Source organism: Bradyrhizobium daqingense (genome assembly GCF_021044685.1).
In the GTDB taxonomy this organism is placed as follows: Bacteria; Pseudomonadota; Alphaproteobacteria; order Rhizobiales; family Xanthobacteraceae; genus Bradyrhizobium; species Bradyrhizobium daqingense.
Genome location: NZ_CP088014.1, coordinates 3,370,924 through 3,482,850, shown reverse-complemented (window position 1 = coordinate 3,482,850; position 111,927 = coordinate 3,370,924). Strand labels below are relative to the sequence as shown.

109 protein-coding genes, 1 tRNA gene, 6 pseudogenes and 1 riboswitch (1 of these 117 only partly in view) are annotated in these 111,927 nt (G+C 62.3%); of the genes and pseudogenes, 62 read left to right on the top strand and 54 right to left on the bottom strand.

The features are described 5' to 3' along the window. Positions 1–236: 236 nt before the first annotated feature. The 4 genes from cyoD to LPJ38_RS16650 are packed head-to-tail and all read right to left on the bottom strand — an operon-like array spanning position 237 to position 4,084. Complete coding sequence (gene cyoD / locus LPJ38_RS16665) at positions 237–623, bottom strand: cytochrome o ubiquinol oxidase subunit IV (protein ID WP_145628248.1); 387 nt, start codon at positions 621–623, stop codon at positions 237–239. Further along, entirely contained in the window at positions 620–1,261 is a 642-nt protein-coding gene (locus LPJ38_RS16660) for a cytochrome (ubi)quinol oxidase subunit III (RefSeq protein ID WP_145628250.1), read from the bottom strand. The genes cyoD and LPJ38_RS16660 overlap by 4 nt, the downstream gene beginning before the upstream one ends. Further along, positions 1,261–3,261 carry a cytochrome o ubiquinol oxidase subunit I gene (gene cyoB, locus LPJ38_RS16655; RefSeq protein WP_145628252.1) on the bottom strand — a complete coding sequence of 667 codons (2,001 nt, stop codon included), beginning with the start codon at positions 3,259–3,261 and terminating at the stop codon, positions 1,261–1,263. The genes LPJ38_RS16660 and cyoB overlap by 1 nt, the downstream gene beginning before the upstream one ends. Continuing rightward, positions 3,251–4,084: a cytochrome ubiquinol oxidase subunit II family protein gene (locus tag LPJ38_RS16650; RefSeq protein WP_145628254.1), complete on the bottom strand. Its 834-nt coding sequence runs from the start codon at positions 4,082–4,084 to the stop codon at positions 3,251–3,253. Before LPJ38_RS16650 ends, cyoB begins: the two co-directional genes overlap by 11 nt. A gap of 236 nt (positions 4,085–4,320) precedes the next feature. On the opposite strand from LPJ38_RS16650, the gene LPJ38_RS16645 reads away from it, so the two are divergent. Next, positions 4,321–5,121: an SDR family NAD(P)-dependent oxidoreductase gene (locus LPJ38_RS16645; protein WP_145628256.1), complete on the top strand. Its 801-nt coding sequence runs from the start codon at positions 4,321–4,323 to the stop codon at positions 5,119–5,121. A gap of 115 nt (positions 5,122–5,236) precedes the next feature. On the opposite strand, the gene LPJ38_RS16640 is transcribed toward LPJ38_RS16645, so the two are convergent. After that, entirely contained in the window at positions 5,237–6,577 is a 1,341-nt protein-coding gene (locus LPJ38_RS16640; RefSeq protein WP_145628258.1) for a PQQ-dependent sugar dehydrogenase, read from the bottom strand. Positions 6,578–6,804: 227 nt separating this feature from the next. On the opposite strand from LPJ38_RS16640, the gene LPJ38_RS16635 reads away from it, so the two are divergent. Together LPJ38_RS16635 and LPJ38_RS16630 are read left to right on the top strand one after the other, a co-directional pair. After that, positions 6,805–7,995, top strand: a complete 1,191-nt coding sequence (locus tag LPJ38_RS16635) for a urate hydroxylase PuuD (RefSeq protein ID WP_167520210.1) — start codon at positions 6,805–6,807, stop codon at positions 7,993–7,995. A gap of 129 nt (positions 7,996–8,124) precedes the next feature. Next, positions 8,125–8,982 carry a VOC family protein gene (locus LPJ38_RS16630; protein WP_145628261.1) on the top strand — a complete coding sequence of 286 codons (858 nt, stop codon included), beginning with the start codon at positions 8,125–8,127 and terminating at the stop codon, positions 8,980–8,982. A 52-nt stretch (positions 8,983–9,034) separates the two neighbouring features. Here LPJ38_RS16630 and LPJ38_RS16625 read toward each other — a convergent pair whose 3' ends face one another. Further along, positions 9,035–10,069 carry a L,D-transpeptidase family protein gene (locus LPJ38_RS16625; protein WP_145628263.1) on the bottom strand — a complete coding sequence of 345 codons (1,035 nt, stop codon included), beginning with the start codon at positions 10,067–10,069 and terminating at the stop codon, positions 9,035–9,037. Positions 10,070–10,253: 184 nt separating this feature from the next. On the opposite strand from LPJ38_RS16625, the gene LPJ38_RS16620 reads away from it, so the two are divergent. Beyond that, positions 10,254–11,216, top strand: a complete 963-nt coding sequence (locus LPJ38_RS16620) for a lytic transglycosylase domain-containing protein (protein ID WP_145628265.1) — start codon at positions 10,254–10,256, stop codon at positions 11,214–11,216. A 39-nt stretch (positions 11,217–11,255) separates the two neighbouring features. On the opposite strand, the gene LPJ38_RS16615 is transcribed toward LPJ38_RS16620, so the two are convergent. Continuing rightward, positions 11,256–12,362: a DUF1236 domain-containing protein gene (locus LPJ38_RS16615; protein ID WP_145628267.1), complete on the bottom strand. Its 1,107-nt coding sequence runs from the start codon at positions 12,360–12,362 to the stop codon at positions 11,256–11,258. Positions 12,363–12,464: 102 nt separating this feature from the next. Here LPJ38_RS16615 and LPJ38_RS16610 point away from each other — a divergent pair, with 102 nt between their 5' ends. Then, positions 12,465–12,926 carry an NUDIX hydrolase gene (locus LPJ38_RS16610; RefSeq protein ID WP_145628269.1) on the top strand — a complete coding sequence of 154 codons (462 nt, stop codon included), beginning with the start codon at positions 12,465–12,467 and terminating at the stop codon, positions 12,924–12,926. Positions 12,927–12,951: 25 nt separating this feature from the next. On the opposite strand, the gene LPJ38_RS16605 is transcribed toward LPJ38_RS16610, so the two are convergent. Then, complete coding sequence (locus LPJ38_RS16605) at positions 12,952–13,926, bottom strand: Bug family tripartite tricarboxylate transporter substrate binding protein (RefSeq protein ID WP_145628270.1); 975 nt, start codon at positions 13,924–13,926, stop codon at positions 12,952–12,954. A gap of 418 nt (positions 13,927–14,344) precedes the next feature. Between LPJ38_RS16605 and LPJ38_RS16600 the strand changes: the two genes are divergently transcribed. After that, positions 14,345–15,013, top strand: coding sequence for a hypothetical protein (locus LPJ38_RS16600; RefSeq protein ID WP_231088649.1), 669 nt, complete (start codon positions 14,345–14,347; stop codon positions 15,011–15,013). Next, positions 15,010–15,279, top strand: a complete 270-nt coding sequence (locus LPJ38_RS37950; protein ID WP_145628272.1) for an HGGxSTG domain-containing protein — start codon at positions 15,010–15,012, stop codon at positions 15,277–15,279. The genes LPJ38_RS16600 and LPJ38_RS37950 overlap by 4 nt, the downstream gene beginning before the upstream one ends. A gap of 58 nt (positions 15,280–15,337) precedes the next feature. Here LPJ38_RS37950 and LPJ38_RS16595 read toward each other — a convergent pair whose 3' ends face one another. Continuing rightward, positions 15,338–15,514 (bottom strand): hypothetical protein, encoded by a 177-nt coding sequence (locus LPJ38_RS16595; RefSeq protein ID WP_167520211.1) that lies wholly within the window; start codon positions 15,512–15,514, stop codon positions 15,338–15,340. 60 nt (positions 15,515–15,574) lie between these two features. After that, positions 15,575–15,739: a hypothetical protein gene (locus tag LPJ38_RS16590; RefSeq protein WP_158644729.1), complete on the bottom strand. Its 165-nt coding sequence runs from the start codon at positions 15,737–15,739 to the stop codon at positions 15,575–15,577. A gap of 137 nt (positions 15,740–15,876) precedes the next feature. Between LPJ38_RS16590 and LPJ38_RS16585 the strand changes: the two are divergent. After that, positions 15,877–17,386 (top strand): annotated as a pseudogene (locus LPJ38_RS16585) (CYTH and CHAD domain-containing protein). Between the two features lie 48 nt (positions 17,387–17,434). Here the strand turns inward: LPJ38_RS16585 and LPJ38_RS16580 are convergent. Then, positions 17,435–18,112: a TetR/AcrR family transcriptional regulator gene (locus tag LPJ38_RS16580; RefSeq protein ID WP_145628274.1), complete on the bottom strand. Its 678-nt coding sequence runs from the start codon at positions 18,110–18,112 to the stop codon at positions 17,435–17,437. A 142-nt stretch (positions 18,113–18,254) separates the two neighbouring features. Here LPJ38_RS16580 and LPJ38_RS16575 point away from each other — a divergent pair, with 142 nt between their 5' ends. The 4 genes from LPJ38_RS16575 to LPJ38_RS16560 all read left to right on the top strand — a co-directional run bounded on the left by LPJ38_RS16575 (position 18,255) and on the right by LPJ38_RS16560 (position 23,228). Next, positions 18,255–20,540, top strand: coding sequence for a TonB-dependent siderophore receptor (locus LPJ38_RS16575; RefSeq protein ID WP_167520212.1), 2,286 nt, complete (start codon positions 18,255–18,257; stop codon positions 20,538–20,540). Positions 20,541–20,558: 18 nt separating this feature from the next. Next, a complete protein-coding gene (locus LPJ38_RS16570; RefSeq protein ID WP_145628276.1) occupies positions 20,559–21,689 on the top strand; it encodes a PepSY-associated TM helix domain-containing protein in 1,131 nt (376 codons plus the stop codon). Then, complete coding sequence (locus LPJ38_RS16565) at positions 21,686–21,877, top strand: hypothetical protein (RefSeq protein ID WP_145628279.1); 192 nt, start codon at positions 21,686–21,688, stop codon at positions 21,875–21,877. Before LPJ38_RS16570 ends, LPJ38_RS16565 begins: the two co-directional genes overlap by 4 nt. 103 nt (positions 21,878–21,980) lie before the next feature. After that, positions 21,981–23,228, top strand: coding sequence for an MFS transporter (locus LPJ38_RS16560; RefSeq protein ID WP_145628281.1), 1,248 nt, complete (start codon positions 21,981–21,983; stop codon positions 23,226–23,228). A gap of 69 nt (positions 23,229–23,297) precedes the next feature. On the opposite strand, the gene LPJ38_RS16555 is transcribed toward LPJ38_RS16560, so the two are convergent. Further along, positions 23,298–26,480, bottom strand: a complete 3,183-nt coding sequence (locus LPJ38_RS16555; protein ID WP_145628283.1) for an efflux RND transporter permease subunit — start codon at positions 26,478–26,480, stop codon at positions 23,298–23,300. Between the two features lies 1 nt (position 26,481). Beyond that, positions 26,482–27,711, bottom strand: a complete 1,230-nt coding sequence (locus LPJ38_RS16550) for an efflux RND transporter periplasmic adaptor subunit (protein ID WP_231088648.1) — start codon at positions 27,709–27,711, stop codon at positions 26,482–26,484. A 168-nt stretch (positions 27,712–27,879) separates the two neighbouring features. Between LPJ38_RS16550 and LPJ38_RS16545 the strand changes: the two genes are divergently transcribed. The 4 genes and pseudogenes from LPJ38_RS16545 to LPJ38_RS16530 all read left to right on the top strand — a co-directional run bounded on the left by LPJ38_RS16545 (position 27,880) and on the right by LPJ38_RS16530 (position 32,313). Continuing rightward, positions 27,880–28,344, top strand: coding sequence for a hypothetical protein (locus LPJ38_RS16545; protein WP_145628285.1), 465 nt, complete (start codon positions 27,880–27,882; stop codon positions 28,342–28,344). Positions 28,345–28,528: 184 nt separating this feature from the next. After that, a pseudogene (locus LPJ38_RS16540) lies at positions 28,529–29,733 on the top strand (M20/M25/M40 family metallo-hydrolase). 151 nt (positions 29,734–29,884) lie between these two features. After that, positions 29,885–30,973, top strand: coding sequence for a mandelate racemase/muconate lactonizing enzyme family protein (locus LPJ38_RS16535; RefSeq protein WP_145628286.1), 1,089 nt, complete (start codon positions 29,885–29,887; stop codon positions 30,971–30,973). A gap of 191 nt (positions 30,974–31,164) precedes the next feature. After that, a complete protein-coding gene (locus tag LPJ38_RS16530) occupies positions 31,165–32,313 on the top strand; it encodes an amidohydrolase (protein ID WP_145628287.1) in 1,149 nt (382 codons plus the stop codon). Positions 32,314–32,320: 7 nt separating this feature from the next. Here the strand turns inward: LPJ38_RS16530 and LPJ38_RS16525 are convergent, their stop codons facing one another. After that, complete coding sequence (locus tag LPJ38_RS16525) at positions 32,321–32,539, bottom strand: hypothetical protein (protein ID WP_145628289.1); 219 nt, start codon at positions 32,537–32,539, stop codon at positions 32,321–32,323. Between the two features lie 93 nt (positions 32,540–32,632). On the opposite strand from LPJ38_RS16525, the gene LPJ38_RS16520 reads away from it, so the two are divergent. Continuing rightward, positions 32,633–33,355 carry a DUF72 domain-containing protein gene (locus tag LPJ38_RS16520; RefSeq protein WP_145628291.1) on the top strand — a complete coding sequence of 241 codons (723 nt, stop codon included), beginning with the start codon at positions 32,633–32,635 and terminating at the stop codon, positions 33,353–33,355. 207 nt (positions 33,356–33,562) lie between these two features. Here LPJ38_RS16520 and LPJ38_RS16515 read toward each other — a convergent pair whose 3' ends face one another. The 4 genes from LPJ38_RS16515 to LPJ38_RS16500 form a co-directional block, all read right to left on the bottom strand. Further along, positions 33,563–34,222: a class I SAM-dependent methyltransferase gene (locus LPJ38_RS16515; RefSeq protein WP_145628293.1), complete on the bottom strand. Its 660-nt coding sequence runs from the start codon at positions 34,220–34,222 to the stop codon at positions 33,563–33,565. Positions 34,223–34,392: 170 nt separating this feature from the next. After that, complete coding sequence (locus LPJ38_RS16510; protein ID WP_145628295.1) at positions 34,393–34,572, bottom strand: hypothetical protein; 180 nt, start codon at positions 34,570–34,572, stop codon at positions 34,393–34,395. After that, positions 34,569–34,796, bottom strand: a complete 228-nt coding sequence (locus LPJ38_RS16505; protein WP_404437873.1) for a DUF4349 domain-containing protein — start codon at positions 34,794–34,796, stop codon at positions 34,569–34,571. Before LPJ38_RS16505 ends, LPJ38_RS16510 begins: the two co-directional genes overlap by 4 nt. A 143-nt stretch (positions 34,797–34,939) precedes the next feature. Beyond that, positions 34,940–36,127 carry a CaiB/BaiF CoA transferase family protein gene (locus tag LPJ38_RS16500; protein ID WP_145628297.1) on the bottom strand — a complete coding sequence of 396 codons (1,188 nt, stop codon included), beginning with the start codon at positions 36,125–36,127 and terminating at the stop codon, positions 34,940–34,942. Between the two features lie 164 nt (positions 36,128–36,291). Here LPJ38_RS16500 and LPJ38_RS16495 point away from each other — a divergent pair, with 164 nt between their 5' ends. After that, the gene (locus tag LPJ38_RS16495) at positions 36,292–37,179 is read left to right on the top strand and encodes a VOC family protein (RefSeq protein WP_145628299.1); all 888 of its coding nucleotides are present in this window, start codon (positions 36,292–36,294) and stop codon (positions 37,177–37,179) included. A gap of 48 nt (positions 37,180–37,227) precedes the next feature. Here the strand turns inward: LPJ38_RS16495 and LPJ38_RS16490 are convergent, their stop codons facing one another. Together LPJ38_RS16490 and LPJ38_RS16485 are read right to left on the bottom strand one after the other, a co-directional pair. After that, entirely contained in the window at positions 37,228–38,007 is a 780-nt protein-coding gene (locus LPJ38_RS16490) for a crotonase/enoyl-CoA hydratase family protein (RefSeq protein WP_145628301.1), read from the bottom strand. 15 nt (positions 38,008–38,022) lie between these two features. Further along, complete coding sequence (locus tag LPJ38_RS16485; protein WP_145628303.1) at positions 38,023–38,511, bottom strand: tautomerase enzyme; 489 nt, start codon at positions 38,509–38,511, stop codon at positions 38,023–38,025. A gap of 97 nt (positions 38,512–38,608) precedes the next feature. Here LPJ38_RS16485 and LPJ38_RS16480 point away from each other — a divergent pair, with 97 nt between their 5' ends. Beyond that, positions 38,609–39,223, top strand: a complete 615-nt coding sequence (locus LPJ38_RS16480; protein WP_145628305.1) for a TetR/AcrR family transcriptional regulator — start codon at positions 38,609–38,611, stop codon at positions 39,221–39,223. A 111-nt stretch (positions 39,224–39,334) separates the two neighbouring features. Here the strand turns inward: LPJ38_RS16480 and LPJ38_RS16475 are convergent, their stop codons facing one another. Continuing rightward, positions 39,335–40,120 carry a 2-keto-4-pentenoate hydratase gene (locus LPJ38_RS16475; RefSeq protein WP_145628306.1) on the bottom strand — a complete coding sequence of 262 codons (786 nt, stop codon included), beginning with the start codon at positions 40,118–40,120 and terminating at the stop codon, positions 39,335–39,337. Positions 40,121–40,234: 114 nt separating this feature from the next. Between LPJ38_RS16475 and LPJ38_RS16470 the strand changes: the two genes are divergently transcribed. Next, positions 40,235–41,164 carry a LysR substrate-binding domain-containing protein gene (locus LPJ38_RS16470; RefSeq protein ID WP_158644730.1) on the top strand — a complete coding sequence of 310 codons (930 nt, stop codon included), beginning with the start codon at positions 40,235–40,237 and terminating at the stop codon, positions 41,162–41,164. Positions 41,165–41,335: 171 nt separating this feature from the next. Here LPJ38_RS16470 and LPJ38_RS16465 read toward each other — a convergent pair. Next, positions 41,336–41,794 (bottom strand): annotated as a pseudogene (locus LPJ38_RS16465) (Lrp/AsnC family transcriptional regulator); the annotation flags it as partial. 138 nt (positions 41,795–41,932) lie between these two features. Between LPJ38_RS16465 and hppD the strand changes: the two are divergent. Next, the gene (gene hppD, locus LPJ38_RS16460) at positions 41,933–43,036 is read left to right on the top strand and encodes a 4-hydroxyphenylpyruvate dioxygenase (RefSeq protein ID WP_145628312.1); all 1,104 of its coding nucleotides are present in this window, start codon (positions 41,933–41,935) and stop codon (positions 43,034–43,036) included. Between the two features lie 95 nt (positions 43,037–43,131). Beyond that, positions 43,132–43,428 carry a Rieske (2Fe-2S) protein gene (locus LPJ38_RS16455; protein WP_208750477.1) on the top strand — a complete coding sequence of 99 codons (297 nt, stop codon included), beginning with the start codon at positions 43,132–43,134 and terminating at the stop codon, positions 43,426–43,428. A 7-nt stretch (positions 43,429–43,435) separates the two neighbouring features. Here the strand turns inward: LPJ38_RS16455 and LPJ38_RS16450 are convergent. From LPJ38_RS16450 to LPJ38_RS16430, 5 genes and pseudogenes are all read right to left on the bottom strand, one after another. Beyond that, a pseudogene (locus LPJ38_RS16450) lies at positions 43,436–44,304 on the bottom strand (fumarylacetoacetate hydrolase family protein). Between the two features lie 46 nt (positions 44,305–44,350). After that, positions 44,351–45,331 (bottom strand): 3,4-dihydroxyphenylacetate 2,3-dioxygenase, encoded by a 981-nt coding sequence (hpaD, locus tag LPJ38_RS16445; RefSeq protein ID WP_145628316.1) that lies wholly within the window; start codon positions 45,329–45,331, stop codon positions 44,351–44,353. Positions 45,332–45,361: 30 nt separating this feature from the next. Further along, positions 45,362–46,879: a 5-carboxymethyl-2-hydroxymuconate semialdehyde dehydrogenase gene (gene hpaE / locus LPJ38_RS16440; protein ID WP_145628318.1), complete on the bottom strand. Its 1,518-nt coding sequence runs from the start codon at positions 46,877–46,879 to the stop codon at positions 45,362–45,364. Positions 46,880–47,408: 529 nt separating this feature from the next. Then, entirely contained in the window at positions 47,409–47,819 is a 411-nt protein-coding gene (locus tag LPJ38_RS16435; protein WP_145628320.1) for a hypothetical protein, read from the bottom strand. Continuing rightward, a complete protein-coding gene (locus tag LPJ38_RS16430; RefSeq protein ID WP_145628322.1) occupies positions 47,816–48,028 on the bottom strand; it encodes a hypothetical protein in 213 nt (70 codons plus the stop codon). The genes LPJ38_RS16435 and LPJ38_RS16430 overlap by 4 nt, the downstream gene beginning before the upstream one ends. 134 nt (positions 48,029–48,162) lie before the next feature. On the opposite strand from LPJ38_RS16430, the gene LPJ38_RS16425 reads away from it, so the two are divergent. Next, positions 48,163–48,648 (top strand): hypothetical protein, encoded by a 486-nt coding sequence (locus LPJ38_RS16425; protein WP_145628324.1) that lies wholly within the window; start codon positions 48,163–48,165, stop codon positions 48,646–48,648. 599 nt (positions 48,649–49,247) lie between these two features. Next, complete coding sequence (locus LPJ38_RS16420; protein WP_145628326.1) at positions 49,248–49,997, top strand: Crp/Fnr family transcriptional regulator; 750 nt, start codon at positions 49,248–49,250, stop codon at positions 49,995–49,997. 220 nt (positions 49,998–50,217) lie between these two features. Here the strand turns inward: LPJ38_RS16420 and LPJ38_RS16415 are convergent, their stop codons facing one another. Continuing rightward, positions 50,218–50,463: a DUF6894 family protein gene (locus LPJ38_RS16415; protein WP_145628328.1), complete on the bottom strand. Its 246-nt coding sequence runs from the start codon at positions 50,461–50,463 to the stop codon at positions 50,218–50,220. A 377-nt stretch (positions 50,464–50,840) separates the two neighbouring features. Here LPJ38_RS16415 and LPJ38_RS16410 point away from each other — a divergent pair. Next, a protein-coding gene (locus LPJ38_RS16410) for an IS5 family transposase (RefSeq protein ID WP_231088647.1) occupies positions 50,841–51,624 on the top strand; the annotation gives its coding sequence in 2 pieces (ribosomal slippage) (positions 50,841–51,571 and positions 51,570–51,624; 786 coding nt in all). 311 nt (positions 51,625–51,935) lie between these two features. Here the strand turns inward: LPJ38_RS16410 and LPJ38_RS16405 are convergent. After that, positions 51,936–52,327, bottom strand: a pseudogene (locus tag LPJ38_RS16405) (transposase); the annotation flags it as partial. Between the two features lie 191 nt (positions 52,328–52,518). Here LPJ38_RS16405 and istA point away from each other — a divergent pair. Beyond that, complete coding sequence (istA, locus tag LPJ38_RS16400; protein ID WP_039228609.1) at positions 52,519–54,033, top strand: IS21-like element ISBj11 family transposase; 1,515 nt, start codon at positions 52,519–52,521, stop codon at positions 54,031–54,033. Next, positions 54,030–54,839, top strand: a complete 810-nt coding sequence (gene istB, locus LPJ38_RS16395) for an IS21-like element ISBj11 family helper ATPase IstB (RefSeq protein WP_018270204.1) — start codon at positions 54,030–54,032, stop codon at positions 54,837–54,839. Before istA ends, istB begins: the two co-directional genes overlap by 4 nt. Positions 54,840–54,971: 132 nt before the next feature. Here istB and LPJ38_RS16390 read toward each other — a convergent pair. Together LPJ38_RS16390 and LPJ38_RS16385 are read right to left on the bottom strand one after the other, a co-directional pair. Beyond that, positions 54,972–55,859 (bottom strand): annotated as a pseudogene (locus tag LPJ38_RS16390) (IS701 family transposase); the annotation flags it as partial. A gap of 49 nt (positions 55,860–55,908) precedes the next feature. After that, a complete protein-coding gene (locus LPJ38_RS16385; RefSeq protein ID WP_018642512.1) occupies positions 55,909–56,169 on the bottom strand; it encodes a DUF1488 family protein in 261 nt (86 codons plus the stop codon). A gap of 573 nt (positions 56,170–56,742) precedes the next feature. Here LPJ38_RS16385 and LPJ38_RS16380 point away from each other — a divergent pair. The 3 genes from LPJ38_RS16380 (at position 56,743) to LPJ38_RS16370 (ending at position 59,033) form a co-directional block, all read left to right on the top strand. Next, entirely contained in the window at positions 56,743–57,135 is a 393-nt protein-coding gene (locus tag LPJ38_RS16380; protein WP_018642510.1) for a response regulator, read from the top strand. A 77-nt stretch (positions 57,136–57,212) separates the two neighbouring features. Further along, positions 57,213–58,097 carry a transglutaminase family protein gene (locus tag LPJ38_RS16375; RefSeq protein WP_074448631.1) on the top strand — a complete coding sequence of 295 codons (885 nt, stop codon included), beginning with the start codon at positions 57,213–57,215 and terminating at the stop codon, positions 58,095–58,097. Between the two features lie 126 nt (positions 58,098–58,223). Then, positions 58,224–59,033, top strand: a complete 810-nt coding sequence (locus LPJ38_RS16370; RefSeq protein WP_041953380.1) for a transglutaminase-like domain-containing protein — start codon at positions 58,224–58,226, stop codon at positions 59,031–59,033. 223 nt (positions 59,034–59,256) lie between these two features. Here the strand turns inward: LPJ38_RS16370 and LPJ38_RS16365 are convergent, their stop codons facing one another. Beyond that, positions 59,257–59,934, bottom strand: coding sequence for a Crp/Fnr family transcriptional regulator (locus LPJ38_RS16365; RefSeq protein WP_018642507.1), 678 nt, complete (start codon positions 59,932–59,934; stop codon positions 59,257–59,259). A 485-nt stretch (positions 59,935–60,419) separates the two neighbouring features. Here LPJ38_RS16365 and LPJ38_RS16360 point away from each other — a divergent pair, with 485 nt between their 5' ends. The 4 genes from LPJ38_RS16360 (at position 60,420) to LPJ38_RS16345 (ending at position 64,096) form a co-directional block, all read left to right on the top strand. Continuing rightward, positions 60,420–60,791, top strand: a complete 372-nt coding sequence (locus LPJ38_RS16360; protein WP_014493191.1) for a hypothetical protein — start codon at positions 60,420–60,422, stop codon at positions 60,789–60,791. A gap of 565 nt (positions 60,792–61,356) precedes the next feature. Further along, complete coding sequence (locus LPJ38_RS16355; RefSeq protein WP_145642252.1) at positions 61,357–61,710, top strand: hypothetical protein; 354 nt, start codon at positions 61,357–61,359, stop codon at positions 61,708–61,710. A gap of 473 nt (positions 61,711–62,183) precedes the next feature. Then, positions 62,184–62,978, top strand: coding sequence for an alpha/beta fold hydrolase (locus LPJ38_RS16350; protein WP_167520779.1), 795 nt, complete (start codon positions 62,184–62,186; stop codon positions 62,976–62,978). Further along, the gene (locus tag LPJ38_RS16345; RefSeq protein ID WP_145642258.1) at positions 62,975–64,096 is read left to right on the top strand and encodes a PAS domain-containing sensor histidine kinase; all 1,122 of its coding nucleotides are present in this window, start codon (positions 62,975–62,977) and stop codon (positions 64,094–64,096) included. The genes LPJ38_RS16350 and LPJ38_RS16345 overlap by 4 nt, the downstream gene beginning before the upstream one ends. A 163-nt stretch (positions 64,097–64,259) precedes the next feature. Here the strand turns inward: LPJ38_RS16345 and LPJ38_RS16340 are convergent, their stop codons facing one another. Together LPJ38_RS16340 and LPJ38_RS16335 are read right to left on the bottom strand one after the other, a co-directional pair. Then, a complete protein-coding gene (locus tag LPJ38_RS16340) occupies positions 64,260–65,432 on the bottom strand; it encodes an AI-2E family transporter (RefSeq protein WP_145642261.1) in 1,173 nt (390 codons plus the stop codon). A 177-nt stretch (positions 65,433–65,609) separates the two neighbouring features. Next, positions 65,610–66,647, bottom strand: coding sequence for an alpha/beta fold hydrolase (locus LPJ38_RS16335; protein WP_145642264.1), 1,038 nt, complete (start codon positions 66,645–66,647; stop codon positions 65,610–65,612). A 247-nt stretch (positions 66,648–66,894) separates the two neighbouring features. On the opposite strand from LPJ38_RS16335, the gene LPJ38_RS16330 reads away from it, so the two are divergent. Together LPJ38_RS16330 and LPJ38_RS16325 are read left to right on the top strand one after the other, a co-directional pair. Beyond that, positions 66,895–67,062 (top strand): hypothetical protein, encoded by a 168-nt coding sequence (locus LPJ38_RS16330; protein WP_167520780.1) that lies wholly within the window; start codon positions 66,895–66,897, stop codon positions 67,060–67,062. Between the two features lie 363 nt (positions 67,063–67,425). Further along, the gene (locus tag LPJ38_RS16325) at positions 67,426–67,650 is read left to right on the top strand and encodes a hypothetical protein (protein ID WP_081494506.1); all 225 of its coding nucleotides are present in this window, start codon (positions 67,426–67,428) and stop codon (positions 67,648–67,650) included. Positions 67,651–67,730: 80 nt separating this feature from the next. Here LPJ38_RS16325 and LPJ38_RS16320 read toward each other — a convergent pair whose 3' ends face one another. Further along, positions 67,731–68,936 carry an acyl-CoA desaturase gene (locus LPJ38_RS16320; protein ID WP_145642267.1) on the bottom strand — a complete coding sequence of 402 codons (1,206 nt, stop codon included), beginning with the start codon at positions 68,934–68,936 and terminating at the stop codon, positions 67,731–67,733. Positions 68,937–68,969: 33 nt separating this feature from the next. Further along, positions 68,970–69,221 (bottom strand): DUF6894 family protein, encoded by a 252-nt coding sequence (locus tag LPJ38_RS16315; RefSeq protein WP_036003776.1) that lies wholly within the window; start codon positions 69,219–69,221, stop codon positions 68,970–68,972. Positions 69,222–69,433: 212 nt separating this feature from the next. On the opposite strand from LPJ38_RS16315, the gene LPJ38_RS16310 reads away from it, so the two are divergent. From LPJ38_RS16310 to LPJ38_RS16300, 3 genes are all read left to right on the top strand, one after another. After that, the gene (locus tag LPJ38_RS16310) at positions 69,434–70,174 is read left to right on the top strand and encodes a Crp/Fnr family transcriptional regulator (RefSeq protein WP_018642496.1); all 741 of its coding nucleotides are present in this window, start codon (positions 69,434–69,436) and stop codon (positions 70,172–70,174) included. A 447-nt stretch (positions 70,175–70,621) separates the two neighbouring features. Then, positions 70,622–70,960, top strand: a complete 339-nt coding sequence (locus LPJ38_RS16305) for a hypothetical protein (protein ID WP_036043701.1) — start codon at positions 70,622–70,624, stop codon at positions 70,958–70,960. Between the two features lie 76 nt (positions 70,961–71,036). Next, on the top strand, positions 71,037–71,180 hold the full coding sequence (locus LPJ38_RS16300) for a hypothetical protein (protein WP_157785226.1): 144 nt from the start codon (positions 71,037–71,039) through the stop codon (positions 71,178–71,180). 102 nt (positions 71,181–71,282) lie between these two features. Here the strand turns inward: LPJ38_RS16300 and LPJ38_RS16295 are convergent, their stop codons facing one another. From LPJ38_RS16295 to LPJ38_RS16280, 4 genes are all read right to left on the bottom strand, one after another. After that, entirely contained in the window at positions 71,283–71,480 is a 198-nt protein-coding gene (locus LPJ38_RS16295) for a hypothetical protein (RefSeq protein ID WP_074448679.1), read from the bottom strand. A gap of 278 nt (positions 71,481–71,758) precedes the next feature. After that, positions 71,759–72,076 carry a response regulator gene (locus LPJ38_RS16290; RefSeq protein WP_231088665.1) on the bottom strand — a complete coding sequence of 106 codons (318 nt, stop codon included), beginning with the start codon at positions 72,074–72,076 and terminating at the stop codon, positions 71,759–71,761. Between the two features lie 337 nt (positions 72,077–72,413). Next, positions 72,414–73,574, bottom strand: a complete 1,161-nt coding sequence (locus LPJ38_RS16285; protein ID WP_145642273.1) for a sensor histidine kinase — start codon at positions 73,572–73,574, stop codon at positions 72,414–72,416. A 346-nt stretch (positions 73,575–73,920) separates the two neighbouring features. Further along, the gene (locus LPJ38_RS16280; RefSeq protein ID WP_036043705.1) at positions 73,921–74,157 is read right to left on the bottom strand and encodes a DUF6894 family protein; all 237 of its coding nucleotides are present in this window, start codon (positions 74,155–74,157) and stop codon (positions 73,921–73,923) included. Positions 74,158–75,053: 896 nt separating this feature from the next. On the opposite strand from LPJ38_RS16280, the gene LPJ38_RS16275 reads away from it, so the two are divergent. The 4 genes from LPJ38_RS16275 (at position 75,054) to LPJ38_RS38295 (ending at position 76,770) form a co-directional block, all read left to right on the top strand. Further along, on the top strand, positions 75,054–75,296 hold the full coding sequence (locus tag LPJ38_RS16275) for a hypothetical protein (RefSeq protein ID WP_231088646.1): 243 nt from the start codon (positions 75,054–75,056) through the stop codon (positions 75,294–75,296). A 247-nt stretch (positions 75,297–75,543) separates the two neighbouring features. Continuing rightward, on the top strand, positions 75,544–75,915 hold the full coding sequence (locus LPJ38_RS16270; RefSeq protein ID WP_231088645.1) for a hypothetical protein: 372 nt from the start codon (positions 75,544–75,546) through the stop codon (positions 75,913–75,915). 273 nt (positions 75,916–76,188) lie between these two features. Then, positions 76,189–76,359 (top strand): hypothetical protein, encoded by a 171-nt coding sequence (locus LPJ38_RS16265; RefSeq protein WP_158644815.1) that lies wholly within the window; start codon positions 76,189–76,191, stop codon positions 76,357–76,359. A gap of 42 nt (positions 76,360–76,401) precedes the next feature. Beyond that, positions 76,402–76,770 (top strand): DUF2958 domain-containing protein, encoded by a 369-nt coding sequence (locus tag LPJ38_RS38295; RefSeq protein WP_145642355.1) that lies wholly within the window; start codon positions 76,402–76,404, stop codon positions 76,768–76,770. Here LPJ38_RS38295 and LPJ38_RS16255 read toward each other — a convergent pair. From LPJ38_RS16255 to LPJ38_RS16240, 4 genes are all read right to left on the bottom strand, one after another. Continuing rightward, a complete protein-coding gene (locus LPJ38_RS16255; RefSeq protein WP_445432993.1) occupies positions 76,755–77,144 on the bottom strand; it encodes a helix-turn-helix domain-containing protein in 390 nt (129 codons plus the stop codon). The genes LPJ38_RS38295 and LPJ38_RS16255 overlap by 16 nt on opposite strands. A 712-nt stretch (positions 77,145–77,856) precedes the next feature. Next, entirely contained in the window at positions 77,857–78,369 is a 513-nt protein-coding gene (locus LPJ38_RS16250; protein ID WP_167520781.1) for a phasin family protein, read from the bottom strand. Positions 78,370–78,518: 149 nt separating this feature from the next. Continuing rightward, entirely contained in the window at positions 78,519–79,709 is a 1,191-nt protein-coding gene (locus LPJ38_RS16245; protein WP_145642282.1) for an extracellular catalytic domain type 1 short-chain-length polyhydroxyalkanoate depolymerase, read from the bottom strand. Between the two features lie 3 nt (positions 79,710–79,712). Beyond that, complete coding sequence (locus LPJ38_RS16240; protein WP_145642284.1) at positions 79,713–80,132, bottom strand: CopG family transcriptional regulator; 420 nt, start codon at positions 80,130–80,132, stop codon at positions 79,713–79,715. Positions 80,133–81,439: 1,307 nt separating this feature from the next. On the opposite strand from LPJ38_RS16240, the gene LPJ38_RS16235 reads away from it, so the two are divergent. After that, entirely contained in the window at positions 81,440–81,706 is a 267-nt protein-coding gene (locus LPJ38_RS16235) for a hypothetical protein (protein ID WP_231088644.1), read from the top strand. Between the two features lie 465 nt (positions 81,707–82,171). Here LPJ38_RS16235 and LPJ38_RS16230 read toward each other — a convergent pair whose 3' ends face one another. Further along, positions 82,172–82,363 carry a CsbD family protein gene (locus tag LPJ38_RS16230; protein WP_028170261.1) on the bottom strand — a complete coding sequence of 64 codons (192 nt, stop codon included), beginning with the start codon at positions 82,361–82,363 and terminating at the stop codon, positions 82,172–82,174. A gap of 2,043 nt (positions 82,364–84,406) precedes the next feature. On the opposite strand from LPJ38_RS16230, the gene LPJ38_RS16225 reads away from it, so the two are divergent. Continuing rightward, on the top strand, positions 84,407–84,691 hold the full coding sequence (locus tag LPJ38_RS16225; RefSeq protein ID WP_145642292.1) for a PDDEXK family nuclease: 285 nt from the start codon (positions 84,407–84,409) through the stop codon (positions 84,689–84,691). Between the two features lie 533 nt (positions 84,692–85,224). Here LPJ38_RS16225 and LPJ38_RS16220 read toward each other — a convergent pair. After that, a complete protein-coding gene (locus LPJ38_RS16220; RefSeq protein ID WP_231088643.1) occupies positions 85,225–85,626 on the bottom strand; it encodes a hypothetical protein in 402 nt (133 codons plus the stop codon). 1,057 nt (positions 85,627–86,683) lie between these two features. Here LPJ38_RS16220 and LPJ38_RS16210 point away from each other — a divergent pair. From LPJ38_RS16210 to LPJ38_RS16200, 3 genes are all read left to right on the top strand, one after another. Further along, positions 86,684–86,884: a hypothetical protein gene (locus LPJ38_RS16210; protein ID WP_018640763.1), complete on the top strand. Its 201-nt coding sequence runs from the start codon at positions 86,684–86,686 to the stop codon at positions 86,882–86,884. Positions 86,885–87,112: 228 nt separating this feature from the next. After that, entirely contained in the window at positions 87,113–87,331 is a 219-nt protein-coding gene (locus LPJ38_RS16205; RefSeq protein ID WP_145642295.1) for a hypothetical protein, read from the top strand. An 8-nt stretch (positions 87,332–87,339) separates the two neighbouring features. Further along, positions 87,340–87,492, top strand: a complete 153-nt coding sequence (locus LPJ38_RS16200; RefSeq protein WP_018640764.1) for a hypothetical protein — start codon at positions 87,340–87,342, stop codon at positions 87,490–87,492. A 1,075-nt stretch (positions 87,493–88,567) separates the two neighbouring features. Here LPJ38_RS16200 and LPJ38_RS16195 read toward each other — a convergent pair. From LPJ38_RS16195 to LPJ38_RS16185, 3 genes are all read right to left on the bottom strand, one after another. Beyond that, entirely contained in the window at positions 88,568–88,771 is a 204-nt protein-coding gene (locus tag LPJ38_RS16195) for a hypothetical protein (RefSeq protein WP_018640766.1), read from the bottom strand. A 673-nt stretch (positions 88,772–89,444) separates the two neighbouring features. Then, positions 89,445–90,608, bottom strand: a complete 1,164-nt coding sequence (locus tag LPJ38_RS16190) for a DUF6538 domain-containing protein (protein WP_145642298.1) — start codon at positions 90,606–90,608, stop codon at positions 89,445–89,447. Between the two features lie 100 nt (positions 90,609–90,708). Continuing rightward, positions 90,709–90,783: transfer RNA gene (locus LPJ38_RS16185), tRNA-Gln, on the bottom strand. Between the two features lie 258 nt (positions 90,784–91,041). Between LPJ38_RS16185 and LPJ38_RS16180 the strand changes: the two genes are divergently transcribed. Next, on the top strand, positions 91,042–92,820 hold the full coding sequence (locus LPJ38_RS16180; protein ID WP_145642301.1) for an acyl-CoA dehydrogenase family protein: 1,779 nt from the start codon (positions 91,042–91,044) through the stop codon (positions 92,818–92,820). Between the two features lie 90 nt (positions 92,821–92,910). On the opposite strand, the gene LPJ38_RS16175 is transcribed toward LPJ38_RS16180, so the two are convergent. Next, a complete protein-coding gene (locus LPJ38_RS16175) occupies positions 92,911–94,152 on the bottom strand; it encodes an MFS transporter (RefSeq protein WP_145642304.1) in 1,242 nt (413 codons plus the stop codon). Positions 94,153–94,412: 260 nt separating this feature from the next. Between LPJ38_RS16175 and LPJ38_RS16170 the strand changes: the two genes are divergently transcribed. The 8 genes from LPJ38_RS16170 (at position 94,413) to LPJ38_RS16135 (ending at position 103,595) form a co-directional block, all read left to right on the top strand. Beyond that, positions 94,413–95,171, top strand: coding sequence for an enoyl-CoA hydratase-related protein (locus tag LPJ38_RS16170; RefSeq protein ID WP_145642307.1), 759 nt, complete (start codon positions 94,413–94,415; stop codon positions 95,169–95,171). 180 nt (positions 95,172–95,351) lie between these two features. Continuing rightward, a complete protein-coding gene (locus LPJ38_RS16165) occupies positions 95,352–97,004 on the top strand; it encodes a bifunctional metallophosphatase/5'-nucleotidase (protein WP_145642310.1) in 1,653 nt (550 codons plus the stop codon). A gap of 135 nt (positions 97,005–97,139) precedes the next feature. Beyond that, a complete protein-coding gene (locus LPJ38_RS16160; protein WP_145642312.1) occupies positions 97,140–98,069 on the top strand; it encodes a histone deacetylase family protein in 930 nt (309 codons plus the stop codon). A 74-nt stretch (positions 98,070–98,143) separates the two neighbouring features. Continuing rightward, positions 98,144–98,395 carry an exodeoxyribonuclease VII small subunit gene (locus LPJ38_RS16155; RefSeq protein ID WP_008551229.1) on the top strand — a complete coding sequence of 84 codons (252 nt, stop codon included), beginning with the start codon at positions 98,144–98,146 and terminating at the stop codon, positions 98,393–98,395. Between the two features lie 608 nt (positions 98,396–99,003). Then, entirely contained in the window at positions 99,004–100,932 is a 1,929-nt protein-coding gene (gene dxs / locus LPJ38_RS16150) for a 1-deoxy-D-xylulose-5-phosphate synthase (protein WP_061851247.1), read from the top strand. Positions 100,933–100,968: 36 nt separating this feature from the next. Continuing rightward, entirely contained in the window at positions 100,969–101,523 is a 555-nt protein-coding gene (locus LPJ38_RS16145; protein ID WP_145642316.1) for a nucleoside 2-deoxyribosyltransferase, read from the top strand. Positions 101,524–101,620: 97 nt separating this feature from the next. Beyond that, complete coding sequence (locus LPJ38_RS16140; RefSeq protein WP_145642319.1) at positions 101,621–102,355, top strand: TlyA family RNA methyltransferase; 735 nt, start codon at positions 101,621–101,623, stop codon at positions 102,353–102,355. Beyond that, positions 102,348–103,595, top strand: coding sequence for a class I SAM-dependent RNA methyltransferase (locus tag LPJ38_RS16135; RefSeq protein ID WP_145642360.1), 1,248 nt, complete (start codon positions 102,348–102,350; stop codon positions 103,593–103,595). Before LPJ38_RS16140 ends, LPJ38_RS16135 begins: the two co-directional genes overlap by 8 nt. 86 nt (positions 103,596–103,681) lie before the next feature. On the opposite strand, the gene LPJ38_RS16130 is transcribed toward LPJ38_RS16135, so the two are convergent. Continuing rightward, positions 103,682–104,284: a hypothetical protein gene (locus LPJ38_RS16130; protein WP_145642323.1), complete on the bottom strand. Its 603-nt coding sequence runs from the start codon at positions 104,282–104,284 to the stop codon at positions 103,682–103,684. Between the two features lie 254 nt (positions 104,285–104,538). On the opposite strand from LPJ38_RS16130, the gene LPJ38_RS16125 reads away from it, so the two are divergent. Beyond that, a complete protein-coding gene (locus LPJ38_RS16125; RefSeq protein WP_167520782.1) occupies positions 104,539–105,597 on the top strand; it encodes a class I SAM-dependent methyltransferase in 1,059 nt (352 codons plus the stop codon). A gap of 177 nt (positions 105,598–105,774) precedes the next feature. Further along, a complete protein-coding gene (locus LPJ38_RS16120) occupies positions 105,775–106,548 on the top strand; it encodes an enoyl-CoA hydratase/isomerase family protein (RefSeq protein WP_145642328.1) in 774 nt (257 codons plus the stop codon). Between the two features lie 34 nt (positions 106,549–106,582). Here the strand turns inward: LPJ38_RS16120 and LPJ38_RS16115 are convergent, their stop codons facing one another. Continuing rightward, positions 106,583–107,218: a hypothetical protein gene (locus LPJ38_RS16115; RefSeq protein WP_061849160.1), complete on the bottom strand. Its 636-nt coding sequence runs from the start codon at positions 107,216–107,218 to the stop codon at positions 106,583–106,585. Positions 107,219–107,377: 159 nt separating this feature from the next. Beyond that, positions 107,378–108,235 (bottom strand): DUF1194 domain-containing protein, encoded by an 858-nt coding sequence (locus LPJ38_RS16110; protein ID WP_145642331.1) that lies wholly within the window; start codon positions 108,233–108,235, stop codon positions 107,378–107,380. A 286-nt stretch (positions 108,236–108,521) separates the two neighbouring features. Beyond that, a riboswitch (Fluoride riboswitch) is annotated at positions 108,522–108,599 on the top strand. Between the two features lie 96 nt (positions 108,600–108,695). Here LPJ38_RS16110 and LPJ38_RS16105 point away from each other — a divergent pair. The 3 genes from LPJ38_RS16105 (at position 108,696) to clpS (ending at position 110,756) form a co-directional block, all read left to right on the top strand. After that, entirely contained in the window at positions 108,696–109,904 is a 1,209-nt protein-coding gene (locus LPJ38_RS16105) for an MFS transporter (protein WP_145642335.1), read from the top strand. 28 nt (positions 109,905–109,932) lie between these two features. Then, complete coding sequence (gene crcB, locus LPJ38_RS16100) at positions 109,933–110,316, top strand: fluoride efflux transporter CrcB (protein ID WP_008551296.1); 384 nt, start codon at positions 109,933–109,935, stop codon at positions 110,314–110,316. Positions 110,317–110,450: 134 nt separating this feature from the next. Further along, positions 110,451–110,756 (top strand): ATP-dependent Clp protease adapter ClpS, encoded by a 306-nt coding sequence (clpS, locus tag LPJ38_RS16095; protein ID WP_145642338.1) that lies wholly within the window; start codon positions 110,451–110,453, stop codon positions 110,754–110,756. 3 nt (positions 110,757–110,759) lie between these two features. On the opposite strand, the gene LPJ38_RS16090 is transcribed toward clpS, so the two are convergent. After that, positions 110,760–111,927 carry the 3' portion of an adenylate/guanylate cyclase domain-containing protein gene (locus LPJ38_RS16090; RefSeq protein ID WP_145642340.1) on the bottom strand. 23 nt of this gene lie beyond the right edge of the window, so only the last 1,168 of its 1,191 coding nucleotides appear in the window; the start codon falls outside the window, past its right edge — the gene reads right to left on this strand; the stop codon is at positions 110,760–110,762.

Genomic DNA, 111,927 nt, shown 5'->3' with positions numbered 1-111,927 from the left:
TTGGTCCGATTGCCTTGCTCGGGCGTTTCCTCCCTAGACTTGGGCCGCTTGTCATCACAAGCGGCTCTTCTTTTTTGTGGGTCGCTCCAGAACCGAGCCCGTCGTGCCCGCGCCTCCACGTCCTTGCTTCCGCAGATCAAGACGTGGATGGCCGGGACAAGCCCGGCCATGACGACGCAGAAACGTCAGCAATCAAGAACGCCTTAGCCATTTTCCAGAACAATAGTTCAGCTTCATCACTGCATCCGCATGATGTGGTCCATCGGCGCCATGTTCGCGTTCATATTCGCCATGATCCAGACGCTGCCTCCGATCACGAGGAAAACGACGAAGAGGCCGAAGGCGAGCGCCAACACATTGTTGGTGTTGTCGGGGCCGGTGGTGATGTGCAGGAAGAACACCAGGTGCACGCCCATCTGCGCGATCGCCAGCACGATCAGCGCGACGGGGATCGATGGCTGCCAGACCAGATCCGTGCCCGCGACGAAGAACGACGTCGCAGTGAGCAGCAGCGCGAGGACGAGGCCCACGACATAGCCGAGGATGCGCATGCCGACGCTGTGTTGTTCTTCCTCGCCCGGTGCGAGGTCATGGTCGGTCCGTGCGTGGGTCTGATCGCTCATACGCCACTCCCAAGCAGATAGACAACGGAGAACACCGCGACCCAGATGATGTCGAGCGCGTGCCAGAACAGCGCAAAGCACGTCATCCGGCGCAAAATGTCGGCACGGAAGCCCTTTGCGAACACCTGGGCCATCATGGTGAGCAGCCACAGCACGCCGGCCGAGACGTGAAGGCCATGGCAGCCAACCAGCGAGAAGAACGCCGTCAGAAACGCACTTCGCGACGGGCCATAACCACGCGCAATGAGATCGGCAAATTCGCGAAACTCGAGGACGAGGAATATCAGCCCGAGTACGCAGGTCACGGTCATGCTGAGATAGAACCAGAACCGGTTGCGCACATCGGCCGCGATGCTGGCCATGCCGCAGGTGAAGCTGGACAGCAGCAGGCAGACCGTCTCGATCGCGACGTATCTCGGCTCGAAGATCTCTGAGCCCTTCGGACCGCCGGCGGTCTGCCCCACCAGGACCGCATAGGCCGCAAAGAAGCAGGAGAACATCACGATGTCCGAGAGCAGGAAGATCCAGAAGCCGTAGGCGGTCACGATCCGCTTTGGCGCCGGTCCGGGATGCTCGATGACGAGCCCGATGTGATGGGGATCGGCGTGCGCGTGGCCGGCGGTCGCAGTCATCGCCATCAGACTGTTCCCGCCATGCTGACGAGGCCGCGCCGCTCCTCGAGATTGACCCGGTCTATCGCCGCGACTTCGGCGGCCGGAATGACGTATTCATCATGGTCGCGCCAAGCGAACACGACGAAGGTCGCCCACGCGCCGAGGCCGCCCAGGATCACCATCCACCAGATGTGCCAGATCAGCGCAAAGCCCATGATGGTAGCGAAGAACGCGCAGACGAAACCGGTCGGCGAGTTCCGGGGCATTTCGATGTCCTGATATTCCGGCCTGTCGGCAGCGAGCGCTTCATTTCTGGCTTTGGCCTTCATGTCCCAATAGGCGTCCTCGCCGCGGACGTCCGGATTGAAGGCGAAATTGAACACTGGCGGCGGCGACGACGTCGCCCATTCCAGCGAGCGCCCGTCCCAGGGATCGCCGGTGCGGTCGCGCAAGGCCTCACGATTGCGGACGCTGACGACGATCTGCACGATCTGGCAGATCACGCCGATCGTCAGCACCGCCATGCCGATCGCCGCGACGATCATCCACGGCCGCCACGCCGCGACGTCGTAATGCTGCATTCGCCGCGTCATGCCCAGCAGGCCGACGATGTAGAGCGGCATGAAGGTGACGAAGAAGCCGGTGAAGGTGAACCAGAACGCAGCCTTGCCCCAGCGCTCGTCGAGCCGGAAGCCGAACGCCTTCGGAAACCAGTATTCGAAGCCGGCGAAGGCGCCGAACAGCACGCCGCCGATGATGACGTTGTGGAAATGCGCAACCAGGAACATACTGTTGTGGAGGATGAAGTCGGCCGGCGGCACCGCGAGCAGCACGCCCGTCAATCCGCCGATGATGAACGTCACCATGAACCCGATCGCCCACAGCATCGGCGTCGCGAAGCGGATGCGGCCGCCATACATCGTGAACAGCCAGTTGTAGATCTTCACGCCTGTTGGCACCGCGATGATCATGCTGGCGATGCCGAAGATCGCGTTGACGTTGGGCCCTGCGCCCATCGTGAAGAAATGATGCAGCCAAACCATGAAGGAGATGACGCAGATCGCCATGGTGGCCAGTACCATCGAGCGGTAGCCGAACAGCGCCTTGCCGGAGAAGGTCGAGACCACCTCGGAGAAAATGCCGAAAGCCGGCAACACCAGGATGTAGACCTCGGGATGGCCCCAGGCCCAGATCAAATTCATGAACATCATGACGTTGCCGCCGGCCTCGTTGGTGAAGAAGTGGAAGCCGAGGTAACGGTCGAGCAGCAGCATCGCGAGCGTGGCGGTGAGGATCGGGAACGCTGCGACAATCAAGAGGTTCGAGGCCAGCGTGGTCCAGCAGAACATCGGCATGCGCAGGTAATTCATGCCCTTGGTCCGCAGCTTCAGCACCGTCGTGACGAGATTGATGCCGGCCACCAGCGTGCCGACGCCGGAGATCTGGAGCGACCAGGCGTAGTAATCGACGCCCACGCCGGGCGAGTAGGACAATTCCGACAGCGGCGGGAAAGCGAGCCAGCCGGTCCGCGCGAATTCGCCGACCACGAGCGAGATATTGACCAGCAGCGCGCCGGTCGCGGTCAACCAGAAGCCGACCGAATTCAGCGTCGGGAATGCGACGTCGCGCACCCCGAGCTGGAGCGGCACGATCAGGTTCATCAGCCCGATCACGAACGGCATCGCCACGAAGAAGATCATGATGGTGCCGTGCGCCGAGAAGATCTGATTGTAGTGCTCGGGCGGCAGATAGCCCTGCGACTGGTAAGCCACGGCCTGCTGGATCCGCATCATGATGGCGTCACTGCCGCCGCGCAGCAGCATCACCGAGGCCAGCAGCACATACATGACGCCGATGCGCTTGTGATCGACGCTGGTGATCCATTCGTTCCAGAGATAGGGCAGATGCCCCTTCACGACGACCCAGCCCAGCACCGCGAGGATCGCGACCAGCACCACCGCGCCTGCGACGAGCGGGATCGGCTGATCGAACGGGATGGCCGACCAATCGAGCTTACCGAGCATCGTGGCCTCCACTGTGCGACCGGCCCGCTTCGGATGCGAGCTCCGGGCCCGGCCCGGGCGGAATGTGCTGGGTTGCGATCAGATCGAACAGGCGCGCGTCTTCGAGACGATAGACCGGCCGGCCCTTCTCGATGCCCTGCTGCATCAACTTCTTGTAGCTGTCCGCATTCAGCACGGCATCGGTCTTCGCGGTGGTCGCCACCCATTCCGGAAAGGCGAGCGGCGAGACCACGTTGACGTCGAACATCATGTCGGGGAAGCCGTCGCCGGAGAAATGCGCCGACAGGCCCTGCAGCCTGCCTTCATTGTCGGCGCGCAGGTTCAGCTTCGTCACCATGCCGTTCATGGTGTAGATCATGCTGCCGAGCTGCGGGATGAAGAACGTGTTCATCACGCTCGCCGACGTCAGCTGGAATTTCAGCTCGGCACCGGCCGGCACCGTCAGGGTGTTGATGGTGGCGATGCGCTGGTCCGGATAGATGAACAGCCATTTCCAGTCGAGCGAGACGGCCTGGATCCGCACCGGGCTGCCGGTGCCGGGCACGGGCGCGGCCGGATCGAGCTGGTGCGAGCCGATCCAGGCGACGCCGCCGAGCAGGATCACGGTGAGCGCAGGGATCGCCCACACCACCATCTCGACACGGCCGGAATAGACGAAGTCGGGTTGGTAGCGCGCCCTCGGGTTCGAGGCGCGAAACCAGAACGCAAAGCCGAGGATCGCGATGATGGTGGGTACCACGATCACGAGCATGATGAAGACTGAATCGATCAGGATGGTGCTGTTGCCCGCAGCCACGGGCCCTTGCGGATCGAGCAGATTCATCGACAAGCCACTAGCGGTTGGGAAGCCCCGGAGACAGAGCCTAGCGCGGGAAAGGCTCGGCGACAAACGCCGCGACGACGCAACGGTTCCTCGGCAGCGAAGGGCCGCCATGCGCGACGGGCCGGCCGCAACATGCAATTCCATGTGATCTCAATGACATGAACGCAGGAGCCGCGCCCTTCTCTCCGATTGGGGCGATTGCTAATCTGCAGGAAAATATCAGGGAGTGAACCGAGATGCGCCTCAAGGACAAGGTCGCGATCGTGGTCGGCGCCGGGCAAAGCCCCGGCGAAGGCATGGGCAACGGACGCGCCACGGCGCTCACCTTCGCGCGCGAAGGCGCCAAGGTCTTGTGCGTCGATCATCAGCTGGAATCGGCGCAGGAAACGGTTGCGATGATCACGGCGAAGCAAGGCATCGCCGCGGCCTTCAAGGCCGACGTGACCAAGGCTGACGACATCAAGGCGATGATCGCGGACGCCAGTTCGCGGTGGGGCCAGATCGACGTGCTGCACAACAATGTCGGCGTCAGCCTCGCCGGCGGCGATGCCGAATTGCTGCAGCTGACCGAGGAGGCATTCGATCGCGTGGTCGCCATCAATCTGAAGAGCTGCATCCTCGCCGCGAAAGAAGTGATCCCGATCATGCGCGCGCAACGCAGCGGCGCCATCATCAACATCTCCTCGATGGCGGCGATCACCACCTATCCGTATGTCGCCTACAAGGCGACGAAGTCGGCGATGATCGCCTTCACCGAGCAGCTTGCCTACCAGAACGCCGAATACGGCATCCGCGCCAACGTCATCCTCCCCGGGCTGATGAACACGCCGATGGCAGTCGACACCCGCGCTCGCGAATGGTCCAAGACCCGCGCCGAAGTCGAAGCCGAGCGCGACAGCAAGGTGCCGCTGCGCAAGAAGATGGGCACGGGATGGGACGTCGCCAACGCCGCGCTGTTCCTGGCGTCGGACGAGGCGAACTTCATCACCGGCGTGACGCTGCCGGTGGATGGCGGGGCCAGCGTGAGGCGGGGATGATCTTCTCCCTCTCCCCGTTCTTAAGGGCAGAGGGTCGGGGTGAGGGGCTGCTTCCGCGGAAACGGTGAGAGCTGGCTTCCTCTCACCGCACACGGGGCGAGGCGAAGAGCGCGCGTCACCGCGCTACGCTTGTCACCCGCCAGATCGTGCCGTTGCCGTCTTCCGACAGCAGCAGCGATCCGTCCTTCGTCACCGCGACTCCCACCGGCCTGCCCCACACTTCGCTGTCGTTCACAACGAACCCCGTGACGAAATCCTCGTACTCGCCGGTCGGCCTGCCGTCCTTCATCCTGATGCGGATCAGCTTGTAGCCGGTGCGCTTCGACCTATTCCAGGAGCCGTGCTGAGCGGCGAAAGCATCGCCCTGGTATTCGGACGGAAACTGCGTGCCCTGATAGAAGGTCATGCCGAGCGAGGCCGAATGCGGCTGGATCAGCACATCCGGCACCGTCACCTTGTCCTTGAGGTCCGGCCGCGCGCCGGAATGGCGCGGGTCTTCGTTGTTGCCGATATAGAACCACGGCCAGCCGTAGAAGCCGCCCTCCTTCACGCTGGTCACGTAGTCGGGCACGAGATCGTCGCCAAGGCCATCGCGTTCGTTGTTCGAGCACCAGGGCACACCGCTCTGCGGCTGGATCGCGAGGCCGACGCAATTGCGGATGCCGGTGGCGTAGATCTTGCGCTCCTTGCCGTCGGGGGTGAAAGCGAGCACGGCGGCGCGCTCGGTTTCGCTCGCCCATGTGGCGCCGAGCGGTTGCGCCTTCGACCACGCCTCCAGTCCGCCCGGCGGCGTGCCCATGCCTTCGGCGACGTTGCTGAGCGAGCCGACCGAGACCAGCATGCGTTTGTTGTCGGGCGTGAAGACGATGTCGCGGGTGGAATGGCCGCCGTCATGCGGCAGGCTCGCCACGATCGTCTCCGCCTTGCCGCGCGCCTTGAGATCGCCGGCCTGGTAGGGAAAGCGGACGACGCTGTCGGTGTTGGCGACGTAGACCCATTGGGGATTGTCGCCATTCGGAAAGAAGGCGATGCCGAAGGGTTGCCGCAGCCCGCTGGCAAACACCTCGTTGCTCGCGACCTTGCCGCCCTCACCTGCGCGCAGCACGCGGATGGTGCCGGCCCGCGTCTCCGCAACGAAGACATCGCCGTTCGGCGCGACCCTGATGATGCGCGGCGCGCGCAGACCCTCGGCGAAGAGTTCGATCCTGAAGCCGGCCGGCACCTGAGGCTCCGCGTCCGGCGAACGTGGCACCACACGCGACGAGCTCGCGACCGACCGCGTCGCGCCGGGCCTGACCAGATCCTGCGGCCGGATCAACCTGACCGTGCCGGGCTTATCCGCCCGCCAATCGCCATAGGCGTCCTTGCCTTGCAACACCGGTTCGGCCTGCGCGCCGACCGCGATCGCGCCCAGCAGCACTGCGGATATCGCCGCAGACGAAATCCTGCTCTTCACGTCGCCCTTCTCCCCACCTCTAGCTGCCGACCATCAACGCCGATCATCTGCGAACGTTCTACCGCAACTCGGACCTGCCGCATCCCACGTCAGCTCATGCCCGCACGATGTGCATCGGGCGCGCTCCATCGTACTGGAAAACACCGCAGATAGGTGCGACACATTGTAAGGGCGGAAGGCGCGGACATCAAAGCTGCGGCATCGCTGTCGCGACTGATGGGAAGATCATGTGGGGATCCGTCATATCGGAATGGGCGAGCCTGCTGCTCCGCTGGCTGCACGTGGTTGCCGCCATCGCCTGGATCGGCAGTTCCTTCTATTTCATCGCCCTCGATCTGAGCCTCAGGCCCAAAGCCGATCTCCCCAAAGGCGTGCAGGGCGAAGCTTGGCAGGTGCATGGCGGCGGCTTCTACCGGATCATGAAGTATCTGGTCGCGCCTTCCCAGATGCCGGACGAGCTGACCTGGTTCAAATGGGAGGCCTACACCACCTGGCTGTCCGGCTTCGCATTGATGGTGGTGGTGTATTATCTCGAGGCCGATCTGTTCCTGGTCGACAAGTCCATTCTCGACCTCACACCGTTTCAGGCCGGCCTGTTCAGCTTCTGCAGCCTCGCACTGGCCTGGCTACTCTATGAAGCCGCCTGCCGAACCGGACTTGCGCAGCGCGAGCTGCCGTTCGCCATCGGCGGCTATTTGTTCCTGGTCGCGCTCACCTATGCCTTTACCCACGTGCTGAGCGGCCGCGGCGCCTTCAACCAGATCGGCGCGATCATCGGCACCATCATGGTCGCCAACGTCTTCGCGCTCATCATCCCGAACCAGAAGAAGATCGTTGCCAGCCTGATGGCGGGACAGGCGCCGGATCCGAAGCTCGGCAAGGCCAGCAAGGAGCGCTCGGTCCATAACAATTATCTGACGCTCCCCGTGGTCGTGCTGATGATCAGCAATCACTATCCCCTGCTCTATGCCACGCGCTACAACTGGATCATCGTCGCCATCATCCTGGCGCTCGGCCCGGTGATCCGCCATTTCTTCAACGAGCGGCACGCGGGGCGCAAATCGCCGTGGTGGGTCTGGGGCGTCGCGGCAATCGGCGTGATCGCGATCCTCTTCCTCTCCGCGGCCGGCCCGCGCGAGGTCAAGTCCGCCACACTGCCGGCACCGCCGACACTCGCCAATGTCGAGGAGATCGTGATGTCCCGCTGCAGCATGTGCCACGCCGCCGAGCCGGTGTGGGCCGGCATCGTCACCGCGCCGAAGGGCATCCTGCTCGATGCGCCCGAGCACATCCATCGCAACATCCGCCTGATCGGCCGTGTGGCCGCCTGGTCGAATGCCATGCCGCCGGGCAACGTCACCGAGATGACCAGCGAGGAGCGCGCCATCCTCGCCGCTTACATCGAGCGGGCGCGCTAACGCCGTGCGCGGAATGAAATTCCGCATCTCCCGCTGAATTGAAAATGACTTGGCCGCCCATCCGGCGTAGACAGGAGCCATGGCCGCTGCCGCGGCCAAAGGCTCAGCTTGCAAGTGCGGGAAAGAACAGTGGCCCTCAAGAACGTCATCGGTATCGACCACGCCGTCGTCATGGTGAAGGACCTCGACAAGGCCGCCGAAAATTATCGGCAGCTCGGCTTCACCGTGTCCCCGCGCGGCACCCACAGCGTCCACATGGGCACGGGCAATTACACCATCATGTTCGATCCCGACTACATGGAGCTGCTCGGCGTTCTCGCGCCGACCGAACTCAATGTTCCCGCGCGCGCTTTCCTCGACAAGCGGGGCGAAGGCATCGAACGCATTGCCTTCACTGCATTGGATTCCGCCGCGGGCGCCGAGGAGATCCGCGCACGGGGCCTGGAGCCGATCGGCCCGACCGATTTCGAACGGCCGGTGACGCTACCCGATGGCACGGTCTCGGCGGCAAAGTTCCGCACCTTCATGTGGCCGACCGCGGAAGCGCCGGGGGGCGTGCGCATCTTCGCCTGCCAGCACAAGACCCGCGAGACCGTGTGGATCCCCGAATTGATGAAGCACGCGAATGCAGCGAAGCGGATCAGGCAGACGCTGATCGCAACGCCAGAGCCCGCGAAGGAAGCAGCCCATCTCGGTCGCCTGATCGACCGCGAGCCAACGGCCGATCCGGACGGCGCGGTCACCGTGCCCTCCGGGGGCGATCGTGCCGACTTCGTCTATCTGACGCTGGACCAACTCGGCAGACGCTATCCCGGCGTGCCGTTGACCGGGCTCTCTGAACGCGGCGGCGCGGCGCTGGTGCTGGTCAGCAGCGATCTCGCAGCAACCGAAACGGCGCTCGGTTCGGCCGCCATGCGCAGTGGGAACGCGATCTGCGTGCCGCCGGCCAAGGCGAACGGCACCCTGCTCGCCTTCGTTGCTAGCTGACTCAACTGATGCTCAACGCGCGTTGCGAGATCCGATGCGCATAGACCAAAGGCTAGTTCGAGGCACGTTTCGCCGCGGGCGCGCCTTGCTGCCTTGAGGACGTATCTGTCGGTGCGTCGAGGAAAACCACGGAGGTGCCGCGCTTGACGTTCTCGCCGAGCACCCGCGCGTCCCAGTTGGTCAGCCTGACGCAGCCATGAGACGCCGACTTGCTGACCCTGTCGGGCTCGGCCGTTCCGTGAATGCCGTAGCCCTGCGCCGACAGGCCGATCCAATACGATCCCACCGGATTGTTCGGTCCCGGCTTGATGTTGAAGGGTCTCTTTGATTTCACGCCTTTGAACTTGTACTCGGGATTGTAGCGATAGGTCGGCTGCTCATGGGCGGCGGTGACCTTCAGCGTCCCCGTTGGCGTCGGACGATCTGCACTGCCGACTGACGCCGGATAATAAGCGATCAGCCGGCCGGTCTCATCAAACGCCTTGAGCGTTTCGCTCGCTTTGTCGATCTCCACCCGCGCAATACGTGGAAGCTCCCGTCGCGCCGGAACGTTGGCCACGACGATGGTCTCGCCCACCTTGTCGAAGGCTTTCCTGGGATTGAGCGCCTTCAACAGCTCCTCGCTCATGTGAAATTTTTCCGCGAGCCCTTCGAGCGGACTGGTGTAGCTCAGCGCCTCCAGCGACTTCATCTCCTCGAGCTTCGTCGGCAGCTTCTTGAGGAACGGCCCCTTCACATCTGCATCGGTGATTTTGTAGTCGACGAGGACAGGCCCCTCGCTCGCCGCATTCAGCTTGTCCCAGAGTTCGGGGGCGACCGTCTTGTCGAAGCCGAGACCGTTCTGCTCGGCGAACGCCTTCAACGCCTTCTGCGCGTTTTCTCCGAACTTGCCATCGATCTGACCGGGAGAGAATTGCGCGCGGTCGAGCAGGATCTGAAGCTTCGCCGCGGGTGCGCTGATCTTGTCCGTGGCCGGCGGCTTTTCGGAGCGCGCCGCATCATTGACAGCTTTCGCATCGAGATTGCCCGCGAGCACCGGGCAGATGAACCACAGCGACATCACCGCGCCAAGCATCCATCGCATCATGATCGTTCGTCCCGATTCACAAATGATGACCCGCAAAACCGCGGACAGTTTCTCCTTGGGAACACCGTAGTAACACCGAAGGAACCGACGAGATCGCAGCTTTGCCGCAATCGGACTGTTAACAGCTTCCTATCGCCGGCGCATCGCTGGCAGTTCACCCCACAGTTCGAGGTTGCCCCAGCAAATGCGATTTGTCGTCGCGGCTTGCGCCGCGTTTCTGATTCTGATGTGCGACCTGAATTCGTCGGCGTCCCGGCAAACATCGATTGTCGATCGCACCGTCCTTGTGAACACTCAGGTCTCGCCACTGGTTCCAGTGGTCGAGCTCTTCCTTGCCAGTGTGCAGGCCATCGAGGTCGCCAACGCTCGTGCAGCGCATGAGCAGGTGATCGAGCCGCCACGCGCGATCGAGCCTGTCGTCGAGACGACTCTTTCACCGACGGACAAATTCTGTCATGCGCTCCGCGAAGCCGCCGAGACAAGCGGGATTCCGGTGCCGTTCTTCGCGCGCCTGATCTGGCAGGAGAGCCGCTTCAAATCCCACGAAGTCAGCCACGCCGGCGCGCAGGGCGTCGCGCAGTTCATGCCGGAGACCGCCGCCGAGGTCGGCCTCGACGATCCCTTCGATCCGATGAAGGCGCTGCCGGCATCGGCAAAATTCCTGCGAAAGCTGCGCGACGATTTCGGCAATCTCGGCCTTGCCGCAGCCGCTTACAACGCCGGCCCCGGCCGCATCCAGAAGTGGCTCGCCAAACAGAGCGGGCTGCCGCGCGAGACGCGCGACTATGTGCGCATCATCACGGGCACCAAGGCCGAGGACTGGACCGAACGCGCCGAAGCGCTTGCGATCCGGATCGACCTGCCGCGCGAAGCGCCGTGTGAAGGGATCGGCAGTCTTTCGAAGGCCAAGGACGTCGCCTGGGTTCCGGTCAACCTGACGCCTTCGGTGGCGACCATCATCCGCAAGTCCGATCAGCTTGCCGCGCGCCAGACCACGAGCGCTGCGCGGAAGCGGTTCGCATCGCTGCTTCGGAAGAATGCCACGGCCTCCGGCAAGGCGCGCAACATGATCGCAGCACGCGCTGCCGGAAAGAGCGCGAAGGCCCGGGCTGTTCGCCTCGCCTCGCGCGAACGGCCGTCGGGTTAGCATTGGAGCCGCCAGGTCTGGCGGCTCCGATATCCGCTGCTAATCGATCTCCTCGATCACGCGCCGCTCACGCGGCTCGATGACGTAGGTCCGGGTATCGCGGTGGATGTAGCGATATTCCCGCAGGTCCGGTGCATCGCGGTAGACCGTGCTCGGGAATTCCTCCACCTCGACGCTCTCGGGAAGACGGTCACCGACGCGGATCTCACTGCGCGCGGTGCTGCCGGTGGTCCGCACTTCCTTGCGCCCCTCGGTGCGGGTTTTCGCATGCTTCCGGATGGCGTCGCGATCACGATCGGAGAACTTGCTGGCGCTGCGCTCGCGTGTGGTCGTCGTCGTTGCCGTGGACTGTCCCGAATAGGGCAGCACCGTCACGATCTTGTATGTGGCGGGATCGACCACGACGATCTCATTCTTCACCAGCGCGAAGCTGTAGCCGCGATATTGCGGCACGATCTCGACGACGTCAGGCGGCAGTGTCGACAGATGCACGTCGCGCGGCACCACCGTGCCGACATTCAGCGAGAAACTCACATTGGTCACGGGCCGGACGTTCAGGCGCGAGATCGAGGTGCTGATCCTGGTCTCCTGCTGCTTGTTGAGGTTGACGTCGGTCTGTGCAGCCGCCTGTGAGTTGGTTCCGGTCCGTTCACCCTGGGCCTGATTGCTGGTTGGCGCATTCGGGGTCTGCTGGGCCTGGTTGGTTCCGGAGGCAGCTGGCGCCTGCTGAGCCTGATTGCTGTTGGCCGGCGGCGGATTGGATTGATCCTGCGCCTGGTTCGTGTTCGCGGGCGGAGGGTTAGCGCCCTGCTGGGTCGCGGGCGGGTTACCGGTCGTGTTCGAGCTAGCGGTGCCGCTCTGCGGCCGCGATGTGTCCGAGCTGTTCGCCGCGTTGTTGGAGGTGCCGGAGCCGGAATTGGCGGTCCCGGTGTTCTGCGTATTCTGCGCAGAAGTTCCCGTCGCGGGTGATTGCTGCGGCTGCGATGTGGTCTGCTGCGAGGCAGATGGCGAAGTCGTCGACGGCGCCGTGGAATTCGATTGGGATTGCGGGGTCTGCTCGGGCCTGGTCGTCGTGCTCGGCGATTGCGCATAAGCGGCGTTCGCCAGCACCAGCCCTAATGCGGTGGTTGCCAACAGGCGGATCATGGTTCACTCCCTTCCATCAAATGAAACTTGGGCTACTAACCTGCGCTGGAACGCCAAGTTCCACTTTTTCCCGATCCAAACGCCGCCTGTGCGGAACCTGCAATGCCATCGAAGAGTGCCGGCATCCTCGCCTATCGGAAGCAGGAAAGGCTCGAGGTTCTCCTCGTTCATCCAGGCGGGCCGTTCTGGCGCACCAAGGATCTCGGCGCCTGGTCGATCCCGAAGGGCGAGTATGCGGATGAGGAAGATGCGGAGATCGCCGCGCGGCGGGAGCTTGCCGAAGAGCTCGGGCTTGAGCTGACCGTCCCGCTGATGGCGCTCGATCAAATCAAGCAGCGCGGGGGCAAGCGCGTCACCGCGTTTGCCGCCGAATTCGACTTCGACACCAGCAGCATCCGCAGCAACACATTCGAGATGGAATGGCCGCCACGCAGCGGCAAGCGCCAGGTGTTCCCGGAGGTCGACCGTGCCGAATGGTTCACGCTCGAAGTGGCACGGGAGAGGATCAACGCTGGACAGCGCCCGCTGCTTGATCGGCTGGCGCAGCTCGTCGGCGTCGAATAGGCGCGCCGTTCTTGCCCTTGCGCGCCTACTCCGCCTTGATGTTCGCGGCGGCGACGACCTCGGCGAGGTCCTTGGTCTCCTTCGCGATCTTGGCGGCGTACTCAGTGGGACCGAGCACCGATACGACGCCTTGCGAGCCGAGCTTCTCCTCGGCCGCCGGATCCTTGGCGGCCGCGACGATCTCCCGGTGCAGCGTCTCCAGGATCGGGGTCGGCGTTGCCTTCGGCATGAAGAAGCCGACCCAGAACGAGATGTCGAAGCCTGGATAGCCGGCTTCCGCCACGGTCGGCACATCAGGCAGCGCCGGCAGCCGCTCGGCCGAGGACACCGCGAGTGCGCGCAGCTTGCCGGCCTTCACCAGCGGCACGGCGGAGAGCGGATCGAACACCGCCAGCACCTCCTGCGCGAGAATGCCGACCTCGGCCGCCGAGCCGCCACGATAGGGCACGTGGATCATCTTGATGCCGGCCTTCTGGCTGAGCAGCTCCATGGCGAGGTGCGCCAGGTTGCCGTTGCCGCCGGAACCATAGGCCAGCGCGCCCGGCGCGGCCTTCGCCGCGGCGACGAGATCGGCGACGGACTTGATGTTCGCCGTCCTGGGATTCTCGGGATTGACGACGAGGACCAGCGGCGCCGACACGACCGTGGTGAGCGGCGCGAAATCGACTTGCGGATCGTAGCGGATGTCCTTGAACAGCGTCTTGTTCAGCGTGATCGTCGACGAGTTGCAGGCCAGGATGGTGTAGCCGTCCGCATCCGCACGGGCCACGCCCTCGGCTGCGATCATGCCGTTGGCGCCGGCGCGGTTCTCGACCACGAAGGGCTGGCCGAGCTTGTTGCTGAGCCGATCAGCGACGATGCGCGCGACGACGTCGACCGGGCCGCCGGCGCTGAAGCCGACCATGATCTTGGCCGGCTGCACCGGATATTTCTGCGCGAGCGCCTCTGTCGTCACGCACAATGCGGCGACAATCGCCAGCAGGCGAAGCGTTCGTTGCATTCGTTCCCTCCCCAGGCCTCACTGCGCCGCTGTGCTTGCTTGTTGGTGCGGCGCCTCGACGGTCATGAATAGCGGTCGCGCGAAAATTCGCAATCGCGTTTGCGCGCCGGCATTCCGCCGCGCGGCACGAGAGAGCGGTTCTCGAACAAAAAGTGCGAAAACAACCCCATGCACAGTAGCCGACCACTGCCAGATCAAGGACTTGCGCGCTGTTTCGGATGTAACGAACTCGCTTTGACTCGTCGGGCAAAACAGTGGCAGAATGACATCATCGCAACAAGCGTCAGCATCCACGCCGGCCGGCCATGGATGTCACGGCTTGGCGCGCGCAAGCCCTTCATCGATATCCCGAAATTCGCATTCGCACGCAACGAGCGAAGGCTCGTTCGCGCGCCTGCGCCGGCAAAGGACAAACGCCATGACGACATCTCCGGACCGCCACGTCGCCTCGCCGCTTGCGGCCGACAATCGCAGCCCTCCCGCCGCACGCCCTCGGATAAAACTCTACAAGCGGCGCATCGCGATCAGCCATGCCGATCCGCAAACCGCCGAGCCGCTGCTGGCCGAGGCGCTCGGTGCCGCCGATCGCGACGCTCTGCACGGCATGTTGAGGCAATTGGCCAAGGCCAGCGCGGTCGCGCAGAAGCCCGATGAAGCCAATCTCGCCTTCATGATCTCGATGATCGGGAGCATCGCGCCGAAGGATTCCATCGAGGCCATGCTGGTGTCTCAGATGGTCTGCATCCATGTGGCGGCCATGCGCTGCGCCTGTCGGCTCGCCTGCACCGACGATCCGGTGCAGCAGGAGAGCGTCACACGCGCATTGACGCGGCTCTCTCGGACTTTTTCCGCTCAGGTCGAGGCGCTCGGCCGTCACCGCAACAACGACGCACGCGCGATCACGGTGCAGAACCTGTCCGTGCAGGACGGCGGACGCGCCATCGTCGGCAACGTCACGCACCATGCAGGCGCGATCGTCGCGCACGCCGGCGCGGCGGATACGGGTGCGGATGCCGGAGTTGCCGCAGGCCACCAGAGCCACCGCGGCAACGACGGTCCCGACGTGGAACACGGCGCCGTCGGATGAGCAGCGATCACGTCCGTAACACCGATGCCATGCAGTCGAGCCCGCGCTGCGGCGCGCGGACGCGCGGCGGGGCAATCTGTCGCGCGCCGGCAATGCACGGCAAGGCACGCTGTCGCATGCATGGCGGCGCCCGGAGATCGGGCGCGCCGAGGGGGAACCAGAATGCGCGGACGCATGGAATGTTCGCAAGCGATGGTATCGCCGAGCGACGGCAGGTTCGGGACTTGCTGGATGACGCTTGGAAGCTGTTGGGCGAGTTGAAGTAAACTGCTTGCGTACTGGCGCGTGGACACACTGACCTGCGGGATCAGCTTCGACCCTGCCTCACGGCGACCATTTGTCGTGCTCCTCGCGGTCGGCCTGTTCGTTGAGACGGTCGGCAATCTCGTCAGCCACCGGCTCGCTTTCCGCATTCGCAAGTGGCTTACCCTTGTTGGTCGTGACGGTGGTCTCGTTGGCTTCAATCGGGAAGTCGTCTGGATGGATCGCAGGCTTTCTCATGTCACAACTTTCCTCATTGCTGCTTGTGTCGATCCTTGGCCCCGCACACCGAGCGCTCGTTCAATCCGAAGCGATCCTCGCCGAATCCGCCCGGCTGGTGCGACCGCCGTCGCTGGTATCCAGACGATAGAGCGCGGCGGACCCGACGGCGAGTACGATGGCGACGACCAGGATCGCGATAGCGTTCATGCGGCTCAAGGGAACCTCCGTGAATTCATCGGACATGTCTCAATCGAGCATAGGCGCGCCGTGTTCCGTGAAGTTTCGATGACCTCGCAGCGTTCGCAACGCGCGAAATACTTGCAGCATCGGAACTTCCCGCGCTGGCGCCAGGTTTTCCTCCGGCAGATGGAAGAGCTCCCATGACCACAGAAACGGAACTGAAATTCCGCGTTGCTCCGCAACAATTGGCGTCGGTGTTGCGCAAGGGCGGCTTGAGCGGGCGGCGCGGCGACCAGTCCGAGCAATCGCTCGTTTCGACCTACTATGATACGCGCAAGCATAAGCTCAAACGCCATGGTTTGACGCTACGCGTCCGCAAGATCGAGGGCCGTTACGTTCAGACCGTGAAAGCGGGCGGCGCGGGCGGCTTGACACGGGGCGAATGGGAGCACGAGGTTTCCGGCGCAACGCCCGACCTGAAAAAGACGAAACATACGCCGCTCCGGGACCTTGCGACCCGAAAGCTTCCTCGCAAGCTGAAGCCCGTCTTCCAGACCGACATCCATCGCACGGCGCAGGCACGACGCGTCCGGAAGAGCCAGATCGAACTTGCGGTCGACCGGGGCCGCATCAGCGCCGGGCGACGGACGCGGGCCGTCGCCGAGCTGGAGCTGGAACTGAAGTCCGGACATATTGCAGATCTGTTCCGGCTTGCACGCGACCTCGAGCGCAAAACGGGGGCAGAGCTCGATCTGCGCTCGAAGGCCGAGCAGGGTTACCTGCTCGTCGCGGGCGCCGGCGGCGCGCAGCATGCCGAGCCGATCGCGCTGAAGGCCGAGCTCTCGCCACACGAGGCGTTCCGCCTCATCGCGCATGCGACGCTGCGGCACGTCGCGGCGAATGCCGATCCGGTGCGCGACATGGACGCCGAAGGAGTTCATCAGATGCGCGTTGGCCTGCGGCGCCTGCGTGCGGCCATTTCGCTGTTCGCCGATATCCTGCCGCGGGCGAGTACCGCGCGGATCAAGGCCGAGCTGAAATGGCTCACGGGCGAACTGGCCCCAGCGCGAGAAATCGACGTGTTCCTGACGGAGAGCATCCAGCCGATCACCGCGCAGGACGTGCCGAAGCGCGGTGCCCGCGCGATCCGCAAGAGGTTAACGCAGGGCGGCTTTCGAGCGTGCACGCCAGGCGATCATGTCGGCGCGTTACCGCCGACTGCTGATCGACGTGGTCGAGTGGATCGAAGGTGGACGACCTCACGTCGGCGACGGCCGCTCGATCGCCACCTACGCAGCGCAGATGCTCGATCGGCGCGTCAGGAAGGCACGCAAGCAGGGCAAGCGTCTGAACGATCTCGAGCCGACTGAGCGCCACAAGCTGCGGATCAGGATCAAGAAGATCCGCTATGCCGTCGAATTCTTCGCAAGCCTCTACGGCGTTCGCGACCGCAAGGAGCTTGCAGCTCTGTCCGACCGGCTCAAGCAGATTCAATCCGCGCTGGGATCGCTGAACGACTTCATGGCGCATCGCGAGCTGGCAACGGAGGCTGCACTGACCGCGCCGCCCGCGCACCGCCGCGCCCAGGCTTTCGCATCGGGCGTCATCGTAGGCCACGAACGCGAGGCCGCCGACGGCCTGATGAAGGACGCAGCAAAGGAGCTGCACCGGTTGCGCCGATTGCGCGCGGTGCCGAACGAGAGAGCGTAGGGGAGCGGCAACCGGATCGGCAGCCGACATGACGCACGCCGCCGCGGCTTAGTCCTTCCGGCCGGCGGCGCCGCCGAGAAACAGCTTCCATGCCTTCTCGAAGTGGAGCTTCCGCTCCTTGGGTGAGGCGAGCGGCTTGTATCCGAACATCGCCAGCGTGGTCGGGCCGACGATGATGCTGTTGATGAGAAAATCGGTCAGGAAATTGACGTCGCCGGAAACGACGTGCCGATCCGCCTGGGCCTTCATGACGGACGTGCGAAGCAACGACATGATGGCGTCCGGCTCGGGCTCGGCCTGGCTTCCGCCGGCAACCAGGCTCTCGCTGGCGGCGGTCCGCTTGAAGGCCACCAGCTCCGGATCGAGATTGATGTCGAGAAGGAGGCTCGTCAGCTCCTTGAGCTGCGCGAGGCTGTTCTGGCTCGACTGCCTCACCTGAAGCTCGGCCAGACGCGCCATGATGCGCCGGCGGCTTCGCTCGAGGACGGCACCGAAGATCGCCCGCTTCGACGGATAGCGCCGGTAGATGGTGTCCTTGCCGGCGCCGCATTCCGAGACGACCCGCTCCATCGACGTCGCGGCGTAGCCGTCCCGGGCGAACAGATCCGCGGCCACCGCAAGGATGCGGTCCTCGATGGCCTGGGCCTCTGCCTTGGTCGGCCGCCCGCCACGGCTTTCCCCGATGCGCCTCTTCGCGCGCTTGGCGGTCTTGACTGCCTGCTTCATGCCTTCCCCTGCACGATCCGGAATCGCTCCTCGACTTTTAATAGTTCTAAATACTCGAAAACGCCAACCTCATAACTGGACAGCTCCGTCCCGTTTTGTTTTAACCCCGTTCGCGAGTTTTGGGTGGGGTGTTGAAATGGAAATGACCGGAGGATCGCAGCGGCTTCTGCGAGGTGCGGCGCTCTTGTTGGGATCGACCGCCTTTCTTGCGCTGGAAGCGCCAGCCTTTGCGCAGAATTCGATGCTGCCGCCGGTGACGGTGGCCGCGCCGCAAGGCCAGCGTGCGGCGCGCAACGTGACTTCGCAGCGCCAGCAAAGCGCCGCGCGGCGCAGCGCCCGGACGCGGACGAATTCCAATGCACCGGCGCCGGCTGCTCCGCTCGCGGCGGGATCGCCGACAGGCCGGCAAGACACGCGAGACCAGATGGCTGCGACCAGCCAGTCGACGGCGACCAAGACCTCCACGCCCGTGCTGGAGACACCGCAATCGGTCACCACGGTGACGCGCCGCCAGATCGACGAGCAGAATCCGCAAACCGTCGGCAATGCCCTGCAATACACGGCCGGCGTCCTCTCCGAACGCGACGCGACCAGCCGCTATGACAGCGTATTCCTGCGCGGCATTGGCGGCTTCGGTACGTCGACCAATTTCGTCAGCTTCCTCGACGGATTGAAGCTGCCGCGCGGGCAGGCCTTCGCAGTGACGTCGATCGACGCATTCCTGCTCGATCGCATCGAAGTCATCAAAGGACCCTCGGCCGTCCTGTACGGACAGATCAGCCCCGGCGGTCTCGTCAATCTGGTCAGCCGCCAGCCGAGCGACATTCCCTATAACGAAGCGCGCATCGAAGGCGGCAGCTACGGCCGCATCCAGGGCGGCATCACGAGCCAGGGCGCATTGGACGCCGCACATCAATGGCTCTACAGCATCAGCGCGATCGGCCGGATGTCCGGCACGCGCTATGACGACGTGGACGAGCGGCGCTTCGGCGTCGCGCCCGCGATCACGTGGCGCCCGGACGCCGATACGCAGCTGACGGTCTCCGGCTTCTACCAGCGCGATCCGAAGGGGGGCTATTTCAACTCGCTCTATCCGCAATCGCTCGCGCCGGCAGCATACCGGCCGTATCTCAACCGCAATCTGAACATCGGCGATCCCGGGTTCGATCGTTTCGACCGCGAGCAGGCGGGCCTCGGCTACGTGTTCGACCGCCGCGTGAACGAAGTCGTGAGCTTCCACTCTGCACTGCGCTACTCGAAGGTCGACACCGACTTCCAGTCGCTGCAAATGGCGGGCGCGCTGACGGCGGCCGGCACGATTCCTCGCGCGGCGATCCGATCCATCGAGAGTGCCGACGGCATCGCCGCCGACAACCGCCTGCGCTTCGACTTCAGGACGTCCGTCGTCGAGCACACCGTGCTCGCCGGCTGGGACCAGCAGAACACGCACAGCTCGTGGCTCTATCAATTCGGCGGCGCGACCTCGCTCGATGTCGTGAACCCAGCCTACTATCAGCCGGTCGGAACGCTGTTCCCGGTCATCAACAACGACCAGTCGTTGTCGCAGACCGGAATCTACGTCCAGGACCAGATGAAGTTCGGCGGCTTCCGCCTCACTCTCGGCACACGGCACGACTGGACCGAGCAGAACACCGACAACCGGATCTCCTCGACGAAGCAGTCGCAGGAGAGCGACAAGCAGACCTATCGCGCCGGCCTGCTTTATCTGTTCGACAACGGCCTTGCCCCCTATGTCAGCTATTCGACCTCGTTCGAGCCGACCATCGGCGTCGGCAGCAATGGCCTGCCCTTCGTGCCCACGACGGGCGAGCAATATCAAGGCGGCCTGAAGTACAAGCCGGCCTTCGCCGACATGCTGTTCACGGCCGCCGTGTTCGATCTGCGCCAGCAGAACACGCTGACACCGTCGGCCGTGCCGGGCCTCAGCGTGCAGCAGGGCGAGATCCGATCGCGCGGCGTCGAGCTGGAGGCGCGTGGCAAGATCACCGAGAACATCGAGATCGTCGCGGCCTCGACCTTCCTCGACACCAAGGTCACGCGGTCAACCGATCTCAGCGCGATCGGCAAGCGTCCCCAAGCGGTGCCCACGCATTTCGAATCGCTCTGGGCCAATTACAGCTTTCTGACCGGCGGCCTCGCCGGCCCGACCATCGGCGGCGGCGTGCGCTCGGTCGGTCCGAGCTATGGCGACGACATCAACAGCCTGGTGTCGCCGGGATATGTCGTGTTCGACGCGGCAGTCCGCTACGACCTCGTCAATCTCGTGCGGGCCTGGAAGGGCGCGGAGGTCTCGCTCAACGTCACCAACCTGTTCGACCAGAGCTACTACACGAGCTGCAGCTCGAACATCTACTGCCAGTTCGGCAATGGCCGCCTCGCGCTCGCCGGCCTGCGCTATCGATGGTGATCGCATGAGGTTGCCCGCATGAGCGCGCGACGGCTGCGGTGGTGGTCGTGGATACACAAATGGAGCAGCCTGATCTGCACGATCTTTGCGCTGCTGCTGTGTCTCACCGGCCTTCCGCTCATTTTCCATGAAGAGCTGGGGCCGAACCCCACGCTCGAGCAGGTCGCCGATCCCCGCGCCCGCGCCTCCGTCGATGCCATGATCGCCCAGGCGCTCGCCGAGCGGCCGGGCGAGATCGTGCCGTATCTGTTCTATGACCGCGAAAAGCCGATCGTGAAGATCCCGACGGCTACCAGCATGACATCTGCCCCGGACACCTTTTTCTACAAGGTGTTCGATATCAGGACCGGCAAGGCGCTCACGACTGGCCAGCCCAATGAGGGCTTCATCTACGTGATGCTGCGGCTTCATGCCGATTTGTTCGCCGGCATCAAGGGCACCCTGTTCCTCGGCGGCATGGGCCTCTTGTTGGTCGTCGCAATCGTCTCCGGCGTGGTGCTGTACGGTCCATTCGCGAGGCGCCTCGGGTTCGGCGAAGTGCGCAGGCAGCACAGCAGCCGGCTGCGTTGGCTCGACCTGCACAATCTGCTCGGCATCATCACGCTGGCCTGGTTCGGTATCGTCTCGCTGACAGGCGTGATCAACACCTTGGCCGCGCCGATCGAGCTGATGTGGCAGTCGAACCAGCTGATGGAAATGGCGGTGCAGAGTCAGGCACGGGAGCATGGAGATCGCCGCGCGTCGGTCGATCTCGTTCTGGCCAAGGTGCGCGCAGCGGTGCCTGGAATGACGGTCACGACCCTCGCCTTTCCGGGCAGCCCGTTTTCCACGCCAAGTCATTACGCAGCGTTCCTGACGGGCAATACTCCGCTGACGAGCCGCATCCTCAAGCCCGCCATCATCGACGCCGCGAGCGGGGAGGTCGTCGCGGTGCGTGACATGCCCTGGTACGCGACAGCCTTGTTCGTCTCGCAGCCGCTGCATTTCGGCGACTACGGCGGCCTGCCGCTGAAAATCATCTGGGCGGCGTTCGATATCGTCACCATCGTCATCCTGATCAGCGGATTGTATCTCTGGCTCGCCAGATGGCGGGCGGGAGGCGCTATCCCGGCTGGCACGAGAACGGCTCCGGCGGAGCTCGTCCGATGACGTCGCGCCGGACGCTCTGGACGGTCCCGGCCTTGCTGGCAATTGTGACGCTGGTCGGTCTCCTCGCCGCGTTGATCGGCGAAGGCGGGATCTGGTGGGCGCTCTCTTGGGCGACGCTGACTGTGCCGTGCGTCTGCAGCTTCTACTATCTCGCTCGGGGCCTGATGCCGCCACGAGCGGACCCCTGACGTCAGGTCTGGTCGCCCCTGCGCCAACCGGGCCTCTCCTGCCATTGGCACCCTCCTCCCGATCATGTAACCCGGCCAAAAGCCTTGCCGGGACGGGACGCTGATGACTGCGGTTGCTACGGATGAAGCGGGACACGCCACCCGCGCTCTGATCTTTGCGCTGCTTGCGCTGGCCTGTGGCCACATGCTCTCGACCTTGCTGCGCACCATTCCCGCGGTTAGCCTCGATCTGATGGCCGCGGACTTCCGCATGGAGCCGCAGGCCCTCGCCAGCCTCACCTCGGTCTATCCCTTTGCCTTTGCGGCCGCCCAGATCCCGGTCGGCGCGGCGATGGATCGCTTTGGCGTGCGCCCGGTGTCGCTCAGCCTGCTCGCGGGAACCGTGATCGGGGCCATCGCGTCGGGGTTTGCGACTGGCCCTGCGAGCTTTGCCCTCGGGCAGGTGCTGCTCGGCGTTGCCACCTCGGGCATGCTGATGTGCCCGATGACGCTGGCGGCCAAGCAATTGTCGGCTAGCCGCTTCGGCCTGTGGTCGGGCGCGATTCTCTCGATCGGCAATATCGGCATGCTGCTGTCGTCGAGCCCGCTCGCCTTCGTGGTGGACGCCTGGGGCTGGCGCGCCGGGTTCTGGCTCTCCGCGGCCGGCGGCGTCGCGGTGGCGCTCGCCGTGTTTGCGCTGGTGCCGCACCAGGCGGCCGAGCACAAGGACGAGTCCTCGCCGTTATCGCAGATGATCGAGGTGCTCAGGCTCGGCCTGTCGCGGCCCTTGCGCGGCTTGATCGCGCTGGCGCTGGTGTCGCTGGCGACCTCGCTGGTGCTGCGCGGCCTGTGGGGCGGACCATGGCTGATGGAGATCAAGGGATTGTCGCGGGTCGAGGCCGGCAACCAGCTCGGCGCCTTCACGCTGGCGATGATCGCAGGTCCGCTGTGCATCGGCATCATCGACCGCAGGCTCGGCCGCCGCCGCGCGCTGGTGGCCGCCACGCACATGGTCGGGGCGCTGGTCCTGGCGCTGATGGCGCTGGGCGCACCGGGCTACGCCGTCTCCATGCTGTTCGGCCTCTCAGTGATGCCGCCGCGATACGACCTCGTGATGTTCGTGCTGATCGGCCTTGCGACCTCCGCCCAGCCGCTGATCTTCGGCATGTCCCGGCAGCTGGTCGATGCGCAGACCGCGGGCAAGGCGCTTGCGGCGGTGAACCTCGCATTCTTCCTCGGCGCGGCCTTGATGCAATCGGTGACCGGCGCGGTGGCGGCACTTGCGGGATTGCCGGCGGTGCTGCTGTTCATGGCTGCCATGCTGGCGCTCGGCGTGCTGATCTTTTTGGCTTACACGTCGCGGAGCCCATAGAAGCGGGCCGTCACCGGCAGCAGTTCAGCGGCCATGACCGCATCGCAGACCTGGCGGGGATATGAACGGTCACTGCGCTGCAAGAACCTTGGATGTCTTCCGGGGTATCCTGTCGACCACGTCCAGCTCACCGGTGTCGACGACACCCTCGTCCTGATGATCGCCTTCCGCGTGTCGATCCGGACTAAGCCATTGCGAGACGCGGTCGAGATAAAGGTAGACCACCGGCGTGGTGAAAAGCGTCAGGACCTGGCTGACCAGGAGACCGCCGACCATGGCGTAGCCGAGCGGTTGACGGAGCTCCGAGCCGGTGCCGTGGCCCAGCATCAGCGGCACGCCGCCCAGCGCCGCCGCCATCGTGGTCATCAGAATTGGACGGAAGCGCAGCAGGCATGCCCGGCGAATGGCTTCGACCGGTGACATGCCCTGATCCCGTTCCGCCACGATCGCAAAGTCGACCAGCATGATGCCGTTCTTCTTGACGATGCCGATCAGCAGAACCAGCCCGATCAGCCCGATCAGGCTGAAGTCGAAGTGGAAAATGAGGAGCGTCGCCAAAGCGCCGACACCGGCCGACGGCAGGGTCGACAGGATCGTCAGAGGGTGGATGTAGCTCTCGTAGAGCACGCCGAGGATGAGATACACCACGATCAGTGCTGCGACGATCAAGAGAGGCACCGAGGAGAGCGACTCCTGGAACGCCTTTGCCGTTCCCTGGAACGTGGACGTGATGGCGGCCGGCACGTTCATCTGCCTTTCCATCGCGTCGATCGCCTGCGTCGCCTCGCCCAGGGCGACATTGGGAGCGAGGTTGAAGGAGATCGTCACCGCCGGAAACTGGCCCTGATGATTGATGGCCAGGGGCCGCACCGGGGCCGTGGTCCACTTCGCGAACGCCGACAACGGCACCTCACCGCCCGTCGTCGGGGAACGCAGATAGATCTGCTCCAGCGTGGACGGATTCTTCTGCAGCGAGGGCAGCACCTCGAGGACGACGTAGTAGGTGGACAACTGCGTGGAATAGGTCGCGATTTCCCGCTGCCCAAACGCATCATACAGCGTCGCATCGATGACGTCGGGGGTGATCCCGAAACGTGCCGCCTGATTGCGGTCGATCGTCAGCGTCAGCGTGGTGCCCGACGTCTGCTGATCCGAAGCGACGTCGCGCAATTCGGGCATCTGCTTCATCTTGTCGAGCAGCCTGGGGGCCCATGTGTTCAGCTGGTCCATGTCGGTCGACTGCAAGGTGAACTGATATTGCGTGCGGGAGGCGCGGCCGCCGACGCGAACGTCCTGCGCCGACTGGAGATAGAGACGCGCGCCCTCAACCTTCGCCGTCTGCGCCTGCAGGCGACGGATGACCTGGTCGGCCGACGCCGTGCGCTCGTCGCGCGGCTTCAAGGTGATGTACATGTTGCCGTCGTTGAGCGTATTGCCGCTGCCGCCCATGCGCATGGCCATGTGGTCGATCGCCGGATCCTTCAGCACGATCGCACCCATCTCCTGCATGTGCTTCGCCATGTCCGCGATCGACACGTCCTGCGACGTTTCGACGATTCCGGTGATCAGCCCGGTATCCTGCTGCGGAAAGAATCCCTTGGGGATGATCACGAACAGGTAGACGGTCAGGGCTATCGTCGCAAAGAACACCATCAGGGTCGCGAAGCGAAAGCGCAGCACGAGGTCGAGGCCGCGTTCATAGCCGTCCACCAGACCCTGGAACATCCGCTCGCTGAGCATGTAGAGCCTGCCGTGATGCTCCTCGTCGTGCGATTTGAGGAAGCGCGAGGCCATCATCGGCGTCAGCGTCAACGACACAAAGGCCGACACGACGATCGTCATCGCGAGCGTCACCGAAAACTCCCGGAACAGACGGCCGATGATGCCGCCCATCAGCAGCAACGGAATCAGGACCGCGATCAGCGAGACGGAGATCGAGATGATCGTGAAGCCGATTTCGCCCGCGCCCTTGACCGCGGCGGCCATCGGCGTCTCGCCTTCCTCGATATACCGGGAGATGTTCTCGAGCATCACGATGGCATCGTCGACCACGAAGCCGACCGCAATGGTGAGGGCCATCAGCGACAGGTTGTCGAGGCTGTAGCCGGCCATCCACATCAATGCGCAGGCGCCGAGCAGCGCGAGCGGCACCGTGATCGACGGAATGATGGTGGCCCACACGCTGCGAAGGAAAACGAAGATCACCATCACGACGAGGCCGATCGTCAGGAGCAGGGTGAACTGCACGTCCTTCACCGCCGCACGGATGGTCTGCGTGCGGTCCGACAACACCTGGATGTCGATGGCAGGCGAGATGCCTGCCTTGAGGTGCGGCAGCTGCTTCATCACATTGTCGACGGTGTCGATGACGTTGGCGCCGGGCTGCTTGAAAATGACCAGAAAGACGCCGGGCTTGCCGTCGGCCCAGCCGTACTGGGTATTGTCCAGCGGCGCGCTGACGGCATGGCCGATGTCGCCGACGCGGACAGGACTGCCGTTGCGATAAGCAATGACGATGTCGTTCCAGGCCTCGGCCTTGGTGAACTGGTCATTGGCGTAGACAGTGTACGTGCGGGTGTCTCCGTTGAGAGTGCCCTTGGGATTGTTGACCGATATCACCGAGAGCGGGGTCCGGATGTCTTCCAGCGACAGGCCTTTGGCGACCAGCTTGGCGGGATCGATCTGGACCCGGATCGACGGCGCCTGCTGCCCACCGACACTGACCTGGCCAACCCCGCCGATGTGGCTGATCGCTTGCGCGAGCTTGGTGTAGGCTTCGTCCGACACCCGGGTCATCGGCAGCGTCTTCGACGTGGCGCCAAGCAGGAGAATGGGCGAGTCCGCCGGATTGACCTTCCTGTAGGTCGGGGTGCTCGGCATCGTCTTGGGCAATTGCCCGCTGGCGGCATTGATGGCGGCAAGCACGTCGGACCCGGCACCGTCGATGTTGCGCGAAAGATCGAACTGCAGAACGATCTGGGTCGAGCTGGTCTGGCTCGACGAGGTCATCTCCGAGACGCCGGGAATCAGCGCGAACTGCGACTCGAGCGGTTGCGCGACCGAGGACGCCATGGTCTCGGGATCCGCGCCGGGAAGACTGGCGGAGACCTGGATGGTGGGGAAGTCGACTTCCGGCAGCGGCGCCACCGGCAATTGCGGATAGGCGATGATCCCGACGAAGAGGATTCCGACCATCAGCAGCGACGTCGCGATGGGCAGGCGAATGAAGGGAGCCGAGATGCCGCCTGCCATGTCAGTCAGCCGATCCGGCCTTGGCCTGGTTTGCGGCGGCGCTCGCATCCATCATCGGCACGGCCGCAGCGACCAGCGGCTTTTCGTCCACCAAGGCGCCTTCGAACAAGCGCGACTGCCCGGCCACCACGATCCTGTCGCCAACGTTCAAGCCTTCGGCCACCACGGCATTCGCATCGCCGCTCTCACCGACCTTGATCGGCCTCACGCTGACCTTGCCATTGCCACCGATCACATACGCGAACAGGCCGGACGGCCCGTGCTGCACGCCGTCCTGCGGCACGACGACCACCTGCTTGAGCGTATCGACCAGCATCCGCGTGTTGACGGACAGGCCGGGCCACAGCGCGTTGTCCTTGTTGTCGAAGCGCGCTTTCAGACCGATCGTCCCGGTCGCCTGGTTCACCGAATTGTCCATGATCGCGAGCCTGCCGTGCGACAATGTCCGCGCCCCGTCCGACGACAGCGCCTCGACGGGCACCTCGCCGGCTTCAAAGGCCTTGGCGATGGCCTGCAGCTGGTCTTCCGGTTCCGTGAACTGCACGGCGATCGGCTGCAGCTGGGCGATGGTGACGATGCCCGTCGTATCCGCGGCATGCACGATGTTGCCGGGATCGACCAGCCGGAAGCCCATGCGTCCGCTGATCGGCGCCTTGATGGAGGTGTAACCGAGATTGGTCTGCGCGTTGTCGATGGCGGCCTGGTCGCCCTTCACCTGCGCCGTCATCTGATCGACCAGCGCCTGCTGGGTATCGAGATTTTGTTGGGTCTCGAATTGCTGTTTCGCGAGCTTCTGAAATCGCTCCAGGTTCAACTGGTCGTTCCTCAGGCTGGCCTCGTCCTGGGCCTTCTTCGCCACGGCCTGCTCCAGGGCCGCGGTAAAGGGGCGTTGATCGATCTGCAGAAGCGGATCGCCCTCCTTGACCATCTGTCCCTGCTTGAAGAACACCTTCGTGATCTGTCCGTCCACACGGCTCCTGACCATCACCGTCTTGAACGGTGAGACGACTCCAAGGCCGTAGATGTGCACGGGAAAGTCGCTCTTCTTCACCTCGAAAGAGGTCACGGGAATCCTGACAGCAGACTGACTGGACACGCTTTGAGCGGCCGCTTCGACCGGCTTGACGCTGCCGAGCAGCTCAGACCACAAGCCGAAGGCCACCGCGGCCAGTGCAAAGATTCCAAACAGCGTAGCGCTGAGCTTCGGTCGCCTTGTCAGATTGATCGCCATCTAACTCTTCGTGCCCGACTTCACATGAACCTGCTGCTTTGAACGAAAAGTATCGCGGACAACATCTCGGCCTCAAAATAACGATTGCGTGCGGCATTCTGTACAATCGGTCATGTTTGATCGTGCGCAGTTTCGAGCACCGATCATTCGAGCGCGCTGATCTTCCGAGTGGCGGAGACATCTAACGGAAGCAAGCAACAGACAGAAACAATATGCACGCGCGCCAACGATTCTCCGCGGCATCACGCCGAATTGCGCCAGCAGCCGAGAGTTTCGGGAACGTCCAGCAAGAGCCGGGCCTATCATCAAAATGTTGATGGCGACGCGAACTGTTGTTTGAAGCGCAAGATGAAAGCCGATCGGCCTGCCCATCTGGGAAATGTCGTACCGTTTCGAAAGCGATCAGAGACCGGCGGAGATCCGGCCGATGATGTGCGGCCCGACGACATTCTTCGCATGCTCGACCTCTCGAAGTTCGAGAAAAAGCGCCGCACTGCGGAGAATGGCGCCAGCATGCGCTTGAACATCGCCGCGATGGTGCTGCTCGGGTTTCTCGTATTCGTCGCGGCCGAAAGTTTCTCCAAACTCGAGCAATCGAATATGTGCTCACACAATTCGGAATGCAGAAATTAGGAACGCAGAAGCAAGCGATTCGCGCCCGGTACGCGCTTGCGCCGGCAGATCGCGACAGCCATCGCCGCATTGGGACCATGCGCGCCCGGCAACGCAGCGCCGTCGCTCATGCGTCGGGGCGAGCTTGCATAACGGGGTACGGCGGGAGATGCTGCCAGGCATCGCATCAAGGGAATGAAGATCCATGCCTGTCGACACCAAAGCCGCCACCGATCGCCTCATGCGCTTCCTGTCCGTGGAAGGCATCACGGGACAGGAGGCGGCGATCGGGCGCGAGCTCACGGCCGCCCTGAAGCAGGCCGGCGTGCCGGCGAAGGCGATCCGGCTCGACGATGCCAACAGCCGCATTCCCGTGCCGACCGAGACCGGCAACCTCATCGTCGACCTTCCCGGCCGAGGCGCGCTGCACAACCAGCCGCGCATCATGTTCATGACCCACATGGACACGGTGCCGCTTTGCGCCGGCGCCAAGCCGAGAAATCCGGCCGCAAGATCGTCAACGAGGCGAAGACCGCGCTCGGCGGCGACAATCGCTGCGGCTGCGGCGTGCTGGTGACGCTGGCCGCCGAGCTCGAAAAGCAAAAGCTCGATCATCCGCCGATCACGCTGCTGTTCTGCGTGCGCGAGGAGAGCGGGCTCTACGGCGCGCGCCACGTCAAGCTGGACGAGCTCGGCTCGCCGGTGATGGCCTTCAACTATGACGGCGGCTCGGCCTCCAACGTCGTCATCGGCGCGGTCGGCGCAGATCGCTGGTCCGTCGAGATCTTCGGCCGCGCCTCGCATGCCGGCGTCGCGCCCGAGCGCGGCATCTCCTCGACCATGATCATGGCGCTCGCGCTCGCCGAGGTGAAGGCCGGCGGCTGGTTCGGCAAGGTGGTGAAGGGCAAGGGCGCGAGCGCGCGGCAAGGCACCAGCAATGTCGGCCCCGTCACCGGCGGCGAAGGCCGCCCCGCGGGCGATGCCACCAATGTCGTCACCGACTACGTGCATGTGCGCGGCGAAAGCCGCAGCCATGACGGTAAATTCTTCAAGGAGATCACCAAGGCCTACAAGGCCGCGTTCGAGACAGCGGCCAAGAAGGTGACCAACGCGCAAGGCAAGTCCGGCAAGGTCAAGTTCAAGGCCGAGACCGACTATTATCCGTTCCGGATGAAGGAGAGCCTGCCCGTGGTCAAACGCGCGATCGAGGCAGTCTCGGCCGTGGGCGGCACTCCGAACGTGCGTGCCGCCAATGGCGGGCTCGACGCCAACTGGATGGTCCGCCACGGCATTCCGACCGTGACCTTCGGCGCCGGCCAGAACGAGGCGCACACGATCGACGAGTGGATCAACCTCGACGAATACGACCGCGCCTGCGCGCTGGCGGTGCAGCTCGCGACGATGCGGTGAGCCAAGGATGTAGGGTGGGTTAGCGGGCGGCTGCGCTAAGCGCAGTCGGCGAGCGTAACCCACCTCTTCTGCTTCCGTGGAGATGAGAAATGGTGGGTTACGCCTTCGGCTAACCCACCCTACGAAACAAAAACAAGAAAGGGAGGCAAACATGCCACGTATCGCGACGATCGAGACCGGATTTTACCGGATTCCCCTTCCCGTCACGCTCTCCGACTCCACCCATGGCGAGATCACCGCATTCGAGCTGATCACCTGTCGCATCCGTGATGCCGACGGCGCCGAGGGCGTTGGCTATACGTACACGGTGGGCCGCAACGGCGGGGCGACGGCCGACATCCTCAAGCGCGAGATCACGCCGCTGGTCGAAGGACGCGAGGCCGACGATACCGAAGCGATCTGGCATCACATCTGGTGGGCGCTGCATTATGGCGGACGCGGCGGGCCAGCGGTGCTGGCGCTCTCCGCGCTCGACATCGCGCTGTGGGATTTGAAAGCGCGGCGCGCCAAGCTGCCGCTGTTCCGCCTGCTCGGCGGGTTCGATTCGGCCGTGCCATGCTATGCCGGCGGCATCGACCTCGATCTCTCCGTCGATGCGCTGCTCGAGCAGACCGACGGCAATCTCGCCAAGGGGTTTCGCGCCATCAAGATGAAGGTCGGCCGGCCCGATTTGAAAGTCGACGTCGCGAAGGTCGCGGCGATGCGGCAGCATCTCGGCGACGGTTTTCCGCTGATGGCGGACGCCAACATGAAATGGACCGTCGAAGAGGCCATCCGCGCCGCCCGCGCCTTCGTCCCCTACGATCTCACCTGGCTGGAGGAGCCGATCATCCCCGACGACGTCGCAGGCCACGCGCGCATCATGCAGGCTGGCGGCGTGCCGATCGCGGCGGGGGAAAATCTGCGCTCGCTGTGGGAGTTCAAGAACTACATCGCATCGGGCGCGGTGTCCTATCCCGAGCCCGACGTCACCAATTGCGGCGGCGTCAGCGCGTTTATGAAAATCGCGCGGCTGGCGGAGGCCTTCAACCTGCCCGTCACCAGCCACGGCGCGCACGACATCACCGTGCACCTGCTCGCGGCCTGCCCGAACCGGTCGTATCTGGAGGCGCACGGTTTTGGGCTCGACAAATATATCGAGCATCCGTTGGTGCTGAAGGACGGCATGGCACTCGCGCCTGACAGGCCCGGTCACGGCATCGGCTTCGACTGGAAGGGGTTGGCGAAGCTGGCGGGGTAGAGGGCGCCGTCATGCCCGGCTTGTCCCGGGCATCCACGCTCTTGCGCGGCAAGCAAGACGTGGATGGCCGGGTCAAGCCCGGCCATGACGACGCGGTTGCACGCGAGGCATTCGCTGGCGCTTGATGCGGCGGCCGAATATTCGGATATGCTGACGGCAAGCCGGCCCTCCTTGCGAAAGAATCCCCAGTCTTGACCCCCGAACTGCACCAGAAACTGACCCAGTGGCGCCGGCACCTGCATGCGCATCCCGAGCTATCGCTGCAGGAAAGGGCCACCGCCGCCTTCGTGCAGGACAGGCTCACCGAGCTCGGCATTCCCTTCGTGGCAGGCGTCGGCGGGCACGGCATCGTCGCGACGTTGACGCGCAGGCATGCGATGAGGCGGGTCGGCCTGCGTGCCGACATGGATGCGCTGGCGATCACCGAGGACACCGGCCTGCCCTACGCCTCGACGACATCAGGCGTGATGCATGCCTGCGGCCATGACGGGCACACCGCTTCGCTGCTCGGCGCGGCAGCGCTGCTCGCCACTGACACCGATTGGAGCGGCACGGTCGATTTCATCTTCCAGCCGGCGGAGGAAGGCTTTGGCGGCTCGCGCGCAATGGTCGCGGCGGGGCTGTTCGACCGCTTTCCGATGGAGCGGGTGTTCGGCTTTCACAACTGGCCGGGCCTGGCCGCCGGCACCATCGCGGTGCATGACGGCGTCGTCATGGCGTCCGGCGGCCGCATCACCATCACCATCGAGGGCCATGCCGGGCACGCCGGCATGCCGCATCTGACCCGCGACCCGGTGGTGGCGGCAGGCCATCTGATCGTGGCGCTGCAATCGATCACCTCGCGCAGCGTCGATCCGCTCGACACCGCCGTGCTGTCACTGTGCACAATCGAAGGCGGCACCGCGCCGAACCAGATCGCCGGGCGCGTGACCATCCGTGGCACGCTGCGGTACCACCGCGACGCGGTCAAGGACATCATCTTCGACGGGATCGAGCGAACCTGCGCCGGGATTGCGACCAGCTTCGGCGTCAAGGTCACACCCGAGATCGTCTGGGGCGTGGGCGTGGTGATCAACACACCGGTCGAAGCCGAGCTTGCCCGCATCGCCGCGGAGAAGGTGCAGGCGCCCGTGCGGCGTGACCTCGCGCCCAGCATGGCCGGCGAGGATTTTGCCTTCTACCTGCAGCAGCGGCCGGGCGCTTTCGTGTGGATCGGTAACGGGCCTTTGCGCGACGGCGCCGAGTTGCACGGCCCGCGCTATGATTTCAACGACGCGATTCTCCCGGTCGCCTCGAGCTGGATGGCCGAGGTCGCCAAGACAGCGCTGGCGTCGAACTAGAGCCGCTTCAGGAAATCTCGCGCGGCAGCTTCCATTCCGGCCGCGGCGTGAACGTCTCGTCCACCTGCGCGACGTGGTAGCCGGCGGGCTGCAGACGGCTGCCGCCCTCCTCGTCCGCAACGGGAACGTCGGTCACCAGCCCCTCGATCAAGGCGGCCTCCCACACCTCCTTCTCGGTGGGAAAGGGGTCGCCGATCTGCTTGTTGCCTTCGAACAGCGCGTACATCGGTTCCGGTCCTGCGTTGATCAAGCTACCGAGCAACGTATCGGCCGCACGGACGTTCCCATCCGGCAAACGACAATGGAGGGCACGTGAACCATGGCGCGCGTTCTGATCGGCACCTCGGGCTGGCACTATGATTCCTGGCGCGGCCCGTTCTTTCCCGAGGGCCTGCCGCTGAAGCAGCAGCTGCGCTATTACGCGGATCAGTTCGACACCACCGAGCTGAACGGCGTGTTCTACCGCACGCCGACGCCGGAGGCGGTGACGGGATGGCGGGAGCAGACCGGCCGCGATTTCGTCTTCGCCTGGAAGGCGTCGAAATTCATCACACATTGGAAGCGCCTGTCGGAGCGTTCAGTCAACAGCCTCGAGCTGCTGGAGGATCGCATCTCGCGGCTCGGCGGCAAGATCGGCCCGATCCTGTTCCAGCTGCCGCCGCAATTCGAGGCGAACGCGGACCGCCTCGCCTCCTTCTTCAAGCTGCTGTCGAGGAAACGGCGCTACAGCTTCGAATTCCGTCATCCGAGCTGGTATCAGCCGCGCATCCTGCGGATGCTGGCCGAGGAGAACATCTCGCTGTGCCTGTCCGACCATCACGATGCGCCCTCGCCGTGGAAGCGCACGGCGGATTTCGTCTATGTGCGCGGGCACGGGCCGAGCGGGCGCTATCATGGGCACTACACCAAGGCCACGCTCGCGCAATGGGCTGGGCGCATCAAATCCTGGAAGCGGCAGGGCTGCGACGTCTACGTCTATTTCGACAACGACCAGAAGAGCGCAGCGCCGGCCGATGCAAGGGCGTTGAAGCAATTGCTGTGACGCGCGGCGGCAGCTCGCCCGCAGCGCATCCTTCGAGACGCCCGCCTGCGGCGGGCCCTCAGGATGAGGCCGGCGCGCGCGGCAACAAATTCGATCGGCAGAAGGTACCGCTTGGCCTCATCTTGAGGCGACCGCTTGGAGCAGGCCAACGCGACGGTGGTCGAGCTCACGAACTCGCTGAATGCGTCGGCTGCCGGGGACGAAGGTTCATCTCTCGACAAACCAGATGGTTGATGCCGTCGTGTCCGACATCAGCTTTGCCTGCCCTCCGAACGCTTCATCGACCGCGATGATTGCTCCGGGGTGAACTGCCGCGAATTTGAATCGTTCGACCGGCACACTGTCGACATCGGGGGATTGCCGCAGCATGTCACGTATCTCAGGGGTCGGCCTCGTCTCGCAATCGTGGCCGCAAATGATCCCGCCGGGCTTCACCTTCGGGAGCCAAGCGGCGATATCCGCCACTACGGTCTTGTACCGGTGATCAGCGTCAACGAAGACCAGGTCGAACGCTGACTCGGCCACGAAGCTTGCGGCATCGCAGCTATCGGCGATCAGAATATCGACGCTCGACGTGTCGCCGATGTTCGATCGAAATGTCGAGAGAACATCGTAATCCTTGACCAGGTCCGAGTGACGCTTGACGCCAAACGATCCCTTCCAGGTGTCAACGCACAAGAGGCGAGCCCCTCTGAGGTCGGACATCTCGCCCAGGAAGGCCTGTGTGCTGCCGTTTCCCAGCCAGCTTCCGACCTCGGCAAGGCGGCACCCAGGCTTTGCGGCGCGTCGAATGAGGCCACGCAGGGCTTCGGCGTCGGCGGCCGAAAAGGCGCAAAAGTCGCCGCGATAGACCGGTTTTGTAGTCATTCTCAGTTCCCCCTCAAAGCGGAGAGAACCTAGTGAAGAACCCCAAGTTGAGCAACTCGCCCGCCGTTCCAAGCAGACTCAACCGACCAGGTTTGGTGGACATTTGAACCTGCGCGAGGTGACATTCTGAAATTGCGCGCTACACGCGTCTTGAAGGGCGAGGCGCGGGCTCACGCTGCCGAACGCTGTGGAATGCCGCCTTGCAGGGTTTCCAGCAGGCGCTGCTCGCGTTCGATCCTGTTACGATAAAGCTGGCGCTCGCTCTCGGTCTTCGCGCTGGCCAGCAGCACGCGATAGTGCTCGATCACTTTCTCGCTGCCGCGGATCAGCAGGTTGCGGACGTCGCTCATCGTTCCGCTCCCATTGCAGCGGATGCCGACGGCATGTTCGGAAGGGTGAACGCGGCGGGGAAGACCTCGGCCGCGAGGGCGTCGAGTGCGGCCTGCTCCTCGGCGAGGCGCCGTTCGATGAACTGACGTTCGATCTCCGACAGCTTGGTCTTCAGCAGGCGCCGATAGCGCTGGAGGTTGTTGCGGTGCGCACGGATGCGGGCCAGATCCTGATCGAGCATCATCGTCACTCCTGACGGTCTTTCACGGTCCTTTTGATTTCGCGGTATCGGAAGAGCGATCTTCCGGGCGGAAAAATATTCACGCCCGTTGCGCTGTCAAGATGCGCCGTTGCCGCTTCTGGCCCCCCGTCCCCGCGCGGCCGGCGCTAGATCACCCCGCCTCGCCGAAGCGCGGCGATCGCAGCCTCGTCATAGCCGAGCTCGGTGAGGACGCGATCGGTGTGCTCGCCGAGCGTCGGCGGACGTGCTGCGATCCCGCCCGGCGTTTCCGACAGGCGGACAGCGGCGCGCGCGACCGGCGCGGGCTTGGGCAGGCCGGGATAGTCAACCTCCTGCATGAAGCCGGCGGCGCGGATGTGCGGATGGTCCAGCGCCTGTTGCGGGCTGAGGACGGGTCCGGTCGGGATCATCGCCTGGCCCAGCGTGTCCACCGCCTCCTGCGTGGTGCGCTCGGCACACCAGCGCGCCATCCGCTCGCTGATGACGGGGCCGTTGTTGCCGCGGCTGATGTCGTCGGCAAAGCGCGGGTCGTTGAACCAAAACTCCTCCTCGCCCATCAGCCGCGCCCAGCGCTTGAACAGTGGATTCCCGGTGACCTGGCACAGCACCCAGCCGTCCTTGGTGCGGTAGATGTCGGCCGGGGCCGAGGTCTGGCCGAGATTGCCCGTGGGCACGCGGTTGACGTCGATGACCGCCTGCTCGATCAGCGTGGCATTGGTGAAGGACAGAGCGGTTGCGAGCAGCGCGCCCTCGACGATCTGCCCGCGCCCGGATTTGCCACGCTCGATCAGCGCAGCCAGCGTTCCGAACGCGCAATGCAGCGCCGTGCCGAAATCGACCCAGTTCACCGCGGCCCGGTACGGCGGATCGCCCGCGCCCGTCATGTAGACCGCACCCGACATCACCTGCCCGACGCCGTCGAAGCCGACGCGGTCGGACCAGGGCCCCGGGCCGCCGAACGCGGTCGCCGTGGTCAGGATGATGTCGGGCTTGATCGCCTTCAGCGAGTCGTAATCGAGTTTCATCGCGCGCAGGGTCTGCGGCGGCAGATTGGCGACGACCACGTCCGCGGTCGCCACCAGGCGGCGCATCACCTCCTGCCCCTCCGTCTTCATCGGATCGAGCGTGATGGATTTCTTGTTGCGATTGACCTGGAGGAACAGCGCGCCCTCGCCGTTCTCGCCGACCGGCGCCACGAAGCGGTCCTCGCTGCCGTCGCGCTTCTCGACGCGGATGATTTCGGCACCGAATTCGGCCAGCAAGGTCGCGCAATAGGGACCCGCGATGTAGCGGCCGAAATCGAGAACGCGGACGCCTTCCAGAACTCCTCCCATCGATCCATTTCCCCCTTGTGTTTTGGTCAAGATTACAGGGACCGCCCGCCGCAGCAAGGCGGCAATGGACATGATGCCCTGCGCGCAGGACGTGAATAGTTTCGGCGGGCGGAAATTCTGCTCTAATGTGCGTCCTATCGGCCCCCAGCGAGAAGCCCGCAGCCATGCCGCAACAATTCGATCGATCCGCAGAAGATCTCGGCAACGCGATCCATTTCGAGCACGTCAACGTCCAGGTCCCGGACCAGCGCCTCGCCACGCTGTTCTACGTCGCCGGGCTCGGGCTCACCCGCGATCCCTATCTGATGGTCTCCGACACCAACATGTGGATCAACGCCGGACGGAGCCAGTTCCATCTGCCGAGCGGCAAGCCGCAAGTGCTGCGCGGCCATATCGGGCTCGTCATCGCTGGGCGCGAGGCGCTGCTGGCGCGGCTCGCATCGGTCGCGAAGAAGCTCGAAGGCACGGCCTTCGCATTCACCGCCCATAACGATCATGTCGAGGCGACCTGCCCGTGGGGCAACCGCCTGCGCTGCTACGAGCCGGACGCCGCGCGCTTCGGGCGCATCGCGCTCGGCATTCCCTATGTCGAGTTCGACGTGCCGGTGGGTTCGGCCGCCGGCATCTGCGCGTTCTATCCGGAAATCATGGGCATGCCCGCGCGTTTGCTGGACGGCGACGGCAGGGTTGCCGCAGTGAAGACGGGCCGCGACCAGCACCTGCTGTTTCGCGAGACCGACCGGCCGCCGGGCGACTATGACGGTCACCACGTGCAGATGTACATCACGGATTTCTCCGGCCCCTACCGCAAGCTCCTCGCGCGCGACCTGATCTCCCGCGAGGACAATCAATACCAGTACCGGTTCCGCGACATCGTCGAGCTCGACGGCGGCGGGCACCTCTTCACCGTCGAGCACGAGGTGCGCAGCGCCACCCACCCGATGTTCATGCGGCCGATGGTCAACCGCAATCCCGCGATCAACAACCGGAACTATGCGTTCGGTCACGATGACGCATCGTGGGCGATGGGTCCGGACCAGTACGAGGGATAGGCGGCGCGGCCCCTGAGATCGCGACGGGCCGCTCGCCACGGACTTGGCTCACCGCCCCTGGAACACTGCAGGCCGCCGTTCGATGAAGGACTGGATTCCCTCGCGCGCGTCGGCGCTCTTGAGCACGCGGTCTCGGATCGCCGGGATGCAGGCGATCGCGGCCGCCTCGCCCTGCTCGGTGTAGGTCGCGGCCGCCTCTTTGGTCACCTGAATGCCGAGCGGTGCGTTGCGGGCGATGATCGCCGCGATCTCCATGGCGCGGGCGACCTGCTGCCCTGCCGGCACGACCTCCTGGACGAGGCCGATCTCACGGGCGCGCGGCGCGGTGAACTCGTCGCAAAGGAAGAGGTGGTACATGGCATTGCCCCAGCCTGCGCGGGACAGGTAGCGGAAATGCGCGCCGCCCAGGGGGGCGATGCCGCGCTTCGCCTCCATCTGGCAGAATCGGCTGTCGTCAGCGGCCACCACGATGTCGCCGGCCAGCATCAGCTCGATGCCGACGGTGTAGACGATGCCTTGCGTCGCCGTCACGATCGGCTTCTTGCAACGCTTGGTGAGGCCGAAGACGTCGACATTGCCTTCCCTGACGTTCCGCTTCTCCGCGTTCGGCCCGAAGAATTTCGGCATGTCGAGGCCGGCGGTGAAGTCCTTGCCTTCGGCGCAGATCACGCCGACCCGGTAGCCGTTGTTGTCGTGCAGCTCGGTCAAGGCGTCGGACAGCAGATCCATCATCAACGGCGAGAAGGAGTTCTTCTTCGCGGGATTGTCGATGATGATCTTCAGGACGTGATCATGCGCCTCGGTGCGGATCGTGCCTTCGGTGGTCATGCGAGCGCCTCCTGTCTACCTGTCGTTCTTGATGGCAAGTGCGGTTCGAATGGCTGCGGCCCGCTCCGGCGGGAATGCTGCTGCGCCCTCCTGGAGAATGTCGAGGAACGACAGCACGCCGCCGCGTGAACCCCAATTGCCCTCCTCGATGATGCGGAAATTGACCCACCAGCTCGGAGACGGCTGCTTCATCTCGCAAGCATCGGCGAGCGCCCTCAGCACATTGCGAATGACGGTGGCCCGGTCCTCGCGGGTCCAGCAGCAGTCCATCACGACGACATCCACCACCATGACGTCGCTCGGCTGATCCGACAGCAACTCTCCGCCATGCGCGATCATGTCGAGCGGCCGCTCGAGGAAATGCACCTGGTAACCTCGCCGCGCCTGGGGAACGAGCCGGCCGACCTCGGGCACCAGCACGGCATCCGTCAGCGTCTTTGCCAGCACCCGGCGCTGCTGGCCGCTCAATCGTCCCTGCGGGGTCATCACATGGATAAAAGTCATCTCGATCTCTCCGGGCTGACTATGTCACGTGACATAGACCCACGCGGCGCTGGCTATGTCAACTGTCATATTGTAGCCTCGGGTGACGAGGTGCCTGATGACGTCCGAGACGAGAGCGAAAATGGTGGCCGGGGCCGCCGACCTGATGAGCCGCCGCGGGGTGAATGCGACGAGCGTGCGGGAAGTCGTGCGTCACACCGGCACGCCGCGCGGATCGATCAGCCATCATTTCCCCGGGGGCAAACGGCAGCTGATCGAAGATGCCATCGTCTTTGCGGGCGCCCAGGTCAGCGGTCCGCTGCGGCATCTCACCAGCGAACGGGGCGCCATGGCCGGCCTGCGCGCCTTCATCACGCTTTGGAAGAGGACGCTGGAGCAGACGAACTACCAGGCCGGATGTCCGATCCTGGCAGTCGCCGTCGAGGAATATGTCAGCGACCCCTCCGATCAGGAAACCGCCGGCGCACAGGCGATCCAGCATCATCTGCTCGATCTCGCTCAGGGCATCTTTGCGGACTGGCAGCAGATCCTGTCCAATGCGCTGAAGCAGGAAGGCCTCACCGCCGCGCGCGCACGGCGGCTTGCCACGCTGATCGTCGCATCGGTCGAAGGTACGGTCGCGATGTGCAGGGCTGCGCGCAGCGCCCAGCCCCTGGAGGAGGTCAGCCACGAGCTCGAGCTTCTGCTGAAGAGCGCAATCGACAAGCCATAGCGTTGAGAAGCGAGAGCCGCGGACGTCAACGTCGTGCTTCGGTCGGGTCTGGCGATATCGTCGCGCTGCACGTCCGACTTACTGTTTTCTGGAATTGTTCGTTCGATCAGATCACGCGTATGTCACCGTCACGCTGCCGAAAGGACCGAAATCAGCGACGAACGTCTCGCCGGCCTTCGGTCTCAACATTCCCGTCAACGTACCGGTGCTGATCATCTGTCCCGCCTTCAGGCCGATGCCGGTGCGCGAGAGTTCGTTGGCGAGCCATGTCACGGGTACGATCGGATGATCCAGCGCGATCGCCGCGCTGCCTTTCCGCCGCAGTATCCCGTTGCAGGTCAGCACGACTTCCTGGCCGGCAATATCGCGCTCCCGCCAGTTCTCGATCGGCGGCCCATAGGCAATCGTCCCGCTGCCGGCTCCGTCCGCAAGGATGGCGGGCAGCGGAGGAAACGCGGCGTCATGGACGAAGCGGCACTCGGCCAGCTCCACGCCCGGATGCAGCGAAGCGACGGCCTCCTCGACCTCCGCGATGCTGTAAGGCGCCTCCCGCGGCGGGAGATCGGCGCCGAGCCGCGCCTGGTATTCGACTTCCGGAATGGGACTGCACTGGCGCGCATGTTCGACCGTCACCGGCGCTGTCTTGATGCGCGGAGCGTAGACCCGGCCGTAGATCGGCGAGTCCGTGCGCAGCTCGCGCTGCAGCCCTTCCTTCATGGCCGCAATCTTCCAGCCCGCGACCGTCCGGCCGAGTTCCTCCTCGACCATGCGCGCGACGCGATAGGCGGTCGGCTTGTCCGGCGGCACGAGGCGCTGGTCGAGGCCGCTCTGCTGGCGTCCTTCGCGGCGCAGGGTTGCGAGCAGGCGAGCAAGCTCACGTTGGGTCGGCTGATCCATTGTCGTCACCTCACGATGTTCGGGTATGGCTTGACAGCCCTCCACGCAAACGACTTCTTGGGCGGGCGCCTTGAGCGAAACTCAAGGCGCGGTCATCCCGCAGGGCGCACGATCATGGCTTCACGTCGACTTCCTCCACTGCATGCCGTGCGGGCATTCGAAGCGGCCGCACGACATCTGTCGATCACGCGCGCCGCCGACGAGCTGAACGTCACGGTCGGCGCCGTCAGCCGGCACGTCCGTGCGCTCGAAGTGCGCATGGGCACCGCGCTGTTCCTGCGGGGATCACGTGGCCTGATCCTGACCTCGGCCGGCAAGGCCTTCGCCGATTCCACCCGCGAGGCCCTCGACCGCATTGCGGATGCCGCCGAAGGCCTGCACTTGCGGCAGTTCAGACGGCTATCCGTCGGCGTCTACGGATTCTTCCTGTCGCGTTTTCTCCTGCCGATCTGGCCGGGGCTCATGGCCGCGCATCCCGAGCTGGAGATCGATCTGCACACCAGCGCCAATCCTGTTGATCTTCTTGCCAGCCGCTACGATGCCGTCATTGCCGTCTCGGACGGACAACCGAGAGCCGGCCTCGTCACCCGGCCGCTGCTGCCGATCGCCACCGTGCCTGTCTGCTCGCCCGGCCTGCTGAAGGATGGCGCGCTCGACTTCACATCCGTTCCGCTGCTGCACAACAGGCCGCGGCCGGACGATTGGCGGCGCTGGCTCGACCACGCGCAGCTCACGAAGGTGCCGGTCCGGGCCGGCAGCAGCTTTGAAAATCTCGGCCTCGCCATCGAAGCTGCGGCCGCCGGGCTCGGCGCGGTCATCGCGATCGAGAGCCTGCTCACGACCGATCTTGCGCAGCTCGATCTCGTCAAGGCACATCACATCGTCCGCCCGACGCGGCGTCACTTCGTGCTCGAATACGAACAGCGCATGGCGGACGACCCCGCCGTCGCCGCATTCGCCACATGGCTGTGCGAAGCTTGCAACCAGCAGAGCACGAAGAAGGCGCCAGCCAGGAAATCCACTCGAAAGAGCGCGCCCGACTGAGCATTGAGTTTCGCTCAAGGGACACCGAAAAAACCTCGTTTGCCAGGCCGAACCGGCTCTGACACAGACGCCGTCATCACGCCCTCACCTGGCCTTCATCGATCGCTTGACCTGGGGACGAGCGCTGCTTCGCGGCCGCGAATTGCCGGCCTTGCTCTTGTCGGCAGGCATCAGATGCCCGAGCGGCAATTGGGACGTCTGCTTCAAGCGATTGAGAACGATGGACGAGCGCACATGCGCAACGCTGTCGTGCGGCAGGAAGACCTCGTTGAGCAGACGTGACAGTGCCTTCAGATCGGTGATCGTCACCTTGATGAGATAGTCCGCCTCACCGGTCAGCGCGTATGCCTCCTGCACCTCCTCCAGGCTCTCGATCAGCTTGAGGAAGCGCCTCGAATTGTCCGGCGAGTGCGTTGCGAGCGTCACCTGCACGAAGACGACGATGCCGAGACCAAGCGCCTCTCCATCGAGATGGGCTTGATAGCTCGCGATCGTGCCGGCATTCTCGAGCGCGGCGCGGCGGCGCGAACATTGCGAGGCCGACAGACCGACAAGATCGGCCAGCTCGAAATTCGACAAGCGGCCGTCGGACTGCAGCGCCTGCAGCAATTTGACGTCGAACTGGTCCATGCGTGATCCTTGCACACAAATGCACTTGTCTGCAAGTTTCACGCATAACTTAGCTTTGTCGAGCAGATTTTGCGGAGATCGTGCAGCGGGCCGGCAGTATATTTCTTGCCGGATCGATACCCTTCCAGGAGCGCGACATTGGGCCCCTTCCCCCACGATGCCCCACCCGCCACGATTTCGGCAGCCAATCCCGCCGGCACCGACGGCTTTGAGTTCGTCGAGTTCGCCCATCCGGAGCCGCAGAAGCTCGCCACGCTGTTCGAGCAGATGGGCTACACCGAGGTTGCCCGGCACAAGACCAAGGACATCTCCGTCTGGCGCCAGGGAAAGATCAATTACGTCCTGAACCGGGAGCCGAATTCCCATGCCGCCCGCTTCGTCGCCGAGCACGGGCCTTGCGCGCCGGGGATGGCGTGGCGCGTCGTCGATGCCAAGCACGCGCTGAAGCGCGTCCTCGAACTCGGTGGCACCGAATACACCGGCAACGACAAGTCACTCGACGTGCCGGCCGTCGTCGGCATCGGCGGATCTCTGCTATACCTTGTCGAGACTTATGGCGCGAAGGGCTCGCCCTATTCAGCCGAATATGACTGGACCGGCGAGGTCGATCCGACACCGAAGGGCGTGGGATTCTATTATCTCGATCACCTCACCCACAATGTCATGCGCGGCAACATGGACACCTGGTACAAGTTCTATAGCCAGACGTTCAATTTCCGCGAGATCCGCTATTTCGACATATCGGGCAAGCTGACCGGCCTGACCTCGCGCGCATTGACGTCACCCTGCGGCAAGATTCGAATCCCGATCAACGAAAGCGCCGACGACAAGAGCCAGATCGAGGAATATCTGCGCCAGTACAAGGGCGAGGGCATCCAGCATATCGCGGTCGGCACCGACGACATCTATGCGGCGACCGACGCCATCGCCGGTCGCGGGCTCGAATTCATGCCAGGCCCGCCCGCGATCTACTACGACAAGTCGTTCGATCGCGTGAAGGACCATACCGAGCCGCTTGAGCGCATGCGCAAGCACGGAATCCTCATCGACGGCGAAGGCGTGGTGAATGGCGGGCAGACCCGCATCCTGCTTCAGATCTTCTCCAAGACCGTGATCGGCCCGATCTTCTTCGAGTTCATCCAGCGGAAGGGCGATGATGGTTTTGGCGAGGGCAACTTCAAGGCCCTGTTCGAGAGCATCGAGGCCGATCAGATCCAGCGCGGCGTGCTGAAGGCGTCCTGAAGGAGGTAGCTATATCCGACGCATGGAAGAGCTATCGCGGCGCTCCGGCCGAAGGTGCCATCCTGTGCGACGCCCATGACATTGGCGAAGGGAGCTTGAAATCCATCAAGTTCGGCCCGGCTGATTTCCCGATCCTGATCGTGAGGTCGGCAGGCACGCTCGCGGCCTATGTCAATGCATGCCCGCATCAGTACCTGCCGCTCGATCATCGCGGCGACAATGTGCTGAGTGCGGACGGTAAAGTGCTTCGTTGCACCAATCATAGCGCCGGATTTCGCGTTCGGGACGGCACCGGCGTCGAGGGACTGGGCCTGAACTGCGCGCTCGATGGTATTCCCATCGTCGTGGACGACGACGGCCAAATTCGCGTGCATGGCGCATCAGCGCATTGATCGGAGATCACGCTTCATCCGCAATCGCGTTGCGCAGCACACCGATGCCCTCCCCCTCCACCTCCACGACATCACCGGGCTTCAGCCAGATCGGCGGATCGAAACGCGCGCCGGCGCCCGTCGGCGTGCCTGTCACGATGACATCGCCGGGAACCAGGGTCGTGAATGTCGAGATGTAGTTGATGATCTTGCGGAAGGAGAAGATCATCCGGCTCGTGCGATCCTGCTGGCGGACTTCGCCGTTGACGCGCGTTTCCAGCTTGATGTCAGCAAGCTGGCTCTCGTCGATATAGGGGATGAGCCAGGGGCCGATCGAACCGGTGCGGTCGAAGTTCTTGCCTTGCGTCACGTTGAACTTGGCGTGCCGCACCCAGTCGCGGATGGTGCCTCGTTGCACAGCGACAGTGCGGCGATATGGTCGAGCGCCTCGCTCTGCGCGATCCTGCGGCCGCCCTTGCCGATGACGATGACGATCTCGCCTTCATAGTCGAGCTGCGGACTCTCGGGGGGACGCAGCAGCGCTTGTTCGTGGCCGGTGAACGAGCGCGGAAAGCGGATGAACAGCGAGGGATTCGAGGGAGCCGCCTGCCCATCCTTGTATTCCTCGTTCCGGTCGGGGAAGTTCACGCCGACGCAGATGATCTTTTCCGGTGCGGGCACCGGAATCTCATAGCGTAAGTCCCCGACAGGAAAATCCACCGCCAACGCGGCGCTTTCCTCGGCCAGCGACATCAGCGCGCCGGCTTCGATCACCTCACGCAACGTGCGCCAACGCTTGCCATGTCGGCCGGACAAGTCGACGACGCCGTGATCGCCCAGGAGCCCGTAGCCGGATGTGCCATTGCGGGTGAAGCTGACGAATCTCGGACGAGACATGGAGCGCCTTTCCTCTCGCATTCAGGGCGAGATGCGAATGCTGGGGTCAGGGGGCGATGATGGGTTGCGCCGCCAACTCGGCGGCGCGCGGCTGAACGCCGGCGAACAGGCTGCCATGCTCGAACCAGGATTTTGGCGCGGGCGCCCCCCACAGCGTCTGCCGCTGCGGGTCCTTCAGGTCCCACTTGATCGGCTCGAGATCGGGATCGACCGTCTGGTAGTCCGAGCAGTAGATTTCGATGCGGTGGCCATCCGGATCGAGGATATAGAGGAAGAAGGCATTCGAGATGCCGTGGCGGCCCGGACCGCGTTCGATGTTGGAGACCCATCCGGTGGTCGCCATGAGGTCGAGCAGATCGATGATGTTGAGCGGGGTCGGCACCCAGAATGCGGTGTGGTGCAGGCGCGGGCCGCGGCCATTGGTAAAGGCGAGATCGTGGACGCCGCCCTTGCGGTGGGTCCAGGCCGCCCAGAGCCGGCCGGTCTCCTCGTCCGCCGTGTACTCCGTCACGCGGAAGCCGATCTCATTGTAGAAGGCGACGGATTCGTCGACGTTGGGCGAGAAGCAGTTGAAGTGATCGATCCGCAGCGGCTTCACGCCCTTGTAGAGGGCGTATTTCTGATGGATCGGCGGCAGCCGGTCCATCCTGGAATAGAACTCGAGCGGAATGCCATGGGGATCGCGGGTGCGGAACGTGCGCGATTGATAGGGACGCTCGACCCATTCGACCGGCAAGTCCTTGCTCCCGAAGAAGTGCACTGCCTTGTCGAGGTCTTCTTCGCCGAACAGCTTGAAGCCGAGATCGCGGGCTTCGACCTTGTCCGACTTTCTCAGGACGATGCAATGGTGGCCGCGCTCTTCCATCGCCCGAAGATAGATCACATCGGAGCTTTCGTCCGTCACCTGCAAGCCGAGCGTGTCGACATAGAAATCCCGCGACCTCGCCAGATCGGTCACGCAGAATTCGACGTGACTGAGACGGACGATATTGAAGGGCGGATAAAGGTTGGGCGCAGGCAAGGCCATCATGTCCTCCTCAGGTCTGTTGCGGAGCGCTTAGCCGCCTAGTTTTTGAATGTTGTGCGCGGTCGTGGCGAACGCAACGTTCTTCGTCTCCATGTAGAAATCGAACGACCAATCGCCGCCGTCCCGGCCGATGCCTGAGCTCTTCACGCCGCCGAACGGCGTCGGCAGATGGCGGACATTCTCCGAATTGACCCAGATCATTCCGGCTTGCAGCCGGTCGGTGAAGCGGAAGGCACGCGTCACATCGGCGGTCCAGAGGTAACCGGTAAGGCCGTACTGGACGTCGTTGGCGAGTGCCAGCGCCTCCGCCTCGTCCTTGAACGGAATCGCCGTCAACACCGGCCCGAAGATTTCCTCCTGTGCGATGCGCATCCGGTTGTTGGCACCAGTGAAGAGCGTCGGGGCGACGTAGCAGCCGCCGCCGGGACCGTCGACCTTGTGGCCGCCGGTGGCGATCGTCGCGCCCTCGGACCTGGCGATCTCCATGTATTCGAGCACCTTCGTCTCGTGAACCGGATGGATCAACGGACCGATGACGGTCTCGGGATCAAGAGGGTGGCCGACTTTGATGCGGCTGGCCTTCTCACCAACGATGGCCGTGAACTTGTCGTAGATGCTGGCCTCGACGAGAAGACGCGAGGACGAGGTGCAGCGTTCGCCGTTCAGAGAGTAGATCATGAACACCGCCGCGTCCGCGGCACGCTCAAGGTCGGCATCGGCGAACACGATCACCGGGTTCTTGCCGCCCAGCTCGAAATGAACGCGCTTCAGCGTATCGGCACCCTGCTTCATGATCATCGATCCGGTGCGGCTTTCGCCGACGAAGCCGATCGCCTTGATCAGCGGATGCTCGGTCAGGGCCTTGCCGGCATCCTCGCCGAATCCGTTCACGAGATTCCAGACGCCCCTGGGCAGGCCGGCCTCCTCCGCGATCTCGATCAGCAGACGCGCCGTCAATGGCGAGAATTCGGCGGGCTTGTGCACGATGGTGCAGCCGGCGGCGAGCGCCGGCGCGATCTTCCACGTCGACAGCATGAAGGGCGTATTCCAGGGCGTGATGATGCCCACCGGACCGATCGGCACGCGGGTCGTGATGTTCACCTGGCCATCGGTGCGAAGCGACTTGCCATCGCGCGCCTCGGGCGCGCGATCGGCATAGAAGCGGAAGTTCTCGGCACCCCGTAGTGCGGCCTTGGCCATGAACTTCAACGATTGGCCGGTATCCATGCATTCGACGAAGGCAATCTCTTCGGCGCGGGCGACGATAGCGTCAGCCACCTTGTGCAACAGCTTCTTTCGCGCGTCGCCGGGCGTTTCGGCCCATTGCGGAAATGCCGCCTGCGCCGCCTTCGCGGCGCGATCGATGTCCGCGGCCTTGCCGTGCGCGACCCCGGCGAGCGGCTTGAGGTCGACCGGAGAGATCGTTTCGAAAGTCGCGTTGTCCGCAGCCGGGATGTCCTCACCGCCGATGCGGTTGAGCACGCCCTTCTCCTTGAAGCGGGCAAGATGACACTCCGCCTTGTCGATATTCTCCTGGAGCTTGGACATGACGGTTCACTCCCTTTGCTTTTGCAGCGCCGCACGCGGGCAGCGACCTCGATTTGTTTTCGCAAAGCCGCGGACCAATGACGCCGCAGCTCACGCGCGTCAATTTTCGGACGCCAACCGATATACTTAACATGTTAAGTATTGTGCCGCGTGTCAAGAACTTTCGCGACAGCGCGGCCTTCGCTCGAGGCAGTTCCCGGGATATCCAACCGTCGGCTCGTTCGAGCAGATGCAGTTGACGCGGTTTGACGATAAGCGGACGCTCACCGGACCACCCTTCGCGGCGGCAATGCGTCGCCGCGCTGCGACCCCGACCGGCGCGGTTTTCGTCAGCAGATTCATAGGGACCGAAGCTTCTGGCTGGGGCGGGAGGGACCCCACCTAGATTTGGGCCACATCGCCGTTGCAGCTACGCACCTGAAAAACCTAACTAAATCAGGCAACACCGGTCCGGTGTGTAGCACCTCAGTGCTGCAGCCTGCAAGCACGGCAGCTGGGCACCATCCCATGGATTGCGCCCGGGCGTCACTCAGGGCTGCACAGGACGGCGCGGAAACGAGAAGGACGGCAGCCCCAAACTGGGTGCAGGCTGGACCTGATCAGTTGCTCGTTCTCCGTGCCCTTCATCGGCCTCGACCGAAGGCACGATGGCCGCCACGTCGGCAGAGACCTCGCCTGGAGCGCCAGCCGGCGGCTCCCCAAGGGGATCGCCCGCATCCTCACCCTTCAACGCGCTCACGCGGTCTCCGAACGTCTTACGCAGGCTGGCAAGCTGCGCTTCGGTCACCCGGCCGACCCATCCGCCATCCCGGCCGTGCCAGTGGAGCCCCGCCGAAACGAGCACCTGGCGCTTCGCCGCCGAGGCGTTGCGCCCGAACTTCACGAAAACCGCTGTATCGTCTTCGCTGACTCGATCTTCCTCAATCAGCCCCTCGGTCAACTTTGACACTCTCGAAACGAGCAGGTCGATCGGCACTTGGCTAAGATCCATGCTTTCAACTGTGGTCCCGATGAGCTCGAGATCTTCACCTTGTTGGATGCGGCCAAATCCGAAATCTCCTGCCCGATGCGGGCGTGATCCCTCTGCAATAGCGCCAACTTTTTGTTGTTGATCTCGATTTCACGTATGAGCGTAGCAGCCTTCTTCATGGAATTCTCCTCCATCCATTCTGCTACGAGACCATGGATGCCGGAAAAACGCCAAGGCTAGAATCTTGTCCGGCGTGCAGGCTTCCGAATTGCCGACACGCTCAATATATTAAGTTGCGAGAAAGGACAGCACCTTGGCAATTCCGTACGTGCGGGCGACACCGATCAGCCTCACCGTCACCGGTGGCGTGACAAAGAGTTTCGCCTATTCGGGCCGCACGATCATGATGGACCCTCGACCCGAGATCGCAGCGTTCGATTACTCAGCGTTGCGAGGGGATCTGGCCCACGTGGAGGTGCTCCTACCGCCCGATGCGCCCGCAATGTACCTCGATCCTGCCGCACTCGCATATGCTCGCGACGTAAAGCAAATTCAAAAGGTGCGGACGCCGCTTTCGCAGCGCGAGCGTCTGCCTCAAATCGTCATGTCGGCGGTTATCGCGCTACCTTCTGCATTCGAGGTATCAGGAGATGAAGCCCTCACGATCGCGCGGAGGATCGCCCTGTATCCGTGCGGATCGCATCGCGTCCCTATCCACATCGCGATCCACAACGCACCAGCTCGGCCGCAAGGTCGGGCAGCCGGTCGAGCCGACCCTCTGCGAAACGATAGTCGATGACAATATTCTGGCCTTCAATCCACCCGCGCTCGCGCAGCCCTTGCCGGAACGTGTCGAGTAGAGGTGGCCTATCGGAAAGTGACGTGACGCCAAGATAGCCTATCCGGGGCGACTTTCCCGCCTGCTGCGCGTGCGACGAGAACGAACAAAGCGCTGCGCTTCCAGTCAATAGGATGAATTCGCGCCGCCTCATGGTCCGCCCCAGGCTCAGGTGGCGGTATCGTACCGGCTCAAACTGCGTCCCAAAAGGGGTTAGTAGCGATGGTGGGATGCCCGCTAATGGAATGGTCCGACCGTGCTCCGGCCCTGCCAGCACGAGAAGCTGGCAAGGGGGCTCAAGACAAGGAGCACGCCATAGCCTTCGTTGGGCTGCATGAGTTGGTCGGATCATCTGCCGAAAGCGGACAACTTACACCGCGAGCCAAAGTCGGCCACGGGGCCAAATGCCGACAAGGTGAGGTAGAGGGACTTGTCGGTAAGCCTGAAAGATAAACTTCATCCGGCGCGGCAGTGCCTTTTTACCGGCATATCGTGAAGCAACCGGGACGGCTGCTCGTAGTTAATGGGGTTTAGCTCTGTCCCATTAGGAGATTGAAGAAGTGCCAAATCCTCTTACGCGCAAGCTGGAGCTGTTTGGCGAGCTTCCTGCTGAGGACAGGCGACTTCTTGACGCGGTTGCAACAGGACGACGATCGGTCCCTGCAAAGACCAGCATTATCCAAGAAGGGGATGCGCCAAGCGACGTTCACCTCGTACTCTCCGGTTTCGCCTGTCGCTCCAAGGTGCTTGCAAACGGGCAGCGTCAGATTTTTGCGTATCTTGTTCCAGGCGACTTTTGCGATTTGCACATTTTCATCCTGAAGGCGATGGACCATTCAATTGAGACCCTCTCCCCCTGTGAAATGGTCGCAATTCCTCGTGCCAGAGTTTTGGAACTAACTGGCCGCCCGGCGATTGCTCGTGCGCTGTGGTGGTCGAACCTTGTCGATGAAGCAACCCTAAGGGAGTGGCTGGTAAATCTTGGTCAGCGCGACGCGGTTCAGCGCATCGCTCATCTGTTTTGCGAGCTTCACCTGCGGCTGGCCTCGGTCGGCCTTGTTAGGGACGGCGAATTCTCTCTGCCGATTTCACAATCAGAGCTGGGCGACACGATGGGACTGTCTACCGTTCACGTGAATCGGGCCCTGCAATCCCTGCGACGCCAAGGCCTCATAGGCCTTGAATCACATGTCCTGACCATCCCCGACATTGATCGTCTACGTAAATTCGGCGGCTTCAATCCCAACTATCTGCACCTTGAAGGCGGCAAGACGGATAGGTCTCCAACAGGTGGTGTGCGCCCTGGCTAAGAGGTATCACTATTCTCTTCGAGGGCGCTAAGTTGCTTTCGAAGATCAGCCTCTAGCTCCCGGATCAACTCTGCCGTAGCCCGATCGGAAACTGCCGCGCCATTTCGCGACAGGGCTCCAACTTCTATTCAAGGACTTGCTTGTGCCGCTGACGATTCATGACCGTAATACGCATTGCGTGCGGAAAAGTTGCCGTGTGCGGTCTTATAGACCCTTTAGATTACTCGGAGGCCGTCGCTGTTACGGAGAGTGTAAGGTGAGTTTGACCGCCATCAGGCACCGGGCTGTCGGTCACCCTCATCTGCCACGCTATTCCCCTCCACATATCCGTGGGCCGCTCAGACTTCAGAATTCCGCCTGCGAATGCCACTGCTTCAGCTTTCAAAGCCTCGATGTCATCAGCCTCGGTTCCAACGTCATCGACAAAGTTCTTGCCATTCAAGACATGAAAATAATAGCGGGGCATGGTGCTCCTCCGTCTGGGCGGGGAGCGCTGTCGTGTCTCTCAGTCAGCGGACGCCTGGTAGAAGCCGGTGATAAAGGACAATCCGGGCGCATGGGTCATGTTCCAAGCAATAAGTCCGCGAAGAGCGTCCCGTGGCAAGCCGCGTGTACGAAGGGCTGTCCCTTGCCTCCTAGGCAGATAATTTACCCCTTATAGAGCGTTCGCCGGCCTGCTTTGGGTCATTCGCGACGCGGCCGGGCCAGCAGCAAGTCCGATAATGTCTTTTTGCCGCCGAAGCGGAAGTAAATTCAGAGCATTAGCAGGACCGCGACCGGTCATTGCGGCTTGGTGGCGCTGCCCGAGACGTGATTCAAGCTCCAAAACCGGAGTCTCGAATCATGCGCTACGAACTCAGCGACTACGAATGGACCGCCATCAAACCGATGCTGCCGAACAAACCGCGTGGGGTTCGGCGTGTGAACGACCGTCGCGTGCTCAGTGGCATCTTCTGGGTCCTCCGCTCAGGTGCCCCATGGCGCGACCTGCCTGAGACCTATGGTCCCCGCACCACTTGTTACAGTCGCTTTGTGCGGTGGCGACGGGCGGGCGTCTGGGACCGGATCATGGATGCGCTGGCCGCCGGTCATGATGCGGCGGTGCAGATGATCGACACCTCCGTCGTGCGCGTGCACCAGCACGGAGCGTGTATCTCGGACAACAATCATCCAGCTATGGGTCGCTCGCGAGGAGGCCTCACTAGCAAGATTCACGCGGTGGTGGACACCAATGGCCTGCCGGTCCATCTCGCCCTCACGCCCGGTGAAGCGCATGACAATCGGCTGTGTTCGGTTCTCCTCAGCGCCTTGCTCCCACAAACCATGTTACTCGCGGATCGTGGATACGACGCGGACTGGATCAGGGAGCTTGCCCGCCAGCAAGGAGCATGGGCGAACATTCCGCCGAAACGAAATCGCAAAGACCCGATCTGCTTCAGCCCGTATCTGTATCGCGCGCGCAACTTGATGGAACGGTTCTTCAACAAGATCAAGCAAAGTCGGCGTGTCGCAACCCGATATGACAAACTCGCAGCCAACTATCTGGCGTTCGTCAAGCTCGCATCAATCCGAATGGCTGCGTGCTAATGAGTCCGCGCCTCCTAACACTACTTTGGCAGAAAGTTGATTTTGCCGCGATTTATAGGGTTCCCGAATCAATTTTTCAATGATTTGGGTGGTCGGCTCTTGGAGGGCTGACCATGGCGGGATGGGAAGACGAACTTGAACGCTGGCTGATGCCGTTTTTGGACCGGCTGGGTCGAGCCAAATGAACCCCTCTGCCTCTGCCTGTAGGCAGATGGAGTCTCAGTCTGTTTGTCGGTAATTCTGAAAGATAGACTTCATCCGGCGGCGCGGCAGTGCCTTTTTACCGGCAAATCATGAAGCAACCCGGGCGACTACTGGTAGTTAATAGAGTTTAGCTCTGTCCTATTAGCACTACTTTGGCAGAATTGGTTTGTGCTGCAGTTTTTCACGGATACGTCTTAGTAGGGGCATCGCTGCGATGGCTGCCGTAGGATGAGATCGACGATGGCGTGACGTACTGCGGGCATGGTTGGCTGAGCGGAGGCCCGTTGATTCTTTTTTTTCCGCCCCGCGTGTGCGAGGCGACGGTATTGCAAGAAGGCGTAGGCGATCATGGTCATTAGTGCGTGACGATGAAGACCTTGCCATGATCGCCCTTCGAAGTGATCAAGTCCAAGCTCCTCTTTCAACTGCTGATGCGCCTGCTCGCAGATCCATCGTGCTTTTATGGTGGCGGCCAGTGTGCGCAGATCCGTCGACGCAGGCAGGTTGGCCAGATAGTATTTTTTCTCCCCTGAGTGCCGCGCGGCGAACAGGATGGAAGTGGAGCGTCGACCATGATGAGAGGGCTACGCCGGGCTCGTGACGCAGGGAGGGCGTAGCCCGACCGGAGTTACGAGCCCGGCGTCGGCGCGATCCACAGCGGACCGCGCCGACTGGTGATCGCGGCCGGCTGGTTATGCAAGTGGTTCTTCCGCCAAGAGGAATCACTCGCGTGCCAGGCCGACACATTACCGATCACCAAATGAGGCTCTACATGAAGTACCGTCAGACCGATAGCCCACCCGTGGCCGCCGCCAAGGCTTCGTTCAGCACCTCGACCGCTTACCGGATCGAGAAGGATCGACGCCTTCCGTCGCAGAAGAAGGCTCCCCGCGGCCGTCGCCGGCCAGATCCCTTGGCCCGCGTATTTGAGACAGATATCGCGCCGATGCTGAAGGCCGCCCCCGGTGTGCGGCCGGTCACGATCTTCGAGGAGTTGCTCCGACGCCATCCCGAGCTCGGCGCCGGCATCCGTCGCACGCTGGAGCGCCGGATCCGGGCCTGGCGGGCGATCCACGGCGAGGAGCAGGAGGTCATCTTCCGCCAGACCCACGAACCCGGTCAGCGCGGCCTGTCCGACTTCACCGACATGGGCGAATTGGGTGTCACGATCGCGGGCGTACCGCTCGACCATCGTCTCTATCACTTCCGGCTGGCCTATTCCGGGTTTGAGCACGCCCATGTCGTGCTCGGCGGTGAGAGCTTCGTCGCTCTGGCCGAAGGCCTGCAGAATGCCTTGTGGTCACTCGGTGGGGCGCCACGGGAGCATCGCACCGACAGCCTGTCGGCCGCCTTTTGCAATCTCGACCGCGACGCCAAAGACGATCTGACGCGGCGATACGAAGACCTCTGTGCCCATTACGGCATGCGGCCTTCCCGCAACAATCGTGGCATCGCCCACGAGAACGGGGCGATCGAGAGTTCGCATGGTCATCTCAAGCGAGCGATCGGCGACGCGCTGTTGCTGCGTGGCACCGCCGACTTCGACGATCTAGCTGCCTATCGTGGCTTCATCGATGAGATCGCCAGCCGCCGCAATGCCCGCAACGCCAAGCGGATCGACAGTGAACGTAGCGCACTTCAGGATCTGCCGGACCGCCGCACGTCGGACTATGAAGAGGTGATCGTCCACGTGACGTCGTCCGGCGGCTTCACCTTGCGCAAGGTGTTCTACACGGTGCCGTCGCGCTTGATCGGCCATCGGCTGCGGGTGCGCCTGTATGACGATCACCTCGACGTGTTTGTCGGCGGCACGCATCTCCTCACCTTGCCGCGCGGGCGGCCGCATCCCAATGGCAAGCACGATCAGGTCGTCGATTATCGGCACGTGATCCATTCCTTGCGGCGCAAGCCGATGGCGCTCCTCAACCTGGTCTACCGCGACCAGCTGTTCCCCCGGGAAGCTTACCGCCGAGCCTTCGACGTCTTGCGCAAACGCTTACCGGACAAGAAGGCCTGCCGGATCATGGTCGATCTCCTCGCACTCGCCCATGAGCGCGGTTGCGAGGCCGAACTCGCCAATCAGCTCACGGCTGACCTGAACGACGGCCGGCTGCCCGACCTCAACCGGCTACGTACTCACTTCGCCCCGGATCCCGCCCAGGTGCCGAACGTCGTGGTACGCCTCGCACCGCTCGCCACCTATGAATGCCTCATCGGTACCGCCGAGATCGGAGGCGCCGCATGAGCACAACCAACGTAGTCGACACCGCGCGCCTCAATCTGTTGCTCAACGAGCTGCGGCTGCCCGCCATCAAGGCGCTGTGGCCGCAATTTGCCGAGCAATCCGATAAAGAAGGCTGGCCGGCGGCGCGCTTCCTCGCCACCATTGCCGAGCACGAGATCGCTGAGCGCGGCCGCCGCCGCATCGAGCGCCATCTCGTCGAGGCGCGGCTGCCTACCGGAAAGACCTTTGACAGCTTCGACTTCGAGGCCGTGCCGATGATCTCCAAGGCGCAAATGACCGCACTCGCCGCCGGCGACGGCTGGCTCGGCAAGGGCGCCAATCTGCTGCTGTTTGGTCCGCCCGGTGGAGGCAAGAGCCACTTGGCGGCAGCAATCGGCTTGGCCCTCATCGAGAACGGATGGCGCGTCCTGTTCACCCGCACCACCGATCTCGTGCAGAAGCTCCAGGTGGCTCGCCGCGAGCTCAACCTCGAGGGCGCCATCAACCGCCTCGATCGCTTCGATCTCGTCATCTTGGACGATCTTGCCTATGTCACCAAGGACCAGGCCGAGACCAGTGTGCTGTTCGAGCTCATCAGCGCACGCTACGAGCGACGCTCTTTGCTGATCACCGCCAATCAGCCCTTTGGAGAATGGAACAAGGTCTTTCCGGACCCAGCTATGACCCTCGCGGCGATCGATCGCCTTGTTCACCACGCCACCATCGTCGAGATGAACGTCGAGAGCTATCGCAGGCGGACTGCCCTCGAGCGAAAGCGTGGTCCAGGGCGGCCACCGGAGCACGCGACACAAAAAACGCTCGCTTGATTGACGCTCCGCGACAATCAAAGCAAACAAAACTCTTGCGCGCGACAATCATCGCGGCGATCATCATCGCGCCGCGACACTGACTCGCCATCCTGATCGCCGCGCTCTTCCGACCCAGATCGTCGCGCTATACCCTGAGGCACGTTGCTCGCCAATGAGCCAGGCTTCGTCGCCCGGGAGATGCTGCTGACCCTTATCCCATATCCGCTGCGGAGGTTCCGTCGGCGGTGCGGACACGGACAGCAGCAAATCGGGCTTTCAGTCGACCTTTCGTCCCGCTGCGCCAACTCACGGTTTTCCACCTGGCGCTCGCCAGCATTTGTTCTGCCGCAATCGACAAAATATCTGGTACGTGGTGCTTCCGGGGTTTCCCGCGGACTTTGGTAATCGGCCAAATGAGCTTCACATTGACCGGATACACCTTGAGATGCCGAGGGATGCCGACGGCCCAAGCCAGCCCGCGCTCTGTCAATCCTTGTCGAAACGGTGCGCTGAGCCCGTATCCCGCATCCGCCAGTACACATCCAAAGCGCACGTTAGCTGCAATCGCGCGGTCAATCTCGGCCAAAGCAATTTCCGGCTTGGACCGTGCCGTTCGATGTTCGACCGGCACGCGAGCGCGCTTTAGACGAGACAGGTCGCTAGTCCAGCTGTCAGGCAGAAAGAGACGCAAAGCGATCATCACCGGCACTTCACCTCGCGCAAGCGTCAAAGACACCAGCGTTTGGCAATTTGCCGTTTTGCCAAGAGCCGACGCGTATTGAGCCGCAACACGGACAGATCGCTCCCCCTTTTTCGGCAGTGAGGTGTCATCAATAACCAGCACCGCATCGCTACCGCCGACAAGTCGGTCCGCCTGGTTGAGCAGCTCTGTCTCCAGCGGCGTCGCGTCCCAGACATCCGTCCGCAATGAAATGGTGCAGTTGGTCGTAGTTAGCCCGTGGCAAGGCGCTCCGCCATCGGCTGAACACTCTTACGATCGCCAGGACCGATCAGTCCCGCGACATACAGAGGACACATCCGCTGCCGAGTCTTATGGGGGCGAAACCCTTAACAGGCGCCGATCGGGTCAAAAATTGCCGGCGACCAGATCGTAAGAGCCCCTGGTACCGCGAACGTACACCTTGGCGGCGGCGGCGCATATCAAGTCCCGATTGGAATCGAAAGCGTGGAGAAGGCTCGACTCATCGTAACCGGTATCGGGTTGAATTCGCTTCAGCGCTTCTTCTTCGATGAAAAACGATGCCTCAATGGCGCTATCGTGTCCCCAGAACCGTACGGCACGCCGCGTGCGGTCGTATGAACGGCTATGGTTTGGAAACTCGATCATGTGGCCGGAGCCGATCCGTTGTGGAAAGGTGACTTCCTTGCCTTGCCAGCTCGACGCGATTTACCTTTTGGACGGCCGATCTGCGACCGCCCTTGCGAGCGACGGTGCCAAACCTGGCGCTGGAAGAGCGTTGAGGCGCCGCAAACTCTTAGATGGCTACGTGGAAGGCGAACTACAATCCCGTTCGCCCTGTCACAGCAAATAGTTTCTGCCTGACCTCGCTATTCCGCGGACGGGCACCATATCTTGAATATCACCGCGTGCTTCCCGGCTGTTATCGGTGACTGAGAGCATCGTGCTCCCGCCGCGACCAAAAGGCGGTCAATATGTCAAACATCTCAAGATTCGGACTGCGCGAGTGGCTGGTGCCGCCGGTCGTTCTGCCGATCTTCTTCGCGTTTGTGATCGCTGGTGCGGTGCTCATTCAATGGTAGCCGCCCGCGGGCCGCAGCGGCGCAACTCTCTGAGATCATGAAATTGCATCTCAACGGACAAAGGGATGCGGCAGCGAGACAGGAACCATAGAGGGGCGTGCCGATCATCGGTGCGCACCCACAGCAGCCGTGAGTCTCAATGACGTTCGGTCCATCACGCGTTCCAGCCTTCGTTCTCGTCGTAGAAGACGAGATGGTGCTCCGCAGGCGCGCAGTTGGCATGGTGGAAGACGCCGGCTACACGCCGTTGGAAGCGCTGGATACCGACGAAGCCCTCGCAATCCTGAGCTCCAGATCCGACATCGCGCTCGTTTGCGCCGACATCCAGCTGCCGGGCAGCATAGACGGCATAGGCCTTGCGCACACCGTGCGTAGACGGTGGCCGGCAATCGACCTCATCCTGATGTCCGAGAAATTGAACCCGCCGAGCATCGATCTTCCCCCTTGCAGCGAGTTCTATGGTAAGCCGCTCCAGGCTTGGCAGATCAAAGCTGGTATTCGTAGGATGATTGGCCACGCCCGAGGCGCGTGAGAGGACCCACCATCGTCCGGCTCTCCGCGTCAAGCGGCCAGCGAGCAAGCTCTCACCTCTCGTCGATCGGCGGTACCATGGCGATCTTCCTCGTCCGGCATATCACGACATATCGGTACCGGCGCGCGGTCAGGCTCGGCCGACATCAATTAATGGCACGGCCGCGCGATAGTTTCGACCAGCGACTGATTGATTTCTCGCTCAATGTGACGCCCGAGCCTTCTGAGGTGAGGTGGCTGCACGATGTCTTCGGGAATTGTGTTGCGCAGGTCGAGTTTGGCTGTGACAGCGACAATTTGCGATTCGAGTGTGTCATCAAGGTCGACCACACGCCGGAGAACGCGCCCGACTTCAGAATTGAGGACCACGCGAAGGACCATCCGTTTGCGTATCAGGCGGAGGAGGCGCCCGACCTGGCACCCTATGTTCAGAGATGGTTCTCAGACCCGGAAGACCATCTCGGCAGGTGGCTGGACACGTTTCTCGTGCGCGGGACCAGACGTTCTACCGGACAGGTCCTGATGACCCTCAATGAAGCAATCTCGGATGGCTTCGCCTACGACCGCCGCACGGCGCCAGGAACGCAAAGTCCTTCTACGACACTCGAACGCAGGAAGGGCACCTGCCGGGATTTTGCCGTCTTGATGATTGAAGCTGCACGAAGCCTCGGCTTCGCCGCACGCTTTATCACCGGCTATATCTACGTACCGGATCGCGATGGTCCTGTCTGGCTGGGCGGGGGAGCCACCCATGCCTGGTGCCAGATCTACGTCCCCGGCTCCGGCTGGGTCGAGTTCGATCCGACCAATGGAATCGTCGGAAACCGCGATCTGATCCGCGTGGCGGTGGCCAGAGTCCCAAGCCAGGCCATTCCCCTGTTCGGCACTTATTGGGGAGCTCGTGAGGACGAGCTTGGGATGGATGTGGACGTGAACGTCAAAACAGCGGCGGCTCTGTCGTAATGTCGCTCAATGAAGAGGCAGGAACACGCCCCCCGCCAGCGCGTTGGAACTTCCGAACGCCACGCTCGATAGGCACGATCGAGATCGAAGCAGCCGCGGCAATTTGTCGACTTTGGAGGACGCCGAGTGAAGATCCGGGTCGGCTATGAGATGATCTACGACTTTCCGCAGCACACACCCATGATCATGGTCCTGGGCGTTCATTTCTCTCGGGCATCGGACGTCGTCGTGCCCGATTATCTGACCACCACGCCCTCCGTTGCGATCGTCCCCTATCGTGACGGCTTCGGTAATTGGTGCAGCCGCATCGTTGCTCCAGCCGGTCGAATGCGCCTGGCCGCTGACGGGATCGTTCGCGACACCGGCTTGCCGGACGTCGTTGTGCCCTCGGCTACCCAACACGCGGTCGAGGACTTGCCGGCAGAGACGATCGTATATCTGCTCGGCAGCCGCTATTGCGAAACCGATCATCTGTCCGATGTCGCGTGGAAACTTTTCGGGAAGGTCTCGCCCGGATGGGCCCGTGTTCAGGCGATCTGTGATTTCGTTCACAATCACATTCAATTCGGCTACGAACACGCGCGCGCAACCAAGACGGCCCGGGACGTCTTCAACGAAGGCAAGGGCGTTTGCCGAGACTTCGCGCATCTGGCCATCACGTTCTGTCGCTGCATGAACATTCCCGCCAGATACTGCACCGGCTATCTCGGCGACATCGGCATGCCTCCCCCCTACGCCCCAGGAGACTTCGCGGGATGGTTCGAAGCCTACATCGGCGGACGTTGGTACACATTCGATCCACGCAACAACGTCCCCCGGATTGGACGTGTTCTGATCGCTCAAGGACGTGACGCGGCCGACGTGCCAATTACCCAGACGTTTGGCCCTAACACCTTGGTCAGCTTCAAGGTGTGGACCGACGAGATCCATTCGTGAGCACAGGATGAAGTGAGGCTGAGCCCTGAATCGCTCCAGAGAAATGATCCCGGACTTGCGACTCGACTTGACCGTACGAAAGCGAGTTGAGCTTCTGCCGGAACGAATGTCGGTGGCGCAACTTGGTAAGGACGACCGGATGCAAACGCCCCCCACAGCATCCGAGGAAATGACGGCCTCATTGCGCCCCCACGCTCTGGGGCCGTCGCTTGGGGCGGTCCCTCTAGTCGCGCTCTCTCAGCACAGGCTTCTCGTGCAACACCGCACTCAACAATGAGTTGTGGACTTCGATGTGGCCGTTATAGCTGATGAGCCCCAATCTTCGAAACTTGTTCATGAAATAGCTGACCCGCGATCGTGTCGTTCCGATCATTTCAGCCAACGTCTCCTGATTGATGCTCGCGCTGATCGGCTGCGGACTGCCTTCCTTGCCGAAATTGGCGAGCAGCAACAGCAGGCGAGCCAGCCTCCGTTCGCTGGAATTGAATAGCTGGTCGATCAGGTCCTCCTCGATCCGGCTGTTTCGGGTCAAGAGATACGAAATGAACAGCTGGGAGAATTTCGGCTCTTCACGGATAGCCGACATCATCGCTTCTTTGGTTATCGACGTGATGACGCAATCTTCCATCGCCGTTGTCGTCGCGATCCGCAGAGGATGACCATTCATGCATCCCTCGCCGAAGAACTGACCGGGCTCGAGAATGGCGACGACTGCCTCCTTGCCCTGCTCCGAAACGACCGTCAGCTTGACCTTGCCGCTTTGAATGTAGAACACCGAGTCAGCAGCGTCGCCCTGCTGAAACACATGCTGGTTCTTGCGAAACGTCAGAATGGCTTTGCCGGCGCCCACCTTGCCGAGAAAATGTTGGGGATCGAACGTGTCCTTGGACGGCTTCGCCACGCGTGGACTCCTTTGAATCGACCAAACTTGTTCGCTTCGATCTGCTGCCAGGGAACGGCTTTCTTGACCAAGCGACGAACGGTTGCTCCTTGCCGGCCAGACCTTGCGGCAGCGGCCCTATTGGGCAGAATTTACTCCCTGATTGTTCGCAATTCTAGGGAAGAGCCACTTTCCAAAGGGCGCGGCTCATTGCGCGCCCATCAGCAGGCATTCTCGGGCGAAGCGACGGTCGCCCTGCGCGTGGCACGACTTTACGATGGAGCATGGAAGTATGCCGACCCGGCGGCACGACGCGCTGGTCAATATAGCTCACCATGGAGTTAGGCAGCGCCCGAACTCCTTGCGGGCCCTGCTTTGCACCCCCTCGCTATTCGACGCTTCCATACCCATATCCTGTGTGTCTGATCGGACCATCGGGCCAATTGAGTGCAACGCCCCGCGACAGGCTGCCGGCCTGAATAGGTCGCCGACAACAGGAGGATTCCATGCCACTTGCGCGCTTTCGAATCGATGAAGGACCGCACACGATGGACGGGCTCCGACTCATTGCACGGGATGGCAACAAGCAGGTCGAGGCATTCATGAGCCGGAAGGTGATGGACGTCTGGGCGGAATCCGTCGAGCATCTTGGAGGACGTCAAAGTCTTTTCCGAGATCAATACAATGCGCTTGGCAGACTGAACCTCCCCGCACTCCAACGGATTGTGCGCGCGAAATACGAGCGAGGTGCCGCGTTCAACCGCCAACATCCCTTCGTGGAGGTCCTGTTCTCTGACATTTCCGAAAGTGGCGAGACCTTGGATCTAAGTGAACTGGTTCGAGAAGCATTGCCCCCGGCATTTCATAGGCTGACCTAACATCCTGAAGGCAGGCAACGACCGACGCGTACGCTTCCGGCTCGCCGGATTCAGCACATTTACTTGCGAGTGAGCAATTTTGACCACCAAGGCGACAAGCCAGGCTTCAATATGACTTCCGTAGCTCTCGGTGAGGGAAAGTCAGCGCGCCGCCAGGCCATGGTCGATGTCATGCCGTCACTTCTGCGCAAGCGAACAGACAAAACAATCGGCTACAGCGTCTCGCAGCTCGTTCAACTGCGCCATCAGATGCTCCGGTTTGCTCGGTCGCTCCCCCCAGGACCTGACCGCAATCAGCGGCGGCAGATCGCGTCTTCCTTGCGAAGCCTTGCCAGACGCAAGCTGTGAACCGGCTGTCCCTGATGACGAAGTCAAGCATTGCAAGACAAGATAAAGTTAGGGGCCGCCGGCTCGTTGCCAGCCGTGCCAGGCGCGGTCGACAGCGGGCGATGCGCCTTACATCGGACGAGGAACGTACGGAGCGCAAGCGTCGACGGACAAGAGGCCCGAATCTCGCCCGGGGGGCCTCGACCGCTTCGACCGGCCGAGAAAAGGAGTGGTTCAGATGATGGTGCCAGTGAAAACCGAGGAATTACCTGCGGGCGTGTTCGTGCTGGAGATCGATGGCCAGCCGATCTTAGCGCTCATGGCTGCCACGCTTTTCCAGGCCAGAGAACTCGGCCAGGAGCAATGGCTCCTAGAGGACTTGAAACGAATGACGCTCGGACACAGACCGCTTTGGGATGGGACGTCTCCGATTAGGGTGCGTCGCGCCGATCCAGCAGAAGAAGTGTATTACGTCGACGCGAAGACGGAGAGCGCTGCGGACGACTCGCCTTTGGTCTATCTGGTTCGGCGCGACGATGAAGCGGATGCAAGTGGAGCCGTCACTCGTGGCACATTTCCGCCCAGGAGATGATTTCGAGATGGCGTGGGGTCTCGTCGGTCAAGCGACATTGGGCGCGCCATGACAATGGCTGAGACGTCATCAGTGTGAACAGCAGTCAACTACCGCATCCCAGATGCACCCCCTCGAGATCGAAGATGTGACTTTCGGACGCGGAGTGGATCGACAGTTCGCAGGACGCGCCTCGCGCGTCGCCAGTCGCGGGCTCTGATCTCGCCAGATCATTCCATTGAAGCGCGGCCAGCTTCCCGCTGGAACTGTCCCGGCGTTGGGGCCGTTCGAGATTGCATCAGATGGCTCGAGCGATATCCGGCAGCTGGTGATCTACACGGGTAGGAAATCACGATGTTCCTGATGGTTCTGATCTGGGCGACGCAGAACCGAGACGCTGCCCTGGAGCCAAAGCTCGACGAGTGCTCCTGGCCAGGGCCGCATTGCGCTTAGCAAAGATAGAAAACTGCACGATGATGCGTAAGGGAGGCTTTATGGCAAATGTAACCGAACGGAATAACGTTCACGTTCGTGGCGCGGGCGACCGGGCGATGGTCTTCGCCCACGGCTTCGGGTGCGATCAGAACATGTGGCGGTTCGTGGCTCCGGCGTTCGAAAGGGACTTCAGGACGGTTCTATTCGACCACGTCGGCGCCGGCGGATCCGATCTGTCGGCCTATGACTGGGCCAAGTATTCAACCTTGTCCGGTTACGCCGACGACGTGGTCGAAATCGGCGCCGAGCTAGGTTTGAAGGATTGCGTCTTCGTCGGACATTCCGTCAGCAGCATGATTGGCGTGCTGGCGGCGCGACAAGCGCCAGGCATGTTTGGCAAGCTCGTGCTCATCGGCCCTTCAGCCCGCTACATCGACGACGAAGGATATGTTGGCGGGTTCAGTGCCGAGCAGATCGATGAATTGCTCGCGCTTCTCGAATCCAACCATATGGGTTGGTCAACACAGATGGCGCCGATGATCATGGGCAATCCCGACCGGCCCGAACTCGGTCAGGAGCTCACGAACAGCTTCTGCCGCACGGACCCCGATATTGCCAAAGCGTTCGCCCGTGTGACTTTCACCTCCGACAATCGCAAGGATCTCGCGGAAGTTTCCGTTCCAGTCCTCGTCCTCCAATGTAAGGAGGACATCATCGCCTCCCAGGAGGTCGGCGCGTTTGTTGCCCGCAATATTCCCGACGGCCGGATGATCGTCCTGAATGCGACCGGCCATTGCCCGAACCTCAGCGCGCCCGACCAGGTCATCGCGGCGATGCGAGCTTTCGTCTCGTGAGCACCTCCGGTCCAGACTTCGAGGACATGGTCAACAACGCACCGTGCGGGTACGTCACCCTGCACGCGAACGGCCGTATCGCGCACGTCAACCTGACCTTGCTGGCGTGGAGCGGGCACGCGGCAGACCAGATAGCCGGCAAGCGTTTCACCGATTTCCTGACCATGCCAGGCCGCATCTACTACGAAACTCATATCGCGCCGCTGCTGCGGATGCAGGGCTTCTTCAACGAATTCGCTATCGACATGGTGACCGCTGCCGGTGAGCCGCTCCACATGATCGCCAACGCGAACGAGCGCCGCGATGCGGATGGAAAGCTGCTGCTGATCCGTCTTGCGTTGATCAAGGCGACCGACCGACGGCGCTACGAACAGGAGCTCCTCGCCGGCCGAGAATTGGCCATTGCTGCCGAAAGGGCGACGCAAGAAGTGCTGCTGCTCGAGCACGAAACCTCCGAACTGCGGGAACAGTTCATCGCCGTACTTGGTCACGATCTTCGCAATCCTCTCGCCTCCATCAGCGCTGGCGCGAGACTTCTCGGCCGTACCGTGCAGAATGAGAAGGAGCAGCAGATCGTCGCCATGATGCAGACGACGGTCATGCGCATGGCCTCGATGATCGACAACGTCCTCGACTTTGCACGCGGTCGTCTGGGCGGCGGCATTACCCTGGAATACGATGCGAAAGGACCGCTGGAGCCCGTCCTTGCCCAGGTGATCGACGAACTGAGGCTGGCTTCGCCCGGTCGCGTCATCGAATTCGAGTTTGCCGTCGACGGGCCGGTAAACTGCGATCGCATCCGCATCGGCCAGCTCCTTTCCAACCTGCTCGGCAACGCTGTGACACATGGTGCGGCCGACAAGCCCATCACCGTTCGCGCCGAGACGCAGAATGGATCGTTCGAGCTCTGGGTCGCCAATGCGGGTGAGGCTATTCCGCAAGCCGTGATGGACAAGCTGTTCGAGCCGTTCTTCCGGGGCAAGGCTCGTGCGAGCAAGCAAGGGCTTGGATTGGGACTCTACATCGCCTCTCAGATTGCGAAAGCCCATGGAGGTGCTTTGACCGTCGCATCCACGCCCGCCGAGACCCGCTTCAGTTTCTCGATGCCGCTGGCGTGACTGCACACTGCAATGGCCTCCTTCCAGCGGCCCGGTCGTCAATCTTCTCGGGGAGCACACCGGACTAGCGCGATGCGATTAGGATGAATCGTCATCGCGCTGCAGGTTATTGTTTGAGCATGATCTTCTCGGAAAACCGCTACGCACTTTTCCGGATCATGCTCTAGCCTTCGAGGATGTGCCCCAAAGCCTTGAGCGGGCGTACGCGATCGCTGACGATCTTGAGGATGGCCAACATCGGAACGGCCAGGATCGCGCCAGGCACGCCCCACATCCAGAACCAGAACACCAGCGACAGGATGACCAGCACCGGGTTCAGGGTGAAGCGTCGGGCAAGCAGCAGGGGCGTCAGGGTTTCGCCTTCGACGAGATGGATGCCGAAGTAGAGGGCTGGCGGCAGCAGGGCCCACCACAAGCTGTCGAAGCTCAACATTCCGGCCAGGAGGAACATGACGGTCCCCAGCAGCGGTCCCAGAATTGGAACGTAGTTGAGCAGGAAGGCCGCGGCTCCCCACAGCAAGGGGTCTCCAAGTCCGCAGAAATACATCGCAACGGCCGTTGCGATTCCCACTGCGGCATTCATGGCCGTGATAGTAAGAAGATAGGCGGATATGTCCGCTTCGACCTGCTGGGAGATGTCCACCGCCTGCCTCTTGTCGCGAAAATTCGGGAGGACCTCGACGATGCGTCGTAGAAAGATGTCTCCTGCCACCAGGAGAAAATAGAGCACCAGCACGGTCGTAAACAGGCCGTCGATGACGGCGCGCGTTCCCGCGAAGAGCGCGCCGGTAAGGCCAAGATCCCTGCGGACCGAAACGATTGCACCTTTCCTGTCGGGAGCGTCGGCGACGTGCTCGGCCTGCTGGATGACTTTCTGGAGCGCTTCGATCGGCCGCTTCAGGACGACCAGGTGAGTTTCGAGGCGAGGTAGACCCTCCGGCAATTTCTCCGCCCAGGTCGCGGCAGGTAGCGACAAGGCTGCCACAAAGCCCACGAGCGCTCCCACCACCACCAGGATCGCCAAGAGCGCTCCGATGGCACGGGGGAGACCTATACGGTCGAGCAGATGCACAGCGGGTTGGAGAATGAGCTGCAGCACGAAGGCGAGCACCACGGGCAATATGATCGAGCTTGCCGCATGAACAGCTGCCAGCACCGCCAGGGTTAGCAGACTACCGAGAAAGAACGTCTGCGGACTGGACGGCAGCGGCATTTCGATATCGTCGGCCGCCTGCGGTGGCGAGACAGCCGGTTGCGGCACGCTGACATTCTGCCCTGGGGACGAGGGGGGCTCATGCGGCAACTTTGACAGCGAGACCACGACGCTTTTCTCCATCCCGATACGGGGGCTTGCCCCCGACGGCTGAGTCAGCTTCGCACGGCCGTAAGGGCGCGATGCGGCTGCAGGAGCCTCTAGCCAGACAAGCAGTCGGTGCGGCTGGCGGTTCGGCCGCGGCGGGCCTCTTCGCCAACTGAAGAATAAGGTGCAACACCTGTCCCCGCCGGAGCGTTCCTAGGCGCTCGCGAACCGGTGCGGCGCATTCCCGCCAATATCGGTCGCGGCAGCGGCTTCATCGATGGCCGCCATCAACTGAGTCGTGGCAGACTGTTGGATCATGTGCCCTGCCCCAGCGACGCGGTGCAGCTTGCTGTGAGTGATCTCGCCGTGAAGTCTGACCGATTGCTTGTTGATATCGATGAGGCGATCCTCATCGCCGGCGATGATGATGGTGGGCATCTTGAGTTGGTCGTAGCTCTTCGACGACTCAAATGCAGCGGGGATCATCAACGTTGCCTCCGCCGCGCTGGCACGCATCTGTGACGGTCGCAACGCCAACTCCTTGGGGAAACCGACGAACTTGTCAGGGACTGGCCGCGGACCGAACATCTTTCGCAACATGGAAGGCCACAAGAGGCGGCTGACGATCGGCGAGATCGTGTGACTGATCGCATCGCCCATCCCGGGCATCGAAGACATCGAAGATGCCGCCGCATCAGCACGGACGGTTGGAAAATAGTAGCCTGATGCGAGCACCAAAGCTTCGACAAATGACGGATGTCTTGTTGCCAGCGCAAGAGCGACCGCCGCACCCCACGAATGTCCAAGCACGATCGCCCGCTGAACGCTCAGCCGATCAAGCGCCTTTCTGAACAGATCGGCCTGGGCTTCCGGGGTCCATATCACGTTCCGCGGCCGCGAGCTGTGTCCGAATCCGGGGCGGTCGAATACGATCACCCGAAACCGGTTGGCCGCCAGGTCGATCAAGCCGCTGGATTCAAAATCCTGGATCATGCTGCCGTTGCCGTGCAGGAGCACAAGCGGACGGCCGTTGCCGCGTTCCACGTAGTGCAGTCGGACGCCATCGATCTCCAAGAACTGCCCGCGAGGCGGGTTATCGCGTTCCGCTTTCTTGGCGACTCGCCCATTTACGATCGCCATGGCCCCGAGGAGGGAAGCTGCCCCTGCAAAGGCCGCAAGCGCAGGATGTCGCCGCAAGGGAGTGGTGTAGTCAGATTGGAGCGAGGGCGAGCGTGTTCGCGGGAGTTCCATGTGCAGTACCTCTGGTGGTCTGCACGATGCCTCAGGGAGATTGAGAAATGTTGCAGGCTATCGTCAACCGTCGGTGCCGAGTCTTCGTTCCAAACGTACCTTGGAGCGCTTCGTTGTCGCTGTCGCCGGTCCAGGTCACTCCCAATTAATCGGCCCAGCGCGCTGGGGGCAAGAAATGATCGCGTGGAACATGTGGACGTTGGTCTTGTTCAACCTTGTTACTCTTGCCAAGAAAGCGACTGGATAAATGGCAAACAACAACAGAAGCCCGGATGAGAAGCAGCCCGGCGAAAATCCGGAAGGTAAGTATCACTACAATCCGGGAAATATGGCGGGCAAAAAGCCCGGTGACGCGGAGCAGACTGACGAAAATCGAACGCTCCCGTCTCCGCGCAAAGAGAAGCCCGCCGAATAGGTCCGACAACGCCCGCGACTTTGCCTCTTCGAAGAGCCGCGGAAAGAACCTGAGGACCAACTGAGACACCCTTCCGAGAATCGACTCATCGCAAGACGCGCGTCCCACGATGAGCCATCCCGGGTGGATGGCGCGAGCTGAGGGGTCAGTTATCGCGCCACAGACCAATACGACAACCTCAGGACGGGAGAGTCGTTCCTGTCAGAGCCTGGCGGCGGCAAAGCTTGTGCCCTCTGTCTGCTGTCTGCACTCTGAGACGCAACTCGGCTGCCAGCCCCTGATGCCGGCATAAGTGTTCTTTTGCGGCATGCCGTCGGTCTCAGGGAGCCGCTTGCCACGCTTCTGCGATTCATGGGAGTTCCGATGAAAAAACCAGTTCACTCAGTTGACGAGCCCGAGCCGAAAGCGCCACGTGCCGACAGACCGCCAGCGGACGGATTTGTGGTCATTGTCGACGGGCATTTCAAGTCGAGGTTTGACACAGCGGAAGCTGCGGAATCGTCGGGCCGCACACTTAAATCGACTTACCCGAAGCTCAAGATCGAAATTTACGACGCCGTGACAAAGGTGCGAACCTTCTTGGGCTGAGAAGTCAACGCTCCGGCGGTCCTCATCAGGAGCGAAACGGCCTCTGTGAGGAAAGAGCTCGCGTGCCGGATTTTGCCAGTTCACATTGGTCTTACATGCGGTCGCCCGCGCACAATCCTACGTTTTCGTTCAAGATCTGGATTTTTGGCGGCCACGAGAGGCGGAACGGCCAAGTAGGAAGCGACCGATGCGAACAGGAGTTCGTGAGCGCGATCGACGATATCATCCAAGAAAGTCGTCTTCGCGAACATCACGCGGGCCTCCGCCAGCAATTGGCCGCGAGTCGGCATGTGGGGCAGATGCATGTCCACGCGAGGGTGCCCCTTCAACACAACGTCCCTCGGGAACAAGTCAGTCTGATGGACCGATGATCTGATCGCCAGTGCGATGCCCTCGGGATTGAAACGACGAACAAGTTGCTCGGCTGTCCGCCTGATGACACGAGATCCCAAGCGTTGCTCGTTGCGGAGAACCTGCTCCGGCGGCGTCTTCAAGTTCCAGACGATGCCGAGCCAGGATAAGGCCACCAGAATATAATAAGTTACGTCGATCTCCCACCAGCGAAAGCCTTGCTTGGCGCTGCTTTGGTAGGCGTGATGATTGTTGTGCCACCCCTCGCCCATCGTAAACAGAGCCAGAAGCCAGTTGTTGCGGGAGTTATCACCCGTAACATATCTCTTTTGGCCGTGAACATGTGCAAGGGAGTTGATGCAGAACGTTGCATGATACAGGAGCACGGTGCTCCAGAAGAATCCGACCACGAGTCCTGACCATCCCGCAATGAGGAAGCAAAGACCTGCCGTCACGATCGCAGGCAAAAGCTCGAATTTGTGCAGCCACATCAACTCAGGATACGACGCAAAGTCCGAAATCTTCGTCAAATCGGTCGCATCGTGCTGCCGATCGAAAATCCAGCTGACGTGGCTGTAAACGAAGCCCTTTTGGCTTGGCGAATGCACGTCTTTCTCCGTATCGGAGTAAAGATGGTGATGTCGATGTTTCGCAGCCCACCAAAGTACGCTTTTTTGGGAACTGCTTTGGGCGAGGAACGCAAGAGCGAACTGGAACGTTCGGCTCGTTGAGTAGGCTCGATGCGAGAAGTACCGGTGATACCCAGCAGTGATCGCGAACATGCGTAACCAATATAAGACGATGCACATCGCAACCGCTGGCCACGAGACGCCCGACCATGTCGCCAGGAGGCAACCGGCGTGGATCAGCAGAAACGGAAGGACCTGCGGGTATATGATGTCGTGTTCCTGATCCGCATGAATATGGGTAGACACTCTGACGACCTCAGCGGTTTGGCATGGGGCCCGTCAAGCAGACACATCATCCGCCGCGGACAGGGCCAACGTAAAATAAGTGCGGCCCGTCTCGGGCGAGGGATAGCCATTGACGAGAAGCTTCCAGGATTTGATTTCCCATATGTCGCCCGGCTTCGACTCTCGAAGGACTTCACCCGCCAGCTTTACGGCCTCTTCCTTTGCAGCATTTAGGTCGGCAAGCTCGGTGCCGTGGTGATCGAGACCAGCCTTGCCGTCCATAATGTGAAAATGATAGCGCGGCATGGGACGCTCCTTCATTTTGGCGGGGAGCGCGTGGCATCTCTCAGTCTCCGGATCGCCTGATGGTCACGGGAGATAGGCGACAATACTCGCCATCCCACTCCGTTCCTAGAAGAACCGCTGCTCACGGAACCCGGCTTAAATCGTCAAAAAGGAACAGACTCAGGGACAGCAACGATGCTAATTTGTGGAACTGAATTCGAAGGCTCTTTCAAGTGTCTGCGGCCAATGTAAGGAATACTCACCCGCTGATCCGCAAGCTGGAAACTGTCTTCCCGCTTTCTGACGAAGAGCGGAAGGCGATACTGGCGCTCCCGATCGATCAGAGGGTGATCGAGGCCCATCAGGACATCGTACGCGAGGGGGATCGCCCGAGCCGATCTTTCGTCATTGCCGATGGCGTGGCTTGCGCCTTCAAAATGACAGGCGAGGGCAAGCGCCAGATCCTCGCATTCCACATCACGGGCGACATGCCGGACCTTCAGAGCCTGCACCTGCAGACGCTGGACATCAGCATCGGAACGATCACGGCTTGCAAGGTCGGCTTCATTCAGCACGAGGATCTGCAGCGCCTGTGCGAACGCCAAGCCCGCGTCGCGGCGGCCCTCTGGCGTGAAACACTTATCTATGCGGCGATGTTCCGCGAATGGATCACCAATATCGGACGACGGCAGGCGCTAGGCCGGGCAGCGCATTTTATGTGCGAATATATCGTCCGTGCGCGAGCCATGGGCCTTGTGGAAGATTACTCATGCGAACTGCCGATCACGCAGGAAGAGCTTTCCGATGCCATGGGCCTTTCGATTGTTCACGTCAACCGCGTGCTCCAGGAGCTGCGCAAGCTGGGTTTGATCAACCTCGAAAGCCGGCACTTGACGGTGCTTGATTGGACCCGGCTCCAGGAAGTCGGAGACTTCGACGCGGGATACCTCCACCTGCCGAAGACGGCCACGTAGCGTTACGCCCCTTCGTCAAACGGCGGCGCGGACGGATGAACAGAGGGCCGCCCATGAACCTCTTCGACCATCTGCCATCCCAGAGACAGCTCTAGGGCAGGTTGGAATTCTGCACTCATTGAAGAATGCGGCAGCCGGAGAGTCATCGTTCGTCTCATCTGCGCCACCGATTAGCTGACAGCCGGACGCCCGAGGGAACAAAGGGGTGAGGAGGCGGCTTGAGTTGGGCGGCAGAACCAGGAGACTGGGAGCCGCGAAGAAAAGCCGTTCGGTGTAACGCCCGAGCGGCTTTTGTTTGATGGCGCATCTCTTGTGAAGTCGCTTGGCTGCCGCAATCGAGAAAGCCGATCCCAACCACGACCTGGGAACACTTCGCCCCCAGCCGGTTTAGTTCCGAGCAGCATTTTGCGATGCGGTTCTTTAACACTCACGCGAATCGGATTTGGCATGGCCTCCGTCACAGTAGGGCTGAACAGATACTTCACATTGATCGAGCGTTCAGTGCCCACGAAAGTCGGGACTTTCATTCGCTGGCTGCGGGAGCCATCCAAACTCTGGATCCGGATCATCGTTGCGGGGGGACTCATTCTCGGGGGCATCTTCAGCTTCTTGCCCCTCTTCGGCCTCTGGATGCTCCCCCTTGGACTTCTTCTCATCGCGCAGGACATGCCGATCCTGCAAAAACCTCTCCTCGCCGTGTTGCGTTGGATCGAGATGAAATGGAAGCGGCTCAGGCGACGTTTCAGAACGAGGCCGCAGCCAATTGTGGCGAAGCAACCGGAATGACGCGACCGCTCCGCCCGCGGCTCTCCGTATTTGGAACGTTGTGGTTAAGCCGGGATTGGTCCGGCAGGAGGTCATCATGACCAAGACATCAGACCACGGCATCATGCGCGTCCGCGGAGAAGATCAGCCGGCAGACAAGGAGCGGGCGCAACTGGCTCAAAAGATTGAGCTCGGCCATACACCGCCCGTGATCAAGGAAGAGGCGAACGACCGGGACTGAACGCAATGATCGTGAGCCGGCGCGCGGGGCCTGCCAGCAGGATCCGCGCGCAACATCATGCTGCTTTCTGATGCTGCTCGAACGCAGCGACCTCCCGTTCCTTCATTCGGGAGCCGGTAATCCGGGTGTGGACAGCCATTCGCTGATTTGAGCCCCGGTCTCCGCCTGCCGAGCTTTGCGGATGGTTTGTTCCCGCTCAATACCTGGCGGAAGCGATTTCGCCTTTTGACGAAGGGCTCGCCCATGCTCGGCAAGGCGTTCTTCAAAGGAGGTGGTTTGCTTGATTCGGCGTCGCTGCATAGCGTGCTCCTTTTCCCAGGGAAGGCGGGAGCGCGACAGCGTTCTCATCACCGACAGATGCCGAGGGCCGCGCGGTGATGGATCAGGCGTAGCAATTTAAGGTACGACGCGCTGGTCAATATTGATCAGGTGGTAGAAGCTGGTGAGGCCGGCGCTCGGCGCCCGCAGGATCAACACCCCACAGGAAATGCGAAGCGCGCGAGCACAGATGGGCATCGGAGCGACGCCGGCGCCAAAGGCGTTCAGCAACCCGTTGTGCGGACAAACGCTCTTCACGATCAGGCAGCAAGCTCTCGGAGCGTCGAGATGATCGCCTCTGACGGGTATGGTTTGCGGAAGAATCTTGCCCCATCGGGTAGCTCAGAGCCTTTGACCAGATGGGCGGAGACCACAAGGAGCTGGATCGGTGGCCATCTTTCGCGAACGGCCTCCACGAGCCCAAGCCCGTCCATCGAGCCAGGCATCCTGACATCCGTGAAGACCACGCAAACATCCTGTCGGGTTTCAAGAATCCTGATGGCCTCATCGGCATTGCCGGCAAGGAGCGGATGCAGCCCCGCATCCTGGACGATGTCGTTCGCCATCAAGAGGAGCATCGGTTCGTCCTCGACGATCAAGACGCAACTGCCGCGAGGAGAGCTTTGCTCTGGCATATCAGCCCTTTCTAATGCAGGAGACGCCACCCGGTCGGGACATCCGCAGTCACGGCTTTAAGCGATGGCAGCAGCCGACGTTCCGAATGGCCGATTGTTTCTGAGCAATCTTTGCATCGACAATGCGGCTGACGGTTTCCGAGGGTTCACCATGAGGCGCCGCCACCCGCCGAATGAGCGTGGAAGTCGCCCCGTCGGCAATGTGCGTCTGGCGACCCTGCCCGCCCATCGCCGCAGGGTGAGCGCGTCGACGCCGCCCCTTCCACTCAGAGCATGACCGTCACCTGCGAGGCAGTCGGATCGAAAAGCACGTGCCTGTTTCTTCGTTGGATGCCACAGAGATCTCGCCGCCATGGGCTTCGACGATCAATTTTGCGATGTAGAGGCCGAGGCCGAGGTGGGTACTGTGCTCCGGCGGACTTCCGTCATCGTGGCCTCGCGTCCAGGATTGGAAGATTGATTTTTGCGCTTCAAGCGGGATTGAGGAGCCGAGATTGTGCACGTTGATGGTCACAGCATCGGGATCGTTACCTGCGACGGTCACTGTGATGGGCGTCGCTACGTCGCCATAATGGACCGCGTTGCCCATCAGATTGGACAGCACCTGTCCCAGGCGGGCGCGGTCGCAGGAAACCAACGGATCGCCCTTCGTCGCGACCTGAAGTTTTCGATCTGCGTTGACGGCGCGAAACTCATCTGCGATTTCCTGGCACAGAGCCGCAACGTCGTTCTCGGTCTTTGTAACGGGGATTTGAGTGCCGAAGGACGAGCGTGTGAGATCGAGCAGATCGTTCAGAATTCGCGTCGCCCGCCCTGCGGCCAGCTTGATCTCCGAAACAACCTTGGCCTGCTTCGCGTTGGTTGTCCCCGATCGCTCCATCCACTGAGCGCCCATTGAAACGGCGCCGAGAGGATTGCGCAGGTCGTGGCCGAGGACGCCCAGAAACAGGTTGCGCGAGTCATTTATCGTCTTGGTATAGTGGGCCACCGACTCCGTCACGGCCTGATCGATCGCTTCATTGAACCGCGTCAAGTCCTCAATATCGGTGTCCGCAAGGCTTCGATGATGAGCAACCCACTGCTTGACGACGCTTGCGCGAAGCGCCCGATATTCCGAGATCATCTGGTCGATGTTAAAGCCGTCGGCCAGACGCAGAGCGGCATGGAGCTCAGCCGCGCTTTGAGAAAAGGGGCTGTCTTTCGGGCCGTCGCCTCGCGATTTATCAAATCGCTCCCGCGGGGTTTGTGCGGTTTCGAGGTCGTCCGCCACAAACCTAAGAAGATCGAAGATATGATCTTCCAGAGCCAACTTCGTCATTCGATCGCTGGCCGGTGACAGAGTTCGAGCGAACTCCGTCCATTCCTTCACGATCGGAGCCTGGTTCCGTCGAATGAAGTCAGCCAGGCGTTCGTACTTTGGCCGCTCAGTGGAATTGCTCAAAGCCGCCCCCAAGTACTCAAAGCCGCCCCCAAGTAGATGACGCGAGCCCTAGATCGAGCAGGCACAAGCCCGCTGCTCGCGATTGCCGTGCCCTTCCGAAGCGCCGAGCCTAGAGTATAGCCACTGGCTCCCGAGCTGTCACAACTGGCTCCGCCAGCGGGGAGAACCACGCGACTTTGCGGCCGGAACCTGCGGTACAACGGTCGTTTTGCACTTGCCCTGCAGGACGCGGGGATATCGGAAAGCGATCGTTCCACTCACGTCGCGGGCAGGACCCGGCGCACCTCTGCGTCGATCTGTAGCGGATGCAAGCTAGCACCACCATATTGGCCTAGGGGAACCGGCTTCAATGCTTGGTGCTCGAGTTCCGATGGACTATCGAAACGCAGAACAGCTGTTCGGTGCTCGAGCGCACTTCCACTGCCAAATCCGCCCGCTTGCTTGGGAAGACGGATTCCTGGGCGATTCCAGTCAAGGTTTGCATTGCTTTGACTTCGGCGGCTTTCAGATTGGGAAGGGGTAGACCTTCCTCGTCTGCAAAGAAATCGCGACCACTTTGGATGTCAAAGAAATACCGATTCATGGAGCGCTCCAGAAATTGAACACATATTAGTCCCGCCAATCGGTGCGTCGCTTGCCTGAAGACTCGGACATCGATGCGGCTGTCGTCCTGTCATACGATCAGCCTCAACTGTTCGATCTGTCCCGCCGGACCTTGCGAAATTCTTCGGGACCTTTCATCAGCCTGCTCTTCCGGCTTGCCCTGTCTTCGGATGTCGCACCCGTATCGGGCAGCCGGTCGAGCGCGTCAGAGGCAAGCTCCTTTGCGCGGATCCGAGGGCTCTCACGATTCGACTCTGGAGATTCGCGCATAGGCCGATCACGCAGCCCTTCGAGCGCCGTCTTCACCAGCAGTTGTACCGCTTCTGATCGGTTAGGCCTCTGCTTCTGGCTGAGCGCCCATGCGTCAACCTGGTCGAGAAGCTCGGGCGTCAGCCGAACCGCCCGTCCTTGCTCAGCTGTCCCCGCTGACGTCTTCCGCGGAACTGCTTTTGACCTGGACATCTCTGACATCATTGATTGGAGGGCGATAACGGCGATGCCGCGGGAGGAGAGGCGGGAATCCGGCCATTTTCGCTCCCGCCTCAAGCTAATGACCGCGGTCGCTTAGGGTTCCAGTGAACTCCTGCCACGACCGCCCGCTCATCGCACAGCTCCTTGCGCTGTTCTCAAACACGACCAGGGAGCGACGAAGTGCAATTGCCTTCCGGACCATTGCGACGGCAGCGCGTCTGACAGATCGACCGATTGATATCGTCTCTGCCTGAAGGACAGCGTGCACCTCCGGAGCTGCAATAGCCACAACTATCTCGACCTGGCAGGGAGCGGACAGACCTTCGATTTGATGCTCGCGAGCCCCGATTTCACTGGCTATTCCCTGCTACGAAGCGCAGCGTCATCCGAACGAAGAGGCTGGCCTTGAACGGAAGCACGTTCAGCAGCGAAACCGGTTTTGCAGAAGGGCGCCGTATGACGGATGTCACCAAGGAAGCCCTGGATGGTGCCGCCGCGCGGCATCTCTCGGCTGGCTTCAACTTCCGAGCCTATACGCCGCACAAGGTCGCGTACGATCTTATCCGTTGGGATGAGGAGTTCAGACACGCCAATTACTCTCAATTCGTCGTAGCCGTGACGCTCTGGCAAAGCAGTTCGCCTGACTAGCGCAAAGCCAAGAAGGCTCGTCGCGGAACGTCATTTACACGGTCGATCTGAAGATATAAGGTTTGGCTAGAGGTTGGCAGATGCTCACCTTGAAGCTGCCCAGGAAGCAGCGACCTCCGAAGTCGCCGCGCGTCGTCGTAGTAGCAGCTCACGTGCCATCGGAAGGCGCAATCATAAAACTGGATTTTACCAACGTGCGTCAGCAGCGCCGGTGCACGTCCTCATGCGCTCACGAAAGGCAACCATCATGAAGCTTCCTGCAATATTACAAGGCGAGGCGCGGACCCGTTTCCTTCAAGGAATTGCTTTCGGCGCGGTGGCGACCATGGCGATTGGATTTGCCTGGGGCGGTTGGGTCACCGGGGAGTCCGCCAGGGTCATGCGGGTCTCGGCGGAGACCAGTGGCCGGATGTCCGTTCTGGTACCGCTGTGTGTCGCTCAGTTTACAGCCGCGGACGGCGCTCTCGCGAAGTTCAAGGCGACCGGCCCTTATTCCAGAGAAAACGTCGTCAGCGAATTCGTGAAGAGTGTGGCGTCCACGAGCATGGACTACTCATTCGCCAAGGCTTGCGCCACCGGCATCGAGACGGAGATTGCCAAGACAGCGGCCAAGACCTGATTCCCATTCGGGAGGACAACAGATAGGGCCAGTCGCCCTCGATCGGGCGATCGTCTTTGACCACACCATCGCTTTTAATCTTCATCACAGAGCCAAGGACGAGTGCTAGGCTCTCCCCATCGCCTTGTGGCGAGATGGTCAAATTTGCTCAGATTCGGTACCGCCGTAGATGTTAACAAAACCTGTCACCGCGAGGCCCTAGGCATTTATCGGTGATGAGAACGCCATCAGTCGCTCTCGCTGCCTGCTCGTCCTATAAACCGGGAGACGGTGATGCAAAATGGGGCCGGACCTTTTTCAGAGGCTGAGCTGACGATCGTGGAGCGTTATAAGCTCGACGCGCTTGAGGACATGGACGTTCCCGAGATCCTCGATTTTCTTGAAGAAATCGAGGACGAGATCAGACGACGGGGTGCCCCCGAGGGAGCGACCGATCGAGAGTAGCAAAAGTCACTTACCAGACCGACCAATTTGCCCTTTGTACCAATGAATTGTGCGACATATCCAATCGTCGATTTACTCAAACGCTCTGACTGGGAGCGGCTTGATGTCCAACGTCGATCTCCTCACGGTGGCAGACCGCGTCCAACTCTTGGTGAACGCAATCAACGGCGGTGCCACGTACCAGTTGCGAAATTTTTCACACCGGCTCAAGCCGCGTGGCTCATCACTGAAGTCGACCCAAACGAGCCCGATCGCCTCTTCGGACTGTGCGACCTCGGTCAGGGGTGCCCGGAACTCGGCTACGTCTTATCTTATTCGATCTGTCGCCTGAGGCAGTTCGTGGGGATCTCAGGGAGTGCGTTTCCTGGTCCGGCGCCGCGTCTGTCCCGCGGCCTTCAAGATGGCGGGTAACGTCGGCGGCACGTCATCCCGGCGTCCGTACTCGAACACAATCCCCGGCGGAGACTCGAACCTTCCTTGATGCCGTCGACGTTCACCCCAAGACGCTTGATCTTGTCGTACAAGGTCTGCTTGGGGAGGCCGAGCAGCGCAGCTGTTGCCTGGACGTCGCCCTGCTTGCGGCGCAATGCATCCTCGATGATCAATCGTTCGATGTTCTCGAGCTGGCGAGGCAACGAGACGTCCGCGCCGCCAAGGCCGGATTTGTTGATCGTCTTGCCGTCGAGCACACCCAACACGAAACGGTCGGCGGCATTGCGAAGCTCGCGCACATTTCCCGGCCATGCATAAGCCAGCAGAACAGACGTCGTCTGCTCGTCAAGGATGGGCGCGTCGCGCTCGAACCGCCTGGCAGCTTCGGAGAACCATGGCGGCGATCTGATCCTGGTTCAGGGCCACAGTTCGCCCGGCATCTATGCGCGCGCCTTTCTCGAGGGGCGGCTCAGCGAGAAAACACACCGGCGGAGTTATCCGGAATATCGGACGGCCGCCGCGATGCGTCGCCGACGCCATTGACACGTTCGTCGCCATGTCGGGAAGGTTTTTCAGAGGCTGCGAGAGCGCCGACGCGATCAGATGTAGGCGTGCACCGCCTGCTAAGTATTCGCAAAAACCCGCAGGCGCCGTCTTGCACCAGCTTCCGCCGATCTTCCGAACAAACCTGATTCCGAACCCGCGTCCCGGAGATGGCAGGGTCCTCAACTCGCGCCAGCAGCCTCGGTCCGCTAACTCTTGGGGTACAGCGCAGAAATCGCGGGTTGCCAGGGAAGCAAATCGAGCCCGACATCCTTGGCGTGTTCCAATTTGATGGGCCCATCTGAAGAGCGGCGTCGCAAGGCAAGGCACTTGCCCCTGACTGCGGTTTGATGGCCCCTCACGCAGAAATTGCGGTCAAGACAAAGATCGGCACCAAAATGGCCGGCGCTGATCCCGCTCCCTCGTTGTGAGTCGCGCTCCCTAGCCGAAAGCAGCAACCGTGACCCGCGTGCTTGATCCGCGTTTGCGTCCATCCTTTGCCGCAGCGGGTAAGGCTTGCAGTTATCGTCCCGGCAGAGCCGTGACTTCTCGGGGCGGCTTGATCCGCAAGAACGGATATGCCGCCAGTTCTTTCGAATGCTGCGCGAACATATCGACCCGTCTCCTCGTAAACTCCGTAATGACGCCAAAAAATTCAGTTGGTGACCTGATCGTCGCAAGTCTCAGGCTGAATTCAAAAGCGAATTGCGCGTTGGCCCCGGCTATCTCAAGAAGCTTCGCTTGATACGCCTGCATGTTTGCTGTCGGTAGAGCAAAGCCTTTCGTTGGATCGCTATCCGTCATTCTCTGGCTGCGGTCACCTACTAAGGCATCCGCCTCAGGCTCAATGATGGGAACCTGGTGTTTAGGATCATCATGAAGCTCAGGAGGCGGTTCGACCGAGTCTGCCGCAGCAGAGTGAAGTGAATTGTCTTTCGGGCTTCTAACAATGGCCTGCTTGTTCCGTTGGGCCCGCGCGGCCATTTTCGGGTTGCGGGCGCGCTTTGCCGCTGTCGCCGCTTTGCGTTTGCTCATCTGACGCTCCAAGAAAATGGGGGTGCGACCACAACGGTCATTTCTGAAAGGACAACAGGCTTTGTGACGTGGCGTTCCAAGCCCGTCCACTGTTGGTCGCATGAACTAAGATAAATCGCTCGTTCTCTGAGCCGCCCCGTGAAGCCAGACTACCCACCGAGCGAATGCTCGAGGAAGAAGCGCAGCATTTCCCTCGTGGCATCCGGCCCTTGCGGGTCAGTGTAGGACCCGGCAGGGCTGCCGCCTGACCACGCGTGTCCGGCGCCATCGATGTTCCAGTGTTCCGAGATCGCCCGACCGGCCCCGTCGATCAGGACGGTGCGAGTATAGGCATGGCCGTGGGGTACGCGTCCGCGAAGTACCTTCGTCGTCGGCGTCGTCGCCCTGGCGGACTGCTCGATAATCTGATCGCCATTCTTTGGATGCACCGTAGTGTCGTGATTGCCATGGAAAACGATGGTCGGCACAGAAGTTTTGCCGTCCGCAATTGCCTTGGAGCCGCCTCCCTGCCGCATGGCGACGAACGCGGAGGGAAGGTCGCTGGCGGCCCCGCACGGGAGGCCTGAATGAATACCGACGGCCGCGTACAGATCGCTATACGTTGCGCCCATGATCGCGGCGGCGGCGCCGCCGGCCGACAGACCCGCGACATATACGCGCTTCGGATCAATCAAATGGTCGTGCATGATCTGGCGGGTAATGCCGGCGATCATCGAGGGCTCGCCCCCGCCGCGGCGCTGGTCGCTCGTGCGAAACCAGTTCCAGCACTTCGACTGGTTGGCTCCGCTCGGCTGCTCAGGATAGGCCACGAAGCAATTCTGCTCTTCTGCCGGGAAGTTCATCCGGGTGCCGGCCGCGAAATCGTCGGGCGACTGGGTGCAGCCATGAAGCATGACGATCAGGGGAAGCCGTTGTCCCTGGCAGCGGCTCGGGATGAACAGCTTGTAGGTCCGGCTTCCTGCGGCGTTACTGAAGGTACCGGCGATAAACCGTGTGCCCTCGGGCACGATGTCCGATGGCGACAGAGGAGCGCGCGTAATCGGACTTCGCAGGCCGAGCCGGGAAAAATTCCGCATTCCGTCGAGCGATAAGGAACGTCTGCGTCCCTGACCAGCGCGGGCCGACGAGGCCTGCGGAGCTTCCCGCTCCTCGACGACGTCGGCCGTGGCGTCGATGGTAAGCGGATCGAGCCGCGAGAGCGGAGCCTGAGAGGCGCTGCGCGACTCCGGTCTTGGAGCGCTATCGCCCTGCAGCATGCGCTGCAGCAGCGCGGTGGCCTCGACCAGTTGGCCGGCACGCGTGAGGCGGGTTGCTTCGCGGACTATGTCTTGATTCAGCATCGTTCACCTCATTCTGTCGGCGAGAGCGGCCTTGACCGCGGGACTGGCGTGAAGCGCCCCCAGCACCGAGACCGACGCGATTGTGGCGCGCGCCAACTCGGGAGTGACGTCTTGGGCGATGGTGGCTAAGCCCAAAACATTGATCTGCAGCATCTCGCCGGCGCGCCGCGCCGCTTCGAGATCCTCGCGTGTGTAGTTGCGCAGCCCGAGGTCCAAGTTCTTCCGGGCCGTGGATTGTCTGACGACCTCTACGTGTCGCTCGAGCTGGTTCCGGATTGCTGTCCGGATGAAATCGGTCCTGTTCGAATAGAACCCTTCCTGCACCATGAGATCGACATGACCGAGGTCGACATAGCCAAGGTTGATCGTGATCTTCTCGGTGTCGGGGGCCTTGGGTCGCAGCTCGTGTGTATTTCCGGCCATAGTGAAACATCCCTGCACCATCCGTCTGGATGGTGTGTGGATGTATCTAGATGCTCCCGGGCGCCTTTCAAGGGGTGGAGCCATCCAATAAACCAGGAGCTCGCGCAGGCGGACCGTCTCGTGGAGCGTCAGACAAATTCTGGCGAAACTCGCCTCCCCTGTCTTCGCAAGCCCGATGGCCCAGTTCGTTTAAAAAAACAGAAACAGGTTCGTCGTGCTCCCACGTCGCGGGCAAACCAAAATAGAAAGCACCCTTAACCTTCTGAGTGACATGCTCAATGTCGCTCACCTTCCGCTTCCCGTGTCGCCGGATGGCCGGCTGCCCACGTTCGCTGAAGTGACCGGCTTTGATGCTGCATCAGCGTGGGCCCCGCCTTACGCCAGGGCAACAAGCGTTTCTCGGCGAGCTCGCTGTCCGCTTCGCAGTGGTCAGTGGCCGGCTCAGCTACCAGCACAACTTCACAACAACGAGCCCCGCGAGATTGAAGTTCTCGAGAGCGCCGCTTTCACCGATTTCCTCGACAAGTCCGAACCGCTCTGGGCCGACCTGTACGGTTGGAGAACCAACTAGGCGTCATTCCGGAGCCAAGGGCGGCAAACTCAGGATCACGGCCTCGCCATCGATCACAAACCTCTTTTGCCGGTTCCTCAGCGCGGCCTCAGCAGGCCATCCAGAGTGCGGATGGTGACCATCTCACCGCAAAAGCAGCGGGCGTTCCCGTCCGGCCGTTGAGTCGGCAACGGCAGAGCCAGCCTGTGCATGCAGTTCTTCCAGGCGGTCCAGTCGCACTAGCTGCGCCAGCCTCGTAATCGATCTCGGACCGCGTTGCCAGCCACCTCTGCCATGCCGCCTCGAAGCCGGCGCGGACCTTGTGGAACGTCTCGTTAATGCCGCCGCGGTGCTTCCTGGGCTCGATCCCTGGAAGCCGCCACCGTGGCTCACGTAGGCAGAGCCGCCCTAGGACGTGCGGTGCGAGTAGGGGGATAGCAACAAAGTATGGCTTTGGCTATTCACATGCATGGAAGCGCATCTTCTGCAGGTCACTACTGACGATGGCGAGTGCCGGTTTTGGTTAGCAGCCGGTACGGAAGAAGAGGCCGTTCAGCTCGTCTTGGATGCCATCCCGGAGGGATGGACCGCCAAACTAATCGATCGCGGGGGCACCGCCCGGGAGCAAGCTGCAGCGCTCGGCCTGACTGTTGGGCTCGCGCCAGGAGAAGCCCGCGAGGTAAGCAGAGGAATCGGGCTTAGCTGATACGCAGGCGCTTCTCCGCCGCCGCGATCTGCGATCGGGGAAACTGACCAGATGTATTTTGAAGGTTTAGCCCACAAGGAGCGTCAGATGAGCGAACGACGTGAGCTATATCGTGATACCAACGGCGACGCTTGGTTTCTGGGACGCGAGCCGGCCAATGGCCATGCTTTCATCATTCATCAGCCAAATGCGCCTTCTGGCGGCCGACTGACACACATTGAACTCGGCGATTTCTTGCGAAGTGAGCCGAAAGGACCCGAGCACCAGGCCCTTCTGCGCCTGATAGGTACGCTAGTGAACGTGCCACCGTACGCTTAGGGCGTACCAGCAGCGTTAGAGCGGCCTAGCGCTCACATATGCGGGCTGTTCTCCGAGATCATAAGCAGAGACGGATCGGATATCGGCACACCTTGCAGGTCAATCGAGGCGTTTGAAAGGATCTGCGTGCAGATACGTGCCATCAAAGTAATTGACGCCAAAGCGCCGATCACCAATCCAACGCTCCCTCCGCATTCGAATCTTCCTGAGCAGAGTTCGTGGCGGCGAACGCAAGCATTGACTAGCTGCTCCTATAGGATGCAAACGCTCCCTCACGCTTGGTGGCTGAAAACCTCAGTAAGGAAGAGCAGCGAACGGCCGGCGCACACGAAAATTGAGGTTCGGGGCGAGGACGGGCCTTTCCAAGCCTCGCGCCATTTCGGAATCAAAAGATCCAAGAAGCCGTCTCCCCACCAGAAAAGAGAGGGCCGCCCGGAGGCGGCTAGTTTTTGTCTTCTCTTCTGCTTATTTCTTGAGGGCGTCAGCGGCGTCCCGCGCTGCATCCTTCACATCTCCCGCCGCATTGTGGGCAGATCCCTTGGCCTTGTCGATCTTGCCTTCGGCTTCCATGTCCTTGTCGCCAGTGAGCTTACCGGCACCTTCTTTGATGGCGCCTTTTGCCTTGTCGGCAGCGCCCTTCACATGTTCGCGGTCCATGATCGTGTCCTTTGCTGTTGGGAGAGCACACAACGAAAGCGTTGCGCAGTGGTTCCTCCTGCGGAGGCCCGCTTAAGGCCGCCGGCGTCGGACGCCTCGGCATATTGAAGGCAAGCCACCACTAAATTCTCGTCCCTGGCGGGCCGTTCTAACCGACTCGTGCTCTTATGGGGCGCGCCGGCCGGTCGCCGAGTGCGCGCAAGCGGATGGTCAAAATTGCTCAGACCTGGTCTGCCACAAGTGTTAACAACGCCCATCACCGTCCGGCTCATGGCTTCTATCGGTGCTGAGAACGCCAATTGCGCTCCCGCCTAACCGAACAGCGAGCACCATGTTCAAGCAATCATCGATATTTCAATACCGCTTAGAGGACGAGGCAATTGACTTGCGCAAGCAGGCTGAGGGTATGCCTCATGGCGTTCGACGCGACGAGCTTCTACGGATGGCCAGCCGGATCGATAACTCGGTTATCGTCAATAAGTGGCTGGATTCACCAGGTCTGCGCGCTCCGACCTAAACCTACCAGCGCAGAGAGGCCGCCTCAGTTGGCGGCGTCTGGCCTTAAGAGCCTGACATAGGTCGCGAACACCAGCCCGCGCGCGGAAGCGATCACCGCATGACGGCAGTCGGCCTGCGGCAGAAACTTGAATAGTTCCTAGCGGGAGCCGAAACAAGTGCTCGCTATCCAGCACCGAAAGGCGCACTGTCCGCCATCGCGCGGCCCTTAGCAATTACGGTGATGTGATCGCAAGTTGCGCTCCCGCTTGACCCGCAGCGGAGCATCAAACATGGCGGCTCGACGGCCCTCACACCAATCATCGACACTCGAATATCGCCTCGCACAGGAGGCGATCAATCTCCGCCTAGTCTACAGGTCAAGGAGTTGCCCGTTGGCGTTCGCCGCGCAGAGCTCTTGCGAAAGGCCAGGCAGATCGATGTTGCAGGAGAGATCAACAGGTGGTTGACCTCGCCGGGACTACAGGCGCCACCTTAAACTTGGCTCTCGTTCGCGTGATGAACTTCTGCACCCCACGAAGAGACCAACCTATATCGGGATTTTACAGTCTCCCTCCCGGGCTTGGTAAGCCGCCGCCTTCGCTTTATTTAAGGGGGCGGCGTTTTTGTCCTCAGGGCCAAACGACCTCATCTCCTGCGGTTGCCCCACCACCGGCCAAGGCTCAGTCATAGGCGCCGGTGGTTGACAGACGGGGTCCCAGCCCACGGTCGGTAGCCATGTGCGACGACGATCTGTTACTCCCATCTATGTGCCGATGCGACGTCCCTGGCGGGACATCACCCGGGACGCGCTGCGCCGCTCTCATGCGCTTTGGAAATCGAGCCCGAAATGAAATCGGGCCGCTGATGCAGGTCCGTTCTCATGCGCTTAGTCTTCTACCACCTTAGTCTTTCTTTCTTCGGCTTCTTGGCTTCGCGATTGCCGCGTTGCTATCCCTTCGCCATGCCGTCAATCTCCTGTTGCGGTTCGAGTTCATCCAGTTCATCCGACTGCAGAACGCGCCCGCGCGGCGTACAGACGCAGACATCCATATAGCCATCGCGCAGACGGCGTATCGTTGCCCGTGGAGATGCCAACTTGGCCCTCCGAAAAGCCATCCGCATGCTGACCGACGACGATTCGACCTTCGACCGCTTCCTTTCCGATATGCGCTTCATATTTCCAGGAATCGTCGCATAGCGCGGCCATGCACGCAAGTTTGTATGGGCGAAAAGTCCGTGGCCTCGTCAACGACAACCTGGGTACGGAGCAAGCTTTCAATTACGCATTCGGGACAACCCCAATGGAGCAATCGCATGACGGACGGCGCTGACCGCGAGCCTTCCGATGCCGAACTGAGCGCAGAGCACGAAGCTCTAACCTCGTGGCAGACTCCCCAGGAATTCGTATCCACAGTGGCCGCTCGCACCTCTCGTTAAGTCATCCACTCTCTTTAACAAAAGCAACGCGGGCTTTCTGCTCGACGCGATTCCCATTGCTGAGTTTACTAAGCGGCGCACTGCGCAGCTCGTTCGGATGGCAAGCAGATGGAAAGACGGAATGACGAACAAATTCAAAACGCGGGCGAAATAATTGATATCGAAGTGACGGAAATTTTGGACCCTGGCAGAAAGCGCGGCGACGAACATCGGTGTGAAGCAGAACAAGGCGTTCGGCATTTTGATCCCCACCTCGGAGAAACAATCGCAAACCAACTGGCGAAGGGAGTTAAAAAGAAAGCCGATAAAGGATACACAACAACGCCGCTGCTTCTGGTTTATCTCAACATTTTGGGCGGCGGACGCCTCGGAGCGAAGTCGAGATTGCAATAGAAGGGCTCAGGGCGGAATACGCTACCACATTCCGCGAAATATGCGTGCTTTGGGGCACAAAGTGGTGCTGACGGTCGCGGTCGAGTCTTCTCCAGCTGTAACGACAGCGCAAACTCCTCGAACCGCTTGCGCATCGCGTCCCAGAAGCGCCGCGCGTCGTCCTACCTCGTGCGCGAAACCAGCATACCGCACAATCATCACCCCACCCGTGGCCTCGTGCCGTCGCCAGCGCTCGGCCCACAGATCGAACACGTAGTATAGGTAGACGTTGGCAAGAAGTAGTGAAATCACCGACCCCTGGCCCGCCTCCTTTTTACTGACTGTGACGACCCCGTCCTCCAGCACGCCAACTCTGGTTTTGATGTGGCGGCACGTAACTCTCGACAGGCTGACTCGATAACCTTTCACCATACTTATCTGCTGGGTTGGCAGAAGCGCGCCCTCGATCAACGTCGGCAGAAAACGATAAGCTTTTCATACATTCTTTAGCAAACCTCGACCGACTCCGCTTTGGTGAACTCTCTTCAGGGGGCTTACCTTTGCAACTGGGGAGCGTAAGCAATCTTCTTCAGTGCCTTGTTCGCATCACCGCGACCTTGATAAGTGCCGAGCAACTCGCCCTCGTCGTCAATTTCTTCAACCCGACACAGGGTCCAACGCTTGTCTTTGCCCTGCGCGATGCGGAACGCACGACCGTTGCGGCGACAATAGAATGCTTCTGATTTCTCGATTCTGGTCCACGCACAATCCGCGCCCAACAGAAACCGCTGTTCCAGCCTTATTCGCTCTTCCTCTCTCCAGCGCCGATAGCTTTGCTCCTGCTCCGTTTCTAAGCCTGTCTTCCTCGCGCTCGATGCGCTCCTGCAACGCTCCAATGATCGCGCGCATCTCGGTGCCGTTTCCCTTGTCTGACTGACACAATGCGACACAGCCATTTCTGAGTTCGTCCTTGGGATAACTTGTATGTGGCTCTTCCCAAATAGCGCGCAGACGCTGCTCCACATCCGTTTTCGTCAACGGCAGGCCGGGTAACGTATTCAGAAACGCCTGGAGGTCCTCGACGGGTATCCAGATGGAGCCGCTGCCTGTGCGACCTCTTCTCGCCGACTCTCCCACTTCTTCCACACGGAGCTTGCTCCATCCAGCGCTTTCACAATCTCGCGCGATACCTTGTGAACGCTATGCGGCTCACGCAGGTGCTTCAAGGATGGGCTTTTTACGTAATCAAACAAGATAGAGGCGACGGCGTAGTGACGATCAGCGTTCATGCGGAGCTCTCGTCATTTTAATGCAACAGCAAGCCAAGTTACGCGGTGCGGCTTAGGCAACTCTCAACAGGATAACTCGATAACACCATTACGTTCACGGTTCTGGGGATGCTCCGGATCGATGCCATTGAGAACCCGCCGCTTAACGGCGCGCCAGATGGTCTGGCATAGCTCCGCCGCAGCTTTCGATGCCTGAGTGCAGATTGGCTCTTCGGTGACCAGCCACGCACCGACATGGATATGTGCCCACATTGAACACATACTCATTAAACGTAGCACCGATGAAGTGCCGGGCTAAGTGTGGATGGCGGACTACTTCGCCCTCCCACTGTGGTGGACTGCTCGGCGCTATGGTGCTTCGCATTCGCGCCACCCTTCCCGACAAGGGCAGGGCGAGAACCACGCTGGCAAGAATGAAGGCGATAGGGCTATGCGCTGCATGCCCCCTAAACGCATTTTGGGAACTTTTTGTTGCTATGCACCGTAGGAACGGATCGCCAGCCGCTTCCGTTACCCATCATGGAAAATATACGCCCACAAGACGAAGACCCGCGCGAGACGCCGCTGGATGATCCGCGGCAGCAGACTGACGCCCCCCATCACAAGCAGACAAATGAACCGTGGAAGGGCAATCCTGAGAAGGATCAACTCCCTCCTGACCGGCCGGACATCGATCTGGAGAATGGCAGGAGAGCAACACCCATCAGTCGAGAGTAGCAGTATCATGTATCGTACCCGCGAATACCTTGAGTGCGCCGAGAACTGCGCGCAGCTCGCGGAGCAGGCTCGGACGGCCCCCGCCGCGCGCCGCTATCAACGCATGGAGGCGGCTTGGCGCGCGCTCGCCGAGGAGCAGCAGTGGCTGGACGGGGAGATTCCGCCGGTAGGCAGACCAAATTCATCCGCGCTACACTCGCACTCATGACGCGCACAATCCGCGCTTGCTGCCAATAAGGAATTGCTTCGTCGGCGGTAGCCCAACCTGACTTTCATCGTGCGCTGGCAGCGCACAACACAGTGACATGAGACATAATTGTACCCAACTTTGTTAACCTCCCGTGTGCACAAAGACGCCTGCGCTTGCTCGGCGCTCAGCCAGGGTAGGAACCATAGTCGTTGGGACAGCTTGGTATCCAAAACGAAAGGATATCTTATGTCCACAAAGATACCCAACACAGAAGCCGATGCGGGCCGTCAAGTCCCGTCACGTCGTCACGACGCTGGTAGCGGCGCGAACGAAACTACCGATGGATTGGATGCAAGCACCGAAGCGTTGCGCCATGCTGCGGAAGACACGCCATCGGGTGCCTTGCCGGAGGATGTTGAGATTGTCCCGGTATTTGACCGCGCCGACTTAGCACCCAAAATTTAGGTGCAACCATGGTGAAGAAAAAGCACGGCATCATTATCGAAACACCCATGGAAGCGCGTCAAGCCGAACCCGGGCCCTCGATCCTCTTGCTGCTTCTCATCAGCGTAAGTGTCGCTGTGCTCGCTATGGCCGTTGTCTGGTTCGTTTTCTTCCGTACCTAGCGTCGCGTTGCTTTTAGCTAGGCCGATTTACAGCCCGTTAGGTGGAGAATTGTCAGACCGGACTGCATTGATCGCGAGCCGGGCCAATCCCATGTCCATCCTAACGGAGGACAGCATGAAGCAATCGCAGCATTCCAAAATGCAGAGAACTGCCGAGATCCAACTTTCCACCGGTACAAGCGCATAGAAACCGCATGAAGGACTTTGGCCGATGAGCAAGAATGGCTGAATGGTGAGATTATTCAGAACGCCGAGTCCCGGGACTAGCTGCGTTCAAACTTAGCGAACTGAGTAACGGCGGGTCTGTTGCTAGCCTTGGGGAGCACTTCCGGACCTGGGCAAACAGCGGTACCTCGACCAGTGTTCCGATCAGTCGCGGCAACGCTTGCTGTTCGACTCCATTTCCGTCACGCAAGAGCTCGCCCAATTCAATGTGAGAAAGGCGGCCACCAGAAGGGGCATTGGGCTGATGAATAATAAAAGCATGACCGCTAGTCGGCTCGCGCCCCGATGAACCAAGCGTCGCCATTTGGACTGCGATATAGTTCTCGCCGGTCTGAATATTTCCTCCTAATCGCCCCAAGCTAGGGCGCGTACTAATAACTCCCTTGTATGAGGTCCGCTATGATCCTGATAGTGGCGCACTAGCACTAGCCGCTCTCGCCAGGTCCGAGCTGGGACAACATCGGGCTAGCAAATAGAGCCGCCAACTGGATCGGCTTTTAGTTCATCTTCGCCGAAGCTCGTCATGTAGCCCGGGATCGTCGGCACACTCTTGCGCGGCCTGTCGAGCTTCCTCCATGCCGCCCCCCGGCGAAGGCTTTGGACGGGCTGCTTTTCGGTCACGCTATTTCGTCATCCCAAACACGGCTGTTGGCATCTCCGACATTCAAAAGACCCAACAGCTTTTTCTTGCCCGCGTCGAATGCCGAAAACGAAGGGAACAAGGCTCGCGGATGGGGCCGGGATCCTGCGGCTCGGGAGGGCTGCTTTGCAGGAGTCTGTCATCGGTCGGTCGGCAAGGGTCGTTCAAGTACCGAACCATCTCAGGCAAGCGTTGCCGCTATACAAACTCCTATTCTTCCAGCTCCGTGAGGATGCGGTTGCGGTGCTGGATATGCTGCATCTGAATGGCGAAGAAGGTGTTTAGAAGCTTCTGAGCCTCGGTTGTGTTCGCTCCTCGGCGAGCCAAGTCCGCAATACGCTCCTCTTGCTTGGCAATATTCCGCTCGCCTTGGGCGACGTGCCGTTCGGCCTGTTCCAAATGGCGAAGCTGCATTGCGCGGTCCACGAGGCAACCTAGAACAGAGTTGGACAGTTCCCAAGTTAATTTAGGGGCTAAGGATTGAATAGGAAACACCAACGCAGGCCCGGTGTCATCCCGGCAATAGAAAATTGTCTAGCATAAAAGGACGCCAAATGAAGCTGTCTCACTCGGGAGTGAGCTTGTAAACGTCACCGGGTTGGAGGTTGAGTTCCTGAAACAGCCCTTGCTGCTTTTCCGTAACAAGCGCTGGTGCAATTTCCGCCGTCCAGCCTTCGGGGACAGCCGCGAGGACGAGTGTCAACGCCTGAGCGTGATGCGTTAGCGATCAAGCGAGTCCATGCTGCGTCCTTGCTGCGTGGAGCCGCCGATACAAGTTGGTAGTCATTGAAATTGAACGGGAGTTTTTGCGAACGATGCCGCGTCGGAATTCGTGGGACGGAATCGCAATTTTTGCGATGAAATAAGAGAATTTCAGAGGGTTTGGTGGTTGGGGCGGCAGGATTCGAACCTACGTCTGGTGGAATCAAAATCGGCTGCGGCGGGCCTCGGCGCGAAACGATGATTTCTTCTCGGGCGCGGTCGCAACCATACCAGGTTCGCTCCAGGACCGACCTCCGTAAAACTCGACGAACGCGATCGAATGCAAGACACGTGCAGGCTACCGTGCCGACCGACAGCAAAAACTTCAGAGGGTGCCAACCCCGCGCGCAACTGCGTGCCGGAAGATTTGAGCAAGGAACGTAAGGTGACGATTGAGCGTATCTCCGGCGATCCCGCGCTCGCTTGAATGATGTGCCATAGCAACAGCGCGCAGCTCGGCGATGCTCCGGCTTTCATCCTTGGCGGACTTGCCGTAATTCTTGTAGATGGCCGACCGAAGAAAATCGACGAACTTGCCGACATGCTGTTGGCGCAGGGCGTTTAAGTCCTGGACCAGCTGGTCCTGCAGCATGAACTTGACGAACAGGTTCGAGATGCTTCGGGCTTGCCTCTGAGTTTTCTCGTCCCAATGACCATCCTTGGCGTTTTGCTGGATGACATTTTCAGCGAAGGTGGAGAAGTCCGTCATCAAGAGGGACATTGCGGCGGGACGATCCACGGCCTTCGGTGGATCGTTACTCCGGAGGCCGATGCCAGGCTCGGGTGTTACAACTTGCTGCGGTGGATCGTTCATGCCCATGAGCATGCGATCCACAAAGCCCACATCTTCTGTGCGCCTGCCTCCGTAGCGCCGATCAATTTCGGCCAGGGCGAGCTTCATTCCGCGGAAGTAAGTTCCTTGCGCGATCCCCAGGTTCATCGCTGTCGGGAGGGCGCCGACTGCACCGACCATATGATCGAGAATATGAGCGTTCGTGGGGACCATATTGTTGCGCCGGAGCATCGCCAGATGCCACTTCACCGCCTCGATGTTGGCCTCGGACAGTCCGTCGGCGGCCATCCGGACGCGATCCTCATCCCGAACGACCGCGCTTGCGCCTTGAGCATCCAAAAGGGCAAAGGCCCAAAATGCCTGCTTGTCGCCCATTCGCTCCCGCTCGAAGTCGAAGCCGGACGAATTTTTGGCGGCATACGCGAGCCGGTCCAGCTTCACGAGCTGCCTGTCGACAACGCGGCGAAGCATTGTCTCAATTTGAGACTTTGACAGGTGCGGGTCGAAGCTATCGGCGAGCATCGCGGCATCTTCCAGGATCAAGTCAAGCTGAGCAGCCAGCCGACGCGCCACGGTTCGGCTCGTCGTTTTCAGGCTCAGAAAAAGATGCTGGCGATCCAGGAAATTGGCAAGCGAACGGGGCGCTCGGCGGCGCCAGTAGTACACGGCTTCTCGGCGAAAGATGTGGACAGCCATATCGGACACACCCCTGTGCAGCAGCAGTGTGTCGCAGAGCTGTGCAGCAGCTCCCCAGCCAGGCCGGTTTCGTCAGCAATTTCAGGGGCAGCAAGGCTTCTGGCTGGGGCGGGAGGGATCGAACCTCCGAATGGCGGAATCAAAATCCGCTGCCTTACCGCTTGGCTACGCCCCAACTGGAGACCGGGCGAACGGCGGAAGATCGAGCTGCCGCGGATTCCCTTCGGTCGCTGCCGGTCTATAGGGAGCGGCGCGGCATTTCAACCGCCTGGAGGGGCAAAATGCCACCCGGGGCGGACCATCCGACCGCCTCACTTTATTATAGGCCCCGGTAGCTCCGCCCCGGAGCCGCGCCGTCCCCATCCACCGGCCATTGAGACTGCCCCCGTTTCGTGGGAATACGGCGCCCAATATTTGTCCACGGGAGTGAGCCATGACCTACCGCGCGCCGATTTCCGACATGCTGCTGTCGCTCAACCATGGCGCCGGCCTCAAGGCCGCCGTGGACGCCGGCCATTACGGCGATTTCGACGCAGACATTGCCGCGGCCGTGCTGGAGGAAGCCGGCAAGTTCGCAACCGACGTGCTGGCGCCGCTCAACAAGATCGGCGACGAGCACGGCATCAAGCTCGAGGACGGCAAGGTGACGACCGCACCGGGCTGGCCCGACGCCTACAAGCGCTGGACCGAGGGCGGCTGGAACGCCGTCTCCGGTCCGGAAGATTTCGGCGGTCAGGGCCTGCCGCTCGCGATCAATGCGGCCTGCACCGAGATCTGGAGCGCCGCCAACCTTGCCTTCGGCCTCTGCCCGCTGCTGACGGCCTCCGCGATCGAAGCGCTGGAGGCGCATGGCAGTGACGAGCTGAAGACAATCTATCTCGAAAAGCTCGTCTCCGGCGAATGGACCGGCACGATGCAACTGACCGAGCCGCAGGCCGGCTCCGACGTCGGCGCCCTGCGTACCCGCGCCGAGATGCAGGCCGACGGCACCTATCGCATCAAGGGGACCAAGACCTTCATCACCTATGGCGAGCACGACATGACCGACAACATCGTGCATTTCGTGCTGGCCCGCCTGCCCGACGCGCCCGCCGGCACCAAGGGGATCTCGCTGTTCCTGGTGCCGAAGTTCATGGTCAATGCGGACGGCTCGCTTGGGCAGCGCAACGACATCTATGCGAGCGGTGTCGAGCACAAGCTCGGCATGCATGCTTCGCCGACCTGCACCATGACCATGGGCGATCACGGCGGCGCGATCGGCTTCTTGATCGGCGAAGAGAACCAGGGCATGCGCTGCATGTTCACGATGATGAACCAGGCCCGCCTCGGCGTCGGCCTCGAAGGCGTCGGCGTCGCCGATCGCGCCTATCAGCAGGCGCTGTCCTACGCCCAGGAACGCAAGCAGGGCCGCGCCGTCGGCAACAAGGGCGAGGGCTCGGATGCGATCTTCGTCCATCCCGACGTCAAGCGCATGCTGATGCGGATGCGGGCGCAGACCGCGGCCGCGCGCACCATCTGCTATGCGACCGCGGTCGCGATCGACGTCTCCAACCGCGCCAAGGACGCCAAGGTGCGGACCGACGCGGCCGCACGCGCCGCGCTGCTGACACCGATCGCAAAGGGCTATTCCACCGACATCGGCAACGAGGTCGCCTATCTCGGCGTGCAGGTGCATGGCGGCATGGGCTTCATCGAGGAGACCGGCGCCGCGCAGCATTATCGCGATGCCCGCATCACCGCGATCTACGAAGGCACCAACGGCATCCAGGCGATCGACCTCGTCACGCGCAAGCTCGCGGCCAACGGCGGCGCCTCGGTATGGGCGCTGCTCGACGAGCTCTCGGCCACCGTCAAACAGGTCAAGGCCTCCAACGATCCCGCCTTCGGCACCACGGGCGCGAAGCTGCGCGAGGCGCTGGAAGCATTGACGCGCACCAGCAAATGGCTGCTGGAGCGCGTTGCGTCCGCGCCGAACGAGGCGCTCGCCGGCGCGACGCCGTATCTTCAGCAGTTCGGCGCGACGGTCGGCGGCTGCATGCTGGCCGCCGAGGCGCTCGCCGCCAAGGCCGACGGCACCGCGGATGCCGCGCGCTACGTCTCGCTCGCGCGCTTCTTCGCCGAAAACATCACGGTGCAAGCGCCCTCGCTCGAGCGCACAGTGACGGAGAGCGCGGAATCGGTCGCGGCGGCGGATGCGGTGCTGCTGGGATAAGCGCTGATCGCCAGCGCCGATGCGTAGGGTGGGTTAGCGTAGGCGTAACTCACCACTTGTCTCGCCGTATAAGAGGTGAATTACGCTTCGCTAATCCACCCTACGGGCCGCAATCTCCGCCCTTCTCCCCGGCCGCCACAGCACCACGCCCGCTGCGACGAGATCGAGCACCACGCACAGCGCGAACGCCGTCGTGTAGTTTCCGGTGAAGCTGCGCACCAGGCCGACGATGCCGGGGCCGAAGGCGCTGACGATGCCGCTGATGGAGGTGCCGAGGCCCATCGCGGCGGCGAAGGCGGAAGAGCCGATCTCGCGCTGGATGATCAGCGGCGGAAACGTGATCATGTTACCGATCGAGAAGCCATAGACGGCGCAGCAGGCCAGCAGCACGGTCGGGCTCGTGCTTTGCAGAGCCACGAACAGCGCGGCAGCCTGGCTCGTCATCGATGCCGCACAGGCGAGCCTGGGATCCAGCCGGTCGACGAACAGGCCGAGCGACAGGCGGCCGACGATCGCCATCGCTGCCATGATGGTCACGGCAAGGCCGGCACTCGCGCGCCCGATCAGCGGTTCGAGAAACGTCACCTGATGGATGATGAAGCCCATCTGCGCGAGCAGCGCGATCGCGATCGGCAGCACCATGGTCCAGAATGCCGCATTGGCGAGCAGCGCCTTGCGCGAGTGAACCGGTGCAGCCGCGCCGGAGACACGTCCGCCCGGAGAAGGCAACGTCCCCGCGGGCCAGCCGATGAACGTCACGACCACAGGCAGCACCAGCACCATCATGGCGAGCGTGGCCGCCAGCATCGCGGACCGGAAACCGATGCTGCCGGTGAGCGATAGCAGCAGCGGGACGAGGATGATGCCGCCGCAGGTCGCACCGTTGAAGGCGAGGCTGAGCGCGAGGCCGCGGCGCTGCTCGAACCAGGAGTTCAGTACGGTGGCGATCACCACGGTGCCCATGCCGGTCCAGCCGACCGACATCAGCGCATAGGCGAGATAGAGCTGCCAGGGCGTCTGCATCAGCGCCAGCAGCACGGTCGAAGCGCCGAGCGCCGACAGGCCGCACAGGATCAGTGCGCGCAGCCCGATCCGCGCGAGCAGATCGTCGGTGAAGATGACGAGGACGGACGTGAGGAGGAACGAGAAGGTGCTGGCCGCGGAGATCAGCGTGCCCGGCCAGCCATGGGCGCGCTGCAGCTCGGCCAGATAGACGCCCTGGCCATAGAGGCCGAAGCCGAACATGAAGAAGGCCATCATGAAACAAGCCAGCACGACGCGCCAGCCGCGATAGCGCGGCGAGGATTCGTCAATGCGCGTTCCGGCTATCATCCCTGAAGCAATCAATCAAAGGAAACGGCACCAGGCGCGATCGTGCACTACAACTTACGGTTTTTCAAATGAAACATTGTACCCATTTGTTGCAATGCGCAACAACGGGTCACCTCCGATTGAGCCGGTCCACGCACCGACGTCACATGATCGGCATCGAAAAGCCGAACCTGTGCATTGGCACGCCTGTAAGATGATGTAGGCTGACGCATTGTGGGACACGCCAAGGGCAAGCGCCGCGGCGACTGCAGGGGGCTCGCATGCCGAACGGCAACATCGTCGTCACCGAAGAGCGTGGAACGCGCGTGATCACCCTGCGCCGCCCGGGCAAGAAGAACGCGATCACACAGGACATGTATCGGCAGATGAGCCGCGCGATCGACACCGCGCAGAACAATTCCGACATCCGCTGCATGATCATCACCGGCGGCTCCGGCGTGTTCACCGCCGGCGACGACATCGACGATTTCCTCAACGCCGACACATCGCGCCCCGAGACGCTGTCGGAAGGGGCGAAATTTCTCTATTCACTGGCCCTCAACGCCAAGCCCATCATCGCAGCCGTGGACGGCGCCTCGATCGGCATGGGCACCGTGATGCTGTTCCACTGCGACTATGTGCTCGCCTCGAACGCGGCGACCTTCTCCGCACCCTATATCCATCTCGGGCTCGTCCCGGTCGGCGCTGCCAGCCTGTTGATGCCTGATACGATGGGCTATCAGCGCGCCTTCGCGATGCTGATCATGGGGCGGACCTTCACCGCCGCCGAGGCGTATGCCGCAGGCTTCGTCAACACCGTGGTCTCGCCGGGACACACCGAGGTCGAGGCGCGCAAGGTGGCGCGCGAAATCTGCCGCCTGCCGGCCGAGGCGGTCGCGACCTCGCGCAAGCTGCTGCGCACCCCGCCGGAAGAACTCACCCGCCGCATCGACCAGGAAGGCCATCTGTTCGGCGAGCGGCTGAAGTCGGACGAAGCGGTGGCGGCATTCAATGCGTTCGCGAACAGGAAGAAAAGGTAGCGGCGCAATCGGCGACCAGCGATGGTCGTCATTCCGGGGTGCGACGAAGTCGCGAGCCCGGAATCCATCGGGCGGCAGAGTTCGTGGGTGAATGGATTCCGGGCTCGACGCTGCGCGTCGCCCCGGAATGACGGCGAGAACCTTCGTGAAATCTTCGCGCTGAACGACTAATCTGGCTTCATGCGATACCTTTCCATCCTTGCCGCACTCGCCCTCGCCACCCTCCCCGCTTCGGGCCAGACCGCCGCGCCTGTCGAGCTGCGTATCCTCGCGATCAACGATTTTCACGGCAATTTGCGTCCGCCGCCGGGCGGCATCCGCATCGGGAATCCCGAGGATAAAACCAAGAAGGTCATGGTCTCCGCCGGCGGCGCCGAATATATGGCGACGCTGGTGAAGCAGCTGCGCGGCGGACACAAGAACACGATCTTCGTTGCCGCCGGCGATTTGATCGGCGCAAGCCCGTTTTTGTCGGCGATGTTTCACGACGAGCCTTCGATCGAGTCGCTTTCGATGATGGGGCTGGCGATCAGCTCCGTCGGCAATCACGAATTCGACGAGGGCAAGACGGAGCTCTTGCGGATGCAGAACGGCGGCTGCCATCCAGTCGACGGCTGTCAGGGACCGCATCCCTTCACGGGCGCCAAGTTCAAATATCTCGCCGCATCCACGGTGGAGACCGCGACGGGGAACAGCGTGTTGCCGCCCTACGAGATCCGGGAGTTCGAGGGTATCCCCGTCGGCTTCATTGGGCTGACGTTGAAGGAGACCGCGGGCATCGTCTCGCCGGCAGGCATTGCGGGCCTCGAATTCCGCGACGAGGGCGAGACTGTCAACGCGCTGGTGCCGCAGCTGAGGGCGCGCGGGGTCGAGGCGATCGTGGTGCTGATCCACCAGGGCGGCGAACCCTCCGGCGACTACAATGAATGTCCTGCCATCACCGGGCCGATCGTCGACATCGTGAAGAAGTTCGACCGGGCCGTCGACCTCGTCGTCAGCGGCCACACTCATCGTGCCTATGTCTGCGACATCAACGGACGGCTCGTCACCAGCGGCGACAAATACGGCACGCTGGTGACCGCGATCGACCTCAAGCTCGATCCGGCAAGCCGCGACATCGTCAGCGCCAAGGCCGAGAACGTCATCGTCACCAACGCCTCGCTGGAGAAGGATCCCGAGCAAACGGCACTGATCGAGGCTTACGACAGACTGTCAGCGCCGATCGCCAACCGGCCGGCGGGATCGGTGACGCAGACGCTGTCGCGTAGTCCCAACGAGGCCGGCGAAAGCGCGCTCGGCGACATCATCGCGGATGCGCAATTGTTCGCAACCCGTGACGCCAAGGACGGCGCCGCCGTCATCGCGCTCACCAATCCCGGCGGCATCCGCACCGATATCGTGCCGAAGGAGAACGGCGCGATCACGTTCGGTGACGTCTTCGCGAGCCAACCGTTCCGCAACCGCCTCGTCACCCTGACGCTGACCGGCAGCCAGCTCAAGGACCTATTGGAACAACAATGGCTGGACCCGAAGCGGCCCCGAATCCTCCAGGTGTCGAACGGATTCAGCTATGCCTGGGATGCGGCGAAGCCATTCGGTGAGCGCGTGAGCCTGGACAAGATGACGCTCAACGGCAGGCCGATCGAAGCCGGGACCGGATATCGCGTCACCCTCAACGATTACCTCGCCGTCGGCGGCGACGGTTTTACCGTCGCCAAGCAGGGCACGGCGCCGCAATATGGCGGCTATGATGCGGACGCGCTGTTCGCGTTCTTCCGGGCGCACGGGCCGATCGGTCCGCTGCCGCCGACCCGCATCCTCCGTGTGAATTGATCCGGATCAAACCGGCCGCCGCGGGCCGACCCTTTGCCATTGCCGCCCAAATGCCTAGATTGGGTTTTGCATTGCGTTTTGGCACCGGATGCGCCAAGCGACGTCAAGCGCCGTTTTTCCCGCGAGGCCGACCTGATGAGCACGCTTCTTCTCTCCCACAAGGCCTGCCTCGACCACGTCACGCCGCCGGGACATCCTGAAAGGCCGGATCGCCTGCGCGCGGTGGAGGAAGCGCTGTCGCATGAGCGTTTCCAGTTTCTGGTGCGCGACCAGGCGCCGGAAGGCGATCTCGATCTCGTCACGCTGTGCCACAACGAGCATTACGTCACCGAGCTGCGCCACATCGCGCCGACCAGCGGCCAAGTCTATATCGACGGCGACACCTCGATGTCCCCCGGCACCTGGGGAGCGGTGATGCGCGGCGTCGGCGGCGCGGTCGCCGCCACCGAAGCGGTGATGGCCGGCGAACACCGCAACGCCTTCGTCGCGGTGCGCCCGCCCGGACATCACGCCGAGATCGGCAAGCCGATGGGCTTCTGCTTCTTCGACAATGTCGCGATCGCCGCGCGCCACGCCCAGCGCAAATACGGCATCAAGCGCGCCGCCATCGTCGATTTCGACGTGCATCACGGCAACGGCACGCAGGATATCTTCTGGTCGGATCCCACCGTGATGTACTGCTCGACGCACCAGATGCCGCTGTTTCCGGGCACCGGCGCCAAGAACGAGCGCGGCGATCACGACACCATCGTCAACGCGCCGCTCGCATCCGAGGACGGCGGGCCGGAATTCCGCAGCGCGTTCGAAAATCTGATCCTGCCGCAGCTGGAAAAATTCAGCCCCGAGTTGCTCGTCATCTCCGCCGGCTTCGATGCGCATTACCGCGACCCGCTGGCCTCGTTGAATTTGCGCGCGGAGGATTATGCCTGGGTGACACGCAAGCTGATGGACCTCGCCGACAAGAGCGCCGGAGGGCGCGTGGTCTCGGTGCTCGAAGGCGGCTACGACCTGCAAGGACTGAAAGAATCTGTTACGGCGCATGTCGGCGCCCTGATGGGCGCCTGACGCGCCCCGCCACATTAAGCCCGCAAAACCCGCCTTCACTGAGGGCCAAGCGAACCGGGCAATCGGAAACGGATATGGCCGAAAATACTCAAATCGACGTCTCCAGGCTCACTTTCGAGCGCGCGATCGAGGAACTCGAGACGATCGTGAAGCGGCTCGAAGACGGCAAGGTGCCGCTCGAGGAATCCGTGACGATCTACGAGCGCGGCGAGGCTCTGAAGCGCCGTTGCGAGGACCTGCTGCGCCAGGCCGAGGCCCGCGTCGACAAGATCACCACCGATGCCAGCGGTCAGGCTACCGGCACTGCGCCGCTCGACGTTCAGTAAGCCAAGGGTTCCCCACATCTGGTCTGACGAGCTTGATTTCCCGTCATAGTGCACGGGGGTCACAGTCGGCTGCCTTTTCATGATCGCACGGCGCCGTCCCGTGGGACATTACGGTTCCATATGTCGGGAACACGCCGGATCCGCGATCTGGAACCGGGCCGTCCGCGGAGAAAAAAGCTCTGATTCTGGCTAGAAAGCTCGCCAAGGGATCTGGCCGGCCCGGAACCCCTCGTTGCGGGTCGCAGTTAACCACTCTGGCCCACCGGTTGCACTGCATAACCCCCAATCGGCCCAGCGGGTTGGCTTTGGCCTCAGCTTTGGTGTAAAGCTGCGCGGAGTGTGGCTTTTTGCAAGCCTTGCGTGGGCACAGATTACCGACGACAAGCGCTTCAAACTGCTGATGAATTGGCTGGGACGGGCGAAGCCGATCTAAGTGACAGGGATCACAGAGACTGAACCGGAGCGCACTTAAGCTTACCTAAGCTTGAAGACGGGGCCTTGCCCCATGCAGGTGGCTCCGACGGTTTGAGGACTCGCGCTGCGCCGAAATTGTGCAAACCCATCTTGCACCGGAACGACCTTCCGGCGCTGACAAATTGGAAATCGCCGTGAACGCATACAGTAAAACGCCGCTTCTCGACACCATCCGGACGCCGGAAGACCTGCGCAAGCTCAAGGTCGAACAGGTTCGCCAGGTCGCCGACGAGCTGCGGCAGGAGACCATCGATGCCGTCTCGGTCACCGGCGGTCACTTCGGCGCGGGTCTCGGCGTGGTCGAACTCACCACCGCGATCCATTACGTCTTCGATACGCCGCGCGACCGGCTGATCTGGGACGTCGGCCATCAGGCCTATCCCCACAAGATCCTCACCGGCCGGCGCGACCGCATCCGCACCCTGCGCACCGGCGGCGGCCTGTCCGGCTTCACCAAGCGCAGCGAGAGCGATTACGATCCGTTCGGCGCGGCGCATTCCTCGACCTCGATCTCGGCCGGTCTCGGCATGGCCGTCGCGCGCGACCTCTCCGGCGGCAAGAACAACGTTATCGCCGTGATCGGTGACGGCGCGATGTCGGCGGGCATGGCCTACGAAGCCATGAACAACGCGGGTGCGATGAACTCGCGCCTGATCGTCATCCTTAACGACAACGACATGTCGATCGCCCCGCCGGTCGGCGCCATGAGCGCCTATCTGTCGCGCCTCTATTCCGGCAAGACCTATCGCACGCTGCGCGATGCGGCCAAGCAGATCAACAAGCGCCTGCCCAAGATCATCGCCAACCGTGCCAACCGCGTCGAGGAATATTCCCGCGGCTTCATGATGGACGGCGGCACGCTGTTCGAGGAGCTTGGCTTCTACTATGTCGGCCCGATCGACGGCCACAATCTCGACCATCTCCTGCCCGTGCTGAAGAACGTGCGCGACATGGAGACCGGCCCGATCCTGGTCCACGTCGTGACCCAGAAGGGCAAGGGCTACGGCCCCGCGGAAGCCTCGGCCGACAAGTACCATGCCGTCGTCAAGTTCGACGTCGCGACCGGCACCCAGGCCAAGGCCAAGCCGAACGCGCCGGCCTACCAGAACGTGTTCGGCCAGAGCCTCGTCAAGGAAGCGCAGAAGGACGACAAGATCGTCGCCATCACCGCGGCCATGCCGTCGGGCACCGGCGTCGACATCTTCAACAAGGCCTTCCCCGACCGCACCTTCGACGTCGGCATCGCCGAGCAGCACGCGGTCACGTTCGCTGCCGGTCTTGCCAGCGAAGGCTACAAGCCGTTCTGCGCGATCTATTCGACCTTCCTGCAGCGCGGCTACGACCAGATCGTGCATGACGTCGCGATCCAGAACCTGCCGGTCCGCTTCGCCATCGACCGCGCCGGCCTCGTTGGCGCCGACGGCGCGACCCATGCCGGCTCGTTCGACAACGCCTACCTCGGCTGTCTGCCCAACATGGTGATCATGGCCGCGGCGGACGAAGCCGAGCTCGTGCACATGGTGGCGACCCAGGTCGCCATCGACGATCGTCCGAGCTCGCTGCGCTATCCGCGCGGTGAAGGCCGCGGCATCGAGATGCCCGAGGTCGGCATTCCGCTCGAGATCGGCAAGGGCCGCATGATCCGCCAGGGCAGCAAGATCGCCCTGCTCTCCTTCGGCACCCGCCTCGCCGAGTGCGAGAAGGCGGCCGACGAGCTCGCCGCCCACGGCCTCTCGACCACGATCGCAGATGCACGCTTCATGAAGCCGCTCGACACCGAGCTGGTGCTCAAGCTCGCCCGTGACCACGAGATCCTGATCACGATCGAGGAAGGCTCGGTCGGCGGCTTCGGCTCGCATGTCGCGCAGTTCCTGACCGATCAGGGCGTGCTCGACACCGGCATGGTCAAGTTCCGCTCGATGGTGCTGCCCGACGTGTTCCAGGACCACGACACCCCGGCGGCGATGTACGGCCGCGCCGGTCTCGACGCCAAGGGCATCGTCGCCAAGGTGTTCGAAGCCCTCGGCAAGGACGTCAAGGCCGAGACGGTCAAGCTCGCCTGAGGGCGAGCTTCGACCTTTGGCGAACGATACATTCCCATGAAAATCTATCTGGCAGGTCCCGACGTGTTCCTGCCGGATGCGGTCGAGATCGGCCGGCGCAAGGTCGATATCTGCGCCGCGCACGGGCTCACCGGCCTTTATCCCCTCGACAACGCGATCGACCTCACCGCGCCTGATGCCTCGCGGCGGATCTTTTGCGGCAACGAGGCGATGATGGACGCGGCCGATGCGATCATCGCCAACCTCACCCCGTTCCGGGGCGCCGGCGCCGATCCCGGCACCGTCTACGAGCTCGGCTACATGGCCGGCCGCCGCAAATTCTGCCTCGCTTATTCCAACGATGGCGCGGTTTATGCCGACCGCGTCGGCCGCTTCATGGACGTGACATCCGAAGACGGACGGCTGGTCGATGCGCAGGGGCTGACGGTCGAGGATTTCGGCCTCGTCGACAACCTCATGATGATCCATGCGCTGGAGCTGCACGGCTGTCCGCTGGTGGCGCCGGCCACGATGCCGATCAACGTCTGGCACGATCTCGCCGCGTTCGAGACTTGCGTCCGGATGGCGGCCGCGCGATTGATCGCTACATAGAGCATGATCCGGACCCGGAGGGCCGCGTTAGCGCAAAGTGTGCAGCGGTTTTCCGATAAGATCATGCTCAAACAATAAGTCGTCCTTCGGAGATCCGATGCCCCCTGCCCGCAAGCGCGCGGATGTATTGCTGGTCGAGCGTGGCCTGTTCGAAAGCCGGGCGCGGGCGCGCGCGGCGATCGAGGCCGGCCTCGTCACGGCCGACGACAAGCAGGTCGCAAAACCATCGGAGACGATCGCCGAGGACGCGGCGATCCACGCAGAGCCCGCGCACCCTTACGTCTCCCGCGGCGGCGTCAAGCTCGCCGGCGCGCTGGAGCGTTACCCGATCGAGATCGAGGACCATGTCTGCCTCGACGTCGGCGCCTCCACCGGCGGGTTCACCGAGGTGCTGCTCGCGAACGGCGCCAGCCTGGTGTTCGCGATCGATGTCGGCACCAGCCAGTTGCATCCCTCGCTGCGCGATCATCCCAAGATCGTGTCGATGGAGGAGACCGACATCCGCAGCTATGACGGCAAACGTCTGCCGGCACGGCCCGACATCGTCGTCATCGACGTCAGCTTCATCTCGCTCAAGACCGTGCTGCCGGTGGCGCTGTCGCTGGCGGCCGCGCCGATGAGCCTGCTCGCGCTGATCAAGCCGCAATTCGAGGCCGCGCGACAGCGCAACAAGAAGGGCATCGTCCGCGACGCCGCCGTGCACCAGGAGATCTGCGACGACATCGCGGCGTTCGCCGCCTCGCTCGGCTGCACCGACATCGCGATATTTCCGTCGCCGATCACGGGTGGTGACGGCAATGTCGAATTCTTCCTGGGCGCGCGCCGTGATTGAACGGCTGACGATCGATCACGTCGGACATCGCGGAGACGGCGTCTCGCTCACGACGGGCGATGCCGTCTACGTGCCCTACACGCTTGGCGGCGAAACGGTCGAGGTCGACCACGTCCTGGGCCATCATCCCGACCGCCGCAAGCTGCTCGCTGTCGACACCGCAAGCCCGGAGCGCATCGCGCCGTTCTGCCCGCATTTCGGTGTCTGTGGCGGCTGCGCGATTCAGCACTGGGCCGCGGAGCCCTATCACGCCTGGAAGCGCAGCATCGTGGTCGAGACGCTGGCGCAGGCCGGGCTCGATTGCGAGGTGGCGGCGCTGGTCGATGCGCACGGCGCCGGGCGCCGGCGCATCACGCTGCACGGCCGCTTCGGCACCCACGACATCCTCAAGGTCGGCTTCTCCGCAACGAGCTCGCACGACGTCATTCCGATTCATCGCTGCCCCATCCTCGATCCCGGACTCGAGGGCGCGCTCGAGGCCGCCTGGGCGCTCGCCGAACAGCTGACGTCCAAGATGGCGGTGACGAAGCCGCTCGACATCCAGGTCACCGCCACCGCCAACGGCCTCGACGTCGACGTGCGCGGCTCCGGCCCGCTGCCGACGGCGCTGGTCACCGCGCTGTCGCGCGTCGCCGAGCAGCATCGCCTGGCGCGGCTGACGCGGCATGGCGAGCTGGTGCTGCAACGCCTGCCGCCGACGGTGAGGATGGGCCGCGCCGAGGTGACGCTGCCGCCGGGCTCGTTCCTGCAGGCAACGGTGGCGGGCGAAGAGACGCTTGCGGCCCTCGTCGCCGAGCGCGTCGGCAAGGCGAAGGAGGTTCTCGACCTCTTCTGCGGCGTCGGTCCGTTCGCGCTGCGGCTTGCCGAGAAGGCGCGCGTCACCGCGTATGACAGCGACGCCGGCGCCATCGCCGCGCTCGCCAAAGCCGCGCGCACACCCGGCCTTAAGCCGATCAAGGCCGAACCACGCGACCTGTTCCGCCGCCCGCTGGTGCCGCAAGAGCTGCGCGACTTCGACGCCGTGGTGTTCGACCCGCCGCGCCAGGGCGCGCAGGCGCAGGCGCTGAAGCTTGCCGCCAGCAAGGTGCCCGTCGTCGTCGCCGTGTCCTGCAACGTCGCGACCTTCGCGCGCGATGCGCGACTCTTGATCGACGGCGGCTACAAGCTCGAAACGGTGGTGCCGGTCGACCAATTCCGGCACACGCCGCATGTGGAGCTGGTGGCGAAGTTCAGACGCTAAAAGCGCGATGAATGTCATCGCGCTTTGGGTTATTGTTGACGCATGATCTTTCCGGAAAACCGCTTCGCACTTTTCCGGATCATGCTTTAGCGCCGAAGCCCACTCAGCGCCGGCGACTCCCCGGGCAGCATGTTCGATCTGATGTCGCTGTCCATGCGGCCCGAGTCCTGCTGGCCGAATCCAGCCCCAAACGACAGACTGAGGTTGGAGGTGGGCTTGAACTCGACACCCGCAAATGCGCTGTATCCCGGTGCGGCGCCGGAGGTCAGCGGCGCAATCGAGCTGCCGATGCCGTTGCCGAATTTCAGCGTTTCGAAACCTGCGAAGAACGTGACGGGCAAGCCGCCAGTCGTCCTGGTGTTGTAGCCGAACTGCGTGCTGTCATAGGACAGCGCGCTGAAATTGCCTGAAAGCGCGGGCTGGCTGAAGCCACTCAGGCCGAGATTGCCGCGCTGGCTTCCGACGAAAAAACCAGGACGAAAATCGTAGCCTCCGTTGGCATCGGCGGCACTGAAGCCCGGAAAGTAGCCGTAGCCGTCGGAACTCTGGACGGCGCTGCCACCAAAGCCGAAAGGCCCGCCTGGAATCCAATATTGCAAGGGCGCGACTTGCGCATGAGCCGGGGCTCCGCCAAGGCAGAGCACCACGAAGAGAGTTGCAAGACAGCAGGAACGAGTGAGGTTGGACATTAGGTGACCGTCAAAAGGCTCCCAAATTATACGCGCGGTGTCGCGCCAATACCAGCGATGCGATGCCGCTGATCGCGCGACCGAGTTCCAGGATCACCTTTTCCTGACGCCTTGAACCTCCTTCGCGTCGGATTGACCCATTTACAGGACGCGCCCGCTCGAGCCGCCGTATCGCCGCGGAAGCCTGGCGTCGTCCCGGCAAATGCGCGATTGCGCAGACCTTTGAAAATATCCGACACTGCATGGAGGCTCTCATGGAGGTCAATTCCGACAGGTTAAATGCCTTTATGGGCAAGATGGTCACCGAGTTCGGCGCAGCGATGAACGCATCGCTGGTCCTGCTCGGGGATAAGCTCGGTCTCTACCGCACCCTCGCCGCCAAAGGACCGATGAACTCTTCCGAGCTCGCGAGCGCCACCGGAACGAGGGAACGCTATGTCCGCGAGTGGCTCGCCAGCCAGGCCGCATCCGGCTACATCGAATATGACTCCGCTTCGGGAAAATTCTCGATGCTGCCGGAGCAGATAATGGCGCTTGCCGATGAGGACAGCCCGGTCTTCCTGGGCGCGTTCGGCAACCTCATCGCTTCGACGTTTCTCGACGAGCCGAAGATTTCGGACGCGTTCAAGTCCGGCAAGGGCGTCGGCTGGAACCGGCGCAGCGAGTGCTTGTTCTGCGGCACGGCCCGCTTCTTCCGCACCGGTTACATGCATCATCTGGTTCAGGAGTGGCTGCCCGCGCTCGACGGCGTCGTGGACAAGCTGAAGCGTGGCGCCAAGGTCGCGGATGTCGGCTGCGGCCACGGCGTCTCGACACGGCTGATGGCCGAGGCTTTTCCCAACTCCCGCTTCTACGGTTTCGACTATCACGAGGGCTCGATCGAGGCAGCGCGAAAGGCCGCTACGGAGGCCAAGCTGGGCGATCGGGTCTCCTTTGCTGTTCACTCGGCCAAGTCTTATCCGGCCGAGGGCTACGATCTCGTCTGCTTCTTCGATTGCCTGCACGACATGGGCGATCCCGTCGGCGCCATCAGCCACGTGCGCGAAACCATGGCGAAGGACGGCACCTGCATGCTGGTCGAACCGTTCGCCAACGACCGCCTGGAAGACAATCTCAATCCGGTCGGGCGGGTCTACTATGCCGCATCGACCATGATCTGCACCCCGGCCTCGCTTGATCAGGAGGTGGGCCTCGCGCTCGGCGCGCAAGCCGGCGAGGCACGGCTGCGCAAGGTCGCCAGCGAAGGCGGCCTGTCGCGCTTCCGCCGCGCCGCCGAGACCCCGTTCAACCTGATCCTGGAAGCGCGGATCTGATCGTATCACAGGGGTCGCGTGGCTGCGGCATACGGCCATGCCGATGCCGCAGCCTGACGCCGCATGGAGCTTCTTGTCTCTCTCGGGCCGTCACGTAAGCTGTCGGGCTACGGACGCTGTTGTTGGAAGATCGACCGGCAATTGAAGCGATCGATATCTTGAAGCCCGGAGAACCCGGTGACATCCGACAGTCCCGTCACTTACGAACGCACGGGCAACATCGCCCGCATCACGCTGCGTCGCCCGCCCGTCAACGCGCTGAGCCTCGAGATCATCCGCGCGGTGGTCGCCGCGCTCCGCCGCGCCGCCGATGATGCGGATGCGCGCGTGGTCGTGCTGGGAAGCGCGATTGCCAAACGCTTTTCGGCGGGCCTCGATCTCGACATCCTGCTCGGCAAGCCCGGCGCCGAGATCCGCGAATTCCTCCAGGCGCTCTATATCGATCTCTACGACGCGCAATACGGACTTGGAAAGCCATCGATCGCGGCGGTTGGTGGCGCGGCCCGCGGCGGCGGCATGACCATGGCGGTGTCCTGCGACGTCGTGCTGGCAGCCGAAAGCGCGACGTTCGGCTACCCCGAGATCGACGTCGGAGTCATCCCGGCGATCCATTATGCTCATCTGCCGCGCATCGTCGGACGTCACCGCGCCTTCGAGCTGCTGTTCACCGGCCGCGTCTTCAGCGCTGCGGAGGCGCGCGAGCTCGGCGTGGTGAACCGCGTCGTCGGCGATGCGGAGCTCGAGGCGGAGGTGACAAAGCTCGCGGCGCAGTTCGCGGGAAAATCGGCGGCCGTGCTGCGGATGGGCCGGGCCGCCTTCATGCGCCAGATCGATCTCGATTACCGGCGCAGCATCGCAAGCGCCGTGGACGATTTCTGCAACGTCGCGACCTCGGACGAGGCGCAGGAGGGCTTGAGGGCGTTCGTTGAGAAGCGGCCGCCGAAATGGTGAGGACGGCAGCCCGCGCCGGCAACGCCGTGTGCGCTCAGGCGGTCTTGTCGAGCGTAGAAGAGGAATCGGCCGGCGGATATTTGGTCACCGGCACCATGAAGGATTTGCTGCCGACCTGGTAGATGATCCTGCCGTTCTGCCCGTCGTCGGTCGCGATCTGCGCCTGCCCGAACATGATGACGTTCTTGTAGACGATGCCGGTGCCCTGGCGGGTAATGCCGTCGGTGGTGACGCTGACCTGGGCTTCCTTGCCGTTGACCGAGAGCACCTTGAAGCTCGCGCTCTTGCCGTTGTCGCTGGAATAGCCGCCCCAGCTCCCCATGAGACGGCTGTCGGACGGCGGCGGGTCCTGCTTCTCCAAATTGGCGGTCTGCTTGCCGGCACCGCCAACGGAGTACAGCAGCACCATGTTCTTGCCGTCCTTGGTCCCGACCGTGACCCCGCCGAAGCTGATCAGAGAGCCGTTGACCTCGGCAAAACCACGTTCGGTCCGCCCGTTATGGGTGTACTCGACCTGCGCCCGGGCACCGCGGATGTTGATGACGTTGAAGCTGACGGGCTGGTTGTTGCCGACCCAATTGCCCTTCCATTCGCCGAGCAGCCTGCTCTGGCGAAAGACCCGCTCATTGGCAGGCGAAATCTGGCTGGTGGTCGCTGAGACAGTGGCCATTGGACTGCTCGGTGGACGGATTCGGCAAACCCGCTTTCATTCGCCTCCCGGATCGGAAACGAACTGAAACATCCGATTAGGGCCATGTGCCGGTTAACGAGGGGTTAAGTTCAACCGCGGGGCGAGATGAGGCGAAAGGTCCCAACCGGAGCTAAGCTGTCAGCGGCCCCAGCGATCCGACCAGATCTTCTCGCCGATCATGCAATTGACGCGCGGTTCTTTGTCCGCAACTTGCCTCACCGGCCGCTCCGGCGTGCGGCCGGCGACCTCCATCAGCAGCTTGGTGCGGATCGCTTCCTTGAACTTGTCGCGCTCCTTGATCGTGATGACGAATGAGCCGGGACCGCCGATGACGCAGTCCTCGTAGTAGAAATCGAGATTGTCGATATCCATGGTCGAATAAGATGGCTCCTTGACCATGATCGGCAGACCGTTGATGACGATGCCCTTCTCGAGCGCGGCGTCGCGCGCCACCGTGACCGGACCGCCGTTGTTGTTTGGGCCGTCGCCGGAAATGTCGATCACGCGGCGCAGGCCGCGATACGGATCCTCGTCGAACAGCGGCATCGCGAAATTGATCGCGCCGGAGATCGAGGTGCGCGAGGCGCGCCGGATCGGCGTCTTCATGATCTCGGCGGCGACCGCGTCCGCCGTCTCCGGGCCGTCGACCAGCCGCCAGGGGATGATGATCTTCTGGTCGCTGGAGGCGGCCCATTCGAAATAGGTCACAGCGATCCGGCCGTTCGGACCGAGCTTCAAGGCCTGGAGGAATTCCTTCGACTGGATCGCCTGCGCGTAACCTTCGCGCTGGATCGCGAGCTCGTCCATGTCCATGGAGTAGGAGACATCGACCGCTAGGACCAGCTCGACGTCGACCGCCTGTGCGTCCTTGTCGGCGGCGAGCCGCTGAGTCTTGGTCGGCTCAAAATTCGGCCCCGGTGCCGCAACGCCCGCGACATCTCCTCCGGCGAGTACGCCGGCCACCAGCACAGCCCCGATCGAGAACAGCAAGCGCATCGCAGCAGTCTCCCGTCGTATGACGCGATGGTGACATGCAAACGCCTTGCCGCAAAGCGCGAAGATCGTTTGCACTTCACATTCGAGTTAGGAATTTGCCAGCTTCACGCAAACCCGCCGCCGTGTTGCCGCGCTTGCGTCACCGGAACTCGCGCGATCACAGACGTCCTTGCGCAGCCGAGAATCTCGGCATTCCGGGTTCTCGCGACGCACACCGGAATGACACGTGCAATGTGGAGACACGCCCCCACCCACTTGTCCGGCACAATTTCCATGCTAGGCTGGCCGCACAGATGGGGATGGAGTCCCCCGACAACCGCCCGGCGGTCCGTTGCCGCAATGGGCTGATGACTCCTGCTCGAGGTGGGACTCTCATAGAGGCTCTGCCTTTGGCGGGAGCATGGACAAACCCGCCGACGGCGGGTTTTTTGTTGCCTGAAAGGCAGGGTCAGGAGAAGGCGTGACGACGACGACACCGAATGCTGCGCGGACCTCGCTGCCCAGGGGAATCTGGGTGCTCGGCTTCGTCTCGATGCTGATGGACATCTCCTCCGAGATGATCCATGCGCTGCTGCCGATCTATCTCGTCACCGTGCTCGGCGCCTCCACGCTCACCGTGGGTTTCATCGAAGGCGTTGCCGAGGCGACCGCCTCGATCACCAAGATCTTCTCCGGCGCGCTGTCGGACTGGCTTGGCCGCCGCAAGCTGCTCGCCGCGCTCGGCTATGGGCTGGCCGCCTTCACCAAACCGCTGTTTCCGCTTGCGCCAAGCGTCGGGTGGCTGGTGGCGGCGCGCTTCATCGACCGCGTCGGAAAGGGCATCCGCGGCGCACCGCGCGATGCGCTGATCGCCGATATCGCTCCGGTCGGCCTGCGTGGCGCAAGCTTCGGGCTGCGGCAATCGCTCGACACCATAGGCGCCTTCCTCGGGCCGCTCGTTGCGATCGGCCTGATGTGGTGGACGGCCGACAATTTCACCATCGTGTTCTGGGTGGCGGTGCTGCCGGCCTTTCTGGCCTTTGGACTGATCGCCTTCGCCGTGCGCGAGCCGAACCCCGATCCGAGCCGCGAGCGTGCGAAGAATCCGCTCAATCTCGCCGCGATGCGCCAGCTCGGAGCGGTGTACTGGCGCGTCGTCGCGGTCGGAATCGTGTTCACGCTGGCGCGCTTCAGTGAGGCCTTCCTGATCCTGCGAGCACAGAACATCGGACTCAGTGCGATGTGGGTGCCGGCGGTACTGGTGCTGATGAACGTCGCCTATGCGCTGTCGGCCTATCCGGCGGGCGTGCTGTCGGACCGGATCAACCGGACCGGCCTGCTCGCGCTCGGCCTGGTCTTCCTCGCCGCCGCCGACCTGGCGCTGGCCCTGCTCCCGAGCCTTGCTGGCCTCGCGCTCGGCGTCGTGCTGTGGGGACTGCATATGGGACTGACGCAAGGCCTGCTCTCGGCCATGGTCGCCGATGCCGCCCCGCCAAGCCTGCGCGGCACCGCCTTCGGCTATTTCAACCTGTTCACGGGACTTGCCCTGCTCGCTGCGAGCGTGATCGCCGGCGCGTTGTGGGACGTTTATGGCCCTCAAGGCACGTTCCTGGCGGGGCTCGGCTTCGCGCTGGTCTCGCTCGTCGGGCTGCTCGCGGTCGGCGGCGGGCTGACGGCAAAGGACCAATGATGCGGGTCGCAAACCAGGGAACGGGACGTTGAACATCCAATACATTCTGGCGGTCGCCGCCGGCGGAGCGCTCGGCGCGGTCCTGCGCTATCTCGTTGCCATCGGTTCGGGGCGCGCCTTCGGCACCGACTTTCCCTGGGGTACGCTGATCATCAATGTCACGGGATCGTTCCTGATCGGCGTCTTCACCGCGCTGTTCGCGACGAGATGGAACCTGCCGCAGGCTGCCCGGATATTTTTGACGGTCGGCATCTGCGGCGGATACACGACGTTCTCGACGTTCTCGCTGGATGCCTGGTATCTGATCGAGCGCGGTCAGACCGTTGCATCCGCCGTCTATATGATTGCATCGGTGGTGCTGTCCGTGGGCGCGCTGATCGCCGCGTTGCAGCTCGTCCGCGCGCTTCCGTAGGCAGCGCAGCCACGCATTCCTGCCCATCCGCAACGGCATGATCACGACCACATCGGCCATCTTGGAGCAGGCCGGGCGTCTGCAATATGATGAGACGGCTGGAGCTCATCAGGGCCGGGGCGTTTCAGGACACGATGAACGATACCGTCACCACGCCGAAAACCAGGACGAGGACCAAGGTCGAGCGGCCGCGGCTGCACAAGGTCATCCTGATCAACGACGACTACACGCCGCGAGAGTTCGTCACGATGATTCTCAAGGCCGAATTCCGCATGACCGAGGATCAGGCCTACAAGGTGATGATCACCGCACACAAGCTGGGGACCTGCGTCGTCGCCGTGTTCACCAAGGACGTCGCCGAGACCAAGGCGACGCGCGCCACCGACGCCGGCCGCGCCAAGGGCTATCCGCTGCTGTTCACGACGGAGCCGGAGGAATAGGGCTCAGCCGACCTGCGCGTACGTCTCGTCCGCCAGCCCGTACACACGCTGCGCCTTGGAAAATCCTGCGATTGGGAATTCGCCGAGCTCGTGCCAATCGTGCCGGCAGACATTGGCGAAACCTTCCGACGCGACGACGGTTCGTCCCAGCCGGCCCGTGATCTTCTCCAGCCGGGCCGCGAGATTGACGGCGGGGCCGATGCAGGTGAAGTCCAGCCGGTTGCCGCCGCCGATATTGCCATACAGGATATTGCCGACGTGCAGCGCGACGCCGAAGCGGAAGCGCTCGACGGCATCGCCGACAGGAATGGCGAGCGCTTCGACGCTGGCGCGGGATTCGCGCGCTGCCTCCAGCACGCCCGCGCAGACATGGGCGGCATCGCCGACATATTCGTCGATGGGAAACACGGCGAGCAGACCGTCGCCCATGAATTTCAAGACCTCGCCGCCATGGCCGCGGATCGCGGTGACCTGGCAATCGAAATAATGGTTGAGGATCGTGACCACCGCCTCGGCCGGCAGCCGGTCCGACAGCGCGGTGAAGCCGCGCAGATCCGAGAGCCAGATCGCCGCCTGCATGGTGTCGTTGTGGCCGCGGCGGATCTGGCCGCCCAGGATGCGCGCGCCGGCCCGATTGCCGACATAGGTGTCGAGCAGCATCTCGGCGGTGCGGCGCAGGCTGATGATCTCGCTGACACGCGCGAGCGGCGCGATGATGGCCCGGATTGCCGCTATGTCGTCATCGCTGAAGCCGCCGGGCTGCCGTGTCATCCAGCTGGTCGCATGAGTCGAGCCGTCGAGGAACGGCAGCGGCACTGCGATATAGTCGGTCGCCCCTTCGGCGCGCATGTCGTCGACGATCGGAAACCGCTTGCTGTTGGGATCATCGACCCGCCCTCTCACCTCCACGCTCTGCTCGAATACGATACGAAGCGGGCTTTGGGCGAATTCCGGCGTATCCAAGACATCGAAATCGACGCTGCCGATTTCGACATCCTCACCCTGCCGCCAGATGAAGTTGCGGCCGAAGATTTCGGGATGCAGCGTGCGGATGAAGATGCCGAACCGCCACAACGGCAGGCCGGCCGCGACCAGACGTTCGCAGAAGTCAGCGATCATCTCGGCCGGCTCCTGAGCCGACCAGGCGCCGTCGATCAGCCAATTCAAGACG

Bases quoted from the DNA above. Each gene is read 5' to 3' on its own strand.
- cyoD (WP_145628248.1), bottom strand. From the start codon at position 623: ATGAGCGATCAGACCCACGCACGGACCGACCATGACCTCGCACCGGGC.
- LPJ38_RS16660 (WP_145628250.1), bottom strand. From the start codon at position 1,261: ATGGCGATGACTGCGACCGCCGGCCACGCGCACGCCGATCCCCATCAC.
- cyoB (WP_145628252.1), bottom strand. From the start codon at position 3,261: ATGCTCGGTAAGCTCGATTGGTCGGCCATCCCGTTCGATCAGCCGATC.
- LPJ38_RS16650 (WP_145628254.1), bottom strand. From the start codon at position 4,084: ATGAATCTGCTCGATCCGCAAGGGCCCGTGGCTGCGGGCAACAGCACC.
- LPJ38_RS16645 (WP_145628256.1), top strand. From the start codon at position 4,321: ATGCGCCTCAAGGACAAGGTCGCGATCGTGGTCGGCGCCGGGCAAAGC.
- LPJ38_RS16635 (WP_167520210.1), top strand. From the start codon at position 6,805: ATGTGGGGATCCGTCATATCGGAATGGGCGAGCCTGCTGCTCCGCTGG.
- LPJ38_RS16625 (WP_145628263.1), bottom strand. From the start codon at position 10,069: ATGATGCGATGGATGCTTGGCGCGGTGATGTCGCTGTGGTTCATCTGC.
- LPJ38_RS16620 (WP_145628265.1), top strand. From the start codon at position 10,254: ATGCGATTTGTCGTCGCGGCTTGCGCCGCGTTTCTGATTCTGATGTGC.
- LPJ38_RS16615 (WP_145628267.1), bottom strand. From the start codon at position 12,362: ATGATCCGCCTGTTGGCAACCACCGCATTAGGGCTGGTGCTGGCGAAC.
- LPJ38_RS16610 (WP_145628269.1), top strand. From the start codon at position 12,465: ATGCCATCGAAGAGTGCCGGCATCCTCGCCTATCGGAAGCAGGAAAGG.
- LPJ38_RS16605 (WP_145628270.1), bottom strand. From the start codon at position 13,926: ATGCAACGAACGCTTCGCCTGCTGGCGATTGTCGCCGCATTGTGCGTG.
- LPJ38_RS16600 (WP_231088649.1), top strand. From the start codon at position 14,345: ATGACGACATCTCCGGACCGCCACGTCGCCTCGCCGCTTGCGGCCGAC.
- LPJ38_RS37950 (WP_145628272.1), top strand. From the start codon at position 15,010: ATGAGCAGCGATCACGTCCGTAACACCGATGCCATGCAGTCGAGCCCG.
- LPJ38_RS16595 (WP_167520211.1), bottom strand. From the start codon at position 15,514: ATGAGAAAGCCTGCGATCCATCCAGACGACTTCCCGATTGAAGCCAAC.
- LPJ38_RS16590 (WP_158644729.1), bottom strand. From the start codon at position 15,739: ATGTCCGATGAATTCACGGAGGTTCCCTTGAGCCGCATGAACGCTATC.
- LPJ38_RS16580 (WP_145628274.1), bottom strand. From the start codon at position 18,112: ATGAAGCAGGCAGTCAAGACCGCCAAGCGCGCGAAGAGGCGCATCGGG.
- LPJ38_RS16575 (WP_167520212.1), top strand. From the start codon at position 18,255: ATGACCGGAGGATCGCAGCGGCTTCTGCGAGGTGCGGCGCTCTTGTTG.
- LPJ38_RS16570 (WP_145628276.1), top strand. From the start codon at position 20,559: ATGAGCGCGCGACGGCTGCGGTGGTGGTCGTGGATACACAAATGGAGC.
- LPJ38_RS16565 (WP_145628279.1), top strand. From the start codon at position 21,686: ATGACGTCGCGCCGGACGCTCTGGACGGTCCCGGCCTTGCTGGCAATT.
- LPJ38_RS16560 (WP_145628281.1), top strand. From the start codon at position 21,981: ATGACTGCGGTTGCTACGGATGAAGCGGGACACGCCACCCGCGCTCTG.
- LPJ38_RS16555 (WP_145628283.1), bottom strand. From the start codon at position 26,480: ATGGCAGGCGGCATCTCGGCTCCCTTCATTCGCCTGCCCATCGCGACG.
- LPJ38_RS16550 (WP_231088648.1), bottom strand. From the start codon at position 27,711: ATGGCGATCAATCTGACAAGGCGACCGAAGCTCAGCGCTACGCTGTTT.
- LPJ38_RS16535 (WP_145628286.1), top strand. From the start codon at position 29,885: ATGCCACGTATCGCGACGATCGAGACCGGATTTTACCGGATTCCCCTT.
- LPJ38_RS16525 (WP_145628289.1), bottom strand. From the start codon at position 32,539: ATGTACGCGCTGTTCGAAGGCAACAAGCAGATCGGCGACCCCTTTCCC.
- LPJ38_RS16520 (WP_145628291.1), top strand. From the start codon at position 32,633: ATGGCGCGCGTTCTGATCGGCACCTCGGGCTGGCACTATGATTCCTGG.
- LPJ38_RS16515 (WP_145628293.1), bottom strand. From the start codon at position 34,222: ATGACTACAAAACCGGTCTATCGCGGCGACTTTTGCGCCTTTTCGGCC.
- LPJ38_RS16510 (WP_145628295.1), bottom strand. From the start codon at position 34,572: ATGAGCGACGTCCGCAACCTGCTGATCCGCGGCAGCGAGAAAGTGATC.
- LPJ38_RS16505 (WP_404437873.1), bottom strand. From the start codon at position 34,796: ATGATGCTCGATCAGGATCTGGCCCGCATCCGTGCGCACCGCAACAAC.
- LPJ38_RS16500 (WP_145628297.1), bottom strand. From the start codon at position 36,127: ATGGGAGGAGTTCTGGAAGGCGTCCGCGTTCTCGATTTCGGCCGCTAC.
- LPJ38_RS16495 (WP_145628299.1), top strand. From the start codon at position 36,292: ATGCCGCAACAATTCGATCGATCCGCAGAAGATCTCGGCAACGCGATC.
- LPJ38_RS16490 (WP_145628301.1), bottom strand. From the start codon at position 38,007: ATGACCACCGAAGGCACGATCCGCACCGAGGCGCATGATCACGTCCTG.
- LPJ38_RS16485 (WP_145628303.1), bottom strand. From the start codon at position 38,511: ATGACTTTTATCCATGTGATGACCCCGCAGGGACGATTGAGCGGCCAG.
- LPJ38_RS16480 (WP_145628305.1), top strand. From the start codon at position 38,609: ATGACGTCCGAGACGAGAGCGAAAATGGTGGCCGGGGCCGCCGACCTG.
- LPJ38_RS16475 (WP_145628306.1), bottom strand. From the start codon at position 40,120: ATGGATCAGCCGACCCAACGTGAGCTTGCTCGCCTGCTCGCAACCCTG.
- LPJ38_RS16470 (WP_158644730.1), top strand. From the start codon at position 40,235: ATGGCTTCACGTCGACTTCCTCCACTGCATGCCGTGCGGGCATTCGAA.
- hpaD (WP_145628316.1), bottom strand. From the start codon at position 45,331: ATGGCCTTGCCTGCGCCCAACCTTTATCCGCCCTTCAATATCGTCCGT.
- hpaE (WP_145628318.1), bottom strand. From the start codon at position 46,879: ATGTCCAAGCTCCAGGAGAATATCGACAAGGCGGAGTGTCATCTTGCC.
- LPJ38_RS16430 (WP_145628322.1), bottom strand. From the start codon at position 48,028: ATGAAGAAGGCTGCTACGCTCATACGTGAAATCGAGATCAACAACAAA.
- LPJ38_RS16415 (WP_145628328.1), bottom strand. From the start codon at position 50,463: ATGCCCCGCTATTATTTTCATGTCTTGAATGGCAAGAACTTTGTCGAT.
- istB (WP_018270204.1), top strand. From the start codon at position 54,030: ATGAGCACAACCAACGTAGTCGACACCGCGCGCCTCAATCTGTTGCTC.
- LPJ38_RS16385 (WP_018642512.1), bottom strand. From the start codon at position 56,169: ATGATCGAGTTTCCAAACCATAGCCGTTCATACGACCGCACGCGGCGT.
- LPJ38_RS16380 (WP_018642510.1), top strand. From the start codon at position 56,743: ATGACGTTCGGTCCATCACGCGTTCCAGCCTTCGTTCTCGTCGTAGAA.
- LPJ38_RS16375 (WP_074448631.1), top strand. From the start codon at position 57,213: ATGGCGATCTTCCTCGTCCGGCATATCACGACATATCGGTACCGGCGC.
- LPJ38_RS16360 (WP_014493191.1), top strand. From the start codon at position 60,420: ATGCCACTTGCGCGCTTTCGAATCGATGAAGGACCGCACACGATGGAC.
- LPJ38_RS16355 (WP_145642252.1), top strand. From the start codon at position 61,357: ATGATGGTGCCAGTGAAAACCGAGGAATTACCTGCGGGCGTGTTCGTG.
- LPJ38_RS16350 (WP_167520779.1), top strand. From the start codon at position 62,184: ATGGCAAATGTAACCGAACGGAATAACGTTCACGTTCGTGGCGCGGGC.
- LPJ38_RS16340 (WP_145642261.1), bottom strand. From the start codon at position 65,432: ATGGAGAAAAGCGTCGTGGTCTCGCTGTCAAAGTTGCCGCATGAGCCC.
- LPJ38_RS16335 (WP_145642264.1), bottom strand. From the start codon at position 66,647: ATGGAACTCCCGCGAACACGCTCGCCCTCGCTCCAATCTGACTACACC.
- LPJ38_RS16330 (WP_167520780.1), top strand. From the start codon at position 66,895: ATGGCAAACAACAACAGAAGCCCGGATGAGAAGCAGCCCGGCGAAAAT.
- LPJ38_RS16325 (WP_081494506.1), top strand. From the start codon at position 67,426: ATGAAAAAACCAGTTCACTCAGTTGACGAGCCCGAGCCGAAAGCGCCA.
- LPJ38_RS16315 (WP_036003776.1), bottom strand. From the start codon at position 69,221: ATGCCGCGCTATCATTTTCACATTATGGACGGCAAGGCTGGTCTCGAT.
- LPJ38_RS16305 (WP_036043701.1), top strand. From the start codon at position 70,622: ATGGCCTCCGTCACAGTAGGGCTGAACAGATACTTCACATTGATCGAG.
- LPJ38_RS16300 (WP_157785226.1), top strand. From the start codon at position 71,037: ATGACCAAGACATCAGACCACGGCATCATGCGCGTCCGCGGAGAAGAT.
- LPJ38_RS16295 (WP_074448679.1), bottom strand. From the start codon at position 71,480: ATGCAGCGACGCCGAATCAAGCAAACCACCTCCTTTGAAGAACGCCTT.
- LPJ38_RS16290 (WP_231088665.1), bottom strand. From the start codon at position 72,076: ATGCTCCTCTTGATGGCGAACGACATCGTCCAGGATGCGGGGCTGCAT.
- LPJ38_RS16280 (WP_036043705.1), bottom strand. From the start codon at position 74,157: ATGAATCGGTATTTCTTTGACATCCAAAGTGGTCGCGATTTCTTTGCA.
- LPJ38_RS16270 (WP_231088645.1), top strand. From the start codon at position 75,544: ATGAAGCTTCCTGCAATATTACAAGGCGAGGCGCGGACCCGTTTCCTT.
- LPJ38_RS16265 (WP_158644815.1), top strand. From the start codon at position 76,189: ATGCAAAATGGGGCCGGACCTTTTTCAGAGGCTGAGCTGACGATCGTG.
- LPJ38_RS38295 (WP_145642355.1), top strand. From the start codon at position 76,402: ATGAATTGTGCGACATATCCAATCGTCGATTTACTCAAACGCTCTGAC.
- LPJ38_RS16250 (WP_167520781.1), bottom strand. From the start codon at position 78,369: ATGAGCAAACGCAAAGCGGCGACAGCGGCAAAGCGCGCCCGCAACCCG.
- LPJ38_RS16245 (WP_145642282.1), bottom strand. From the start codon at position 79,709: ATGCTGAATCAAGACATAGTCCGCGAAGCAACCCGCCTCACGCGTGCC.
- LPJ38_RS16240 (WP_145642284.1), bottom strand. From the start codon at position 80,132: ATGGCCGGAAATACACACGAGCTGCGACCCAAGGCCCCCGACACCGAG.
- LPJ38_RS16235 (WP_231088644.1), top strand. From the start codon at position 81,440: ATGTATTTTGAAGGTTTAGCCCACAAGGAGCGTCAGATGAGCGAACGA.
- LPJ38_RS16230 (WP_028170261.1), bottom strand. From the start codon at position 82,363: ATGGACCGCGAACATGTGAAGGGCGCTGCCGACAAGGCAAAAGGCGCC.
- LPJ38_RS16225 (WP_145642292.1), top strand. From the start codon at position 84,407: ATGGAAAGACGGAATGACGAACAAATTCAAAACGCGGGCGAAATAATT.
- LPJ38_RS16220 (WP_231088643.1), bottom strand. From the start codon at position 85,626: ATGGCTGTGTCGCATTGTGTCAGTCAGACAAGGGAAACGGCACCGAGA.
- LPJ38_RS16210 (WP_018640763.1), top strand. From the start codon at position 86,684: ATGTATCGTACCCGCGAATACCTTGAGTGCGCCGAGAACTGCGCGCAG.
- LPJ38_RS16205 (WP_145642295.1), top strand. From the start codon at position 87,113: ATGTCCACAAAGATACCCAACACAGAAGCCGATGCGGGCCGTCAAGTC.
- LPJ38_RS16200 (WP_018640764.1), top strand. From the start codon at position 87,340: ATGGTGAAGAAAAAGCACGGCATCATTATCGAAACACCCATGGAAGCG.
- LPJ38_RS16195 (WP_018640766.1), bottom strand. From the start codon at position 88,771: ATGCAGCTTCGCCATTTGGAACAGGCCGAACGGCACGTCGCCCAAGGC.
- LPJ38_RS16190 (WP_145642298.1), bottom strand. From the start codon at position 90,608: ATGGCTGTCCACATCTTTCGCCGAGAAGCCGTGTACTACTGGCGCCGC.
- LPJ38_RS16180 (WP_145642301.1), top strand. From the start codon at position 91,042: ATGACCTACCGCGCGCCGATTTCCGACATGCTGCTGTCGCTCAACCAT.
- LPJ38_RS16175 (WP_145642304.1), bottom strand. From the start codon at position 94,152: ATGATAGCCGGAACGCGCATTGACGAATCCTCGCCGCGCTATCGCGGC.
- LPJ38_RS16170 (WP_145642307.1), top strand. From the start codon at position 94,413: ATGCCGAACGGCAACATCGTCGTCACCGAAGAGCGTGGAACGCGCGTG.
- LPJ38_RS16165 (WP_145642310.1), top strand. From the start codon at position 95,352: ATGCGATACCTTTCCATCCTTGCCGCACTCGCCCTCGCCACCCTCCCC.
- LPJ38_RS16160 (WP_145642312.1), top strand. From the start codon at position 97,140: ATGAGCACGCTTCTTCTCTCCCACAAGGCCTGCCTCGACCACGTCACG.
- LPJ38_RS16155 (WP_008551229.1), top strand. From the start codon at position 98,144: ATGGCCGAAAATACTCAAATCGACGTCTCCAGGCTCACTTTCGAGCGC.
- LPJ38_RS16145 (WP_145642316.1), top strand. From the start codon at position 100,969: ATGAAAATCTATCTGGCAGGTCCCGACGTGTTCCTGCCGGATGCGGTC.
- LPJ38_RS16140 (WP_145642319.1), top strand. From the start codon at position 101,621: ATGCCCCCTGCCCGCAAGCGCGCGGATGTATTGCTGGTCGAGCGTGGC.
- LPJ38_RS16130 (WP_145642323.1), bottom strand. From the start codon at position 104,284: ATGTCCAACCTCACTCGTTCCTGCTGTCTTGCAACTCTCTTCGTGGTG.
- LPJ38_RS16125 (WP_167520782.1), top strand. From the start codon at position 104,539: ATGGAGGTCAATTCCGACAGGTTAAATGCCTTTATGGGCAAGATGGTC.
- LPJ38_RS16115 (WP_061849160.1), bottom strand. From the start codon at position 107,218: ATGGCCACTGTCTCAGCGACCACCAGCCAGATTTCGCCTGCCAATGAG.
- LPJ38_RS16110 (WP_145642331.1), bottom strand. From the start codon at position 108,235: ATGCGCTTGCTGTTCTCGATCGGGGCTGTGCTGGTGGCCGGCGTACTC.
- clpS (WP_145642338.1), top strand. From the start codon at position 110,451: ATGAACGATACCGTCACCACGCCGAAAACCAGGACGAGGACCAAGGTC.